The 114928-nt window shown below is 56.6% G+C and carries 105 protein-coding genes (1 of these 105 cut by a window edge); 53 read left to right on the plus strand and 52 right to left on the minus strand.

Annotated features, from left to right (window positions below):
* Positions 1-169: 169 nt before the first annotated feature.
* From ABLU67_RS16440 to celB, 3 genes are read right to left on the minus strand one after another with little or no spacing between them, the layout of a single operon-like run.
* Positions 170-1627, minus strand: a complete 1458-nt coding sequence (locus ABLU67_RS16440) for a leucyl aminopeptidase family protein (protein WP_348852385.1) — start codon at positions 1625-1627, stop codon at positions 170-172.
* A gap of 3 nt (positions 1628-1630) precedes the next feature.
* Positions 1631-2584, minus strand: coding sequence for a N(4)-(beta-N-acetylglucosaminyl)-L-asparaginase (locus tag ABLU67_RS16445; RefSeq protein WP_182157913.1), 954 nt, complete (start codon positions 2582-2584; stop codon positions 1631-1633).
* Between the two features lie 4 nt (positions 2585-2588).
* Positions 2589-3908 carry a PTS cellobiose transporter subunit IIC gene (gene celB, locus ABLU67_RS16450; protein WP_025106262.1) on the minus strand — a complete coding sequence of 440 codons (1320 nt, stop codon included), beginning with the start codon at positions 3906-3908 and terminating at the stop codon, positions 2589-2591.
* 153 nt (positions 3909-4061) lie between these two features.
* Between celB and ABLU67_RS16455 the strand changes: the two genes are divergently transcribed.
* Positions 4062-4883 (plus strand): hypothetical protein, encoded by an 822-nt coding sequence (locus ABLU67_RS16455; RefSeq protein ID WP_025106263.1) that lies wholly within the window; start codon positions 4062-4064, stop codon positions 4881-4883.
* A 111-nt stretch (positions 4884-4994) separates the two neighbouring features.
* On the opposite strand, the gene ABLU67_RS16460 is transcribed toward ABLU67_RS16455, so the two are convergent.
* Positions 4995-5324, minus strand: a complete 330-nt coding sequence (locus ABLU67_RS16460) for an NIPSNAP family protein (RefSeq protein WP_025106264.1) — start codon at positions 5322-5324, stop codon at positions 4995-4997.
* A gap of 289 nt (positions 5325-5613) precedes the next feature.
* On the opposite strand from ABLU67_RS16460, the gene ABLU67_RS16465 reads away from it, so the two are divergent.
* The 6 genes from ABLU67_RS16465 (at position 5614) to ompC (ending at position 11936) form a co-directional block, all read left to right on the plus strand.
* Positions 5614-6423 carry an ABC transporter ATP-binding protein gene (locus ABLU67_RS16465; RefSeq protein ID WP_014229450.1) on the plus strand — a complete coding sequence of 270 codons (810 nt, stop codon included), beginning with the start codon at positions 5614-5616 and terminating at the stop codon, positions 6421-6423.
* Between the two features lie 24 nt (positions 6424-6447).
* Positions 6448-7404, plus strand: coding sequence for an ABC transporter substrate-binding protein (locus tag ABLU67_RS16470; RefSeq protein ID WP_049084083.1), 957 nt, complete (start codon positions 6448-6450; stop codon positions 7402-7404).
* Positions 7401-8408 carry an iron ABC transporter permease gene (locus ABLU67_RS16475; protein WP_004851083.1) on the plus strand — a complete coding sequence of 336 codons (1008 nt, stop codon included), beginning with the start codon at positions 7401-7403 and terminating at the stop codon, positions 8406-8408. The genes ABLU67_RS16470 and ABLU67_RS16475 overlap by 4 nt, the downstream gene beginning before the upstream one ends.
* 430 nt (positions 8409-8838) lie before the next feature.
* A complete protein-coding gene (locus tag ABLU67_RS16480) occupies positions 8839-9345 on the plus strand; it encodes a hypothetical protein (RefSeq protein ID WP_014229447.1) in 507 nt (168 codons plus the stop codon).
* A gap of 330 nt (positions 9346-9675) precedes the next feature.
* Positions 9676-10152 carry a WbuC family cupin fold metalloprotein gene (locus ABLU67_RS16485; protein ID WP_348852386.1) on the plus strand — a complete coding sequence of 159 codons (477 nt, stop codon included), beginning with the start codon at positions 9676-9678 and terminating at the stop codon, positions 10150-10152.
* Positions 10153-10850: 698 nt separating this feature from the next.
* Positions 10851-11936 (plus strand): porin OmpC, encoded by a 1086-nt coding sequence (gene ompC, locus ABLU67_RS16490; RefSeq protein ID WP_025106268.1) that lies wholly within the window; start codon positions 10851-10853, stop codon positions 11934-11936.
* A 131-nt stretch (positions 11937-12067) separates the two neighbouring features.
* On the opposite strand, the gene ABLU67_RS16495 is transcribed toward ompC, so the two are convergent.
* From ABLU67_RS16495 to ABLU67_RS16555, 13 genes are all read right to left on the minus strand, one after another.
* The gene (locus tag ABLU67_RS16495; protein WP_004851075.1) at positions 12068-13330 is read right to left on the minus strand and encodes a PTS transporter subunit IIC; all 1263 of its coding nucleotides are present in this window, start codon (positions 13328-13330) and stop codon (positions 12068-12070) included.
* A gap of 89 nt (positions 13331-13419) precedes the next feature.
* Positions 13420-14415 (minus strand): 2-hydroxyacid dehydrogenase, encoded by a 996-nt coding sequence (locus ABLU67_RS16500; RefSeq protein ID WP_047723784.1) that lies wholly within the window; start codon positions 14413-14415, stop codon positions 13420-13422.
* Between the two features lie 16 nt (positions 14416-14431).
* Positions 14432-15193, minus strand: coding sequence for an SDR family oxidoreductase (locus ABLU67_RS16505; protein WP_014229444.1), 762 nt, complete (start codon positions 15191-15193; stop codon positions 14432-14434).
* Positions 15194-15204: 11 nt separating this feature from the next.
* Positions 15205-16743, minus strand: a complete 1539-nt coding sequence (locus tag ABLU67_RS16510) for an FGGY-family carbohydrate kinase (protein WP_049079371.1) — start codon at positions 16741-16743, stop codon at positions 15205-15207.
* A 20-nt stretch (positions 16744-16763) separates the two neighbouring features.
* Positions 16764-17315, minus strand: a complete 552-nt coding sequence (locus ABLU67_RS16515) for a glycerol-3-phosphate responsive antiterminator (RefSeq protein ID WP_348852387.1) — start codon at positions 17313-17315, stop codon at positions 16764-16766.
* Between the two features lie 14 nt (positions 17316-17329).
* Entirely contained in the window at positions 17330-18121 is a 792-nt protein-coding gene (locus tag ABLU67_RS16520) for a phospho-2-dehydro-3-deoxyheptonate aldolase (RefSeq protein ID WP_004851066.1), read from the minus strand.
* Between the two features lie 314 nt (positions 18122-18435).
* A complete protein-coding gene (locus tag ABLU67_RS16525) occupies positions 18436-18576 on the minus strand; it encodes a hypothetical protein (RefSeq protein WP_004851064.1) in 141 nt (46 codons plus the stop codon).
* A gap of 239 nt (positions 18577-18815) precedes the next feature.
* Entirely contained in the window at positions 18816-19736 is a 921-nt protein-coding gene (locus tag ABLU67_RS16530; RefSeq protein WP_025106272.1) for a carbohydrate kinase, read from the minus strand.
* Complete coding sequence (locus ABLU67_RS16535) at positions 19733-21103, minus strand: hypothetical protein (protein WP_046877984.1); 1371 nt, start codon at positions 21101-21103, stop codon at positions 19733-19735. The genes ABLU67_RS16530 and ABLU67_RS16535 overlap by 4 nt, the downstream gene beginning before the upstream one ends.
* Positions 21104-21180: 77 nt before the next feature.
* Positions 21181-22200, minus strand: coding sequence for a hypothetical protein (locus ABLU67_RS16540; RefSeq protein ID WP_025106274.1), 1020 nt, complete (start codon positions 22198-22200; stop codon positions 21181-21183).
* The gene (locus ABLU67_RS16545) at positions 22187-23719 is read right to left on the minus strand and encodes a sugar ABC transporter ATP-binding protein (RefSeq protein ID WP_064378185.1); all 1533 of its coding nucleotides are present in this window, start codon (positions 23717-23719) and stop codon (positions 22187-22189) included. Before ABLU67_RS16545 ends, ABLU67_RS16540 begins: the two co-directional genes overlap by 14 nt.
* 65 nt (positions 23720-23784) lie before the next feature.
* On the minus strand, positions 23785-24738 hold the full coding sequence (locus ABLU67_RS16550) for an ABC transporter substrate-binding protein (protein ID WP_014229437.1): 954 nt from the start codon (positions 24736-24738) through the stop codon (positions 23785-23787).
* Positions 24739-25035: 297 nt separating this feature from the next.
* Positions 25036-26055 carry a LacI family DNA-binding transcriptional regulator gene (locus ABLU67_RS16555; protein WP_048262879.1) on the minus strand — a complete coding sequence of 340 codons (1020 nt, stop codon included), beginning with the start codon at positions 26053-26055 and terminating at the stop codon, positions 25036-25038.
* 366 nt (positions 26056-26421) lie between these two features.
* Here ABLU67_RS16555 and ABLU67_RS16560 point away from each other — a divergent pair, with 366 nt between their 5' ends.
* On the plus strand, positions 26422-27048 hold the full coding sequence (locus ABLU67_RS16560; protein WP_014229435.1) for a DUF1062 domain-containing protein: 627 nt from the start codon (positions 26422-26424) through the stop codon (positions 27046-27048).
* A 189-nt stretch (positions 27049-27237) separates the two neighbouring features.
* Positions 27238-27846, plus strand: a complete 609-nt coding sequence (locus ABLU67_RS16565; protein WP_025106277.1) for a DJ-1/PfpI family protein — start codon at positions 27238-27240, stop codon at positions 27844-27846.
* Positions 27847-27979: 133 nt separating this feature from the next.
* Here the strand turns inward: ABLU67_RS16565 and ABLU67_RS16570 are convergent, their stop codons facing one another.
* The 3 genes from ABLU67_RS16570 to ABLU67_RS16580 all read right to left on the minus strand — a co-directional run bounded on the left by ABLU67_RS16570 (position 27980) and on the right by ABLU67_RS16580 (position 29681).
* On the minus strand, positions 27980-28372 hold the full coding sequence (locus ABLU67_RS16570; RefSeq protein ID WP_070596124.1) for a VOC family protein: 393 nt from the start codon (positions 28370-28372) through the stop codon (positions 27980-27982).
* Positions 28373-28509: 137 nt separating this feature from the next.
* A complete protein-coding gene (locus ABLU67_RS16575) occupies positions 28510-29082 on the minus strand; it encodes a DUF1349 domain-containing protein (RefSeq protein ID WP_004851043.1) in 573 nt (190 codons plus the stop codon).
* The gene (locus tag ABLU67_RS16580) at positions 29082-29681 is read right to left on the minus strand and encodes a dienelactone hydrolase family protein (RefSeq protein WP_025106279.1); all 600 of its coding nucleotides are present in this window, start codon (positions 29679-29681) and stop codon (positions 29082-29084) included. Before ABLU67_RS16580 ends, ABLU67_RS16575 begins: the two co-directional genes overlap by 1 nt.
* A gap of 209 nt (positions 29682-29890) precedes the next feature.
* Between ABLU67_RS16580 and ABLU67_RS16585 the strand changes: the two genes are divergently transcribed.
* From ABLU67_RS16585 to ABLU67_RS16605, 5 genes are all read left to right on the plus strand, one after another.
* A complete protein-coding gene (locus ABLU67_RS16585) occupies positions 29891-30799 on the plus strand; it encodes a LysR family transcriptional regulator (protein WP_122116782.1) in 909 nt (302 codons plus the stop codon).
* A gap of 98 nt (positions 30800-30897) precedes the next feature.
* Positions 30898-31494 carry an NAD(P)H-dependent oxidoreductase gene (locus ABLU67_RS16590; protein WP_064357396.1) on the plus strand — a complete coding sequence of 199 codons (597 nt, stop codon included), beginning with the start codon at positions 30898-30900 and terminating at the stop codon, positions 31492-31494.
* Between the two features lie 21 nt (positions 31495-31515).
* Complete coding sequence (locus ABLU67_RS16595) at positions 31516-32316, plus strand: carboxymuconolactone decarboxylase family protein (protein ID WP_049079773.1); 801 nt, start codon at positions 31516-31518, stop codon at positions 32314-32316.
* A gap of 34 nt (positions 32317-32350) precedes the next feature.
* Complete coding sequence (locus ABLU67_RS16600) at positions 32351-32749, plus strand: cyclophilin-like fold protein (RefSeq protein ID WP_348852427.1); 399 nt, start codon at positions 32351-32353, stop codon at positions 32747-32749.
* Positions 32750-32983: 234 nt separating this feature from the next.
* Positions 32984-33820, plus strand: coding sequence for an alpha/beta hydrolase (locus tag ABLU67_RS16605; RefSeq protein WP_014838530.1), 837 nt, complete (start codon positions 32984-32986; stop codon positions 33818-33820).
* Between the two features lie 41 nt (positions 33821-33861).
* Here ABLU67_RS16605 and ABLU67_RS16610 read toward each other — a convergent pair whose 3' ends face one another.
* Positions 33862-34080 carry a YdcH family protein gene (locus ABLU67_RS16610; protein ID WP_004102179.1) on the minus strand — a complete coding sequence of 73 codons (219 nt, stop codon included), beginning with the start codon at positions 34078-34080 and terminating at the stop codon, positions 33862-33864.
* Positions 34081-34226: 146 nt separating this feature from the next.
* Between ABLU67_RS16610 and ABLU67_RS16615 the strand changes: the two genes are divergently transcribed.
* The gene (locus ABLU67_RS16615; RefSeq protein WP_025106287.1) at positions 34227-35120 is read left to right on the plus strand and encodes an oxidoreductase; all 894 of its coding nucleotides are present in this window, start codon (positions 34227-34229) and stop codon (positions 35118-35120) included.
* Between the two features lie 36 nt (positions 35121-35156).
* On the opposite strand, the gene ABLU67_RS16620 is transcribed toward ABLU67_RS16615, so the two are convergent.
* From ABLU67_RS16620 to ABLU67_RS16640, 5 genes are all read right to left on the minus strand, one after another.
* Positions 35157-35405 carry a hypothetical protein gene (locus tag ABLU67_RS16620; RefSeq protein ID WP_004120166.1) on the minus strand — a complete coding sequence of 83 codons (249 nt, stop codon included), beginning with the start codon at positions 35403-35405 and terminating at the stop codon, positions 35157-35159.
* A gap of 66 nt (positions 35406-35471) precedes the next feature.
* Positions 35472-35708 carry a hypothetical protein gene (locus ABLU67_RS16625; RefSeq protein WP_154919124.1) on the minus strand — a complete coding sequence of 79 codons (237 nt, stop codon included), beginning with the start codon at positions 35706-35708 and terminating at the stop codon, positions 35472-35474.
* A 74-nt stretch (positions 35709-35782) separates the two neighbouring features.
* A complete protein-coding gene (tssD, locus tag ABLU67_RS16630; RefSeq protein ID WP_154919122.1) occupies positions 35783-36262 on the minus strand; it encodes a type VI secretion system tube protein TssD in 480 nt (159 codons plus the stop codon).
* A 60-nt stretch (positions 36263-36322) separates the two neighbouring features.
* Entirely contained in the window at positions 36323-36493 is a 171-nt protein-coding gene (locus ABLU67_RS16635; RefSeq protein WP_305956153.1) for a hypothetical protein, read from the minus strand.
* Positions 36494-36495: 2 nt separating this feature from the next.
* Complete coding sequence (locus tag ABLU67_RS16640; protein WP_032719142.1) at positions 36496-37188, minus strand: hypothetical protein; 693 nt, start codon at positions 37186-37188, stop codon at positions 36496-36498.
* A gap of 441 nt (positions 37189-37629) precedes the next feature.
* Between ABLU67_RS16640 and ABLU67_RS16645 the strand changes: the two genes are divergently transcribed.
* Genes ABLU67_RS16645 through ABLU67_RS16675 form a run of 7 tightly spaced genes read left to right on the plus strand, consistent with a single transcriptional unit; the run spans position 37630 to position 42934 of the window.
* Positions 37630-38601, plus strand: a complete 972-nt coding sequence (locus ABLU67_RS16645) for a phosphotriesterase (RefSeq protein ID WP_004851020.1) — start codon at positions 37630-37632, stop codon at positions 38599-38601.
* A gap of 9 nt (positions 38602-38610) precedes the next feature.
* The gene (locus ABLU67_RS16650; protein ID WP_032719139.1) at positions 38611-39351 is read left to right on the plus strand and encodes a creatininase family protein; all 741 of its coding nucleotides are present in this window, start codon (positions 38611-38613) and stop codon (positions 39349-39351) included.
* Positions 39344-39787, plus strand: a complete 444-nt coding sequence (locus ABLU67_RS16655; RefSeq protein WP_014229418.1) for a PTS sugar transporter subunit IIA — start codon at positions 39344-39346, stop codon at positions 39785-39787. Before ABLU67_RS16650 ends, ABLU67_RS16655 begins: the two co-directional genes overlap by 8 nt.
* A 25-nt stretch (positions 39788-39812) precedes the next feature.
* Positions 39813-40100 carry a PTS sugar transporter subunit IIB gene (locus tag ABLU67_RS16660; RefSeq protein WP_004851015.1) on the plus strand — a complete coding sequence of 96 codons (288 nt, stop codon included), beginning with the start codon at positions 39813-39815 and terminating at the stop codon, positions 40098-40100.
* Positions 40097-41407, plus strand: a complete 1311-nt coding sequence (locus tag ABLU67_RS16665) for a PTS ascorbate transporter subunit IIC (RefSeq protein WP_004851013.1) — start codon at positions 40097-40099, stop codon at positions 41405-41407. Before ABLU67_RS16660 ends, ABLU67_RS16665 begins: the two co-directional genes overlap by 4 nt.
* A 16-nt stretch (positions 41408-41423) precedes the next feature.
* Positions 41424-42164 carry an SIS domain-containing protein gene (locus ABLU67_RS16670; RefSeq protein ID WP_009652212.1) on the plus strand — a complete coding sequence of 247 codons (741 nt, stop codon included), beginning with the start codon at positions 41424-41426 and terminating at the stop codon, positions 42162-42164.
* A 14-nt stretch (positions 42165-42178) separates the two neighbouring features.
* A complete protein-coding gene (locus ABLU67_RS16675; protein ID WP_004851009.1) occupies positions 42179-42934 on the plus strand; it encodes a GntR family transcriptional regulator in 756 nt (251 codons plus the stop codon).
* Here ABLU67_RS16675 and ABLU67_RS16680 read toward each other — a convergent pair.
* The 5 genes from ABLU67_RS16680 to ABLU67_RS16700 all read right to left on the minus strand — a co-directional run bounded on the left by ABLU67_RS16680 (position 42931) and on the right by ABLU67_RS16700 (position 46602).
* Positions 42931-43137: a helix-turn-helix transcriptional regulator gene (locus ABLU67_RS16680; RefSeq protein ID WP_004120193.1), complete on the minus strand. Its 207-nt coding sequence runs from the start codon at positions 43135-43137 to the stop codon at positions 42931-42933. The genes ABLU67_RS16675 and ABLU67_RS16680 overlap by 4 nt on opposite strands.
* A 2-nt stretch (positions 43138-43139) precedes the next feature.
* Positions 43140-43673, minus strand: coding sequence for a DUF2975 domain-containing protein (locus tag ABLU67_RS16685; RefSeq protein ID WP_221687365.1), 534 nt, complete (start codon positions 43671-43673; stop codon positions 43140-43142).
* 27 nt (positions 43674-43700) lie between these two features.
* Complete coding sequence (locus ABLU67_RS16690) at positions 43701-44045, minus strand: hypothetical protein (protein WP_025106293.1); 345 nt, start codon at positions 44043-44045, stop codon at positions 43701-43703.
* On the minus strand, positions 44042-45154 hold the full coding sequence (locus ABLU67_RS16695; RefSeq protein ID WP_348852388.1) for a serine hydrolase domain-containing protein: 1113 nt from the start codon (positions 45152-45154) through the stop codon (positions 44042-44044). Before ABLU67_RS16695 ends, ABLU67_RS16690 begins: the two co-directional genes overlap by 4 nt.
* Positions 45155-45546: 392 nt before the next feature.
* Positions 45547-46602: an SDR family oxidoreductase gene (locus ABLU67_RS16700; RefSeq protein WP_025106295.1), complete on the minus strand. Its 1056-nt coding sequence runs from the start codon at positions 46600-46602 to the stop codon at positions 45547-45549.
* A gap of 97 nt (positions 46603-46699) precedes the next feature.
* Between ABLU67_RS16700 and ABLU67_RS16705 the strand changes: the two genes are divergently transcribed.
* Together ABLU67_RS16705 and ABLU67_RS16710 are read left to right on the plus strand one after the other, a co-directional pair.
* Positions 46700-47587, plus strand: coding sequence for a LysR family transcriptional regulator (locus tag ABLU67_RS16705; RefSeq protein WP_025106296.1), 888 nt, complete (start codon positions 46700-46702; stop codon positions 47585-47587).
* A gap of 71 nt (positions 47588-47658) precedes the next feature.
* Entirely contained in the window at positions 47659-48327 is a 669-nt protein-coding gene (locus ABLU67_RS16710) for a class I SAM-dependent methyltransferase (RefSeq protein ID WP_049082562.1), read from the plus strand.
* Between the two features lie 119 nt (positions 48328-48446).
* Here the strand turns inward: ABLU67_RS16710 and ABLU67_RS16715 are convergent, their stop codons facing one another.
* The gene (locus ABLU67_RS16715; protein ID WP_048252258.1) at positions 48447-49754 is read right to left on the minus strand and encodes a serine hydrolase; all 1308 of its coding nucleotides are present in this window, start codon (positions 49752-49754) and stop codon (positions 48447-48449) included.
* Positions 49755-49862: 108 nt separating this feature from the next.
* On the opposite strand from ABLU67_RS16715, the gene ABLU67_RS16720 reads away from it, so the two are divergent.
* Positions 49863-50741, plus strand: a complete 879-nt coding sequence (locus ABLU67_RS16720) for a LysR family transcriptional regulator (RefSeq protein WP_025106299.1) — start codon at positions 49863-49865, stop codon at positions 50739-50741.
* Positions 50742-50813: 72 nt separating this feature from the next.
* Here the strand turns inward: ABLU67_RS16720 and ABLU67_RS16725 are convergent, their stop codons facing one another.
* Positions 50814-51044 (minus strand): tautomerase family protein, encoded by a 231-nt coding sequence (locus ABLU67_RS16725; RefSeq protein WP_014229413.1) that lies wholly within the window; start codon positions 51042-51044, stop codon positions 50814-50816.
* A gap of 61 nt (positions 51045-51105) precedes the next feature.
* Between ABLU67_RS16725 and ABLU67_RS16730 the strand changes: the two genes are divergently transcribed.
* The 3 genes from ABLU67_RS16730 to map all read left to right on the plus strand — a co-directional run bounded on the left by ABLU67_RS16730 (position 51106) and on the right by map (position 52665).
* Positions 51106-51573 (plus strand): helix-turn-helix domain-containing protein, encoded by a 468-nt coding sequence (locus ABLU67_RS16730; protein ID WP_014229412.1) that lies wholly within the window; start codon positions 51106-51108, stop codon positions 51571-51573.
* 113 nt (positions 51574-51686) lie between these two features.
* Positions 51687-51905, plus strand: coding sequence for a ParD-like family protein (locus tag ABLU67_RS16735; protein WP_014838522.1), 219 nt, complete (start codon positions 51687-51689; stop codon positions 51903-51905).
* Complete coding sequence (map, locus tag ABLU67_RS16740; protein ID WP_004850994.1) at positions 51886-52665, plus strand: type I methionyl aminopeptidase; 780 nt, start codon at positions 51886-51888, stop codon at positions 52663-52665. Before ABLU67_RS16735 ends, map begins: the two co-directional genes overlap by 20 nt.
* Before the next feature lie 49 nt (positions 52666-52714).
* Here map and ABLU67_RS16745 read toward each other — a convergent pair whose 3' ends face one another.
* Positions 52715-54037 carry an FAD-binding oxidoreductase gene (locus tag ABLU67_RS16745; protein WP_049079766.1) on the minus strand — a complete coding sequence of 441 codons (1323 nt, stop codon included), beginning with the start codon at positions 54035-54037 and terminating at the stop codon, positions 52715-52717.
* 892 nt (positions 54038-54929) lie between these two features.
* Here ABLU67_RS16745 and ABLU67_RS16750 point away from each other — a divergent pair.
* The 14 genes from ABLU67_RS16750 to ABLU67_RS16815 all read left to right on the plus strand — a co-directional run bounded on the left by ABLU67_RS16750 (position 54930) and on the right by ABLU67_RS16815 (position 67032).
* Complete coding sequence (locus tag ABLU67_RS16750) at positions 54930-55475, plus strand: fimbrial protein (protein ID WP_025106302.1); 546 nt, start codon at positions 54930-54932, stop codon at positions 55473-55475.
* Positions 55476-55542: 67 nt separating this feature from the next.
* Positions 55543-56076 (plus strand): fimbrial protein, encoded by a 534-nt coding sequence (locus tag ABLU67_RS16755; RefSeq protein ID WP_025106303.1) that lies wholly within the window; start codon positions 55543-55545, stop codon positions 56074-56076.
* A gap of 106 nt (positions 56077-56182) precedes the next feature.
* Positions 56183-58684 carry a fimbria/pilus outer membrane usher protein gene (locus tag ABLU67_RS16760; RefSeq protein WP_348852389.1) on the plus strand — a complete coding sequence of 834 codons (2502 nt, stop codon included), beginning with the start codon at positions 56183-56185 and terminating at the stop codon, positions 58682-58684.
* 19 nt (positions 58685-58703) lie between these two features.
* The gene (locus ABLU67_RS16765; protein ID WP_025106305.1) at positions 58704-59438 is read left to right on the plus strand and encodes a fimbria/pilus periplasmic chaperone; all 735 of its coding nucleotides are present in this window, start codon (positions 58704-58706) and stop codon (positions 59436-59438) included.
* 32 nt (positions 59439-59470) lie between these two features.
* Positions 59471-60064, plus strand: coding sequence for a fimbrial protein (locus ABLU67_RS16770; protein WP_046877956.1), 594 nt, complete (start codon positions 59471-59473; stop codon positions 60062-60064).
* Complete coding sequence (locus tag ABLU67_RS16775; RefSeq protein WP_049079764.1) at positions 60064-60591, plus strand: fimbrial protein; 528 nt, start codon at positions 60064-60066, stop codon at positions 60589-60591. The genes ABLU67_RS16770 and ABLU67_RS16775 overlap by 1 nt, the downstream gene beginning before the upstream one ends.
* A 184-nt stretch (positions 60592-60775) precedes the next feature.
* Positions 60776-61165, plus strand: coding sequence for a hypothetical protein (locus ABLU67_RS16780; protein ID WP_025106308.1), 390 nt, complete (start codon positions 60776-60778; stop codon positions 61163-61165).
* Between the two features lie 32 nt (positions 61166-61197).
* Positions 61198-62520 (plus strand): FKBP-type peptidyl-prolyl cis-trans isomerase N-terminal domain-containing protein, encoded by a 1323-nt coding sequence (locus ABLU67_RS16785; protein ID WP_224261847.1) that lies wholly within the window; start codon positions 61198-61200, stop codon positions 62518-62520.
* Between the two features lie 136 nt (positions 62521-62656).
* The gene (locus ABLU67_RS16790) at positions 62657-63631 is read left to right on the plus strand and encodes a LuxR C-terminal-related transcriptional regulator (RefSeq protein WP_348852390.1); all 975 of its coding nucleotides are present in this window, start codon (positions 62657-62659) and stop codon (positions 63629-63631) included.
* Between the two features lie 209 nt (positions 63632-63840).
* Entirely contained in the window at positions 63841-64596 is a 756-nt protein-coding gene (locus ABLU67_RS16795) for a fimbria/pilus periplasmic chaperone (protein WP_047723935.1), read from the plus strand.
* A gap of 1 nt (position 64597) precedes the next feature.
* Positions 64598-65125 carry a fimbrial protein gene (locus ABLU67_RS16800; protein ID WP_049083945.1) on the plus strand — a complete coding sequence of 176 codons (528 nt, stop codon included), beginning with the start codon at positions 64598-64600 and terminating at the stop codon, positions 65123-65125.
* A gap of 20 nt (positions 65126-65145) precedes the next feature.
* On the plus strand, positions 65146-65631 hold the full coding sequence (locus ABLU67_RS16805; protein ID WP_025106313.1) for a fimbrial protein: 486 nt from the start codon (positions 65146-65148) through the stop codon (positions 65629-65631).
* An 18-nt stretch (positions 65632-65649) separates the two neighbouring features.
* The gene (locus ABLU67_RS16810) at positions 65650-66150 is read left to right on the plus strand and encodes a fimbrial protein (RefSeq protein WP_025106314.1); all 501 of its coding nucleotides are present in this window, start codon (positions 65650-65652) and stop codon (positions 66148-66150) included.
* Between the two features lie 27 nt (positions 66151-66177).
* Positions 66178-67032 (plus strand): hypothetical protein, encoded by an 855-nt coding sequence (locus tag ABLU67_RS16815; RefSeq protein WP_048262843.1) that lies wholly within the window; start codon positions 66178-66180, stop codon positions 67030-67032.
* A 59-nt stretch (positions 67033-67091) separates the two neighbouring features.
* Here ABLU67_RS16815 and ttrA read toward each other — a convergent pair whose 3' ends face one another.
* Genes ttrA through ttrB form a run of 3 tightly spaced genes read right to left on the minus strand, consistent with a single transcriptional unit; the run spans position 67092 to position 71901 of the window.
* A complete protein-coding gene (gene ttrA, locus ABLU67_RS16820) occupies positions 67092-70157 on the minus strand; it encodes a tetrathionate reductase subunit TtrA (RefSeq protein ID WP_348852391.1) in 3066 nt (1021 codons plus the stop codon).
* Positions 70150-71172, minus strand: a complete 1023-nt coding sequence (gene ttrC, locus ABLU67_RS16825) for a tetrathionate reductase subunit TtrC (protein WP_032719130.1) — start codon at positions 71170-71172, stop codon at positions 70150-70152. The genes ttrA and ttrC overlap by 8 nt, the downstream gene beginning before the upstream one ends.
* Entirely contained in the window at positions 71173-71901 is a 729-nt protein-coding gene (ttrB, locus tag ABLU67_RS16830) for a tetrathionate reductase subunit TtrB (RefSeq protein ID WP_025106318.1), read from the minus strand.
* A 177-nt stretch (positions 71902-72078) separates the two neighbouring features.
* On the opposite strand from ttrB, the gene ttrS reads away from it, so the two are divergent.
* From ttrS to ABLU67_RS16850, 4 genes are all read left to right on the plus strand, one after another.
* Entirely contained in the window at positions 72079-73851 is a 1773-nt protein-coding gene (ttrS, locus tag ABLU67_RS16835) for a tetrathionate respiration histidine kinase TtrS (protein ID WP_348852392.1), read from the plus strand.
* Complete coding sequence (gene ttrR, locus ABLU67_RS16840) at positions 73826-74413, plus strand: tetrathionate respiration response regulator TtrR (protein ID WP_014229406.1); 588 nt, start codon at positions 73826-73828, stop codon at positions 74411-74413. The genes ttrS and ttrR overlap by 26 nt, the downstream gene beginning before the upstream one ends.
* A gap of 170 nt (positions 74414-74583) precedes the next feature.
* Entirely contained in the window at positions 74584-75642 is a 1059-nt protein-coding gene (locus ABLU67_RS16845) for a YncE family protein (protein WP_049083940.1), read from the plus strand.
* A gap of 9 nt (positions 75643-75651) precedes the next feature.
* Positions 75652-77649 carry a TonB-dependent receptor gene (locus tag ABLU67_RS16850; protein WP_100248290.1) on the plus strand — a complete coding sequence of 666 codons (1998 nt, stop codon included), beginning with the start codon at positions 75652-75654 and terminating at the stop codon, positions 77647-77649.
* Between the two features lie 50 nt (positions 77650-77699).
* On the opposite strand, the gene tolA is transcribed toward ABLU67_RS16850, so the two are convergent.
* The 7 genes from tolA to ABLU67_RS16885 all read right to left on the minus strand — a co-directional run bounded on the left by tolA (position 77700) and on the right by ABLU67_RS16885 (position 84406).
* Complete coding sequence (tolA, locus tag ABLU67_RS16855) at positions 77700-78128, minus strand: cell envelope integrity protein TolA (protein WP_014838514.1); 429 nt, start codon at positions 78126-78128, stop codon at positions 77700-77702.
* Between the two features lie 144 nt (positions 78129-78272).
* The gene (locus ABLU67_RS16860; protein ID WP_048252245.1) at positions 78273-79385 is read right to left on the minus strand and encodes a M20 family metallopeptidase; all 1113 of its coding nucleotides are present in this window, start codon (positions 79383-79385) and stop codon (positions 78273-78275) included.
* On the minus strand, positions 79385-80140 hold the full coding sequence (locus ABLU67_RS16865; RefSeq protein WP_348852393.1) for a glutamine amidotransferase: 756 nt from the start codon (positions 80138-80140) through the stop codon (positions 79385-79387). Before ABLU67_RS16865 ends, ABLU67_RS16860 begins: the two co-directional genes overlap by 1 nt.
* A gap of 13 nt (positions 80141-80153) precedes the next feature.
* Entirely contained in the window at positions 80154-81233 is a 1080-nt protein-coding gene (locus ABLU67_RS16870; protein ID WP_049083935.1) for a phosphotriesterase-related protein, read from the minus strand.
* A gap of 3 nt (positions 81234-81236) precedes the next feature.
* Positions 81237-82238: an ABC transporter permease gene (locus ABLU67_RS16875; protein WP_014229399.1), complete on the minus strand. Its 1002-nt coding sequence runs from the start codon at positions 82236-82238 to the stop codon at positions 81237-81239.
* An 18-nt stretch (positions 82239-82256) separates the two neighbouring features.
* Positions 82257-83003, minus strand: coding sequence for an ATP-binding cassette domain-containing protein (locus ABLU67_RS16880; protein WP_162557591.1), 747 nt, complete (start codon positions 83001-83003; stop codon positions 82257-82259).
* Positions 83004-83383: 380 nt separating this feature from the next.
* Positions 83384-84406: a LacI family DNA-binding transcriptional regulator gene (locus ABLU67_RS16885; RefSeq protein ID WP_038424520.1), complete on the minus strand. Its 1023-nt coding sequence runs from the start codon at positions 84404-84406 to the stop codon at positions 83384-83386.
* A 344-nt stretch (positions 84407-84750) separates the two neighbouring features.
* On the opposite strand from ABLU67_RS16885, the gene ABLU67_RS16890 reads away from it, so the two are divergent.
* Positions 84751-85704, plus strand: a complete 954-nt coding sequence (locus ABLU67_RS16890) for a substrate-binding domain-containing protein (protein ID WP_049083933.1) — start codon at positions 84751-84753, stop codon at positions 85702-85704.
* A gap of 1 nt (position 85705) precedes the next feature.
* On the opposite strand, the gene ABLU67_RS16895 is transcribed toward ABLU67_RS16890, so the two are convergent.
* Positions 85706-86578, minus strand: a complete 873-nt coding sequence (locus tag ABLU67_RS16895; RefSeq protein WP_154905740.1) for a ribokinase — start codon at positions 86576-86578, stop codon at positions 85706-85708.
* Between the two features lie 26 nt (positions 86579-86604).
* Here ABLU67_RS16895 and ABLU67_RS16900 point away from each other — a divergent pair, with 26 nt between their 5' ends.
* The 4 genes from ABLU67_RS16900 to lysM all read left to right on the plus strand — a co-directional run bounded on the left by ABLU67_RS16900 (position 86605) and on the right by lysM (position 89447).
* Positions 86605-87450 carry a BtpA/SgcQ family protein gene (locus ABLU67_RS16900; RefSeq protein ID WP_224293822.1) on the plus strand — a complete coding sequence of 282 codons (846 nt, stop codon included), beginning with the start codon at positions 86605-86607 and terminating at the stop codon, positions 87448-87450.
* Positions 87450-88094 (plus strand): TenA family protein, encoded by a 645-nt coding sequence (locus ABLU67_RS16905; protein WP_154905738.1) that lies wholly within the window; start codon positions 87450-87452, stop codon positions 88092-88094. Before ABLU67_RS16900 ends, ABLU67_RS16905 begins: the two co-directional genes overlap by 1 nt.
* 97 nt (positions 88095-88191) lie before the next feature.
* On the plus strand, positions 88192-88752 hold the full coding sequence (locus tag ABLU67_RS16910; protein ID WP_348852394.1) for a nucleotidyltransferase family protein: 561 nt from the start codon (positions 88192-88194) through the stop codon (positions 88750-88752).
* Positions 88753-88997: 245 nt separating this feature from the next.
* Complete coding sequence (lysM, locus tag ABLU67_RS16915) at positions 88998-89447, plus strand: peptidoglycan-binding protein LysM (RefSeq protein ID WP_025106332.1); 450 nt, start codon at positions 88998-89000, stop codon at positions 89445-89447.
* Positions 89448-89615: 168 nt separating this feature from the next.
* On the opposite strand, the gene ABLU67_RS16920 is transcribed toward lysM, so the two are convergent.
* The 7 genes from ABLU67_RS16920 to ybtA form a co-directional block, all read right to left on the minus strand.
* Positions 89616-91637, minus strand: a complete 2022-nt coding sequence (locus tag ABLU67_RS16920) for a TonB-dependent receptor (RefSeq protein ID WP_348852395.1) — start codon at positions 91635-91637, stop codon at positions 89616-89618.
* A 129-nt stretch (positions 91638-91766) separates the two neighbouring features.
* Positions 91767-93344, minus strand: a complete 1578-nt coding sequence (gene ybtE / locus ABLU67_RS16925; protein WP_064357424.1) for a yersiniabactin biosynthesis salycil-AMP ligase YbtE — start codon at positions 93342-93344, stop codon at positions 91767-91769.
* 3 nt (positions 93345-93347) lie between these two features.
* Positions 93348-94151, minus strand: a complete 804-nt coding sequence (locus ABLU67_RS16930) for an alpha/beta fold hydrolase (RefSeq protein WP_048262810.1) — start codon at positions 94149-94151, stop codon at positions 93348-93350.
* Positions 94148-95245 carry a Gfo/Idh/MocA family oxidoreductase gene (locus tag ABLU67_RS16935; protein ID WP_048262809.1) on the minus strand — a complete coding sequence of 366 codons (1098 nt, stop codon included), beginning with the start codon at positions 95243-95245 and terminating at the stop codon, positions 94148-94150. Before ABLU67_RS16935 ends, ABLU67_RS16930 begins: the two co-directional genes overlap by 4 nt.
* Positions 95242-104718 (minus strand): yersiniabactin polyketide synthase HMWP1, encoded by a 9477-nt coding sequence (gene irp1 / locus ABLU67_RS16940; RefSeq protein WP_348852396.1) that lies wholly within the window; start codon positions 104716-104718, stop codon positions 95242-95244. The genes ABLU67_RS16935 and irp1 overlap by 4 nt, the downstream gene beginning before the upstream one ends.
* A gap of 86 nt (positions 104719-104804) precedes the next feature.
* Entirely contained in the window at positions 104805-110903 is a 6099-nt protein-coding gene (locus ABLU67_RS16945) for an amino acid adenylation domain-containing protein (protein WP_348852397.1), read from the minus strand.
* 183 nt (positions 110904-111086) lie between these two features.
* A complete protein-coding gene (gene ybtA, locus ABLU67_RS16950; protein WP_025106339.1) occupies positions 111087-112046 on the minus strand; it encodes a yersiniabactin transcriptional regulator YbtA in 960 nt (319 codons plus the stop codon).
* A 256-nt stretch (positions 112047-112302) separates the two neighbouring features.
* Between ybtA and ybtP the strand changes: the two genes are divergently transcribed.
* A complete protein-coding gene (gene ybtP, locus ABLU67_RS16955) occupies positions 112303-114015 on the plus strand; it encodes a yersiniabactin ABC transporter ATP-binding/permease protein YbtP (RefSeq protein WP_348852428.1) in 1713 nt (570 codons plus the stop codon).
* On the plus strand, positions 114002-114928 hold the 5' portion of the coding sequence (gene ybtQ, locus ABLU67_RS16960; protein ID WP_348852398.1) for a yersiniabactin ABC transporter ATP-binding/permease protein YbtQ. The gene runs 876 nt beyond the window's last position; the window shows 927 of its 1803 coding nt (coding positions 1-927); the start codon lies at positions 114002-114004; its stop codon lies beyond the right edge, outside the window. The genes ybtP and ybtQ overlap by 14 nt, the downstream gene beginning before the upstream one ends.

The raw sequence follows: 114928 nt of genomic DNA on the forward strand, positions 1-114928 counted from the left end.
AACCCGTAGCCCGGGTAAGGCGTTTACGCTGCAACCCGGGGAATATGCCGTGACGTGGTATTGCTGCGGTTTTTTCCCGGCTTGCGCTGCGCTTAGCCGTGCTACAGAGTTGCAGATTGCTGGTAACCGTAGCCCGGACAGATGCGCAGCATCGCCTCCGGGGAGGGTGTTAACTCTCGTCGATATCGTCGAGCAGATGCTGAATCAGTAGCGGAATCGGCCGGCCGGAAGCGACGCTTTTACCGCCTTCGCGCCACAGCGCCGTGCCGCTGACGTCGAGATGGGCCCAGGGGATCTCCGGCGGGCAAAAATGGTGCAAAAGCCAGGCGGCGGAGGCGCTGATGGCCGCATTATTGCCGGGCGTATTGCACAGGTCGGCGATTGTGCTTTCGGTCTGCTTCTTCAGCCTGCTATCCAGCGGCAGCGACCAGACCTCATCCCCGCTTTTTATTCCTGCCCGGGTTAACCCCGCCCGCAGCGCGTCGCTTTGCGTCATCAAGCCGCTCAAATCGTAACCCAGCGCCTTAACCACCGCGCCGGTAAGGGTCGCAATATCAATAATATAGTGCGCCTGCGGATGTCGCTGGCTCGCCCAGGCAATGGCATCGGAAAGCACCAGTCGGCCTTCAGCGTCGGTATTATTGATCTCTACCGTCAGGCCATTACAGGCCCGGGCGACGCTGCCCGGCTGCATGGCGGCGGGGCCAATCGCGTTTTCCGCCAGCGCCAGTACGCCCATTGCCCGCACCGGTAGCGCCAGCTCGGCGATGCTCAGCATCAGGCCAAGGACGTTGGCCGCGCCGCACATATCGTACTTCATGGTGTACATCCCGGCGCCTTCCTTGAGCCACAGTCCGCCGGTATCAAAGGTGACGCCTTTACCGACGTAGCAGCGAACCGGGCCCTCGCGGACGCCATCATAATGAATCGCCAGCAGGCGCGGCGGGCGTTCAGCGCCTTTACCCACCGCATGCAGCAGGCCGAGCCCTTGTTCGACGATCGCTTTTTCATCCAGAACTTCGCAGCGCAGCGTGGGGATATCCGCGCACAGACGCCGGGCTTCTTCCACCACGTACTGCGGGGTACACTGCTCCGCAGGCAGATCCGCCAGCCGCCGCGCGGCGAGCATGCCGTGCGCCGTGGCCCGTTGACGATGGGCGAGGATGTCCAGCGCCGACCGCTGTTCGGGTAAGGCATAGAGGGCGAGCTGGCGCAGGCGTGGCCTGGCGGCTTTCACCTGATGCAGGCCCAAATCATCAAGCTGCCAGTCGAGGTTAAACAGTTCGCGCAGCGCTTTGGTTAACGCGCCGCTGCTCTCTTCCAGCGAAGCGTCGAGGATAAGCGTTTCGCTCACCGGCTTTTTGCATAGCGGCCGCAGCGCCTCGGCCAGGCCATCGTTCAGCGTCTCCCTCCACAGCGGTGGCGGAATGAGGGTGATGCGGGCGAAGGGGGAGCAGCCGAAGCGGGTATCCGCCACCTCGCCGCGGGCGGCCTGTTCCACCATTTCCGCGAGCAGGGGAACGGCATTGAGCGGGGCCTGGGCCAGCAGCGTACTGCCGGGCCAGGTCACCAGATGCGCGCCGGTGCAGTCGCTATCCAGTTGATTAATCAGACGATAATCCAGCATGGCTTACTCCTCGATGGGGGCGCGAATGCGTGCGGCATAGGCCTGCATCCATTCGTCGTCCACCGGCCGATAATGGGTTTTCTCCCGAACGCGCTCGGCGCAGAACACGGTCAGCGGCTGCGTCGCGCTGGCGACGACAAAGGAGAAGGTTTTGATATTGGTGGCGGCGCCGAATTCGCCGCGCCGGTTCATGCACACCACCGAAAGGTCGCCCGCGCGGCCAAAGCGCGACATCAGTTTGTCTTCCAGCTCGCAGACCACCGAGTCCGCCGCCTGCTGCGGCGTCATTCCCTGGGCCATTCGCCGGACGATTTCGTAGCTGGTGCAGCCTTTCATCAGATCTTCACCGACGCCGGTCGCCGTGGCGGCGCCGGTCTCGCTATCGCAGTAGAAACCGGAGCCGATAATCGGCGAATCGCCCAGCCGTCCGCGCTTTTTCATAAACAGGCCGCTGGTGGAGGTGGCAACGCTCATGGAACCCTGTTTATCAAGGCCAATAATGCCCACGGTATCGTGGCCGTCGTAAGGACTGAGGCCTTTATCCAGCGTTTCGCGACAGCGCTTCCGGTAATGCTGCATCGCGCGTTCGGTCAGCATCGCTTTGGCGGCGAATCCCTGGCTTATGGCCCACTCTCTGGCGCCCTGGCCGACCAGCAGACTGTTGTAGCGCTGACGGCTCAGGGCGTGGGCGACTTTCACCGGGTTGGCAATATTCACCAGATTACCCACCGCGCCGAAGGCCAGGGTATCGCCATGCATAAAGGCGGCATCCAGTTCGACCTCGCCGTTTTCCGTCGGCAGGCCGCCGTAGCCCACCGATTTGTACAGCGGAAAATCTTCTACCGCCGCCACCGCATTGACCACGGCGCTGGCGGTATCAGCGCCGGATGCCAGCGCCGCCGCGGCTTCGGTTACGCCTTCCAGCGCCATTCGCCAGGTGGCAATCATTCCCCACATTGGTTTACTCCTGTTTTGCAAGCGTGTTGTCCGTTTCAGCACGGGCGGTGACTTCCGCCGCGCGATACTGCTTATCGACGATGCGCATGAAGGGCAGGTACAGCATGGCGCCAATCAGCAAATTGAGGATCTGCATCACGCTGCCGCTAAGATGCCCGGTGACGATAAAACCGCTGATCACCGGCGGCAGCGTCCAGGGGATAAAGACGCCGGTGGTGACGGCCACCGCGCCGATCTTCATCGCTGCGTACTGCACCGTGACCAGCACCAGCGGCACGAGGTTAAACGGAATCAGCATGATCGGGTTCATGATCACCGGCAGGCCAAAGAGGATAGGCTCATTGATATTAAAAATGGAGGCACCGGCGCCGAGGCGGGCAACTTCGCGCATATTTTTGCTGCGGGCGAAAATCAGCATCGCTATCACCAGCGACAGCGTTGCGCCCGCGCCGCCCATCCAGATCATATCGAAGAACTGCTCGGTGATAATGTGCGGCGGGGTGACGCCGGCCTGGATAGCGGCGATGTTGTCGGTCTGATTTTCCATCCACAGCGGACGAATGATGCCGTTGATCATCGAACCGGAGTTAATGCCGACCGACCACAGAATGGTAATGCTGAAAACGGTCATCAGCGCGCCGAAGTAGGAGGTACCGTAATGGCGTACCGGCGAGGCGACGACCTCATAAATAAACTGGTGGATGGTGGCGTAGTGCGTGTGCGCAAACCCGATGCGAACCGCCAGGATCAGAATCATCACCAGCAGCGCCGGGATCAGCGCGGCGAAAGACTCCTGCACGGCGGGCGGAACGCCGTCCGGCATCTTAATCACCAGCTTTTTGCGTTTTAGCCAGCAGAAGAGTTCGGTCCACAGCAGCGAACCGATCATGGCGACGAATAAACCTTTGGTGCCGATCCACTCCACGGGGATCACCGTGATGCCGCCGTTTTCTGCGACCTTAATGAACGGCGTGAGGATCAGAAAACCCACCAGCGAGAGGATGCCGCAGGAGATGCGGTCATCGCCGTAGTGCTCCGCCAGACGGTAGGCCACCAGGAAGCTGATAAACAGCGACATTGTGGAAAATACCGCGTTGAACGGGATTTCGATAATTGCGCTCCAGCTCGCGCCGAAGGTGCTGGCCATAAACTGCTGGTAGCTCTGATTGGGGAACGACGAGATCACCAGCAGAATGGAACCGACAATAATAAAAGGCATGAATGAAACGTAGGCGCCGCGAATAGCGCCGAGGTGACGCTGCTGAGCGGTTTTCGCCGCCAGAGGCATCAGTTTGGCTTCAAGAAATCCCAGAACATTGTTCATTGTGAACTCCGTACAAGATCGACAGGGCTGTGTGTGTTATCTATGGCGGATTATGAGAGAAAGCGGTGGGCTGAAAGGTGAAGCGGTTCACATTGTATTCTCTGCAATAATATATATCTCATATGATTAGTTATATTTCCTGTAGAGGATCGTATGGAAATTAAGCTGCACGCTAATGCCACCACCACCCCCAGAACCCGTAAATATCTTCAGGAATCGACGAAAAGCGACCGGGAACTGGCGCAGGAACTGGGGATTTCCATTACTACGGTTCGCCGCTGGCGCAACCGCAGCCAGATTTCCGATAACCACACCACGCCGCATTTGATACACAAAGTACTGAGACAAGAGCAGGAGATCCTCATTAACGCCCTCCGCGATGCGCTGCGCGCCCCGCTGGACGAACTGCTGTTTATGGTGAATGAGGGTCTGGGCATCGCTATTTCCCGCGCCACGCTAAACCGCTATCTGCGTCCGGCCCATGAAGGACGGAAAAATGCCGCGCTGCAGGGGAAAAAAGCGTTAAAGGCGGGAATGCGCGCGGATACCCTGACGCTGCACTATCGCCAGCTGGCGCTGTCGATGGACGACGGCGGTGAACATCATCTGCTCTGGGCGCAGGAGCCGATCAGCGGCTGGTGCTTTGGCCGCATCTATAGCGGGATCTCTCCCGCGCTGGTCGATAGCTGGCTGACCGAGGCGCTGAACGCCTGTCCGGCGCGTATACAATGTCTTGAGATTTATGTTCATAAAGGCTTTCAGCCCGCGCGCGCGGATCTCTCTTGCCGGACGGTGGCGATGGCGGAGCGCGGAGCGGTACAGCTCAGCGAACGATTAGCCGACGTTATTCCGGCGCTGGATGAACCGGACGCGACGCTGCAGCGGCTGTGCGCGCTGTGGAACCGGGGACGGGCGCAAAAAAAGCTAGGCGACACGACGCCCCAGGGCTTTCTTGAGTCGTTGAATCAGAACTAACTGTGGCGTCAGAGGCAGGCACGGCCGCCGCGTTTTGCCCGGGCCCCAGAATCTCTGCGACAGCAAAAGAGAGCGCGTTTTTTGTTGGGCCACGCCAGCGGCCCTGGAGGGTCAGCCGTTTCGCAGGCCATCAATCGCGCTGTCGCTCAGCAGCATAACCGTTTTTACGCTGACGCTGATCCTGTCGATAATGGCCTGTCGCGGGCCTTCGCGCCAGGCGGGGCTGCTGTAGAAGCGCGCCTGGGATGCGTTTAAATGCGTCAGGTCCTCATAGGCCCGGATCAGGTAATAAGCGTCGTTGTCATCAACTGAATTGCCGAAGGAGACGATATCCATTCCGGCGGCGCGATGACAGGGGGCGCTTTGTTCCTTCATTATCCGGTGAAACTCGTTCCCGGTCCCCGGTTTAAGGGTGTAAAGCAAAAACTCTACCGTTTTCATCCTGACGTTTCCTGTTCACATTCACTGAGTTTGCTGCAAGAGAGCACTGTCCTGCTATTAGAACAACTCCCCGTGGTTTTGTCGCTTCTCTTTGGCATGACGGCAGCGCGGGTTGCATTTCCCACTTCTTTTTTGATATGTTATATCATAACATTTATGACATTATAAAATATGTGACTATTTACCTTTCTTTTTAAATGATAATGATTATCATCATTACCTGCCGATCAAAAATCAAAAGAGCGCGTGTTTCGCTCATCCACGCTAAAGAGAGAGGGAGAGGCGGCTAATGGAGGAGAGTTTGACAAAGAGTGGAAAAGCCGATGATCCCGTGCTTAGCGTCAATATCGCATCATTGCCGCGGCCCGGCGGCGGGGAAATGCTCTCCGGCATTCATTTCAGCGCCGGTAAAGGAGAGTGTCTGGCCGTCATTGGGCCCAACGGCAGCGGGAAAACCTCTTTATTACGCGCGATAGATTGCCAACTGCCGTCGCGGGAAGGCGACGTACGGTTATATGGCCGATCCATTGCCGCATTAACCCGGCAGCAGCGAGCCCGGCAGATCGCGGTGCTTGCGCAGAATGATACCCCCGACCTGCGTCTGGCGCTTGAGGATTATGTCGCCCTCGGGCGGATTCCCCACGCCCGGGATATGTCGCGTCGCGAACACGACATCATCGTAACCCGCGCGATTAACGATACGGGATTGCAGAGGCTGCGTAAGCGACCGCTCTCCGCGTTATCCGGTGGTGAGAGACAACGGGCGGCGCTGGCGCGGGTACTGGCCCAGGCGCCAAAACTGCTGCTGCTGGATGAGCCCACCAACCACCTTGATCCCCACGGCAGAGTGGAGCTGCTGTCATTAGTGAAAAGCCAGGGAATCACGGTCGTTGCGGTATTGCACGATCTTTCCCTGATTGACGCCTTTGCCGATCGGGTTTTGCTTTTATCGCAAGGGCGCGCCGTGGCCTGGGATGTGCCGGAGCGCGTGCTTGTTTCACAACGGCTTTACCCGGTCTTCGGCTTGACCAGCTTTACCGTACCGCATCCCATGACCGGGAAGGCGCTGCGGATTTTTGAGGTGCCAGGCTATGCCTGATAAATTACCGGAGGATAACGCAGCATGAATAAATGGTTTGCAGGGACGATGGCGTTTCTTTTTATTTCAGCGGCGAACGCGGCGGATTTTCCCGTCACGATTGACAGCTGCGGAACGCCGGTGACCTTCACTCAGGCGCCGAAAAGGGCGGTCATCCACGACCTTAATATGTCTGAAATGGCTTTTGCTCTCGGGTTGCAGGACCGCATCGTTGGCTTAACCGGCATTACCGGATGGTACAAAATGACCCCGGAATTTAAACATCAGATGAGATCAATTCCCGAGCTGGCGCCGAAATATCCCTCTCTGGAGACGCTGCTGGCGGCAAATCCTGATTTCTTTTTCGCCGGCTGGAATTACGGCATGAAGGTCGGCGGGGAGGTCACGCCTTCCGTGCTCGAAACATACGGCATCAAAACCTTTGTGCTGAGCGAGAGCTGCGTCTTTACCGCCTCTCAGAAACAAAAAGCGAGTATGGACCTGCTGTATAACGATGAGCTGACGCTGGGTAAGATTTTTGGCAAGCAGCAAGAGGCCCGTACGCTGGTCGACGGCTGGAAAAAAACGCTGAATGCGCTGCCTAAGCCGCCGCAGGGCGTGCAGCCATTAAAGGTGTTTGTCTATGATTCCGGCGAAGATAAGCCCTTTACCAGCGGACGGTACGCCATGCCGACCGCGATTATCGAAGCGGCGGGAGGGAAAAACGTGATGGACGACCTGGAGATGAGCTGGGGGACCACCTCCTGGGAGAGCGTGGCGACGGCAGAACCCGATTTTATTATTCTTCTCGATTATCAGACCGGCAGCGGCGCTGATTCGCTGCGCCGTTTCCTCGAAAATCATCCGTTAATGAAACAGACGCCGGCGGTGAAGCGGCAGCGTTATCTGAAGCTGCAATATGCTGAGTTGACGCCCGGCCCGGCGAATATCAACGCGGCCGAAAAGCTGGCTCATGCGATGTATCCTGCGGCCCACCAATGAGCGGGACTCACTGTCGCTACTACTGGGCCGCGTGGGGGGCGCTGCCGTTATTAGCCGGCTTGATGCTGCTCAGCGTGGCTAAAGGCAGCGTGCCGCTGTCGCTTACCCAGGTTCTCGGCGCCTTGCGGCTGCTGGATGTGCCGGTTTCGGAGATGATCGGACGTATTGTCATTGATTTGCGCGTGCCAAGAACGCTGCTGGCGGTGCTGGCGGGCGCGGTGCTGGCCATCGTGGGCGGTCTACTACAGACCACCACGCGCAACGATCTGGCCGATCCTTTTTTATTCGGGCTTTCCTCCGGCGCATCGGCGGGAGCGGTACTGGTGATCACCCGATTCGGTGAGCGGCTTGGCGCGCTGACGCTGCCGGTGTCGGCATTCGTTGGCGGCATCTGCTCGGCGGTGGCGGTGATGCTGCTGTTTCATTTTAAAAAGCAGCGTGGCGCAGAGCACCTGGTGATCTGCGGGTTGGCGATCTCCTTTTTATTCGGCGCGCTGACCAGCTATCTGATTTTCTCGGGCGACCAGCGGGCCGCCAGCTCGGTGCTATTCTGGTCGCTGGGGGGGCTCGGTCTGGCGCGCTGGGATAATTTGCCCTACGCCCTGTTCAGTCTGCTGCTTCTCGGCGCATTCATACTCCTGCGCTGGCGCTCCCTGGATGGCTTACTGGCCGGTGAGCAGACCGCGCAGTCGCTGGGCATCAACGTTACCCGCCTGCGCATGGAGGTGTTTTTCTGCTGCGCGTTAGCAACGTCGCTGCTGGTGGCCCTGACCGGGGTGATTGGCTTTATCGGCCTGATGGTGCCGCATATGTGCCGCTATTTTTCTGGCGTAAAACATCTGCTGCTGCTTCCTTTATGCGGCCTGTGGGGCGCGGTGCTACTGTGCGGCGGTGATATCGTCAGCAGGACGCTGCTGGCTCCGCAGGAGCTGCCTATCGGGATCATTACGGCCGGCATCGGTGGTCTCTTCATTATTATTTTGCTGGCCAGAAACCGTTCATAAACTGAGTCGCGCCGGGTCGCTGCCTGGCGCAGACTTAAACGAAGGGCAAACAAATGCCCGGAAGTCAGCGCGCGCATGCGCTTCGGTTCATGCGCAATTCCCTCATTGGTAGTTTTATCTTTTGATAAATTAATTTTTTCAATGTTATTCGTTAATTATCATCTCTGTCGTAGAGTGATATGCTGCTAATCTCTCTTTAACCGATGCATCGTAAGAAAAATCCTAAAGTAAGTGTGGGGATGAGTGCTGTCTCCGGGCCAGTGAAAATCCCATGGTTTACATTTCGCAGGGATTTTTCTGAAATTCACTCGTCTGGACAATAAATATTAAACAAACTTATAATTCACCCACTTCACTCATGGGTATATCCCCATGGCGCCTATTATACGTATTTCTATAAAGGATGATTGCAGTTTCATGAGGGAAAGGAATGTTAACTATTTTCAGCCATAATCATTTTTTTAAAAAAGCCATTCGTCTGAAAATAAACGACATAAAAGCGGTCAGAAAGGCGAATCTGGTCGATTTGTGCTTAACAAAGTACGCATCCAGCAGCTGCGCGCAGTTTCATTTTTTGATAAACAGCTTTGAAATGAAAAAGAATTTTGTTTGTTTCCGGGTTGAAGGTAATATTATTTGTTTGATAAACAAAAGGCGCACCGCACATATCGCCAGTATTATCGCCAGAGTGACTGATGGCATCCCCGTGGGAGAGGACATCACGTTAACAGAGAGAGAATTTCAGTATATTTTTATTATGAAATTTACCGTACTGGCAAAAGATTACCCGGAGCTGCTCGGCATTTCGCCCAAGGCCTACAGCAGCTATAAAAGAAGATTAATTGAGAAGTTCGGCTTTAACTCATTTCATGCGCTACTGGCGCTGTCTAATTATTTACACGCTTTTTCGCTGCTCGATAAATTTACGCCGGATTAATTGCTGCACCTGCATGCGTGACTATACCTTTATCTTCGCACTCTCATCTTATTTTTCCGCCTGCCACGACTGTTAAGGAGCGTACTCACAAAGTGTCTCTTTTTCATGTCATCTATCCCATGTCTTACCTCAAAGGGCGAGCGGGGGACAACGGAACCCCACCACGATCTGTTCTCGTCATTTCTGGCGCTTTAGGACCGCGGCATCAGCGTCTATAATCCGCACAGCGATGTGTTCCGCGAGCGGCGAAGCTAATCGTCTGTTGAAAATAGCATTAAGCCTTACGACAACCTGATTGCCGTAAGCTGCCCAACTACAATAAAGGCTTATATGAAACAAATGACGTTGAGTGACCTTCGGCAACAAAGCGAACAGGCTGCAGCTTCGCCTCGCTTGCGTGCCCATCGTAATTTCCACCCTGACTTAAGCGATCCGGTGCAACGCCTGGCCGTCGCTATGGAGCCGGGTACCTATGTTCGGCCTCACCGCCACCCGCACACTTTTGAACTGCTGACATCCCTTAGCGGACGTTTTGTGGTGTTGACCTTTGATGATGCTGGCAACGTGACCGAGCGCGTGGTGTTAGGCGAAGAGTGTAAGGTGCTGGAGATGGCGGCGGGTACCTGGCATGCCGTGCTGTCGATGGATAAAAGCGGCGTAATTTTTGAGGTTAAATACGGGGGTTACCAGCCGGTTTCTGAGCAAGACGCGGCCCCGTGGGCGCCAGCTGAAAACGCGCCGGGAACCGCCGAGCTAATGAAGTGGTACGCCCGGGCGCAAGTGGGTGATGGCGGTTTTACCCTGTAATCCAGGCATTGCGCGGGGAGCAGCCCCGCGCCAGCTTCCTTTACCCCCGATACGGATAAGCCGTTCCCGGCGCGTCAGCGGCTTATCAAAGTGGTGACAAGCTCCTGGTTCTATTTATTCATCGTATTTATTCATAGTTAAACTTATCCCCTGAAATAGGGCTGACGATATCCCTTTCACGAAAGTGTTAAACACATCTTAAACCACTATGCTATAATTTTTACGGTTTTTGTAAAGAATCTTCAATAAAGAAATGTGGTCATTTCGGCACTATAATTTATCTGCGGGGAAGGATCGGAATATACTTATTAATAGCCGATCAGGGGAATCAGTGGCTTTATGAATAAACATTAATGATTGGTTGTGTAAATTATAAACTATTAATTTTTATTGTTTTTAACAAATTGCAATCTTTAATTTATCTAATCATTAGAATTTCCTTATGATAATTTATCTATTTTAGTCAAACCTTCTGCATCTCTGGGTTGCGTAAGGCGTGATTCGGAATATTTGCCAACGCAAGCAGTGAATGATTGATGTACATCAATTAACAACCGCTGCTGTCGTCACAGTTATGGTATTTGGTCTAAAAAACTGGAACTTTTAATTTCAAGTCTCTTTGCGAATTATCGCATAATAGCCTCGCTCAGAAGGCATCTGAGATTTGATATTTTATTAATAGTTAGGGACGAAATAATATGAAATTAAAATTACTAACAGTGGCCGTCTCTACACTTCTTGCTGCAGGAACCGTGCAGGCAGCTGAAGTGTATAACAAGGACGGAAACAAACTCGACCTCTACGGGAAAGTGACCGGCCTGCATTATTTCTCCAGCGATAAGTCAGAAGATGGCGATCAGACCTATGCCCGTTTGGGCTTCAAGGGTGAAACCCAGATCAACGACCAGCTGATCGGCTACGGCCAGTGGGAATATAACTTCAGCGCCAATAACGTTGAAGGCGACAACTCCGGCGACAAAACGCGTCTCGCGTTTGCCGGCCTCAAGTTTGGCGAATTTGGCTCTCTGGACTACGGCCGTAACTACGGCGTCGCCTATGATATCGGCGCCTGGACCGATATGCTGCCGGAGTTCGGCGGCGATACCTGGACCCAGACCGATGTCTTCGCCACCGCGCGTACCACCGGCGTTGCCACCTACCGTAACAGCGGTTTCTTCGGCCTGGTTGACGGCCTGAACGTCGCCGTACAGTACCAGGGCAAAGAAGAGGGCAACGGTCGCGATCTGGCGAAACAGCATGGCGACGGCTGGGGTCTGGCCTCGACCTATGAGTACGAAGGATTTGGCGTAGGCGCGGCCTACGCGGCATCCGATCGCACCGATGCGCAGGTCAGGGAAGGTCGCGTGAATCCTGACTTCTACGCCCGTGGCGAAAAAGCGGAAGTGTGGGCGGCCGGTCTGAAGTACGATGCTAATAACATCTACCTGGCAACCACCTATGCGGAAACCCGCAACATGACGAAGTTTGGTAAAGGCTATATCGCCAATACCGCGCAGAACTTTGAAGTGGTTGCTCAGTATCAGTTCGATTTCGGCCTGCGTCCGTCCATCGCCTACCTGAAATCAAAAGGCAAAGATCTGGGCCGCTACGGCGACCAGGATCTGGTTGAATACGTAGATGTCGGCGCGACTTACTACTTCAATAAAAACATGTCTACCTATGTGGACTACAAAATCAACCTGCTGGATGACACCAGGTTCACCAAAGATGCCAGCATCAGCACCGATAACATCGTTGCCGTGGGCATAACCTACCAGTTCTAAGACAACGCCTTTTATTGAACCATGCCTGCCAGCTTACCCTCCTGGTAGGCATTTTTTGTGCTTGAACGCAGGGCGAGACGAAAAAGCCCGACGCCGTTTCCCGCGCCGGGCTGAGTGAGAAAAGAGGGAGTTTACGGCGCGGTACTGAAAAACTCGCCGAATTTCACCGCCAGCCAGCCCACCGGGGTGGTGGCTCCGCCCACGATATTAGTGATTTCCGCCATCCCTTCCGGCACCGGAATGTTAGAGTTGACCGCCGCCTGGGTGTATTCCCGCGAAATATCCGTCCCGACGTACAAAATACAGGTGACCACCAGCGTGCCGGTGATAAACATGCGGAACATATTGCGTTTGCAGAACGGCGTCACCATCGCCAGCAGGAACATCAGCGAGGCCAGATCGACAAACGGCAGCACGCGGTTGCCCGGCAAAATAATCGCCAGCACCACCGCCATGGGGATCAGCAGCAGCCCGGTCGCCAGCACCGAGGGTTCGCCAATAAGCAGCGCGGTATCCATGCCGATATAGAAGTCGCGGTTGGGAAATTTCGCTTTCAGCTTCGCTTCCGCAGCATCGCGCACGATAAGCAGACCCTGCACTAAAATTTCGATCATTTTCGGCAGCAGCAGCATGGCGGCGGAAACTTTAATCGCCAGCGACACCGCGGCTGCAACATCGTATCCGGCAAGGAAGGCCAGCAGCAGCCCCAGCACGAAGCCCAGGGTCAGCGGTTCACCGAAGACGCCGAATTTTTTATTAATACTTTCCGGGTCGAAATTAATTTTATTGATCAGCGGGATCTTATCAATAATATAGTTACAGGCAATACCAAACGGCACGTAGGTTATACAGGTAAGATGGGGGAATGATATCCCTTTAAGATTATAGTTTTTTTGCAAATACGGTGCGGTTAAATCCGCCGCCAGCAGGGTTAAGATAAATATGCCGAAGGTAATGCCAACGGAGAGCCAGTAGTTACCGGTGCCGGCATACACGACCGACCCCATAATCAGGAAAATCCAGTAGTTGAATATATCGATATTTACCGTCTTGGTTAATTTAAGCAGCAGCATGGCGATATTGATAACAATAAATCCCACGACCACCGGCAGCATCAGCGGCGAGCCCCAGCCGATAGTGGAGGCGGTCGGCCAGCCGGTATCGACCACCGTCAGGTGCAGACCGATGCGTTCAACCATGGCCTGTGACGCCGGGCCGAGGTTGGTCAACAGCAGGCCGATCACCAGACCCACCCCTTCAAAACCGATACCGACCAGCATGCCGGCTTTAAATGCGGTGCCAATTTTAACGCCGAAGCACAGGGCGATAATAAAGAATATTACTGGCATCATCACTGATGCCCCCAGACTAATAATGCTGTTGATAATATCCATAATATTTCCTTAAAAGGCGGCCGAATTGGGCGCGAGCGAACCCGTGCCCAATGGGCCGTAGCAAAAACCTTACGCGGCTCTTTTAATATTTAACCGAGTTGCTTCAGCAAGATCTCAGAAAAAATCTTCGGCGAATTGCTGAAGGCATCAATAGTACTGCCGGCAATATGCGGCGTTATCGTGACGTTATTCAGCGAATAAAACGCGCTATCCTCCGGCAGCGGCTCATCATCAAAAGTGTCGAGGGCGGCGCCCATGATTTTACCGTCCTGCAGCGCGGCGATCAGATCGCCTTCATTAATTAAGCCGGAGCGTGCGGTATTGACGATAATGGCGCTCTCCTTCATTAATTCAAAATGATGCGCGTTAATCAGGTTTTCCGTTTCCGGAGTCATGCGGGCATGCAGCGAAATCACATCCGCACGGCGAACCAGCTCATCGAGAGAATCCACCTTTTCATAGCTGTCATGGCCGGGGACGTACTTATCGTAAAAGATAATCTCGCTGCCGAAACCGCGCAGGAAGCCGGCCACCAGCTGAGCGATATGCCCCAGCCCGACCAGACCCACCACTTTGCCGCCCAGTTCAGGAATGGCCCGGTGGTTAGGACTCTCTTTGCGCCAGAACTTATCGCGCAGCGCATCGTGCGAGCGGGCGATGTTGCGCATTTCCGCCAGAATCATGCCGACGGTAAACTCCGCCACGCTGCGGGCATTACGTCCTGGCGTGTTCATTACCTCAACTCCGCGCGCTTTGGCCTCCGCCTGATTAACGTTTTCAATGCCGCCGCGCAGCACGCCAACGTATTTAAGCTTTGGCAGCTTGTCGAATACCGCCGCGTTGACCGGGGCGAACTGGACGATCAGGATCTCAACCTCTTCAGCGCCCTGAAGCAGGGCGGCAGGCAGCGCCACCGCTTCGGAGCCTTGCTGTTCAACCAGTAAATTATCCTCCTGCAGTTTTTCAATCGACTCGTGCGACCATTCGCGCACTTCCACTGTAATACCTTTATCTTTCAGCGCTTTCAGACCCGCGTCCATCATCGCTGCATTGATAAACAGATCGGCAATTGCCAGACATTTCATAATGATTCTCCATAAATTAACGCATCAACATACCGCCGGTGACATCCAGAGTCGCTCCCGTCATATAGCTGGTTTTCGGAGAGACCATGAAGACGCCGATGTCGGCAATTTCGTGCGGCTGGGCTACCCGGCCCACCGGAATACGGCTGACGTAATAGTCAGGATTCTGCTCAATGTTTTTACGGATCATCGCGGTATCCATAATGCCGACGGCGATGTTGTTGACATTGATTTTCTGTTTCGCCACCTCGCGCGCCAGCGAGATAGAAAATGCCACCAGGCCCGCTTTACTGGCCGCGTAATGCGCATGACCGGTGGTCGAACCGTGGAAGGCCGCCTGAGAAGTGATATTCAGAATGCTGCCGGCCCGATCTTTCGCCAGGCAGTGGTTGACAAACAGCTGGCTCAGGTGGAAAACCGCCTTCAGGTTGACGTTCATCACGCTGTCCCACTCCTGCTGGGTGATTTCAGTGACGTAGCCGCTTAGCCAGATCCCGGCATTGTTGACCAGAATATCGGCGTTCCCCAGCCGCTCAATGCAGGTCGCGAACAGATTCTCCCGGCTTTGCTCATCGGAAAGATCGGTTTTCACCGCAATAATCTCGACGCTGGCGCTATTTTTTACCGTATCGATCAGCTGCTCCGGGCGCTCCTCATCACGCATATAGGTGAAGCAGATGTTGACCCCTTCTCTGGCGAGGGAAAGGACAAACTCTTTGCCCAGTCCCGTTGCGCCGCCGGTGACGATAGCCGTGCGGTGGTGTAAATTCAGATCCATACTTTCCTCGCTTAATGCGTGATGTAGTTACTGCAGCTTTTCCACGGAGACTGCATTTCCGATAGCAGATTTTTGTAGAGCTGATACTTATCCTGATAGACCTTGTTGTTGTCCGGGTTCGGCGTGACCGTTCGCGAAACGTGAACCATCTCATTTGAGGCGGCAAAGACGTCATCAAACCAGCCAACCATCACCGCGGCGGTCATCGCGGTGCCCAGCGTGCCGTGCTCTTTCACGTCGACAATCTCCAGAGTGGACTGGAAAATATCGGCGAATATCTGCAGCCAGACCGCAGAGTTAGTGACGCCGCCCGCAATCCGAATGGTGCGGCTTAGATCAGGGTTGATGTTGCGCAGACGTTCGGTGTGATAAAGGTGGCTGAAGGCGACCCCCTCGTAGATAGCGCGCAGAAAATGCGCTTTTTTATGGAAGCTATTCAGGCCGATAAACCCCGCGGAGGCGTCCGGGATGGTGTTGGAGCCGAAGACAAACGGGAAGAACAGCAGGTGGCTCTCGGCGGGCGTTGTCGTGGAGACCAGATCATTGCACAGATCGTAGACTGACGATCCCTGCGCCGCCGCGGCGGTGCGATCGCCTTCCATAAAGTTATTGATAAACCACTCCAGATTACTGGCGGATGTGGGGCTGGCCTCGGTAATTAACCATTTGCCCTCAATCGGATAAATCGAGGTCATAAAGAGATCCCGGTCGATAACCGGATGGTCGGTCACGTATTCATTGATGCTCCAGGTGCCGGTAATAATCGCCAGCTTATCCAGCGTATTGATGCCGGAAGCGACGGATGACGCCGAGATATCAAACACGCCGCCCGAGACCGGCGTTCCGGCACACAAACCGGTTAGCTGCGCGACGTCGTCGGTAATGTAGCCGCAGCAATCGGTGGAGCGTTTAATGGGCGGAAGCTTGTCGCGCAGATCGCCGAGCCCCCACCAGGCCAGCAGCGAGGCATCATAGTCACGGTCGCGAACGTTGATCAGGTTAGTCCCTGAGATATCGGTAAGTTCGAGAAAGGCTTCGCCGGTCAGATAAAAACGAATCAGATCTTTGACCATGAATATGTAGCGCGCGTTGTTCAGCGCTTCAGGCTCGTTCTCTTTCAGCCAGGCGAGGAGGGCGACGGGCTGGCCTGCCCAGATGGACTGCATGGTTTTGGGCAAAATGTCGCTGACAAACGTCGGGTCGCGGTACCACTTTTCAACCCAGCCCTTAGCCCGGCTATCGGTGGAAATGATCCCGTTGCGCACCGGGGCGCCCGCTTCATCCACCATATACAGCCCGTTGCCGTGGCCGGTGACCGCCACGCCTTTGATCTGGCTGGCGTCGATCCCCGACTGCGCGAGGGCCGTTTTAATGACTTCAACGTTGGCCGCCCAGAGTTCGTTGATATCTCGCTCGGTGTGAAATTCCTTCGGGGTCAGCATTTGCGTTGACTTCGACGCGCTGGCCACCACGTTGCCGGCGCGATCGTAAATCGCCGCTTTTGTGACGGTGCCGCCGTTATCAATGCCCATGACGTAGTGTTGTTTCATTGGCGTGGACTCCTTATGCGTTACCATAAACCGGGTTCGCTGGTGGTAATGCCTTTAAATCCGGCATGGAAGATTTTATCTACAAGGTATTTCCGCTTTACAAAGCCTCCGGCGATGAATATCACGTCAAAGCCTTTTAAATTCCGGCTAATCAATTCCAGGCACTGGCAGGCATATTCAGCAGGTAAGATTTCAATAGCATCTGGCGGGTTATGCTTAACAATATCGATGGAGTGATCCAGCGAACGCGAGTCGATGAGCAATACCCGGAAGATAGTTAACAATCCCTCTTTTTTGGCATAGCGTAGGGCCGAGAGACTCGACGAAATAACACCATCAACCTTGTAGTAATTTTTGAGCAGACTGATCCCCGCCTGGTCGGGTTTAAAACCGCCCAGTAGCTCCAGGTGAATAAGCACTTTTTTGCCGCGCTGATGGCATTTGCCAATCAGCGATTGCAGGTTGCCGATATTTGCTTCGGACAGCAGTACGTATTCTGATGCGCAGGCCAGCGCCTGTTCAAAATGTTTATATTTTCTGACGGAAGGAATGATGGTGTTATTTAAGAACATATTAATATCCGATGTTATTTAGCCATGTAGAGGCTGTAGGCATCTTCCGCTGTGGCATTTTCATGGATGATGGCGTTCAGACCTGCTACTACTTTTGCCGGCTGTGGGTCCTGAGTAATATTGCGGCCCACCGCCACGCCTTTTGCACCCACCTGCATACAGTGCTGCACAAATTTAAAATAACCGTCGATGCCGGTTTTCGGGCCGCCCAGCGCGAGTACCGGCACGCCGGCCGCTTCGACGATAAGCCGATCATCTTCGGTACCGGTAAAGCGGGTTTTGATCACGTCAGCCCCCAGCTCAACGGCGATGCGGGCCGAGGCGGCGATAACGGCCGGGTTGTTGGAGTCGTCGCTGGTCACGGGATAGCCGTACGGCAGGGATTCCACGATCAGCGGCACGTTCCAGCGATCGGCGGCCTGCGCCAGCTGCATCGCCATGATGTGCGTTTTCTCTTCATTGAACGCGCCGGGGAAGGTCATGCACACCACGCCTTCCGCAGCCACTTTCAGCGCATCCTCAATGGAAAAGACGGGAGTCGTATCGGGAACGGTATTATCAAAAATATTCACTGTGCTATCGACGCGTAATACAACGGGAACGCAATTGAAAACTTCGCGGAAATTTTTCAACATGCCATAAGTGACCAGCGCGCAGTCCAGGCCGCTTTCAACAAGGGCCGGAAGCTGATTTATCGTATTATCAATACCATTTGTTTTGCTTGAAAAATAGTAGCCATCCAGCGCCAGCGTGACGGATTTACCATCTTTTGCGAAAATGCGAGAGAGACGACGTTCTTTAGACATTTTTTGACTCCTGAGATAGAAAAAAACAAAAAAGGCCCTCAGAGACTTTCGTCTCTGAGGGCCTTCGATTCACTTACCCTTTTGATAATCGTTCAGCAATCCAAACCATTATCAATTAATTTTTCAGCCTGACGGGTAGGGTTTAAATGCTGTTTAATTTAAATCCGTTCCCTTGCTTGAATTAATTACTAGCATGCCTGCGTTCTTTTTGTCTAGCCGTTATTGATAAACTGAGATGCTTATCACGAATTAAACTTGAGTTTAATCTTATCGGCGCTTGCGAATTTGAACACCAACAGCCGATTTTATTGTGCTTATGCTAAGAGTAAAAACTCTATCGTCAACTGCGCCAGCAGCAGCAGCAGGGCAATCAGCGCCAGCCATTTCGCCGGACGCAGCTTATGCTGCGGAATAGAGGTATTACGCAAACGCACGAACCATGGATTGTTTTTCATTATTGACGTCCTGTCCCTGATGTCTGTTAACGGGATCGACAGAAACTGAATGACGATCTAATTAGCTGATATTAATGGATTAGTCGGCAATAACCCATGAATAAATGAAGCTGGTTTAGCTTTCATTCAATAATTGGGACTCAAATCATATACAACATAAATCAGGATAAGGGTCCGTCAATAAACGCTGTTTCAGACCCTCATCTGGCTGTCGGTTGCTGACAGAGCGTCCGCTGTCTTCAGAGTTCATGATCCCAGGGCGGGTTAGCGCCCGGCCTGGAAACCGTCACCGCGGCGGCGCGCATCCCCAGATCCACCGCCTGGCGAACCTGCTCACGTGACAGTGTCACTAGTTTCTCCTTCTCCAGGAGCCCGGCCTGCGAGAGGCTGGCGAGAATACCGGCATTCACCGTATCGCCCGCGCCGACGGTATCGGCCACCGCTACGCGAATAGCGGGCACATGCAGATGAAAATCAGCGGTCCAGGCATCAGCGCCGTCAGCGCCGCGGGTGACCACGATGAGCTTCGGCCCCCGCGCCAGCCAGCGGCCTATCACCTCATGCTCTTCGCCGGGTTCGGCAAACCACGCGAGGTCCTCATCGGAAAGCTTGACGATATCCGCCAGCGCAATCATGCGCCTCATGCGCGCCAGGTGTTTCTGCCGGTCCGGAATGAAAATTTCACGAATATTAGGGTCGAGGAACATCACCCGACGCGGCGCTTCCCTTACCATCAGCGCTTCATAAACGCTGCCGCACGGTTCGGCGATCAGGCTGATGCAGCCGAACAGAACGGCGGAGACGTCATCCCCGAGCGTCGGCAGGTCGTTTTCAGTCAGCATTCGACCGGCGCTATTCTCATCGTAAAAGGTATAGCGGGCCTGACCGCCTACCAGCCTGACGAAGGCGAGGGTGGTGGGCAGCGGCGCGCGGGTTGAGGGCGAATAATCCACGCCGGAGGCGTCAAGCGTGTGGCGCAGCATGTCACCCATAAAATCGTCCGATAAACCGGAAAACAGCGCGACCGCCATCCCCTGGCGACCCAGGGCGACGGCGGTATTGAACGCCGCCCCGCCAACGCAGGGAGTAAAGGCGGGGGCGTTCTCGCGGCTCCGACAGGGCAGCATATCGATGAGGGCTTCTCCGCAGCAGAGGATCATGGCTTTTCTCCCCGGCTCACCGCGACCACCGGCGGGGTTTCCAGCCGATCGGCTACCTGCATCCAGTTTTCGGCAAAACGTCCGCAGGCGGTCTTGATATCGACGCCGACGGGGAGCTCCGGACACTCGTTTTCGCCGTTGCTGCCCCAGTTAACCCATCCTGACTGGCGGCGCTGGACTATCTGAAACGCGCCGGAGGGGCGGGAGGTCCACCAGATCATCGCCCGGCCGCTCGCTGAATCATACTCGACGGTTTTACTGGCCGGCCCGGGAAAGATGGTTTCATCCGCGACGGCGGAAACGTCAACGGGCGAATCGGTCAGCAGCCATTCCCGCTCGGTGAGATCGGCTCTGCGATGCGCCCGGGCGCGAACCTGGCTCAGCCGTTCGCGAATCTCCGCCTCATCGAGCACGTTCTCCCAGCGGCAGAACATCCGCCAGTAGAGATCCCAGTGGGCGGAGGCCATATCGGCGAGCTGTTCGCGGAATTCGGTAAATTTCGGGCTCTGGTTTTCCGAGGTGGTGACGGTATTGGCCACCATGGCGACCAGCTCTTCGGCATAGGGGTCGCCCGCGCGATAGCGGGTGCCGCCGTACGCCGCGAAGCGATCGAACAGCAGTTTTCCCGGGCCGCTCTCAAATTCGTCGCCGACGGTGATCTTGTTGGTCACCGAACGGCCGTTAATCACCGTTGAAAAATCATCTACGCAGTAGCGCCGCTGAAACCAGGGCGTGTTCCAGCTAAATTTCCAGTCGATGGAGAAACGTTTACCGCGCAGCTCCGGTAATAATCCGTCGGGGATCGCGCCGCGCATGCGGTAGTGATGATAGACCGGGCCTTCCTCGAGGATCTCAATATCAACGAGGGTATGCTCCGGCGGGTTTATCAGCCCATTTTCCGGGGTGAAAAACGGGCCGTAAAACCCGCCAATGGCGTTATTTCCGGAAGGAAGCAGCTCGACGTTGTCCTGCAGCGCGCGAAAATGGCGCAGCCCCCACTTGGATGCACCGACGCCCTGGGCGGTTCCCCGACACATTTCCAGATCGAAACAGCCGGTATTGAGACGGACAAAACAGTCCTTTTCCCGGCCAGGCAGCCGGTGGATACCGGCGATTTCACCGACTTCCGCCGCCGTGAGCGGGCGGTCAAGCCGCATCTTGAGGGTACCGCTGAAGCTGACCGTCGCGATAAAAGCGGTACTGTTTTGCGTCGACTCATGGGTGAGGCGCTGGCAAAGGATCCGCTGGTCCTCGCTGGTGATTGCCCACCACAGGGGCTCCTGCAGTTTCTCCGGGAGAGTAAACGTAATCGGTTCGCGATCACGGGTACCGTTCATCGGGTCCGTCAGCGTAATGTGATATGTCATGAGGGTATACTCCATTAAAATTTAAGCGTGCGAAGACCCGCCGCCAGCGCGGCGGATAAACAAAGCGTCAGGGAAAGCTAGCGGGTACGGGCGATCTCTTTTTTCCGCCAGAAGGTAAACAGCTCCGGATGCTGCTTCAGCCCGTCAATCGCCACGGCAAGAATGATGACGATGCCTTTAATCAATAGCTGGGTGAAAAAGGGCACGCTCAGCAGAATCAGGCCGGTGCTGAGTACGCCAAGAATAATTGACCCAATCAGGGTGCCGATAATCCGCCCGCGTCCACCGGCGAGGCTGGTGCCTCCCAGCACCACCGCCGCAATGGCGTCCAGCTCATATCCCGTACCCGCCGTGGGCTGGGCGGAAATCACCCTGGCGGCGAAGATAATTCCCGCCAGACCCGCGCAGACGCCGGCAATCATGTAGACCGCCGCCAGCACGCGTTTGACCCGTACGCCGGCCAGGCGCGCGGCCTGGGCGTTGCCGCCGACGGCATAGATATGACGGCCGAACCGTGTGCGCTCAAGAATGAACCACGCCAGCAGATAAACAATCAGCATAATAATGACCGGCACGGGGATACCGGCAAAATAGCCATTTCCCAGCTCGCGGAAGCTCAGGCTGCTCGACACAATAGGCTGCCCTTCGGTAATGGTGTAGGCCATACCGCGCAGGAAGGTCATCGTGCCGAGAGTGACGATAAAGGGCGCGAGAGCGAGATAGGCGGTGAGCACGCCGTTAAGCAGACCGCACAGTGCGCCCACGCCAACGCCGGCCAGAATCGCCAGCGGCGCAGGGAGCCCGGCCATCGCCGCGACCACTGAGACTACGCCGGAAACGGCGACGATTGACCCGACGGATAAATCAATGCCGCTGGTTAAAATGACGAAGGTCATGCCCGCCGCCAGAATAGCGTTGACGGAAATCGAGCGGGCGATATTCAGCAGATTATCGACGCGGTTAAAGTTTGGCGCGAAGGTGGACATCAGGATCAGCAGCACCAGCAGAACGATTAAGATCCCCACCCGATCCCACCATTTCGCAAAATCAAACGGCGCTTTGACCGGCAGTTCCGTCACAGGTTTATTGTTGTCCATGGCATTCTCCGGATTGACTGGTAAAGGTTCCTGTTGCGTGCAGCATCACTTCTTCTTCCGTGGCTGAAAACGAGGGTAACTGATGAACGATTCGCCCGCCGCGCATGACCAGCACGCGGTCGCTAATGCCGATGGCCTCCGGTAAATCGGAGGAGATCACCAGAATGGCTTTCCCGGCGCGGGCGAGCTTGTCGATCAGTTCGTAGATTTCCCTTTTGGCGCCGATATCCACGCCGCGGGTCGGTTCATCGAGAATAAGCAGCCTCGAATCGCGCAGAAGCCAGCGCGCCAGCGCCGCTTTCTGCTGGTTTCCGCCGGACAGGGCGCTGACGGGCAGTTCAACCGCATTTTCCCGCAGCCGCAGCCTGCGCATCTGCTCAAGGACGGCGGCGCGAATCGTCTTGCGTTTCACCACGCCGCCGGCGACAAAGTTATCCAGCGAGCTGATATCAATGTTGTGCTCAACCGAATGCCCGAGAAACAGTCCCTGAGTTTTGCGGTCTTCGGTCACCATCCCGATACCGTCGGCGATAGCGGCGGTGGGGTCTGCCGGATTGCTCGTCCGGCCGTCAATGCGCACGCTTCCCCGGGTGCGCGGGTCGGCGCCGAAGAGCAGGCGAGCGACTTCAGTTCGCCCGGAGCCCACCAGACCGGACATGCTGACCACTTCGCCCGCGTTGACCTCAAAGGAGACCGGGCCGGTCGCACTGCCTGCCAGGTCCCTGACTTCCAGCAGTACCTTGCCGGGCGTACGCGGCTCGTGCTGATAGAGATCGACGATTTGCCGGCCGACCATCATGCGGACGATATCGGTGGTTGAGACGTTGCCGAGGATTTCCGTGCCGATCCACGTGCCGTCCCTGAAGACCGTGACCCGGTTTGCCAGCTGCCATACCTCTTCCATGCGGTGCGAGATATAGACCATCCCGACGCCATCCTGACGCATCTGCTCGATCAGCCGGTATAGCTGGAGAGTCTCCGCCCGCGACAGGGCGGCGGTCGGCTCATCAAGCACCAGCACTTTGGCGTTTTCGCTGACGGCGCGGGCGATCTCGACCATTTGCTGACGCCCGATACTCAACGAGCCGAGCGGCGCCTGCGGGTCGATGTCCGCGTTAATCCGATCCAGCTTCTCTCTGGCCTCCCGGTGCATCCGTTTGCGATCGAGAATACCGGCGAAAGCGGTCGGTTCCTGGCCGAGAAACAGGTTTTCCGCCACCGTCATATCGGGAACCGTATTCAGCTCCTGGTGGATAATGGCGATGCCATATTTGCGGGCATCCCTGGGCGTGCGAATATCAATCTCCTGCCCGTCGATAAAAATAACGCCGCTATCGCGCTGCTCGTTACCGGAGAGGATCTTCATCAGCGTGGATTTGCCCGCGCCGTTTTCCCCCATCAGGGCATGGACCTCTCCGGCGAATAAATCAAAGCGTACGTTGTTCAGCGCCAGGGTCGCGCCGTAGCGTTTTGAAATCCCTTCCAGCCTGAGCAAGGGAGGTGATGTTGTATCGGCCATTGTCTTTGCCCTCCGGGATGAACCTGAGCGTCATCCCGTTTTTGCCTCTTAAAGTGACGAAGTGATTACCAGCCCGGATAGCTGTCGACGTTATCGCGGGTGACCAGTACGCTGGGGATCAGGACGGTATGGGAGGCGATCGGTTTGCCGTCGACCATATCCTGAGCAAGCGTGATGGCCTGGCGCACCATTTCGCCCGGATTTTGCGTTGCGGTACCGATAAACGGCGAGCCGCTGCGCTTAAGTTCTTCAACCGCTTCCGGGCTACCGTCGACGCCGGTAACTTTGATCGCGCCCGCTTTGCCCGCCTGTTCAACGGCCAGTACCGCACCGAGCGCGGAAGGATCGTTCATGCCGAAAATACCGGCGACGTCCGGATTGGCCGTGAGCATGTCGGTGGTCACCATCAGGCCGGAAGCGCGGTCGTTGCGCGATGCCTGCTGGCCGACGATTTTGATATCCGGGTATTTTTGCGCGACGTTTTTACAGCCTTTGATGCGGTCGATAATGGTCTGAATCGGCGTGCCATCCACCAGCAGCACTTTGCCTTTGCCGCCCATCTGGCTGAACAGGTATTCGCAGGAGGTTTCCCCGGCCTGGATGGCGTTGGTCATGATCGCCGCGTCTGCGCCTTTCGCGGGCGTATCGACCGCGATAACGATAATTCCGGCGGCTTTTGCCCGCTGAATGGCCGGCTCGATCCCGGACTCATCGACGGCGGAAATAATAATGAGATCCACTTTCTGCTGAATAAACGCGTCAATCTGCGTGTTCTGGTTTGCCAGATCGACCTGCGCATCCTGTACGTTAAGGGTTGCGCCGATTTGCGCCGCGGCCTGCTTAGCGTTCCTTTCCATTGCCGAGAAGAAGGGGTTGGACATGTCCTGCACCATTAAGCCGATGCGGGAGATTTTTTTGCCATCCTGCGGCGCGGCGCTGGCTGCGGGAATAAACCCTGTCATGGTGGTGATTACCGCGCTAACCGCGACAGCCAGCCATGCTTTGCGAAGTTTGGTCATATTCTGCTCCTTTCATTATCGTGTGGTATAAGGTACGGCCAGGTGTGGGGAAGCCTCAGAAATAATCCCCTGATGTTGTTTTTCGGTAGCGACTGAAATTCAGCCGTTATTTACATCGCTAAAATGATGAGCGCGTATAGCACGCCGTAGCCCGCTTTTTTGTCGGGTGGCGCCTTACCCGGCCGACGAAAACCGCAAGCGCCGTTTCTGTCGGCCCGTGCAGGGGAAGCGCCGCCGGGCAATGCCGTCCGGGCGATACGTTGTCAGCAATCTCAATTGTCTCTTTTTAATGGTTATTTATTTTCTACAGCCGCAGGACTGGCGAATAACCAGTTCGGCGGGAACTTTACGCTGGGTATTAATTTCTCCTTTTCCTTCCGGATTAATTAACTGGATAAGCATTTCAGCCGACTGCCTGCCAATCTCTTCGCTGTTTTCATTGAGCACCGTTAGCGGCGGATTTAATAGCGGCGCCCAGTCGAATTCATCGTAGGCGATAAGCGCCATATCGTCGGGGATGGCTATCTGGCGCTGCTGAAGCTGTTTAAGTGAACCCAGCAGAATAGGGTTGTTACCGGCAATGAGCGCGTCCGGCAGCGATGTCTGGCGGTCCAGGTATCGGCTCAGGGTGTCCGCAGCCGACTGCGCGTCGTTCTCCGTTTCGACAACTTCAAGCGTTGCGCCGCAGCGCTCCGCGGCCTCGCGAATACCGCGCTCGCGTTCAAAACGCGTGGTCCAGCGGTCCGGGTAGATGAGGAGCAGCCAGCTTTTATAGTCGTGCTGCGCCAGATGGGTCCCCACCAGCAGGCTGGCCTGATAATTGTCGGTCGTGACGCTGGGAAAGTTGTGCTCGCCGCGGGGAGGTGAGTCAACGAAGACGACCGGAATATCCCATTTCGCCAGCAGGCTCAGGCTTTCCGGCTGAAGCGTCACCGTCGAAATGATCCCGGCCATTCGCGACTCGATCAGGCGGTTAATCATGCGATCTTCCTGCGCGCGGTCGTAGGTACCGTTGACCGCGATATCGCCAAGCACTACGGTCCACTGCGACGGCTGCAGCATCTGCTGAATACCGGACATCAGGTTGAGGTAGTAAGAGTTCGAGGCATGGGCGGTAATCACCGCCACCGAGTCCCTGCTTGAGCGGCGTAGCGCCTGGGCCGCGCGGTTAGGTACGTAGCCGAGTTCTCGCGCCACTTTTAAAATCAGCTCCCGGCTGTCGTCAGCAACGCCATCGCCACCGTTTAGCGCGCGTGAAACGGTAAACATAGAAAATCCCGTCGCTTCACTCACATCCCGCATCGTTGCTTTACGCATATTTCGCTCTCTGTATTTATGAAATTACCCGCGATACAGACGGCTATTTCCTTGACCTAAACGTTTATGAGGCTAAACATAAACGTTTAGGTTTGTTTGATCAGTGAGCCGCTTCTCGTTTTGTGAACAGAAGGTAAACAACGTCGTTTGTGAATGATTTCTATGTATTTATTGATTTAATGCATATTTAGCCCGCTTGCCGCTTTGCTACTCTTGAACGCATTCATTCACGGTCAGACAGGGTCGTCGCGTTGGAAATCTTTTTTTAACCCACTGAAAAGTATTCTCTAAATATTTTTCACATCGCAAAAATCACGGTCCGTTTTCGACGGATCCGCTTTTGTATGGGTTAAAAAAAGGTTCACCATGAAAATTACATGGAACGTCAGGCCAGTCGGCTATCAGCTGATTAGCAAGCGCTGCCCCGCCTGTCATGGGCAGCAGGATTTCACCCCGTCCGGCGCCTTCCGGGTCAACTCGCAAAAAAAAGTGCTCGATGTCTGGAGTATCTATAAGTGCGTGCGCTGCGCGTATACCTGGAACATCAGCCTGTTCTCGCGTTTGCCCGTCAGCAAAATCAATCCGCAGCTCTACGCGCGACTTATCGCTAACGATAAATCTGCCGTCGAGGCTTACTCTCACGATCCGGTCGTTCTGCGGCGTAATCGCGCGGCGCTATCGGGTACGCCTGACTTTGTGGTTCAGGAACGCTGGCGCATCAACCTTGTTCGCGCTTCTCAGGTGAGGGTGGATGTCAGAGTCACGCGCGCCTTTCAGACCAGCCTGCTGTCGGTCCTGAGACGAGCGCTGCGGCTTAGCGGTAGCGCGATCCGTCAACGTCTTCAATCGGGAGATATCGTCGGTATTACGCTGAAAGAACTGCGGGCGCCCAGGCTGCGGCCGGAGGGATATACGCTGTACATCACGAGGGAGGTTCTCCTGGCGCGCAGGCCTATTTCATTAAACGCGGGCTCAGCGCGCGGGAGACGATAGCTATTGCCCCGGATAGTTTTCTATCCGGGGAGCTGACTCGCAAAAATCGATTCGGGTTGCCGCAAGGGGCAAAATAGCCTTGCCTTTTATACTGTGAATTTATACAGTTTTTGGCGGCAGTACGGCGATAGTGTCCATCGGTACCCCGGATGCTGCGACGGCAAATTCTGTTAATAAAAGGAGAGTGCGATGTCTATGGATACGCGTAAAGAAGTGCTGTTTGTCCTCATCCAGGAGTACGCCGACTGGGAGTTCGCGCTGCTGGCACCGGGGCTGCGCCGCGGGTTTGGCGTATGGGAACCGCGATACGAAGTCAGAACCGTGGCTGCCGATGAGGGGCCGGTGAGGTCAATTGGCGGGGTGCGCTGCCTGCCGGATTATACCTTCGAGACGATACCCGATGATTACGCCGCGCTGGTGCTGGTGGGCGGAATGAACTGGTGGGGAGAGGAGGCCCGGCGGGTTGTACCTTTGGTAGAACAAGCGCAGGCCCGGCAGATTGTGGTAGGCGCGATATGCGACGCTTCGGCCTTTCTTGGCGCGCATGGCTTTCTCAATGATGTCGACCACACCTCGAACGGGCTGGCCTACCTGCAGAGCCGGGCGGGGTCAGCCTACAGCGGCGCCGCGCGGTACAGAAACGTGCCTTCGGTTCGCGACGGTAACCTGGTGACTGCCAACGGCGTTGGCTTTGTGGATTTTACCTGCAATATGCTGTCTGCCTTAAAGGCGGCCCGCCAGCAAGAGATCGAAGCCATGAGGGAGACGTTCAGGTCGGGAATGTTTACGGAAGGCTGATGCAGACAAGGCCGCGATTTGCATGGCCATTTGCCGAAATCGAATCATCTGGCTGAGAGCATCCGTCGAGATATTGAGAGATGCGCAGGGTTTCGCCATGCGCTAACCCTGCCTTAACTTTCCGGCGTGGGGCTTAGTCTGCGTTTGCGTAATAAACAAACGCCAGCTTATTGCCGTCCGGATCTCTGACGTAGGCGCTGTGGAAACCTTCACCGTACTGCGGGCGGTGTCCTGGGGCGCCTTCATCACTTCCTCCCAGGCGTAGCGCCAACTGATGCAGCTGCTGAATATGCTCAACCGAACGTGCGTTCAGGGCCACCATAGCGCCGTTGCCCGCTGTTGCCTGCTGCTGGTTGAACGGTTTGCCAATGCACAGCCCGATGGTGCGGTTTCCGCTGAATGTCCCCCACGATGCGCCTTGCTCGCTGCGGCCGCTCCGGGGCTGCCCCAGCATCTCCATCAACGGGTCGTAAAAACGAATCGCGCGCGGCAGATCGTTAGTGCCGAGCATGATGTAGGAAAACATGACTCCTCCTCATTTTTCGCCTGAAGGTTGCTGCTGCCAATCTAGCAGCAAGGCGCGAGCACGGGCAGCCCGAGGAGCCAGAAATCATACCTCCGTCGCGATTCTTCAGCGATTTTGCCCGCGCGCGAGCCGACTGCTCAGCTCAGATCGTGCAAATCTTTATCATTCGGCGGCAGCAGTGATATCTGGTCGAAAGTAACCCGCAGGCCGCTGCGCTGCGGCGTGCAGCACATGATGCCGACCTTCGCCGCGCCGCCCGGAAAAGGGCACAGCCGCAGCAGCGGCCACAGTTGGCCATCCGTTGAATACTGCAGGCGCAGCGCTTCTCCGCGGCGGGTCAGACGCAGCCAGAACTCACCGGGGTCGCCCGGGAAAATACCGGTTGCCCAGTCTGATGTTCCCTGCGTCAGTACGCTACCGATAGCGGGCGCGCCGTCGTTGTACTCAATACCGGCCTTAATCCAGCGCCTGGCGTCCTGCATTAACATGATCCCTGCCTGGTCATACAGCGTACTGAAATCTGCTCGCACCCTTACCTGAAAGGTGAAGTCCCCCGCGGCTTCCGTGGCGTAGATATGCCCGGAAAAACGCTCAAACCCGTACCAGGTTTCGCGCCAGAAGTCGGTTTGCGCATCGGTGACGACGCGCAGTTCGCCGTCCTCTTCTGACCATGTCGCGGGTTCGTTAATCCATTGAAATATCTGATGCATCAGGCCTCCTGTCTTTGCTGAATAAGCGTTAAAAACCGCAGCGTGTCTTCGTCCGCCTGCTGCGCAAGGCGCGCATCCCACGCCGGACTGTCGGCATCGCAAAAGCCGTGCTGCGCATTGAACATCCGGCAGGCCACGGAGGGATATTTCTCCAGCTCGTTTTGCAGGGCGCGGGGATCGAACGCCGGCTCATGGCGGGCGAGAATCACCTGCGTTGGGCACGGAGGCGCCGCATCGCAGTACTGGCGGATCCGTGAACCGTAGTGGCAAACCGCACCGTCGCAGAGTCCGCTTCTGGCGGCCAGCCAGGCTAAGGTGGCGCCTACGCTGTAGCCGATAAGGATTAGCGTGCCGTATTTCGCTCTTAGCTCGGCCAGCAGCGACACGATGGCGGCGGTATCAAATCCGACATTATCGGAAAAGTGGCGCCAGGCCTGCTCCTGCTGCTCATAGGCGAACGGCGCAGAGTGAGGGAAAAGCGCTGGCGTGTACGCATCGAAGCCGCGGCTGCGCCAGGTCGCGGCGGATCGCTGAATATGCGCGTTGATGCCGTAGATTTCATGCAGCAGGACGATGGCTTTATCGCAATCAGGTAACATACATGCGCCTCTGGCGGATAAAATGGGTTTATCTCCGGTCGGAAGGTCAGTTTATCAAGGCTGACGCCTGTAGTATAAACATACCGCCCGGAAGATTGCTCGTGCATCCAGGTCTTTGATTTTCCTGGTCGGATCAACGTCACGATACGCCATCACATCAAAGTAACGTTGTTTTTTCAGCTTAAAGTCTATCCAGTTAGCGAGACCGTATGAATGTAACCCGTGCCGACATGGCCGATCTTGTCTATTTTTTCGCCATAGCCCGCCATCAGAGTTTTAGTAAAGCTGCCGTTGAACTTGGGGTGAGCGCATCGACGCTGAGCCACGCGATCAAGGGATTTGAGGCGCGGCTGGGCGTGCGTCTGCTGAACCGCACGACCAAAAGCGTTTCCCTGACGGCGGCAGGCGAGAGTCTGGCCAGCACGGTAAGCGAGCCGCTCGCTTCAATCGATGTCGCGATTGAACAGCTCAACCAGTTTCGCGACTCGCCTGCGGGACATATTCGGCTCAACGTCGCCGTCGAGGCGGCCACGCTGCTGCTGGCCCCGGTCCTGTCTGTTTTTGCTGAACGTTACCCCGATATTGAGCTGGATATCGTGGCCAGCAACCGCATTGTTGATGTAACGGAAGCGCGGTTTGACGCAGGGATCCGCTATGGCGGAACCGTGCCTGAAGATATGGTGGCGCAGCGGCTGTCCGCCGATGTGCGCTGGGTGGTCGCCGCATCCCCGGAATATCTTGCCCGCTTTGGCGAGCCCCGGCATCCTCACGATCTTCAACAGCACCGCTGCGTCAGCAATCGTCTGGGAAACAACCGCATTTATAAATGGGAGTTTGAACGTGGCGAAGAGCAGCTCACCGTCAAAGTACCGCCGCTGTTAACGGTCGATCTGGCGGAGACGGGCGTGGTGGCCATTCTGCAGGGGTTTGGCCTGATGTACCTGCCGGAACCGCTTATAGCAGAGCACGTCAGCGCAGGGCGCCTGCGTCTGGTGCTGACCGACTGGGCCTCATACGGACCGGGATTCTATATCTATTACTCCAGCCGTCATCAGGTTCCCACCGGGCTGCGCCTGTTAATCTCCCTTGTGCGGGAAATGAAGCCGCTCGGTCTGTAGTCCGATTGATGAAAATAACTCACAGCCCCATTCGATAGCGAGGGCTGGCTCCTTCTTATTCCGCGCCTTACCCTGTGGCAAAAGAGAAGGAGAGCTTGATGAACTATTCGCACCGCTGTATTCCCGGTCTGTTCTGGCTTTTGGCCGTCATCGCGTTTCTGTTTAGCTTTACCTCTACCAGCCGCGCGGCAGAGGCTAACACGCTGGTTATCGTCTCTCATCCGTATCCCGAGCAATCGGTCATGACCAAAGGTCTTGAGGCCGCAGCGCAAAGCGTACCCGGCGTGACCGTACGCAATCTCGAGGCGCTTTACGGTTTTGACACCCGAAATATCAATGCCGATGAAGAGCGACGGCTCATGCGGGAACGCTCGCGCATCGTTTTTATCTTCCCGACCCACTGGTTCAACATCACCCCGATGATGAAGGCCTGGTTGAACGATACCTGGGGCAGCGTAGGGCCGGGAGTATGGCAGGGCAAAGAGATGCTGATTGTCACGACGGCCGCAGGCGGTGACGCGACATACGGCGAGACCGGGCGAACGGGCGTCAGCCTGGCCGACGTCTTTACGCCAATGAAGGCCAGCGCGCTGCATGCGGGAATGACCTGGCTGCCTCCGCTGGTTTTTCAGCGCGCCAGCCGCGATCAACTGCCTGAATACCAGCGTCAACTGGTGGAAAGGCTGAAGAATTAACGTGTCGGAAAGGTGTTCAGGATGAAAGCTTTTATTGCCGTAGCTGCAATGTCGTTAATGCTGGGCGCGCCAGCCCTGGCAGAAGAAAAAAGAGGTGAAAAAATGGCTCCACGTAGTCCATCCGTATTGTCCGCTGAGGATATTCAAACCGTCGCGCCGGCGCTTGCCCGTTTCGGCAGCGAGGTGCTGATAGGGGATCTCTGGCAGAGAACAGAACTCTCGCGTCGCGACCGCAGCATCGTGACCGTGGCGATTCTTATCGCCCGTAATCAGCCGGCGGAGCTAAAACATAACGTTGAAGTTGCTCTGGATAACGACGTCACGGCGGCTGAAATCTCAGAGATCGTCACGCATCTGGCTTTTTATTCCGGCTGGCCCAACGCGATGGCCGCCGTTGCGGTGACGAAAGATATTTTTGTCGCGCGCGGCATTGGCCGCGAGCAGCTGGCTGCTGCCTCCCCGGAGCTGCTCCCTCTTAATCAGGCGGTGGAGAACCAGCGTTCAACAACCGTAGAACAGAACTTCGGCGCGATTTCCCCTGGACTGGTGAAGTTTACGACTCAACCGCTGTTTCTTGACCTGTGGCAGCGACCGGGGCTGAAGCCGCGCGACCGCAGCCTGGTCACGGTCAGCGCGTTGATTGCCGCCGGGCAAAGCGCGCAAATTGGCTACCACCTTAACCGGGCGATGGATAACGGCCTCACCGCACAAGAGGCGGGGGAGATCGTTGCGCATGCTGCTTTCTATGCCGGCTGGCCAAATGCCTTTTCGGCGGTAGCGGTGGTGAGTGAAGTCCTGCGCGCTCGTGGCCTGGCAGGGTGAGCGGATGTTCAACTCTCTTAGCGCCACGCTATAGATTTTTATTGCTACGACGGGGGCGGCATTTGCCGCCGGGCGGGAGAACGCGGTGAAGATTCAGTTTGAGTTCAATGGCGCCACTGTTGTCGGCTCGCTGGATGAGAGCGCAGCGGCTAATGAGTTCCTGGCGCAGCTGCCGATGACGGTGAAGCTCGAGGATTATGGTTCCACGGAAAAAATCGCCTGGCTGCCGACGAAACTGCGCCGCGCGGATTCTGGCGCCTCAATGACCCCACGGCGCGGCGACATCGCCTATTACGCGCCGTGGGGCAATCTGGCCATTTTTCGCGAGGATTTTCGCCACTCCCCCGGGCTGATAAGCCTCGGGCGGATAGAGGAGGGCCTCGCCGCGCTCGACCAGGCGGGAGCCGAAACGGTAACCATCCGGCGTTATTAAGTTCGTCCTGCGTTAAATTTTCCTTCCTGCATGCTTAACCGGGCTGTTTACAGCCCATTTATCGGATACAAAGCGAACGCTCAGTATCGGCAAAAATCATCTACACTTTTCCAGCCAGGTCATTTTCACACCTAACGAGACGCTATCGTCCAGACATAGCATCCCGCCTTAAGACCCGACCCACTGCAGGCGTCAGGCCCGCAGCCTTGTTTTCTCACGAGAGGAGTTTGTAACATGGCATTTGTGACAACCAAAGACGGCGTCAATATCTTCTTTAAAGACTGGGGCCCGAAGGAGGCGCAGCCGATCGTATTCCATCATGGCTGGCCTTTAAGTGCCGATGATTGGGATAACCAGATGCTGTTTTTCCTGGCAGAAGGGTTCCGGGTTATTGCGATTGACCGACGCGGTCATGGTCGTTCAGATCAGGTGAGTGACGGTCACGATATGGATCATTATGCCGCCGATGCCTCAGCGGTGGCGGAGCATCTGGATCTGCATAATGCCGTGCATATCGGGCATTCTACCGGCGGTGGGCAGGTTGCGCGCTACGTTGCGCAGTATGGTCAGCCGCAGGGGCGCGTGGCCAAAGCGGTGCTGATCAGCGCGGTTCCGCCATTGATGGTAAAAACGGAGAGTAATCCGGGCGGTACGCCAATCGAGGTGTTTGATGGTTTTCGCAAAGCGCTGGCCGCCAACCGCTCGCAGTTTTATCTCGACGTGGCGTCCGGGCCGTTCTACGGCTTTAACCGTGAAGGCGCGGAGGTGTCCCAGGGCACGATTCAGAACTGGTGGCGGCAGGGCATGACCGGTAGCGCAAAAGCGCACTATGAGGGGATTAAGGCGTTTTCGGAAACCGACCAGACCGAAGATTTAAAAGCCATTACGCTGCCGGTGCTGGTGATGCAGGGCGATGATGATCAGGTTGTGCCTTATCAAAACGCCGCGATACTGCAGGATAAGCTGCTGCCGAACAGCCAGCTAAAAATTTATCCCGGCTTTCCGCACGGTATGCATACCTCGCACGCCGATGTGATTAACGCCGATCTGCTGGCGTTTATTCGCTCGTAGCCTGGTGCTATAAGAAGGCCGCCATCCGGCGGCCTTCTTGTTTACATCAAGCTTTCATGCTGGAGGATTTTGAGCATCTCGTCCTTCAACATAAGTTTTTCTTTCTTCATCTGTACAAGCTCGAGACTGTATCCTTTGCCATCGACTCCTTCTATGCGGGAAATGTCGTGATCGAGTGCATTATGTTTTTCGAATAGCGACTGAAAGCGCGGATGCGTGGTTTTTAATCGAGAAATCAGCTCTCTGTATTCTGGAAACATGTACCTTCCTTGTTGATGGTGAAAAGTGTGTACGCTGACACACACATTCAGATTACCCATATGAATAAAATGGTAATGCGAACGAAGTCGCGTTTATGTTACGTACTAATGAAATCTCAGGGGCCGGAAGCGGCCTGGAGGCATAGATGACAGTTGAAGAACCCACCGTTGCGCTGATCGGTCCGGGCGCAATTGGTACCACCATCGCCGCGGCGCTGCACGAGGTTGGCCGTACGCCTCTGGTATGCGGCCGCCGTGCGCACCCGCAGCTTTCGCTGCGTTTTGATGGTGGAAATATTGTGGTGCCGGGGCCGGTCTTGACGGAACCGGCATCGGTCGCCGCGCCGTACGACCTGGTATTTGTGGCGGTAAAAGCGACACAAATTGCGGCTATTGCACCGTGGCTGCAAGCGCTGTGTCACGATCGAACGGTAGTCTGCGTGCTCCAAAACGGCGTTGAACAAAAAACGCTGTTCGCGCCATACGTGGCGGAAGCGGCCGTGCTGCCATCGGTCGTCTGGTTCCCCGCCCAGCGTGAACCTGAAGCGTCGGTCTGGCTGCGGGCGAAACCGCGCCTGACGCTGCCGGATGTTGAGGGGGCCGAGCGGGTGCGGCACGCGCTACGGGACACGCGCTGTGAAGTGGATATCAGCGCGGATTTTCTTTCCGTTGCGTGGCGCAAACTGCTGCAGAATGCGGTCGCCGGTCTGATGGTGCTGGCGGGGAGGCGGGCAGGGATGTTTGCCCGCGACGATATCACGGCGCTTGCTTTAGCCTATTTGCAAGAGGGGCTGACGGTGGCGCGCGCCGCAGGCGCCAGCCTGGACGACGGCGTGCCGCAGGAAATTCTCGCCGGTTTCCATCGAGCGCCTCCGGATTTAAGCACTTCAATACTGACGGATCGCGAGGCCGGGCTGCCGCTGGAGTGGGATATTCGCAACGGGGTCGTTCAGCGATATGGCCGTATTCACCATATCCCCACGCCGTTAAGCGATGTGATTGTGCCGCTGCTGGCCGCCGCCAGCGACGGGCCGGGCTAAAGGCGCGGGACGCCGGCGTGATAACGTTCCCCGGGATCAGATTGATTCCGCCAGCCGGTCGACAACCACTTTGCCGCTATTATCAAACTGGGTGATGCGGTAATTCACGCAATAGGAACGGCGGGTGGTAAATTGATTGAATAACGCCACCCGGCCTTTTTTATCACCATTTTTATTCACAATAATCCATTCGGTGACGTCCGTTGAATTCGCTTTACCGCTGCTGGCGTCCTGTTGTTCGACCAGACGATCCTCTTTTTCTACCTTCAAAAAATCACGTAACATTTATTTATCTCCGCTCATCATTGTTTTTAACAATACTCTCTTTATCGATTCATTCAATTAAACATTTTAATCAATGATGTTGATTATTAGTCTGAGATTAAACGTACTGAAAGATTCCATAACGTGTTGTTTATAAATAATAAAATCATTCACCTCCTTGGTGATGAAAGCGATTTTTCCATGAGCAGCGGTATTCTCTTTGAAAAATTCCCATGTGACAACGTCACTTTTATGTTGAACATTCTCCCCCGGTTGGAGCGCTAAGGTGGAACATTGCCACGGTGTTGGTGCTAAATTATCCACCAGATTTCCCGCCGGCGGTTGATGTCCTCGTGAGGCTCACAGGAAGCCTTGACCTCCTGTGAAACCCTTTGTCATCACGCACAGCAACGATCGTTCCAGCTATCACGATAGATAATATTTCCTTCCGTATACTTCCAGGTGATCGCCTCATAACGCAATTCAAGCGTTTCAAGATGAGTACTACTCATACCGTTAGGAGAGAGGTACGGTGCAACCGTTGTAAACTTGACGTTTTCCAGAATGATATTGAAATATTCGGCTTCAATACCTGATTCGAGAATACGATACATTTTGATTGTCGCCGTCTTCATGGTTCGGCCTTCGCAGACTGCGCGATACAGAAGCGGTGTTGTCTGATCAAATTCTTTTACTATCGTGATAGGGCGGTGAATGCGGGTACCCGTCAGTTTTCCCCAGCTGGGATCTACCGGGATAGTGATACCGTGGGAGAAGGATTTTAACTCGATAGATCCCATTCGTAGCGGCATTAAACAGCTACCCATAATTGGAGAACCATTTTCATCCTCAAGCCATAAATGTGCGGGTGTAGACATACTATTTCCTTATATATTCAGGAGGGTAATAATTTTCAGGGATTACCATGTTACGTATCGTTAAAAAATAAAAATTACAAATAAGAAAAAAACGGGGATAAGCCAGGCAGGACTCCCCGGAAACCATAGACCTTGAATTAAAGCAAATACTATTGTTAGCGCGGCGGGGCCATAATACGACACCAGGGACCTAAATATTCGCCTGAGCAATCTTTTAATCAAATTCATCATAATTATTGGATCATCCTCCTGATGATATCTGCAATTTCATCATCCGATACCCATTGTGCTTTAAACGCCTCGGCGCGTTCAAACAAGGGTTCTATCAGAAAATACATCATTTCCAGCTCTTTCGCGTATAGCGCTGAGTAGTAAGCAGGATAAGTCATGTGAAGACGATGTGCACTATTAACCGCTTTCTGGACAACGCCGTATATGGCAATAGCGCCTACAATCCCACCTGCTTTTTGCCCTGCCAGTGCGCTGAACTCAAGACTGAGTCTTGTGCCTACTGCGACAAATGATGCTGTTGCTAAAGCAAATCCCGCGCTTGTCAGTGAACTGGCGGCAATATGGATATTAACCGCCATAAGCTTTTTTTTAATGTATTCCAATTGATCGTTGGTTTTAAATTTGAATATTTGTTCAAAATATATTTTTAGCAAGTCGTACACGAGATTACCATGTCGCAACAAATAAATAACACCTTGTTTAAATCGAAGGTCTTCGTTTTTTTGTTGCTGGCATACATCCTGATACTCATCAGTAAAGCAGGAGGTATAATACAGCATACGCATCGCGCCTGCGCCTATGCTTTCAATCTGATTTGATACCGCTTTTCCGACGCCCGTTAAGGCACGGTCGAGTTTTAACGCAAGGATTTTATTCGTCTGTAAATAACTGATCACTTCATTCCTGTAGAACATCACTGCTCCTTGCTCGTTTTCATTAAATCCCGTTTTTGAATTTTATCCAGCGAAAGCATCCGATGGTTAAAGGGAAAATAATACAGTCCCATCCTGTTTGTCCGTGAAGTCACTGGCATAACCTGTAGGTTCTGCTTTATTACGGGAACGTTCGGGGGCATGAAAGGTATTTTTACCATTCCCTTTATAGCAGCCAGTGTCAGCCGTAATTTTCACTGAAGTATGAAAATCTTTATACCGTCCCCGGCACGATCCTCTTACAGATATAATTTCTGTTTCCGGGAAGTCAGCCGCGTAGTGCGCCGTTATCGCGTTTTAAATATCTACCGGGCTCACAGATAGAAATTTTATATGACCGATGCGAACTTGATCACTTGACTGGTCAAGTGGGTCGCGCCTATGTTGAAAGCACCTTCTTATCCGTTCCGGGGAGCAAGAAACATGGGCATCATTCGAACGTTAAACGGGGATATTTCCGCTAATCAGCTGGGCGTCACCTACAGCCATGACCATATCTACTGTATTCCGCCCTATTGGGCCGAGCGTCAGGATGACGATCTGTTACTCGACGATCCGCAGGCTTCAGAGCGTGAATTAAGCGACTTCCGCCGGGCGGGTGGTAACGCCATATACGACGCCACCGCGCCGGATTATGGCCGTCAGGCCGCAGCCGTCGCCGCCATGGCGCAGCGCCAGCAGCTGCACATTATCGCCACTGCGGGTTTTAACAAAGGCTTTCTGTGGAGCAGCAAGCGGCCGGGCTCCGCGCAGACTTTCGCCGAATGGATTGCACATTCAGACGTTGATGAACTGGTTGAACATGTCTGTCGCGAGGTCACTGAGGGGATAGAGGGCACCGAACATCGGGCTGGCGTGGTGAAGTGCGGTACCGGCTATAACGCCATTTCCCCTCTGGAACAAAAAACCATGGAGGTTATCGTTCGCGCCCAGCAGCGCACCGGGGCGCCGATGCACAGCCATACGGAAATGGGGACGATGGGACTCGAGCAGGCGCAGCTCTTTAAAAAATGGGGGCTGGATCTCTCCCGCTTATGTTTTGCTCATATGGATCGTAACCCCGATCCCTGGCTGCACCGTCAGATCGCCAACACCGGGGCGTTTCTCTCTTTCGACGGTATCAGCCGCATCAAATATCATCCCGAGCACATCCGTACCCAGGCCATCCTGGCGCTCTGCCAGCGCGGTTATCAAAAGCAGATCTTAATCGGCGGCGATTTTGCCCGTAAATCCATGAGCGCGCATTACGGCAAAGGGGGGCTGGGGCTGAAATTTATCCTTAGCGACTGGCGGCCAAGATTCATTGACGAGGCCCGGGAAGCCGGGTTTGACGGCGAAGCGCTGCTGCATGATTTCTTCGTCGACAACCCGGCGCGTTACCTCGCTTTTGCCTGAGGAGATGTTATGAAGCTGCATCGTTTAAACGAAAGCGAGGCCCGGCGGGCGTTACAAAAGGCGCGGATCGCCTTATTGCCGCTAGGCGCCGTCGAGCCGCACGGCGACCACCTGCCGCTGGATACCGATAACCTGCTGGCCGAGCGGTTTTGTGCGCTGCTTGACGAGCAGCTGGGCGAGTGCGCCCTGAGCCTGCCGGTCGTTTCCTACAGCCAGGTCTGGTCCCTGCGCGGCCACGCGGGCGCGATTGATATCGGTCATGAACGGCTGACGTCGCTGCTGGTGTCGCTGGCGGAAAACATGGCCAGCTACGGTATCACCACCACGGCGGTGATTAACGCGCATTACGGCAATTTTGATGCGATGAAAGCGGCCTCCCGGCAGCTAAAAGAGCAGGGTATTACCTTGCTTAGCTATAGCTGGGCGGGGATGGAGGAGGAGGTAAAACGACGGCAAACCACCGCGGTGGCTTACCCCGGCTATATGCATGCTGATGAGGTCGAAACCTCGCTGATGCTGGCGCTGGCGCCAGAGTTCGTCACCATGACCAACGCCCGCGCGCATTATCCGGCTTTCCCGAACAATTTTCGCTATCAGCCGATACCCTGGACCGAGTTTTCTGACTATGCGGTGCTGGGCGATCCAACTGCCGCCAGCGAAGAGAAAGGGCGCGCGTTCGTCCAGCGGGCGCTGGCGACCACGCTTGCCTCTATCCGTCATCACCTAACCCAAGGAGCCTCCGATGATTGAGCGTCAGGCGATACGTGTAGACTGCCCGGCCGCTACCCCTGAGGAGGCCATCCGCGAGGCGGGGAATGCGCTGTGCCGCGCGGGAGCCTGTAGCCCGCAATACGTCCAGGCAATGGTCGATAGCTACCGCGAGCTGGGCCCCTATTTTGTCATTGCCCCCGGGCTGGCGCTGCCGCATGCCCGCCCGGAGCAGGGGGCGATGAAAGCGCAGATCAGCGCGGTCAGGCTGCGTGAACCGCTGGCGTTTGGTCATGCGGAAAACGACCCGGTGCAGGTGGTGCTGGGGCTTTCGGCAACCAGCAGCGATGCCCATATCCACCTTATCCAGCATATCGTGACCGTACTCAGCGATGAAAATAACCTGCATACCCTGATGCATTCGAACGATCCAGAACAACTTTATCGGCTGTTAGCCAGCGGCTCGCAGCGTTTGTAGCGTGATGAACACGGAGTGAATAGCGATGAAAATTCTGACAGTCTGTGGTTTAGGTATGGGCTCCAGCCTGATTTTAAAAATGAACGTTGAGGCGGTGTTAAAACAGCACGGGATTCAGGCATCCGTGGAACATATGGATGTCTCTTCCGCCGCTTCGGCCAACGCCGATGTGGTGATAACCAACGCGGAGCTGGTGGACAACCTTAAGCATCTGTCCTGTCCGGTGGTGGTGGTGAACAACTATATCGATAACGCCGAAATCACCGCGGCGCTGACCCAGGCGAAAATTCTGCCCGCAGGAGAGCCGTCATGAGCGAGTTTCTTGGCGTGCTGCGCTGGATAACCATCAATATATTTGGTGAAGCGTCGATCTTAATTGGCCTGATTGTGCTGCTGGGGCTAGTGCTGCAAAAGAAATCGCTGGCGGACATTGTGTCCGGCACCCTGAAAGGCATTCTGGGCTTTCTGATCATCGGCGCGGGGGCCGGGATTATCGTCTCCGCGCTGCTGATATTTCAGCCGATCTGGACCGAAGTTTTCGGTCTCAGCTCCATGAACCTGACCAATATTATCGGCCAGGCGCGCTTCAGCGAACGCTACGGAAGCAGCGTGACCATCGCCATTGCCGGCGGATTCGCCATCAATTTGCTGCTGGCCCGGCTGACGCGCTTTAAATACATCTACCTGACAGGACATATGATGTTCTGGACGACGATGATCTTTGCCGGGGTGATGGTGAACACCGAGCCCGCTATTTCAGCGGTGCAGCTGACGCTGATGCTAACGGTGATTATGGGGCTCTACTGGACCCTACAGCCCGCGCTGGTTCAGCCCTGGGTGCGAAAAATTACCGGCAACGACAACGTGGCGCTGGGGCATACTTCCGCCTCCGTCGCGCTGCTGGGGGCGATTTTTGGCCAGATTTTCGCCCGCAACAAAATCAGCTCCGAAGATATCAAAGTCCCTAAAAAGTTGGGTTTCCTGCGCGACTCCAACGTGGTGACGGCGTTGACCATGGCGCTGCTGTTCTTTATTGGCACCTTTATTCTGCAGATTAAAGGTACGCCGAAAGCGGCGGAGATCCTGGCGCAATCCGGCGACCTGAGCTTCTACATCTATGCCCTCAAACAATCGCTGATGTTTACCGGCGGCATTGCCGTCGTGCTGCTCGGCGTACGGATGTTTATTGGCGAAATGGTGCCGGCGTTTAACGGCATCGGATCGCGGCTGGTGCCCGGCGCAAAACCGGCGCTGGACTGCCCGATACTGTTTAACTTTGCGCCAAACGCGGTGGTGCTGGGGTTTGTCGGCGCTTTTGTCGGCTCGCTGCTGTGGCTGACCCTGATCGGCCGCTATACCGGCTACGTTTTTATTCCCAGTATGATTGTGATTTTCTTTCACGCCGGTACGGCGGGGGTCTTCGGCAATATTACCGGAGGCTATAAAGGCGCTCTGCTGGCGGGGTTTATCACCTCGACCGTGGTCGCCTGGGGGCAGTATTTCTGCGTCACCGGCTTTATCGACAATACGATCCCGGATACCGCGCTATGGGCAGGCGACAGCGATATGTTTGTCCTCGCGCCAGTCATTCATCTTTTGACCCGCCTGCTGGCGTTCTGATATCGGGAGGAAGTCTATGAGTCAGGCCCTGAAACAGTACTACAGTCAGATCCGCCAGAAGCTGGCTTTTCTTGAGCAGCGCCCCGATGAACTCACCCGGGCGGCGGAAATCATGTCCCACAGCATTATGGGGCAGCGCAACATCTTCGTCTTTGGCGCCAGCCACGCCGGGATTCTGGCGGAGGAGATGAGCTATCGCGCGGGCGGCCTGGCCATCATCAATCCGCTTTTTACGCCTGCGCTGATGCTTAACGTCAGGCCGTTAACCCTCACCAGCGCGGTGGAAAATGTGGAGCACCTCGGTCGGGTACTGGTGGAGCAGTCGCCGCTAAGGGCTGAAGATACGCTGCTGATCCATTCGGTGTCGGGACGCAACGCGATTACCATTGATGTCGCGCTGGCGGCGAAAGCGTGCGGCGCAAAGGTTATCGCGATTACCAGCCTGGCGACGGCGGCGCGCGTGACGTCGCGCCACTCCAGCGGCAAGCTGCTGGTGGATGTGGCCGATATCACCATTGATAACCACTGCGAGTATGGCGATGCGGCGGTGAGCCTGCCGGGGATGGCGCAGAAAGCCGCGCCGCTCTCCACCATCATGGGCGCGACCATCGCTAACAGCCTGGTATTACGTATTTGCGAAATCATGCTGGAAAATGCGCGCACGCCGCCCATTCTCGCCAGCGCAAACATAGACGGTAATCAGGAGATAAATCAGGATATACTTAGCGCTTACAGGAGCCAGATACACTACCTCTGAGTTGGAGCACAAGTATGTTTGAGTCGGATGGACTCCCTCTCTATTTAAGGATAAAAGACGTTATCCTGCAGCGGATCCTCTCTTTTACCTATGACGATAAACTCCCGGGCGAACTGCTGCTCGCCGGGGAGTTTAAGGTCGCGCGCGGTACCATTAAACAGGCGATAGATTCGCTGGCCAGTATTGGCATGGTGTACCGCGAACAGGGTAAAGGGACGTTTATTAACCGCGATGCGCTGCAGAAATACTACACCGACCTCCCGGACGTACTGACCACCTTTGCTCCGCCGGGGGAGATAGCCGTGGAAGTTCTGTCGCTGATTTCGACCATGGCCGACCGCCAGGTGGCGGAGCAAATGGGGCTGGATTTAGGCTGCCAGTTGATGCGTCTGGAGCGGCTGTTAGTGCAGGGCGACCGGCCGGTTGGCCATGTGCTGACCTGGCTTAATGGCCGTATCTATAACGATCTGAGCCACGTGGACGGCAGCCGATCGCTGTATAAGCAGCTGCGGGAAACGTTCGGCTACTCGCCGGCCAACGCCACGGAACGCTATACGCCGGTGTGCTGCGATAGCCGCACGGCGGGATTGCTCAATATTGAACCCGGCCAGGCTCTGTTTCGCATTGAGCGCGTCGCCCGCGATCTGGATGATGTGGTGCTTGAATACAGCGTCACGCATACCCTTGACGCCAGCCTGTCGCTGCAAATCGCCACCAGCCAGAGCAGCATGAGCCAGCAGTGGGCCTGCACGATCGAGAAAGGGCGTTAATCCGCCTCCCAGGCGAGAATATCGCCTGGCTGGCACTCCAGCGCCTGGCAGATTTTTGCCAGCGTATCGAAGCGGATACCTTTCACCTTTCCTGATTTGAGCAAAGACAGGTTTTGCTCGGTAATCCCTACATAGGCCGCCAGCGCTCTGGACGTCATTTTTCTCTCTACCAGCAATTTGTCCAGATTAACCACTACCGCCATAGTCAGATAAACTCCTTATTCTCATTTTCCGCTCTGATCCCTTCGAGCATGGAGTGAAACGTCACAAATAACAAGCCGCCGGTCAGCAGCAGGACAAAATCGCTAAGTAAAAGAACGATCTGGGTATAAGGATGCGGCCAGTAAAAAACCAGCGGCACTAGGAAGCGAAACAGCGGCAGCAGGAGCCCCATCCCCAGCATCGCCAGCGCGATTTTTCTTACCCTCAGCGCCAGGTCGAGGCTCAGAATGGTGCGTTTTCTGACGTATTGAGTGACGCGGATCCCCTGCCAGATCGCCCAGGCGAAAAGCCCGGCGGGTAAATAGAGTATCGCCAGCAGCGCCAGCAGTTTAAAAGTCGGTGCCGTCAGACCGCTTTCATTACCGAGCGGAACCTCGGCAAACTCAAGCATATTTGCGAGGAAAAACGACTCGCCGGTAAAATAGATCCACACTGGCGTAATGACCGCCAGAATAAAAAACAGCGGTAATATTCCAGCCAGTAAGAACAGACTGAGTTTGTTTCGTGCGTTTTTCACCTTTAACCTTCCTGAATAATGGTGCGATTACAGAACCAGCACGCCTAAGCATGACATAAGGAGCAGAGATAAGACAACGTGTAGTCCGGCCGCCCGTCGCGACGGGCCGCGGAACCACGGGCGCTGCCAGACGCTAAACAGACCGATGGCAATAAACGCCGCCTGTATTGTCCAAGTCAACATTCGCATCAGGTAGCCTGTTTTACTCAGGTTATCGATGGTTTGTAATGACTCGGCAATATAAATAACAATGAAGGTGAAGAGAACATAATTAATAAGGCGTACTTTGTACCGTGCAAACCCGTTTCCGGAAATAAAGACCGCCACTGACAGCAGGGTCAATATCGCCCACAGCATATTAATCCAGTTCATCGTTCTTCCTTAACGTCGGATAGCGTGGAAAGCAGCAATTTGATTGCCGGCACAATTACCGGCCATGCGGTATCTGAGAGGATCACGACGGCGGTTTTACGCTCGGGGTCAAAGGCCATCACGGCGGCATAGCCCGCGGACTGACCATCGTGCCAGATAATATCCCGTCCCTTGATAGCGGTGGTGAACCATGAATAGCCTACCCGTGAATCGGGATCGTCGGTCGCGAACCGCGGCGCCATGCCCTGGCTTCCGGCCAGTTTTCCTGCCATAAGCGCCTGGGCATATTTCGTCATATCGACAATAGTGGAACGTACGCCGGCCGCAGGCGAGAAGGCCTTTAAGATCCACGGCGCTTCGCGTAAACCTGACGCTGACCAGCCCGGCATAAATGCCGCGTCAGGCGGCGTCGTCTCTTGCGCCACAAGCGAACGGGTCATCCCGGCCGGTGCAAAAACGCGCTGTACCAGCAACGCCGCGAATGTACGGTGAGAGGCGCGTTCCAGCGCTAGCCCCAGCAGGGCAAACCCGGAATTGGAGTAATCAAATATTTTGACCTTCGGTATCCGCGCCCGGTTAATCATTTCCGCCAGCTCCTGGCGATCGTAGCTCCACGGGTTTTCTCGTCTCACAATGGCGGTAAGCATGGCGATTTTCTGCGTGAGCGATGAGGCGAACGGAGGCAGGCCCGAACGATGCGAGACGAGCTCCTCAAGGCTAATATTCCGCGCCGGACCGACGAGCTCTGGCACCAGATCGCCGACCTGCGTCGTGGCTGTGACTTCGCCGCGCCGGATGGCATCAATCAGCAGGCTGGCGGTCAGGGTTTTGCTGAGGCTGCCAATCTCAAACTGCCTGGCATAATCATTGCCCCAGATACCATAGCGCACGCCGCCTGGCGTGATGAGCGCTGCGGCGACGTGACCGTGCGCGCCTTTGAGCAGCGGCGTTAAAAAGGCAACCAGCGCTTTGTCCCCGGATACCTGGGTGGTCAAGGGTCTGAAGCCGGGTTGCAAATAAATGCCTGCCGCCATCACCGCGACAAAAGCCAGGCCTGAGCACAGGATTTGCCAGTCACTGCAGTATCTGCGGTATCGATACCCGATCATGCTTTCTCCTTAAAATGAGTACAACCGCAATGAATACAAGGTGTACTGGACCCTGAATAGCGTGGAGCAACTGACGCGCCCGTCCCGGCAAATCCTGACATCTCGGCTGACATCGCCGGCGCGCGCCGCAGCGCCCCGGAGAGTAACCCCCCGCGCAGCATACTTCTGTTCATGACTTGCCTCTCCTGGCAATCTGGTCGGTGAAAGAGCGCGCAGATTATCCTGGTGTTTATCGTTTTACAATAAACTTTTATCGTTTTATATTTAATTAAAAAGCGGGGAGAGCCAGAGCGCGAAGCGCGAGTCGCGCGCGAAAAACAGAAGCGTGGGTTGATCGCGCGGCGTTAATGGCTCTTTGAGAGTGGCAGAATATCTGTCTGGCGGAGGCGTTATCAGGGGATAATGCGCGCGGCTCTCAGCTGAGCGAACAGGCGGAAAAACATATCGTCGGTGGCCTGCATTTCAGTGAAGCCCGCCCGGCGCAGTTTGCTGCCATCGCCAAACATGTCGTAGTTCCAGCCAAAGACGAAATCAGCAAATTTACCGTCGCTGAGCCTTAAGATGTCCGCTTCCACCAGACTCTGCCCGGCCAGTTCGCGCCAGTGCGAGCGGTAATCCACAAACAGCTGGTTAAATGACAGTCTGACCGGCGGGGCGGATGCCAGTTCAAACCAGCTCGCGATGCGCGGCCACAGCTCGCACCAGCGCCAGATGTCGCCGTTATTGACGTTGAACGCCTGGTTTTGCGCCGTTGGCGAGGTCGCGGCCCAGAGCGTGGCATCAGCCAGCAACCCGGCGTCCGTGTGATCGACAATGCTGTGCCAGGTTTTTTCCGAACCGGGGAAACGCAGCGGTAGATCCTGCGCTTTACATAGCGAAGCATAGATCGCGATGCTGAGTGCGAGATTCATGGCGTTGCCGGGCACCGTACTGCCGACCACACCCGGCCTGATCGCGTTCCAGCGCCACGTTTTTCCGCGCTGGAAATGGCTGAGCCAGGTGAGCTGAGCGGCGTTAAATTCGGCCCCGGGTACGCCGGGATCGCTTTCACGCGCCGGGGTTTTGAACGGACCAAGATGCGCGCCGTACACTTTGTATCCCTGCATCAGGCTTACCGTCCGTAGCGGTGCGGTTTGCTCGATGTTGCTGACCAGGTTGCGCAGCATGGTGACGTTCGGTTCAACCATTTCCGCCCAGTTCCCGGCGTTGGCCCATGCGCTGTAAAAAATGTGGGTGACGCCGTTGAGCGAATGCAGTTTTTGCGCGCTGTGCTGCGCATCCAGTAAATCGACGTGAATGAAGGGAATGTTTTCCGGGTGGGACGATGCATGGCGGCTGAGGCCGATAACCTCCCAGCGATTGCGTAACAGCGTTTTCACCAGTTCTCTGCCAATAATGCCGCTGGCGCCGGCGACCAGGGCGATTTTGGGTTGCGGTATCTTATTCACGTTGCTTCTCCAGGGTGGGTGACAGAGGCAGTGTGGTATATTATTTTTTTCACGCATATCCCGTAAAACTGATGGCACTTATAAGCAGAATCATTAAATGAATAATAAGCTCAACGCCATTGCCACCTTCCTGCGCGTGGTAGAAGCGGGATCCTTTTCAGCGGCAGCCCGCCAGTGCGGAATGAAACAATCCGCCGTCAGTCAGCAGATCGCGGCGCTTGAGGAGGAGCTTGGGGTGGTGTTGCTGCACCGAACCACGCGTGCGATGGCGCTGACCGAGCAGGGAGAAATTTACCGGCGCGATATGCAGCTTTTGCTGGAAGCGATGCATGAAGCGGAAAGGCGCTTACAGCCAACCGATCGCCAGTGGCAAGGCCGGGTGCACGTGCAGCTGCCGAGCGGCCTGGGGCAGCTCTTTTTGCCGCATCTGCTGGCGCTGCAGAAAATGCACCCCGAGCTGCGTCTGACGCTTTCTCTTGATGACCGCATTGCCGATCTGGTTGCTGAAGGAGTGGATGTCGCGCTGCGGTTGAGCAGTGAACCGCCGCCGGGGAGTGCGGCGCGCGTGCTGGCGCGTATTGAAACCGCGCTCTTTGCCGCCCCCGGTTTTAAAACGGTGCATGCCGTCAGCGAGCTGGCCGCCCACCCGCACGTGCGGTTCAGCGGCATCGCGCAGGACGCGCCGCTGCGGCTGGTCTCGGGTGATAAAACGGTTGATATGAAAGTCAATACCGTGTTTCGGGCTAACACCAGCGAAGCGCTGCTGCAGGCGTTAGAGTCCGGCATCGGTATCGGCGGCATGCAGTTACCCCTTGCGGCCCACGCTTTGCAGTCCGGCAGGCTGGTACCGGTATTACCCGCCTGGCGATTACCCGATCGCGTTCTCTATGCGGTCTATCCTGACGCCCGCTTTATCCCACCGCGGGTAAGAAGTATTATCGACGTGATTGAACAATTGCTGCCTGAGATGACGGAGCGTGTCTGACGGTTGGTTTTTCTCCTGCCTCTACCGCGCGTAAAGTGACGAGCGTTGCTGCTGACAAAGGCGTCTTGATTATGAACCGCTATGAAAAAGAGTATCGGCAGTTGCTGGCAAATGGCGCTATCGCCTGGGCTGGCGAAGGTTATTTCCGGGCCAAAGAACAGCAGGAGCGCGTTTTTAGCTGGCTTCATTTACAGCACTATTTCCCCCAACCCGGCGCGCCTGTCCTTGAACTGGGGTGCGGGAATGGCGCGATGGCCGCGCAGTATTTTGCGGAACGAGGCTATTCGGTGTGGGGGATAGATTGGTCCGAAACCGCGATCCGATGGGCACAAAATCGTTTTCAGCAAGCGGGTCTCCCGGCAAATTTTTTTGTCGGAGATGTCTGCCATATTCATCAGTGTCAGGATGCGACGTTTGAGCTCATTGTTGATGGCAGCTGTGTGCATTGCCTGATTGACGATGCCCGCCACCTCTGCTTTGCCGAAGTCAGAAGATTACTGAAACCCGGAGGACGACTGGTGATCGGCTCCATGTGCGGAACCCCGCGTCATGCCGAGGATATTCTCGCGTACGATCCTATCCGCCATCATTTACTTAAAGAGGGCAAACCCTGGCGTACGTTGCGACCGCTCCAGGCCCTGCTGGACGAGATTCGTGCGGAGCAATTTACGGTTCTTGAGGTGAATATTAATGAGAACGCATGGTGGGATCATGCCACCGTGGTATGTAGAGTCGATTAACCTTCACGCCTCCCGTCCGCTCGGGCCTGGAGCGGACGGGGAGCTTATGGGTAAACGTGAACGTTCTGCCGCCGGCGACGGTGCCAGGCCCCTGATTCAGGCGCTCAGCACCGACGGGGTTAATGCAGTGCCTTCGCTATCGCGCTAAACATCAGCGAGGCTTCCAGCGGTTGGGCGCTGAAGGCGGGCTCAGCCTGCGGCCAGGTCGACCACTGGACGATGACCAGATTTTCCGCCTGATTAACCATTATCATCTGACCAAAAATGCCCAGCGCCCACAGCGAATGTTGAAGGGATGCCTGCGGCGCAGGTTCAACGTTGGTCGCATTGGCCGGCACTTCATTGTTCCACCACTGGTAGCCGTAAATACCGTGTGGATGCGCCGCGGACACCGAGCCTGCCGCCCGAGTCCAGCGTGATGACTCGGCAACCCAGTTTTCCGGCAAGATCTGCTCGCCGTTCGGCAGCAGGCCGTTATGCAGAATGAACTCACCGAAGCGCCCCCAATCCTCTAACGTGGCGTTAAAGCCGTGCGCGCCCACATCGTGCTCACCTTTTGTGTAGGCATGCCACACGCCGTCGCTCGCCATACCGTAGGGTTGCCAGATACTTTTTTCCAGATATGCCGCCAGCGTCATGCCGGTGGCGCGTTCCAGCACATCCCCCAGCAGCCATGCGCCGCCGGAGGAGTAAGACCAGTTCTCGCCGGCAGGATGCGCGCGGCGCAGGCCGGACACCAACTGACGTACGCAGTCATAGGCGCCGGGTCTGGCTTCACACTCGGTAAGCCGGGCGAAGTCCGATTGCGGATTAGTGTAGTCCTCATTCCACGCCACCCCGGAGGTGTGGCTAATCAGCTGCTTCAGGGTCACACCGTCCCAGGCGGTGCCTTTCAGGTCGGGTTCATACTGGGTGATGAGATCGTCGAGCGAGTGAATTTTGCCCTGTTTAATCGCCACGCCCACCAGGGTGGCAACCACGGATTTGCCCACCGAGCGCGATGTCCAGAGAGTGGTGTCGGTATTGCCTTCTGCCAGATATTTCCAGGCCACTTTGCCATTTTTCAGCACCAGCATGCCGCTGACGTTCTGGCGCCGCAGGTAATCCTGCAGATTCCAGGTTTGACCGTTCACCCGATAGCTTGCGTCGGTTAAGCGTTTCGCCGCGGCCTGCAACGGCACGGCATTACCGTGATGAAACACATCGCCAGCGTAATTGCGGTAGTCGTTACGAAAGCCGATTACCCGGTCGGTCTGGCTCCAGGTGAGCATGTTGTGGGGATCCGGAAGCGGCGCATCAAAGGGGGCGGGACAGACGCTGAGTTCGGTGCCGGTACAGGCGGCCTGCGCGGCGGGCGCCAGCAGGACGCTGCAGAGACTGATAACAACGCCAGACAGCAGGCCAGGGTTAAACACTTTGCTTTTCATATTTTTACTCGTTCAGCTCAGGAAGGTGTTCAGCTTAAAAAAACGCGGCCTATAATAAAAAACGCATCATGGGGGAAAATCCCCCACAACAACTGAATGGAGGGCCGTATGCCGAGCCTGATATATTCTTTTGCCCAGCTGGAGGCCTTCACCGCCGTGGTTGAGTGTAAAAGCCTGGCGAAAGCGGCGCGCCAGCTGGGCAAGGACCGGACGACGCTGCGCGATTTAATTGAGTTCCTCGAAGATGGCCTGGGGTATGCGCTGTTCCTGCGCGAAGGGCGAAGCCTGCGCCTGACGCCGGAAGGTGAGCAGCTGCAGCGGCAGGCGCACCTGCTGATGCGCCAGGTGAAAGCGTTTGAAGCGTTTGCCAGGGCGGTGCCGAACAGCGCCACGCAGGACATGACCCTGGTCTACGATCCCTTTACCCCCAGAACGCTGCTGCAGGGGCTGATTAGCGCTATGGCCCAGCGCAACGTTCGTCTGAGTCTGATAAACGCGTCGCGCGACGAGGCGGAAAAGCTGCTGGCGAGCGGGCAGGCCGACCTGGGGATCTGCCAGGCGCGCCATCGTAGCGTGGGAGACGCTATGGAGTGGCGCGCCTTAGGGGCAATCGAGATGGATTTTTACGCCGCCGAAGCGCTTTTTCCCGGCGCTAAACAACCGCTATCCCTGCTGGAACTTTCGCTGGCGCCGCAGGTGATTATGCACCCGGATACTGACGAGCCCGTGGCCCGCCGTCTGCAAATTTCAGGACATACCATCTTCACCAACGACCTGGAGATGCTGCGTGGCCTGCTTGAACAGGGCTGCGGCTGGGGATTCTTGCCGACGCACATGAATGCGGCGCGCTGGAAAAACGTCACAACCTTGCGCACCGAAGTTGGCAATCAGGGGATCGGCCAAACGATGGTCACTATCTGGAAGCCAGGCAACGACAGGCGGGCGCTGGTAGCTGACACGCTGGACTTGTTGCCGGCATTGTGGTGAAAGCCGGGCCTCGCTGCTGGCATTTCGGCGACAGGGCGAGGCGTAAATCGATAAATACGCTACCTTGCAGAGCTATTGAGCAGACGAAAATTTTGCCGCGATCGCTTCAGCCGTGGGCTGTATGCCGCCCAGACTCCACTGTTCCGGCTCATGCTCATCAATGCGAACCCAGACTGAACGGCGGAACTCGGGATCGCCTTTCCCTTCAATTTCGACAATCAGATCGGTCATGCGGCGTAAAAGCTCTTTTTTTTGCTCCGGGTTCATTATTCCTTTAATGGTTTGTACATTGACGAAGGGCATTGTATTCTCCTTGATAAGCTAGGTCTAAAATTCATACTCAGATTAAAGAGCGAAAGCGGACATGTCAAAAAATAATTCAGTTGCCTACCTATTACCGGAGCTTTGCGGGCTTTCTGCGGCAGCGGAAATCCTGGGAGATCGGTGGGTTTTGTTGATTTTAAGAGAGGCTTTCTACGGCGTGACGCGCTTTGAAACGATCCGCTCGCATACAAAAATGCCTAAGCAGACGCTGGCAAACCGGTTAAAGAAAATGACGGAACTGGGTTTACTGAGCAAAACGCCTTATCAGGAAGAAGGCGTGCGCGAACGTTATGAGTATATCCTTACGCCAAAAAGCCGCAGCCTGGCGCCGATCCTGTTTTCCCTGATGGCGTGGGGGCATAAAAATATCCTGCATGATGAACCGCATATTGCGCTGGTGGATAAAGAGAGCGGGGACGTCGTCCACAATGCATTTGTGACGACGAAAGGCACCGTTGTTGAACCTCGGAACATCCAGATAGTGGCTCTGAACCTTAACCAGCCGTAGCGCGGGCGACAAAAACCGCAACCCCGTTTTCTGCTTTCTGACGGCAAACGTTGTCTGCTTGAGCGGGGAGGCGTAATATACGAAACATATATAAATTGTTACGGTACGTATAAATGGGCATTGTAAAAATTTCCGACCTGCTGCACGACGATATTCGTGACGCCAGCAAGGCGATGTCGCGTTCGGTCAACGCGCAGGCGGAGTACTGGATCCGTCTGGGTATGATGAGCGAGCTCTATCCCGAACTTAACCATCAGCAAATTAAGCTGCTGATGCTCAAGTCCGGCTCTGACCGGTTGCTGGAGGTGATCAATGCTATCAATTCCCATTAAGACCGCGGATGAGCTGGCCAGACAGCGCCGCGCAGGTGAGCTGTTGGCCTCGGTTTTCGACATGCTGGATACCTTTATTCAGCCCGGTATCTCCACCATGGCCATCAACAACCGGGTAGAGGATTTTATCGTCAACGATCTGCATTCGCGCCCGGCCAGCAAAGGGCAGTATGATTTCCCCTACGTGCTGAATACGTCGATCAACGAAGTGGTTTGTCACGGTATGCCAAAGGAGAGCGAGCATCTGAAATCCGGCATGATCGTGAATGTGGATATTACGCTGGAAAAAGAGGGGCTGATTGCCGATTCCAGCAAAATGTATCTGATTGGCGAGGTTTCACCGCTGGCCCGTCGGCTGGTGCAGAAAACCTACGAAGCGATGTGGAAAGGGATCAAGGTCGTCAGGCCGGGCGCGACGCTGGGCGATATCGGCCATGCGATCCAGACTTATGTCGAAGGTAACGGCTACAGCGTGGTCAGGGAGTACTGCGGCCACGGCGTCGGCAGAGAGATGCACGAAGATCCCCAGGTGCTGCATTACGGCATACCGGGAACCGGCGCCGTGCTCAAGGAGGGGATGGTGTTTACCATTGAACCGATGGTGAACCAGGGCGATAGCCGGATTAAAACCAAAAAAGATGGCTGGACGGTGGTCACCCGCGATAAAAAACTGTCCGCGCAGTGGGAGCACACCGTCGCCGTCACCGCGGATGGATTCGAGGTCCTGACCCTGCGTAAAGATGAAGCGATCCCGGAGTAGCCCAAACAACAGGTTTCACGCCCGGGCAGTGAAACCTGTCAGACAGCGACTACGCGGGCATCTCTTTGCGCCCCACATAACGCTCTTTCCATAATGCGCCCGCCACCCCGATATCGAGGAATGGCGAAGGCGGCATAACGTTCGCCTGGCCGAGCGACTGCATCGCGGCGATCAGCGGGTTGTCCTGGCCCATCGCCAGATCGGCAAGCAGCGTCCCGGCGATAGTCTGTTTAGATACGCCGGCGCCGTTACAGCCCCCGGCGGTCCAGATCTGCGGCGCAAGACGCCCCCAGACCGGCGCGCCGTTGCGGGTGACGCTGATGGTCCCGGACCAGGTTCGCTCCAGCGGCACATCCTGCAGCTGCGGATAGGCCGTATGGAACAGCGCCAGATGCTGGCGCGCGGCGCTGGCGGTCTGTCCGGCGGTAATCACTCCCCGCAATGCCGGATCGACATGCTGGCGGACCAGAAAACGATGATCGTGGGTATAGCGTAGCGTGGCGCCGGCGATCGCGTTGACCGGCGTTAATCCCCAGCTTTCCATTGCCGGCAGACGCTGGCGCTGTTCAGGGGTGAGCGGGGCGGTAATGCTGGCGTAGGTCGCCATTGACGCCTGGCGGCTCACGGTGGGCGAGAGTTCGCGGGAGAGCGCGTTGGTCGCCAGCATCGCCTGGTCGGCGCGGATCGTGCCCTGCAGCGTCGTCACCCTGACGCCGCCGTTTTCCTGGCGCATAGCCAGCGCCGGGGTTTGATGGTAAACCGTGACGTTTTCCGGCAGATGACGCGCGAGGCCAGCAATCAGTTTCGCCGGGTTCACCAGAATACAGCCGGGGGTGTAAATTCCTTTGCTGTAGAGGCGGGTTCCCAGCTTCTGGTACAGCGCTTCGCCGTCCAGCAGGCTGTAAGGCTCCTGCATCAGCTGCAGGTTATCCACATACTCCTGCATAATGGCTTCGCTGGACGGATCTATCTGGCAGTGGTATTTCCCGACGTTTTCCCATTCGCAGGCAATCTGGTGCTCGGTCACCGTTTCATCGAGCAGGCGGATCCCCTCCTGGAGCAGGGCGCGGTAATCCTGCGCTTTTTTCAGCTCGGCGGTAGAGCTGCCGATATTGTGCGGCAGGCCGATGATAAAGCCGGAATTTCGCGCCGAGGAGCTGGTCGCGGCGCATTCGGCGTCGATGAGCACGATGTTCAGCTGCGGATTGAGGCTGGCCAGCCTGCGGGCAAAGCTTACGCCGGCATAGCCGGAGCCGATAATCACCCAGTCAGCTTTAATGTCGCCGCTCAGCGAGGGCTGTCGATAAAGATCTTCTTCATTAAGCGGCCATCCCACCTGATTTTGATTGAAAGGCACTGATGCAAATTTCACGGTTAATCTCCCTGTGGAAAAAACACCTGCAGGGCAGGTGTGAATGGGGTTGCCGCTCTCCGCGTTTTTGGTCTGGAGTGTGAGTCGGCAAGCGCCAGGGCAGCGTCTGAAAAATCACCACGCTGAATGATAATCACCTGGACAACAATTCAGCAGAATAACAAGGAACAGGCAAAATAACACCTCTTGCTGTAGGGGTATGCGGTTTTCTCTGGCCTGCGATATCACCCTGACGATTCACTACGGCAGCGAGTCGGCTACCTGGTTATTCCTTTCCTCTAACCCTGCAAGATACCGCATAAGATATTGCTGTGGATCATGATCGCATGACCAACATCTCTATAAGGTTATTTCTTCCGCAGAGGGAATTTTGACCAACTGGTAAAATATAGCCTCTCCGCGCTCCTCTCTATAAAGAAATCCTGCCCTTTCATAGGATTTTTCAGCTTTTAAACTTCGCTTCCTACAATATGTATTAGGAATTTTCTTACGGATGAGTCCTAATATTCCACAAGCGCATCGATCTTTTGCAATTGTATGAAATACATGGTTTTTTTAATTGCGTGATGCTGTCGATGAAATTTTTTTAAGTTGTGAATATATTTTTTTAAATTATTGGTAATATTTTTACATACATTGTCGTATTAAACTGCTTTTGCGAGATTTTATCCTGCAAATTATTTTTTAATGAAATTATTAGCTCGTAATGCCCCATGTGGTAGATGCATATGTTCAATTGTAAGCTTTTTCAAGTTAGTATGATTTCGCTGTCAGGAATACACATAACTCAAGAGGATATAGCGGTATTTTGTCAGCATAAATATGCGTTATTATCTTCTGATGTTATTTCCAGGATGGTTATCCAGTAACTTTTAATATAACGGAATGTATTATGAAAATTAGCAAAATTGCATCTGCTGTTGTTCTCACTATGGGTGTCGCCTCTTTCGCAGCTCAGGCCGATCAGGGAAGCGGCAAGGTGACTTTCTGGGGTTCCATTATTGATGCACCATGCTCAATCAAAAATGGTTACGGCGATCAGCGTATTGAACTGGGTCAGATTTCCAATACTCATTTAGATAACGGCGGTATTTCCACTCCTCGTCCGTTCGACATCGAGCTGGAAAACTGCTCCTTCGAGAAGGATTCAAACGGCGACCCGATGTATAACACCGTTAAAGTGACCTTTGCTGGCGGTAATGTCCCAGGAGATATGACCATGTTGGCTATTTCCGGTCAGGCCGCTGGCGCCGGCGTGCGTATTGAAGATGGTTCTGGTCAACCCGTGACTTTATTGGTACCTACTAGCGGTCGCGGCCTGGGCATTGGCGACAATACCCTAAACTTCAGCGCTTACCTCGAAAAAATCTCTACCGTAACCAACGTCACTCCGGGTGATTTTGAAGCGGTGACCAACTTTACCCTGGCTTATGAATAAGGTGAGTCCTGTTCTCATGTAGCTTTATTCGGGCTGCATTTGCAGCCCGATATTCAGGAGCACAGTCATGGTAAATATATCGCGTTCTCTGATGTTGAGTTTGTTATTAGGCATATCACCGCTGTCTCAGGCATCCGACCAGGGGCGGGGCCTGGTTACAATGAATGGTCAAATTCAGGAGTCGGCCTGTTCTATTCATACCGACGATATCTGGCAGGAGATTCCATTCGGCGTGATCTCGTATAGCGATCTTAATCAGGAAGGCAAAGCGGTCATCAAACCTTTTGCGGTTCGGCTGGTGAATTGCTCACTGGAACGGATTCGCGGCGGTTTATGGCAAAGCGTAAATATTACCTTTAGTGGCGAAACGGAGATATTCCGCCCGGATATTTTTAAAGTCAATGGCGAGGCGCAGGGGCTTGGACTGCGTATCCACAATCAGGCTGGCGATGTGGCGCGTGATGGAATACCGATGCCTGCCGTCATGATCCAAAATGAAAATAATGAATTACGTTATTTATTATCGTTAGTGCGCGGTGGAAAAACGTTGTCAGAAGGCGACTGGTACGGAATTATTCGTTTCATGGTGACCTATCAGTAGCGGGAAATATGAATGATAAAAACAGATGAGCCTCTCATCTAAATTATTTCCGGGATTGACACTTCCCGCCGGTGAATTCTACCAGGCAATAAATGGATTTTAAAAAATGAAAAAAAGCAGACCACCAGCTTTTTACCTGCGACGTCTGGGTATTTACATTGCTATTGCCATTTTGGGTTCTACATCACCGGTAGTGGCGGTAGAATTTAATATTGATATTCTGGACTCGGAAGACCGGGAAAATATCGACTTATCGCGCTTTTCCCGGGCCGGCTATATTATGCCCGGAACCTATACGCTCAGCATGCATTTAAATGAGCACGGTATTTCTGACCAGGAAATTTCTTTTATTGAAAGAACCCGTGACGATGGGGTGGTTGTAGAAACCTGTCTGACGCCTGCGCAGGTCGAACTTCTCGGTCTGCGGGATGACGCGCTCAACATGATTAAGTGGCTCGACGAGGGGCGTTGCGCTGATTTTTCCGCTCTTGAAGGCGTCGTCCTGCGCGGCGATCTGTCAGAATCTTCCCTGCAAATTGCGGTCCCCCAGGCCTGGCTGGAATATCAGGATGCTTCGTGGCTGCCTGTTTCCCGCTGGGAAGAGGGCATCCCCGGGATGTTGGTTGACTATAACCTGAATACCAACGTCACCTGGCCTCGTCAGGGTAATCAGAGCCAGAGTGCCAGTATCAGTGGTACAACAGGCGTTAACCTGGGTGCCTGGCGCCTGAGGGGGGATTATCAGGGGAGCTATTACAATACGACCGGACGCGCGGATAAAAATTCACGTAATTTTGACTGGAGTCGTTTCTACGCCTATCGCGCGTTACCTGGAATGATGTCGAAACTCACCGTTGGTGAGGATTATCTCTCTTCCGATCTCTTTGACTCCTGGCGCTATACCGGTTTGTCGCTGGCGAGCGATGAAAGCCAGCTGCCGCCTAAACTTCGAGGCTACGCGCCTGAAGTCTCCGGCATTGCCCGTACCAACGCCAAAGTGACGGTCAGCCAACAGGGTCGAGTCATCTATGAAACGACGGTTGCCGCTGGCCCGTTTCGTATTCAGGAACTCAACAGCGCCCTGACCGGACGTCTGGATGTTCGCGTTGAAGAGCAGGATGGCTCCGTGCAGACATTCTCGGTTGAAACGGCTCAGGTTCCTTATCTGACGCGCCCTGGCCAGCTGCGTTATAAAATGACCACCGGTCGTCCACGCGATTATAACCACAGCACTCAGGGACCATACTTCGCCACAGGTGAGCTCTCGTGGGGGCTTACCAACGCGTGGTCACTGTACGGAGGTGGCATTTTTTCCCAGGACTACAACAGCCTGGCGGTGGGGGCGGGTCGTGATATGAACGCCTTCGGAACACTTTCTGCTGACGTGACTCATGCCAGCGCGCGTTTCCCGGATGATAAAAACAGGCAAGGGCGATCCTGGCGCCTGAGCTACTCCAAACGTTTTGATGAAATCAATAGTGAAGTGACGTTTGCCGGCTACCGTTTTTCTGAGCGCAACTATCTCACCATGGGTGAATATCTGGATATGCGCTATCGGGAAGGCTACGTCGGGAATAGCAAAGAGCTTTATACCCTCCAGGCGACCAAAAATTTCGCAGACCTGCGCCTGTCGACGCACATCAACTGGTCGCATCAGACTTACTGGAACCGCCCGGCGACCGATCGCTACAGCGTGTCGCTGAATAAATATTTTGACCTCGGCGACTGGCGGCATCTGTCGTTGTCCCTCAACGCCGCCCGCAGTGAATTTAACGGGCGTAAGGACGACAGCGCCTATATCTCACTGACGATGCCGTTTGGATCGGGAACCGTTGGCTATAACGGCAGCATGAGCCGCGACCGCTATACACAAAATGCCAGCTGGAGCCAAAGGCTGGATAACAACGACTATTACAGCATCAACGCCGGCAACAGCGTCGGCGGTGGGGAAGGAACTCGCAGCCAGATGAGCGGGTACTACTCGCACCTGGGCAATATGGCGGATGTCACCACCAACTTTAACTGGGCGCAAAGCCAGTACTCCTCGTTTGGTATTTCCGCCAGCGGCGGTATGACCGCGACCGCTGAAGGCGTGGCGCTGCACCCTGGTGGGGTACAGGGTGGGACTCGTCTGATGGTCAGTACTGATGGGGTAAGCGGTGTTCCGGTGGGCTTTCAGGGCCATACCAATGCTTTTGGCATCGCGGTAATCCCTGGGGTGCCAAATTACTATCGAACCCGCGCTGAGATTGACGTTAATCGCCTGCCAGACGATGTCGAGTCTGGCGGAACGCCGGTTGTTGAACTCGCCCTGACTGAAGGGGCCATCGGGTTCCGTCGTTTTGATGTGCTGAAAGGCTCTAAGGTCGTGGCCATCCTCAGCCAGGAAGATGGGCGCCATCCGCCATTCGGCGCCACGGTACATAACGCAAAAGATCGCGAACTGGGGATGGTCAGCGACAGCGGACTGGCCTGGTTGACCGGCGTAAATCCGGATGAACGCTTAACCGTGCACTGGAGTGGTTCCGCTCAGTGTGAAGTCGTACTGCCACGGGTTATCCCTGCACAGCAGCTATTGCTGCCGTGCAAGCCGGTCACTCGCGGCTGAGAAAGTGAATGGTGATGTAATGAAAAGCAAAAAGATAGCGATGACGATAGTGCTGGCAAGCCTGGCGGCAGGTCTGGTTAACGAAGCCGGGGCAGCGATTGCGCTGGACAGAACGCGGGCGATTTTCCCCGGTTCGGAAAAGAGCATTTCCCTGAGTATTACTAACGACAGTACGTCAATGCCGTACCTGGCGCAGGGATGGATTGAGGATGAACACGGGAAAAAAATCAGCGGTCCTCTGGTGGTTGTTCCGCCGCTGCAGCGTCTTGAAGCGAAAGGGAAGAGCATGATGCGTATCAACGCCATGCCGGATGCCGCGATGTTACCTCAGGACAGAGAGAGCATTTTTTATTTCAACGTGCGCGAGGTGCCGCCAAAAAGCGAGCGACCCAACGTGATGCAGCTGGCGTTACACACCAAAATAAAATTGTTCTATCGCCCCAAAGCCATTCTGCCGGAGAAGTATAGCCGCTGGGATAACCAACTGGTGCTGCATAAAGTGAACGGCGGTTATCGGGTAGAAAACCCGACGCCCTATTACATGACGGTGATCGGGATTACCGCTGCGCCGAAAGTGGCGGTGGCCAGCGGATTTCAAACGGTGATGGTACCGCCGAAGTCCACCTCGATGGTCAATAGCGCGCACTATACCGTGCCGCATGTCACCACGATTAACGACTTCGGCGGTAAGCCAACCCTGCGGTTTAGCTGCAGCGGTAACATCTGCCGGGCTGCGGATACCCCGGCAAGCTGATGGACGCCGAAGCTGAACACAGGAGAAGCCTGATGAAACAAGGATTTGGTCATACCACCCTCATGTTGTGGCTTTTGATGGCTGGAGTCGTTTCCGCGGCGAGCGCCGCTAACTGGGATACCGATGGCCTGAATGGCGGCATTCGCGCAAGCGGAACGCTTGTTGCGTCACCGTGCGCGCTGCTGCCTGAGTCGGCAGAACAAGAGATCGATTTGGGCAGCACCGTTGCCTGGGGACTGGAACGGCCGGGTAGCGTTACGCCATCAGTACTGGTGTACATCAAATTAGATCGTTGCCCGGGAGAATACTCGTTTATGCGCGATCGCCAAATGATGCGCGGCGCCACGATGTTAAACGGACAGTCTGCGGTAAGACTGACTATCTATGGGGAAGCAGAACCGATGGATGACCGCTTTTTCCGGGTGCATGGTGGCGTAGAAGGGGTCGCGTTGCGCCTTAGCGACCGACAGGGAGAACTCTTACGACCCGCGATCCAGAGTCGACCGCAGATTCTCTATCCGGGACGCAACGATTTGGTGGTGCAGGCTCAGCTATGGCGTCTTCCCGCGCCGCTGATGGCTAATGAATGGCGCAGCGTGGTGAATATCGGCCTGGAGTACGAATAATGAAAAAAAATATCGTGCGCGTACTCAGCCTGGCAAGCTTTCCTCTGCTGCTTGTGCTGACTGGTGTGTCGGTCACTCATGCCGATACTGACGTTCATTTCTCCGGGAATCTGATTGCCGACCCTTGTGAATTACACGTGGATTCAGAAGATCAGATTGTCGATTTTCGTAACGTGCCTTCTAAGACATTTATGAAATATCCCCGCAGCGAACGCGAGCGTTTTTCAATCTGGTTGACGGAGTGCGATCTCTCGCTGGGCGACACGGTGACCGTAACCTTTATGGGAACTGAGGATAGCGCTCAGCCAGGGCTATTCGCCGTCAGCGGAACGGCGAGTGGTATTGCCATTGCGCTGGAAGATGAGAACGGTACGCCGGTAAAACCCAATGTCCCTATGCGGCCGGCAGCATTGAAGGCGGGAGATACTTTTTTAAATTTTCAGGCCTTTATTTCCGCACCAGTACATCATCTGGTCAGAGAAGGAGATTTTGAATGCGTCACCACTTTTCTTCTGGAATATGATTAAAACCCGGGCTGATGAGTTATTACTGCTTTACGCAAAATGTCAGTTGGTTAACTTTTCTGGGCTGCTATTTATTCATGGATCAAATAACCATTTGAATGTTCTTTATAAGAATCTGCTTGCTTCCTGTTGCTTTATTTTCAGGAAAGAAGGCATTAATAAATCATATACTGGAGTGCATTAAATAATGTTTAAATCAGGATGTATAGCAGCGATCATCGCAGGTACATTTTTAACGGGTTGCGTCGCAAAAAACATTCCGTCACAGGTTACCTCTTCCATGGAATCCGTGGATCCCCCCACGACTTCAGACGGGGAGTTGGATATGGTGCAGTGCGAAAAAGAACTCAGGGCGCTGGAGTCGATTAACCCTATTAAACATGTCGAGCTCAAGTCTCGCTTTGAGCGAGTGATGCTCGGCGCTTCCGGCTATACCAACGTACGAAGTTCCGTTAATCCTGAAACGCGTAATGCCATTGACGCTTTGTATAAGTTTCAGGCGGTAAAATTATGCTCGGAGGTCCGCGCCGAAATGCTCAATAGCCTCGCCGTGAAGCCAACGGGTGAGAATATTTAATGGATCGTAGAGCAGGGAACGTTTTGGTCCTGATGATGGGTATCGTTTTGATTTCATCTTCACGGGCGGATGTGTTGAACTATGCTCGTGAATGGACGTCACGCAATGATGAAAATAAAGCCATTACATCCCCGTCTCAGCCACAAGCGGAGGAAGACAAATCTTCTGCGCCGCGTCAAAAATCTGCTGTACAGCGATCGCTGCCCGGTGAGAAATCTAAAGCTCCGCCTCCGGCGGCAACAAGAAAAAAAAGAGTACCACCGGCTGTTGCCGCCGATAAGCGAATGACATCACCTGCGATTACGCCTTCTAAACCGACGGATAAGCAGGCGCCAACGGTAGCGGAAGACCGGGACAAGTTAGTGGCTGGGGCCAGTAAGAATCCCTCTTTACCCGATCCCCAGATTTTGGGGCGCTGGTTTAAGGCGTTAAGGCAACATGCGTCACTGAGTCCCGCAGAGATTGATTTACGCGAAAATTTCCAGCTATCGCGCAATGAGGTAGAGAGATTGAAGGCTCAACTCGCTTTGCGACACCGTGAAGTACAGCAGCAGTTCGTTACCCTCCAGGCGGCTTCTGAACAGCTCGCCGCGGCAATGGAGAACAATGGCAAGCAACAACAGGAACTCCAGGCGCTCACCGTGCGTGCCAATCAGCTGGAAGAGAAAAATGCGCAGTGGCAAGTAGTAACCAGAAAATTGCAATCGAGCCTTAAGCAAGCACAGCATCCCGCACTGCCGGCAACCGACGATGAACTGGCCGATTTTGCCGCCGGGATGGCGATGGGGTTTGACATTTTGGGCGTACTCGAACAGCGGAATGAACAAGATGTTCATGTTGATAAGGCGGCCTTTCTGGCCGGTATTAGCGAAACGATACGCGGCGAACGCCGGCTATCTCAGGAGGAATTTGAGCGCCATCTTAACCGCGCCAATCAGCGAGTCGAGGATGCGATGCACAAGATCAAGCAGCAAAAGGAAGCGCGGGATAACGCATGGCTGGAGAAATTTCGCCAGGAGGAGGGCATACAAACTGCGGGTGAGCAGGCCTGGTATAAAGTCATCCATGCGGGAGAGCCGCTGTTCGAGGATGAGCACTCTGAAGCGGCGCTAACCATTTCGGTCAATCGCCGTCTGTCAGATGGTACCGTGATTGCGGACACCGATCTGACGGGTCTGGTATTACAGGAAAAGTTGTCCGATCTTCCTGAATGGCTTCAGATTGTGGTGAAGGATATTCGTCTTCATGGTGAAGCAGAGTTAGCCGTTAAGGTTGATGAGTATGGCGATCCTCGAAAATACGGGAATTATATTGAACATTGGCGCATCCGGGTAATTGAATTGCATGCAATGTAAATAATTTCAGTAAAAATTTACGTTACTTTTAAAATATAGCTCGCATGGCCGAGAGAGTGAGTGGGGCATCAATTGTATAATTATTTTAGTGTTTATTTATGTAGAGATATTAATTGTTCGGGAAAGAGGAGAAAATATGATGGGTGACACCAGAGGTACCTATTTGCCGGTTTATGTGGCAACTGAGAATAATTATTTTTCTCAGGGGGTGGTCTTTCTCCTTGAGGAGTTATTTGAGGATGAGTTTAGCGGCAATATTACCGTATCCTTAGTCAAAAAATTGCAGGAAGCCGATCTCATTGTGCAAGTGCAATCTCCTGGGGAAAAAGCCTTTGACTGGGTCGATTGTCAACGATTTCGCGCCCACAATGACTATAAATTTAAGCTCCTCAAGAAAAAGTGGTTAAGCGTTTATCCACGTAGTGAACACTATGATAAAAACTTTCATTGCCCGGTTGTTAGTTCAGTTCTCGCGATGAGGAACTCAGTGGCGACCATCCGGCGAAAGCTGTTCATGCTGTTTTTCGCCGATCTCATGTGCGGGCCTCCGGACTTACGTAAACCAAATTGTAATAAATGTCCTGGCCCCTACCAGTTGACATGGCGTGAACAGCTAATGCTAGGCTATTTGAGCCAGGGCTTAGGCCACGATGAAATTTCTCGCAAAATGGGCTGTAGTATTAAGGCGCTCAGTGGCTATCGACGCTCGATTATGCGGAAAGTCAATATCACCAGATACAGTGATTTCGTTTCGTGGCTGGGTACCAAATCGGTTTCTGATAAATATGCTGAGGTTGTTAATAATCACGAACGTGATGCGGATGAAGATCAGCTAATATGGAAAACCACGTTGTCCGGTGATATGGAGAGACAGCTCGATGATAAAGAGCGAGCTTTACAAAGTATAAAACGCTTGACCAAAAAACGGTTACGAAAAAGCGAACTGGATGATGAGGTATGGCTGACAACGCGAGAAATAGCCAATGAGATGGATATCAGTATCTACAGCATGCGTTATTTATTATGCCAGATGGAATCAAACGGTAAAGTGATCAGTATCAAAACCGGAAAAGGGAGAAGTCATACTCTCCGCTGGAAGCTGGCAAGTTAATTCTTGTCCAGGACAACTGTCTCGGCTAATAAGCAGGGACGAAAATGAATATTAATAATGGGTGGGGTGCAAATTTAGGAATGTTCATCATGCCATTTCTGAAAATGGATCTCCCCCTTAAAAACGCATATGTACAGATAGACATAAAATGTAAATTATCTGCTAGATGAAATAACTCTGGTCCTGTAAGTGATACGACAGGTGAAAGTATGAAACTTAAATTAACGTCTTTTCTGGGTATTCTACTGTTTACCGGAAGCCAGCATTCAGCTCAGGCTGCATTATCTGTGGAACGCTCCCGGGTTATTTTCAATGAAGGGGAGAAATCTGTCGGATTGAGCGTGAAAAATAATAATACGCAGGATCCCTATCTCGCCCAGGGGTGGATGGAAAACGAGAAAGAAGAAAAAATAAACGGCCCTCTGATGGTTTTACCGCCCGTACAGCGTATTGAGCCCGACGGTAGAACGATGATCAGGGTACAGCAGGTTGCGGATGCCTCTTCACTGCCCAACGACAGAGAAAGCGTATTCTGGCTTAACTTACGCGAGATCCCACCAAAATCCGACAAACCTAACGTTCTGATGCTGGCTATGCAGACGCGAATGAAAGTGTTCTGGCGACCAAAGGGGATTAAGGTGGATCCCCTGCTTGATGCGGTGCCCGGCGTAGAAACGCTGACCCTCGCTCGTAAGGGGGACCGCTATGAGGTTAATAATCCGACACCGTACCATTTTTCATTTGTTGAAGCGCGTGACAGCCTGAACGGAAAAGCGCTGGACGATTTCGAGCCCGTGATGGTTTCTCCAAAAGATAAAGCGGCGCTGACGCTACCCACCTTGCGGTTGGGAAATAATCCGACGCTGATGTTTATTAATGATTATGGCAGCGCGCGATTATTACCGTTTACCTGCACCGGGACGCTGTGCCGGGCGGGAAAAGTGGCACTACCAAAGGAAGGCTGATATGACGCGCCAACACTCAATAACATCCCGAGCGTATCTGATGATGGCTGGAGCCTTACTGTTTTTTTCCGGCGGACAGGCGAAGGCCGCTGAAGGAGATACCACCACTATCACCGTCAACGGCACCCTGATCGATGGGCCGCAGTGCGTTATTGACGGTAACAACACCGTAGACGTGAAGTTTGGTGATGATCTGATTACTCGTCTGGTAGACGGAGTGAATTATAAGAAAGAGATTCAATATGGCCTCACCTGTACTGGCCTGAACAGTAATGCCCTCAAACTGACGATTCGAGGGTCTCTGGCGAGTTTTGGCAGCGGTCTTTTGTTGACCAGTAAAGGGGGCCTGGGCATACGGCTGTACAGCGGAAGTGCCGGCACCACGCTCATGACTCCCGGCAATTATGTCAACTTCAATGGCACAGCCAATAAACCCAGGCTGTGGGCCGTACCCGTGGCTCAGAATAACGCCACGCTTACCGCAGGTCCGTTTTTCGGCACAGGCACCATGGTCATTGACTACCAGTGACGCGAGAGGAGAGAGACATAGTGACCCCCATAAATCTGCGTGGCCTGGTGCTTCCCCTTACGTTGTGCTTTGGCACCAGCGCGCTGGCCGACGCAACGGTTAACTTTAGCGGCACCTTAATAGAAGCGCCTCCGTGCGTGGTACATAACAATAACGTTATCACCGTCAACTTTGGCAACGAGGTGATGACCACCCGTATCGACGGGACGCAATACCGGAAGCTGATTGATTTCGATTTAGATTGCTCCATGGCGGTATCGTCAAAACAGAAAGTGCGCATAACGGGGACAGCGGCAAGCTTTGACAGCACGGCGCTGGCGGGAGGTCAAAGCGGGCTGGGCATCGCCCTGTACAATGGTGATACCCGCCTTAACGTTGGCACCTGGCTAAATTTCACCGACCCCAATATCCCCAAGCTTTACGCCGCCCCCATCAAACAAAGCGGAGTGACTCTGAGCGGTGGGCCGTTCAGGGTCATGGCTTCGCTTGTCGTGGAGTATCAGTAAATGGCGCAGGGAAACAACATGATGAAATTGAGCGGATATGCCCCCTTGCTGTTGGTCGGCCTGATGATGACGTCATCTCTTCAGGCGGCAGACCCGGAAAACCTCGAGTTTATCGGCACTCTGGTGACGCCACCGGCTTGCTCAATAAGCGAAGGCGGCCCTGTGTATGTGGATTTCGGTGATGTCCGAATAAAAAAAATCGTGGAGGGAAAATACCGTGAAACCGTTCCACTAACCCTGAAATGTGAAGACAGCACCCTTGCATGGCAGCTGCGGCTTAGCGTACGCGGTAACGCGGCCGGGTTTGATGCCGACAATGCCACCGTGGTGACCCCTGAGCAGGCCAATCTTGGCGTGAAAATCTACCAGAACGGCCAGCCGTTTAAGCTGGGCGAGGCCATCAACATCAATAGCGTGACGCTGCCGAGTATTGAAGCTCTCCTTGTTCAGCGCAACGGGGTGGAGTTGGTGGAAGGATTATTTAGCGCCACCGCAACCCTGCGGGCCGAATACCAGTAACGCTATTTTATGCACAGGAGAGTGCAGGTGAAGAAAAAGCTATTTCAGGCAGCCTTAGCGGCAGCCATGATCGTGCCGGTTTCTGTACCCGTGTACGGTGAAAACTATCGGTGGAAAACGGTCACCGCAGTAAGGTTGGTACCTTTCGGTACGGGTACTGAGTGGATTATCACCACAGGTGATATTACCGTGAGTTCAGGTAGCGTCAGCCTGGATACACCAGCGAACTTAGGCAGTAATGGCGGGCTTTTGGTTGCAAATGCGCTGACTGCGAATGGCGACTTTTGGGGGACATCGGATGTTGCCACGAGTTATCCTCCGCCCGGCGTCCCGTATAAGGGAACCTGGCGAGAAGTGCTTAACGCGAGCGTCGATAGCGTCAGAAATCAAATTTCCATCCGAAATTATAGTGTAGTGGGAGGCTCTTCCACCGTCTGCTTTGGATACACGCTTCGTGAAGCTAATGGTAACTTCAATTTTTCCGACCTTGTTTATCCGCCGGGAGCCGGTAGCGGTATAAACTGCATGACGGCGCCACCGCTAAACGAGTGGTGCGCCATGTCTGTGCCTCAGGTAACGCTAAGTTTCGGTACGCTAATGCTTGACCAGGCGGCGGGCAAAACGGCTGATAGTACGGTGGGCGTTTCCTGCACGTCTTCCTCGGTGAGCTATGTGTTAAAGCTACAAACAGGCAATACCTATATCCCGCTCAGCAACGGCATGCGTGCCAATCTGGGACTTGGGGCAGCTAACTCAGCGCCGGGTAATACCACCTATTCCGGATCTCAGTCCTCGCTACGGTTAAGAGGAACGCTGGCTGGGACGCCAACCTCAACCGGCGCCTTCAACGGAACCGGCGTGATGATGGTGGTTTATAACTAATCATGGCCGCCTCGATACCGGTACGCTAAGGAGCACAACCCTGTACGTACCGAAGCGGTCTACACCCGCTCAATCCTTGCCGGCAGCCCCTGACGCACCGCCGCGCCGGAGACCCAGTCCAGCCAGGTATTGCTGACCTCGCGGGTTGGGTCGGCAAATCCCAAATCGTTAAGGTTAATGCCGGTTTTAATCTGCGCAGCGAACGGCATGGGCTCACCGTCGAGGGTGTGCCGCGCCGCGCCCATTTCGCGATGCCCGTAGCCGTGTTCAATCGCGATGACGCCGGGCATCACGCCACTTAACAGGCTAATGACGGCTTCAACCTGGCCGCCGGGGGTGGAAATTCGTACGCGGTCTCCGTGCGCCAGGCCGTAGCGCTGGCCGTCCAGCGGATTCAGCGCCACCAGATTGCTCGGCTTAAGGTGATGCAGGCGCGGGATCACCGTCGAGGCGCTGGCCATGGTATTGGATTTAAACGAGATCAGCTTCAGCGGCCACTGCTGTCGCGGGAAAAGCGCTTCGACAGCGCGTCCGTCGGACAATCTGGCCGGATACCATGCCGGGCAGCCGCTGTAGCGCTCGCCGGTGATGGCGTGGCGGTGGGCGGCAACCTCCGCGTTCCATATTTGCAGCGGTTTTTCCCACAATTGACCGACGCGATTCTCCGCGCGACCGCTTGTGTCGGGCGCGAAGCGCCCGCCGCGGGAGTAGACAAAGGCTACCCGGCTCACTTCGTCCGCTTTCAGGGTCTGGCTAATAACCGGCAGAATACGCTGCACCCCGGTCAGCGTCAGATCCTCGCTAATGGCTTCGGCAACCGGCGCGTTACCCAGAAACGCAATGTTCGCGGCCATGCGCAGGTAATAGTCCTCAGCCCGGTGGAGTGGATAGCGGTTACCCTGAGCATCGGTAATGGCGTTTTCGCCAAATCCTGGCAGATTAAGACGCTTCGCCACCGCAATGCAAAATGCTTCCATTGACGCTGGCTCACCGTCAGCGGTTTTTGCGGTGGCGGCAGGCACGACCGGCCAGCGGGCGGTGGTGGCCTTACTGGCGACGCCGGCCCACGGCGCGCTGAATCCCCAGCTTTCGAAATTATGCGTATCCGGAACGATATAGTCGGCCAGGGCGGTGGTTTCATTCATAAAGGCGTCAATGGCGATAAACAGCGGCAGCCGCTGCGGATCCTTTAGCTTTTCTTCCGCAACCGCGCGTAGCCCGGGCACGCCGTACAGCGGGTTGGTCATATTGGAAATCCACGCTTTCAGCGGATAGGGGTAGCCTTCGAGCGCCGAGGTCAGCAGCTCGGTCAGCTGTCCGGCGACGAACGGATACCACGGGGCTCTGGCCGGATAGGGGGAGACGCCCGCCGCCGCCTTGCTGCGATACTCTTCGGAGGATTCATACGCGGTTTTGCTGCGCGCGATGCTGAGCCCTTTCGGCTTCACTTTACCGGCAAAGCTCTCCAGGTTGTAACGCGGGCCGTCTGTCGCGCCGTTGAATTTGCCGCCGCCGACAAACACGCCGCCTTCCAGGCTGAGATTACCGATTAGCGCATTAAGCATCATGACCGCCCAGGCGCTGTAAAATCCGTTGCCGGCCATCATGCCGCCGTGGGTAATGACCGCGGCTTTACGACCATGACGGGTAAAGGCATCCGCCAGCGCCGCGATCTTATCTTCCGCGACGCCGCACTGCTGGCTGTACTGTGTCAGGGTGAGCTTTTCAGCGGACTCTTTCAGCAGCTGGAAGCCGCTTTTGACCGTCACGCTGCGCCCGTCCGGCAGGGTTAGCTGGCGCGTTACAAAGAGCGCGCCGCGCGGGCAGCCGCTGGCGGCGACAACGTCACCGCTTTCGTTAACCACCACCGGTTCGCTGGCGCCCTCCGCATTCAGGTGAGCAAGGGTTAAATGCTGTCCGGCCAGCTCCGGCTGGTCATCGGTGATGACCAGGTGGGTCGCATTGGTCCAGCTCTTTTCGGCGGCCTGCCGCATCGCCTGCGCGCCCGGTAGCGCCAGGTAATCGGCGTTGTAGCGCCGGTTTTCGATAATCCAGCGAATCATCGCCATTGCCAGCGCCGAATCGCTCCCGGGGATCACCGGCAGCCAGTGCCCGCGATCGTCTGCCATCACCGTGGTGAGCGGCAGCGCCGGCGCGACCACCACATACTGAAAGTCATTGCGCAGGCGGGCGCTGGCGAGCTGCCTGGCCTGGCGTTTAAAGGGGTTGCCTGACTGGGCGGGCGACGTTCCCATAAACATGGCGAACTCAACGTTATCCCAGTCGGGCTTCACATGCGGGTTTTTATCCAGATCGCCCATTAAGGCGCCGGAGCCCGCGCGATAGGCCAGCCCGCAGTAGGAACCATGTGCGCCGAAGTTTTTACTGCCGAAGCTGTTCAGCGCAAAACGGCGTAAAAAGGTATCGCGCCCATCGTCGCTGGTGTTGGTGACCAGTAGCTGGTTGGTTTTTGGGCCGAATCCCGGATGCCGCGGGTCAACGGGGGCGATCGGATCGTGAATCGCGCGCAGACCATCAACGTGCCCCTCGCCAAACAGATCGCCGCCTTCAACCACCTCTTTCACCAGTTGTTCAAAGCTGATGCGCTGCCATTTCCCTTCGCCGCGTTTACCCGCGCGCTTCATCGGCTCAAGGAGCCGCAGCGGGCTATAGAGTCCCTCGAGCTGCGTGGCGCCGCGCGCGCAGGCGGTAGAGCGGGCATCAAGTCCGCTTTCACCCGCCAGCTGCGCCATGGCGGTTGAAAAAGGAATGGAAGAGTCGAGGTGGTGCTCATGAGAAAGCGGGTGGTAAGGGTTGCCGGCAATGCGCAGTACCTGGCCTTTCTCGCTATCCACCCGCACCCGAACGCCGCACTGCGTCCAGCAGCCAAAACATTGGGTCATCGAGATAACCTGCCGAGGATTTTGTTGCCAGCCGGTATTTGCATTGGCTTCCGGGATCAGCGCATTAGCGAAAATACGATCGCGGGTCACTTTACCGGATGTACCGCTGAGCAGGCCGTCAAGGGCGCGCTTTGCCACCTCGCGATAGCTCAGGGCGAAAGACGCCAGACCGCCTGCGGCGAGGCCGACTTTGAGCCACTGACGACGGGTTAAATTAGCCATGTTGCCTTCTCCTTGCGAGTCCGTTTACGGTTTCACGGACAATAATGAGCAGCGCAATCCACAGGCCGAAGGTGCCAAGGATAGCGAGCCAGCCGTCGGTACCGACCGGCAGGGTATAGGGATTAAACTGGGCATTAAATTTGGGGATGGTTTGCCCCTGAATCAGCAGCGTCCAGCGCATCAGCCAGCTCAGCGCCATGGCGCTGACGGCCAGCAGGGCGCGAACGGGCAGCGTCAGTGGATAACGCAGGGCAAGCGCGCAAAAGATCAATGAAATAAGCCAGCATGCCAGCCAGCCGATCGCGTAATGACGGGCTGAAGGCGAAATGACCAGCCACTGACGAATAGCCGAGCCGGAAAGGGTATCACCGCTGACCCAGATCGCCACGATGACGGCCAGCAGCATAAGCGCTGAGAGCTGCCATATCGCCAACTGCCTTTGGCATTGAAAATCATTGCGTACCGCGACAATCAGCAGGGCGAAAAAGGTTTGCAGCGCGCTAAAGAACATCGCCAGCACAAAGGCGTAGCTGAACCAGACCGGGCGGGCCTGAACCACGGAGACTTCGCGTCCGGTGTAAAGCAGCAGCCCCGTCGCGGTAAGCGCGCTGGCAAGCGCCAGCCATTTTGTGACGCTGTCACTTTTATTGCGCAACAGACCTAACTGCCGTACCGCAAACCACAGGCCCAGAAAGAGGGTGAATAGCGGCAGAAACAGCGCCCCCCAGGGCATCCACGACCAGGGCGTGGGATAGGCGTAAAAGTGCCAGAAGCGGGCGGTTTGATGCAGGTCCGCCGTCAGCGCCAGCGGCGCGGTAATCGCGCAGGTCAGAGCAATCAGCAGCGTCAGCCGTTCCAGCTTCGCATCGTGTCTTTTGCGCCAGTGAAGCAGGCAGCCAAACAGCGCCGCGCAGGCGGCAATGCCGATGAAAAAGAAATACTGCACCGCCCACGGCAGCCAGCTCACCTCCTGCGGACGGGCCAGCACTTCCTCAATGATCATGGTTTGGCTCATTCATACCTCCTGCCAGAGCGCGGGTTGGGCATGTCCCATCAGCGGGGTAACAAACGCCTCGTCCAGTCCGAGATAGAAAACGTGGGGGACGGTACCGTTTTCCGGCTTCAGCACCTTGATGGCGTCATGGTGCAGGGCGAGCGTCTGCGAGATACGGCTTTGACGGTCCTGGATATCGCCGACGATCCGCGCGCCGCCGACGCAGGACTCGACGCAGGCGGGGAGCAGCCCGGCTTCCAGGCGATGAACACAGAAGGTGCACTTATCGGCGGTTTGTGTCTCATGGTTGATAAAACGCGCGTCATAGGGGCAGGCCTGGACGCAGTAGGCGCAGCCGACGCAGCGGGTGTTATCCACCACCACAATGCCATCCTGGCGCTGAAAGGTGGCCTGCACCGGGCAGACCGGCACGCAGGGCGGGTTATCACAATGGTTGCACAGCCGCGGTAGCAGGACGTTGGTGACCCGATCGCCCAACTGCACCTGATACTGATTGACGTGAGTACGAAACGCCCCCTGCGGCGTCTGATTTTCGATTGCGCAACTGACGGTGCAGGCCTGGCAGCCGATGCAGCGTCGCAGGTCAACCAGCATGGCATAGCGATGACCGGAGGCGCCTTCGCGGCGGGCCGGCGAAAAGGGAAATTTCGCCTCCGCCAGCGGCACCAGAGACGCGCCGGCGGTGAGAACGCCCAGCTGCGCCAGAAACTGTCGTTTACTGCTGTCCATATTTTTCCCTCGCGCAGCAATAACGAAACATTTGTCACGTCATTGTTTTGCATGTGATGAATAAACAATGTTGATGATTTACAGTGTAAAAATCGCGGCGGGGTCAGCTCTATTGTGGTTAACCACATACCCGGCGGGTTGTTGATCTAAAACAACATAATGAACAGGGATAATCGGGTGAGAGCGAAAAAGGTGCAGCGTCTGGCGCTGCTGGTGACGGCGTTCCTGCTGAACAGCAGCGGGTGGGCGGCGTCGTGGAATATCGGCGTTCTGGCCATGCGCGGCGAGGTCTTAACCCGCAGCCACTGGCAGCCGCTGGAGGTGATGCTCAATCAGCAGCTTACGGATCAGCAGTTCCATATTCAGCCGCTCGATCTGCAGCAGATGCAGGAGGCGGTCAATAACGGCTCGGTGCAGTTTGTGGTGACCAATCCGGCGCAGTTTGTCCAGCTGAATAGTCATTCTTCGCTGCGCTGGCTGGCCTCTTTGCGCTCTTCACTCGGGACAAGCAACGTTATCGGCAGCGTCATTTTGACTCGTCGCGACAGCGGTATTTCGTCGCCGGCCGACCTGATCGGCAAAACGGTAGGGGCCATCGATCCTCAGGCCTTCGGCGGCTATTTATTGGGATACAAGGCGCTGAGCGATGCCGGGCTGCGGCCGGAACGCGATCTGCATCTGCGTTTTAGCGGATTCCCCGCGGATGCGCTGATCTATCTGCTGCGTGAACGGGCAGTGCAGGCGGCGATTGTTCCGGTGTGCCTGCTGGAAAAAATGGCTGATGAGGGACTGGTAAATAAAGCCGATTTTACCGCGGTCATCGAGGGGCCGGCGGCGATACCTTGTTTAACCAGTACCCCGCTGTATCCCGACTGGTCGTTTGCCGCGCTGCAGGCGGTGAGCGACGCGCTGGCGGATCGCGTGACCCGCGCCTTGCTCAATGCCCCGGATAACGCCGTCTTTCACTGGGGCGCGCCCGCTTCGACCCGTCAGGTGGAAGCGTTGCTGAGCGAAGTTCAACAGCACCCTCAGCAGCGACGGCTGTGGCTGGAGGTGAAAAACTGGCTTATCCAGCACCGGTTAATCATGGGCGGCATCGGGCTGACGCTGCTGTTGCTGACGCTGAATTATATCTGGGTGATGCTGCTGGTGCGGCGGCGCGGCAGGCAGCTTGAACGCAACGCTATCCGGCTGCGCGAGCAGGAGCTGGCGCTGCAAACGGCAAGACAGATGAGCGTATTGGGTGAGATGACCTCAGGCTTTGCCCATGAGTTAAATCAGCCGCTTTCGGCCATCCGCCACTATGCGCAGGGTTGTACGATCCGTTTGCAGAAACAGGATCCGCAGCATCCCTTACTGCCCGCGCTGGGCCACATCGATCAACAGGCTCAGCGCGGGGCGGAAACGCTGCGCAATCTGCGCCATTGGGTCAGCCAGGCGCACGGGGAGCCAGGACGAGCGGAGACCTGGGAACGTATCAGCGTTCGTCAGGCTATTGACCATGTCTGGCAGTGGCTGCGAATGCCGCAGCAGTTTCCCGGGCTGTTGCTCAACAGCGATGTCGATCGCCCGTTAACGCTCGTCTTACCGCCGGTTCTGCTTGAACAGGTGCTGGCGAATCTGATCCTCAATGCGGCGCAGGCCGGGGCGAAGATGCTGTGGATTGACGCCGTTCGCGATGCCGGAGGCGTGAAGATCGTCCTGCAGGATAACGGCGGTGGTATCGCCGGGGCGCAGCTTGCTCAGGCATTCCAGCCGTTTGTGACCAGTCGACAAGAGGGGATGGGGCTTGGGCTGGTTATCTGTCAGCGGCTGGTCCGCTATGTCCAGGGGGAAATAAGCCTGGCAAATCAAACGGCGCCCGATGGACGACCCGGTGTCACCGTGGTACTGACATTCATGCAACAAGGAGCGCGGAGCGGCAATGGCGATAATTCATCTACTGGATGACGACCTGGCGGTGACCCAGGCATGTGCTTTTTTACTGGAAAGCCTGGGCTACGAGGTGATGTGCTGGGCAGAGGGGGGCGTCTTCCTCGCGCAGGCCGATCTCTTCCGGACCGGCGTTGTCCTGCTGGATATGCGGATGCCGGCGCTGGACGGTCAGGCAGTACATGAGGCGCTGCGTCAGCGCGGCAGCACCCTGGCGGTGGTTTTTCTGACCGGACATGGCGACGTACCTATGGCGGTAGAACAGATGAAACGCGGCGCGGTGGATTTTCTGCAAAAGCCGGTGTCGGTGAAGCCGCTACAAACGGCGCTGGAACACGGCCTGGCGGCCTCAGGCGAGCGGTTTGCGCGGCAAAAGAACGTGGACTGCTATCAGCAGCTAACGCCCAAAGAGCGGGAGCTTGCGCTGCTGGTGGTGAAAGGGCTGATGAATCGGGAGATTGCGGAGATAATGAACATTGCCGTACGCACGGTGGAGGTCCATCGGGCGAGGGTGATGGAAAAGATGCAGGCGGGGAGTCTGGCGGAGTTAGTCAGCATCTTACAGCCGATTATCGCGTGATTTTAATGATTCCGATGAATGAAGCGTGGAGAGCTCCCGGCGGGAACAAAAAACGGCGGTTAATATCAGAACACAAAAATTGGTAGGGAAGATGGAGATGAATGCAATTGCAAATGATATTTATTTTCATTAGTGTTTGCATTCCGTAAGCTACTGTAAAGAAAAATTACATGTCTACCGCATCCCTGAAGCAGGCCGCTCGCCTCGCGCTGGTCATTTCGTTTTCCCTGCATGCTCTCTCCGCCTCGGCTAAGGATTTCACCGAGCGGGACTTCCGCGCTCAGGCTCTCGGCCACGGCGTTTACGAGCTGGCCTATGATAACGGCCAGAAGACGCTCTACGCTGCCTCCGCGCCCTCGTTTGATAAAGATAAAACCGCGGGACTGGTCTTTCGACTGGCGGCGGATTCTCTGCGGATTGATGAGAAAGTCGTTACCGAACGCCGCGCCTTCGCGCTCTCCCTGGATGAAGAAAATCACATCCTGTATTTGGGTAACGCGCTGGATGGCTCGCTAACGCTTCTGGATACGCTGACCAATAAGGTGATTAACACTATTCAGCTCAGCGATGATTCAGATCCTGCGAAACAGGCCCACGTCCGCGAAGTGGTGCTGGATAAGCTAAACCAGCGTTTGTATGTGTCAGGGATCGGGCGCAAAGGCCAGGGCCTGCTCTGGGTGGTCGATACCCGCAAGCAGCAGCTGATTGACACGCTGAACAACATCGACCCCGTAGGGTTTGCCGTTGATGCATCGGGCGAAAAAGTCTATGCGGTCACCGGCAACGGGGAGTTGGCTACCCTTGACGGCAAAACGTCGACGTTAATTTCCCGCGTGAAGGTCGATCCGGCTGACGCTGAGCACTATTTCCTCAATATCGCCCTGAACAGCGCCGCCGGAGTCGGATATATCGCCGATACCAACACCCGCGATGTGCTGGTGGTGCGGCTGGACTCCGGCAAGCTGGTCGATCGTATCGCTTCGCCAAACTCGGTCGCTGTGCTTTATAACGCCATGCGCGATGAAATCTACGTGACCCATCGCAACGATCGCTCGATTAGCGTCATCGATGCGCGAACCCATCGTCTCAAGCACACCCTCAAAACGGCGGCTATGCCCAACAGCCTGGTCCTTTCTGCGGATGGCGGAACGCTTTACGCCAGCGTCAAACAGGACGAAAAAAGCGATCGGCCTGACTACGTTCTCAAGATCGATCTCACTCAATTCTAAGGATTTTTTGTGGCGATGAAGACACGCATAGACGTGGCGATGGCGCTCGCCTTCGTCAATCTGCCCGCGGCAGCCTACGCCGCTGATGGCGCAGGGATAAATGAAGAACAGATGGTAGTGACCGCCACGGGATTCAGCCAGGAGAGGCGCGAGGCGCCGGCGACGATCTCGGTGCTCGATGAGAAGGCGCTGAATACCCGTTCCAATCAGAACGTCACGGAAGCGTTGCGCGAGATGCCGGGCGTGCTGGTGGGCAACGGCCACGGTAGCCTGGCGACCGGCGATGTACAGATGCGCGGTATGGATTCGACCTATACCTCGTTTATGGTGAACGGTATCAAGCAGTCTACCCGCGAATCGCGACCTTATGGGCATCACATTGGGTCTGAAGCCGCTTTTATGCCGCCGCTGGCCGCCATTGAGCGGGTGGAGGTGATTCGCGGGCCTATGTCATCGCTGTACGGCTCTGACGCTATCGGCGGTGTGGTCAACGTCATCACCAAAAAGGCGTATAACCTCGAAAAATGGACGGGGGTGCTGGAGGATAATTACTTCCTGCAGGAGAAAAGCGAATACGGCAATACTAACCAGACAAACGCCTTCTTTATGGGGCCCGTCGTACCGGGCAAACTCGGCGTCAGCGTGGGGGCTGACTATCTTGACCGTCGCGATGATGACAGCCCGACCCAAGAACGTTTTGTTAAGCATCAGGCGGGGAATCTGGACGCCACAATTTCTCTTTCGCCAACCGATACCCAGCTCTGGGATCTGAACGCCGCCAAAGGCAATCAGGAGAAAACCCATAACGATAAAGCGTGGTACTGGGGCTTTGACCGCGATGCGGTCTCGCTGTCACAGCATGCCTGGTACGGTGATGACCTGGTGGAGGTGAAGAACTTTATCAGCTACGAAAAGGCCCGCACGGAGTACCGCGTGCCCGGCATGGACTCGCAGTTTATCAAGCAGAATAATTTTGAGGCCAATAGCGCGAACACCTTTACGCTGGCCGATCACAAGCTGACGCTAGGCGTAAACTTCACGCGCAATGAGCTGAATGACACCTTTGGTATTGCGGACAAGCAGGCGCCCGGCGTCACCCCGGTGAGTAAAATCACCCGTCACGGCTGGGCGGTTTTTGCTGAAGACGCGTGGATGATTGTACCGGACTTCACGTTGACCACCTCTGCGCGCCTGGATCATGACAGCTATTTTGGCTATCACGTTACGCCTAAGCTCTACGGCAACTGGACCATTGACGAAAGCTGGGCGCTGAAAGGTGGCGTATCCGCCGGCTATAAAAAACCGGACCTGCGCCAGAACAACGCCGGCTTTACCAGCGTCTACGGCGCTTATCCCTATTCTGAGATTGGTATCGGCAACGACGATCTCAAACCGGAGCAGAGCATCAACACCGAGCTGGGCGTGTACTGGCAGCAGGATGCGCTGGCGCTCGACGCCACGCTTTTTCATACCAAATTTAAAGACAAAATCAGCGACCATACCATCTGTACCGCCTCGGCTACCCGGCAATGCCAATACAACGGCTATACCGCGGATAGCGTGTCGCAATACATTAACGTCGGGGATGCGGAGATCTACGGACTGGAGCTGAACGGCGACTGGCAGGTGACCGCAGCGCTGAAAGCGAACGCCAACTATACCTATACCCACAGTGAACAAAAAAGCGGTGAGTATAAGGGTTATGCGCTTAGCGATTTCCCCAGCAGTATGGCCAACGTTTCGCTGACATGGAACACCGCTTCCGATCTTGAACTGTGGACCAAGGCGAGCTGGCGCAGCAGATCGCCGGATATCGGCAAGTCCAGCTCAACGGATGCCTATGCGCTGGTAGATCTAGGCGTGCGTTATCGCCTGAGTAAGCACGTCACGCTGATGAGCGGTATCTACAATCTGTTTGATGTGAACCCGGTTTACACTACCGCTTACCGGCAGAAGGCAATGCTGGAAGGGCGACGCTATAATTTCGGCGGCCGCGTGGAGTTCTGAAAATCGTGCAGGGGCCGAATAGCCCCTGCGATAAAATGCAAAAAAAGCTCTCAGGGCCTGAAGTCCAGAACCACATGACTGAATGTCTGATAGGTTTTTTCATCTGGCGCGGGCGGAATTTTGGCTTCTTTCAGCGCGGACATTACCGCCGCGCATAACGCCGGATCGCCGCTCTCGACCGCTGGATTATGCACCGTCCCGTCACGCTGTAGCGTTAAGCGCACCGAGCATTTTTGCCCCTGCCAGGACGCCGGCTGGTCTATTTTCGCGAAGATAGCCCTCTGGACCTGCGTCAGATAGCGTGAGACGTTGGCCTGCGGTGATTGATCTGAACCCGTTTGATAATCGCGAAACATCTTATCCACTTCTGCCGATACCTTCGCGTCTTCGGCGCTATCCGGCGCAGAAGCACTACCCGAGCAGGCGGAAAGAAGTAAAGAGAGAGTGCAAATGAGCACCGGGCGGATTTTCACGGACATGGTAATGCCTCCTTGCTGGTGATGATGCGTTTCTGACGCGAGACGGTTATCCTCTGTTATTCCGCGATATTATTCAAACGCCGATCGCCTGGTATGCGCTTTAAAGTGACACCGTCACTCATTCTTTGCCTTCGCTGCGGGCGGCTACGCCATCCAGTCGCGGATAATGTCTCCGTATAGCTGCTCAGCCTCCTCCAGCCGGCTGAGCAGGCAGTACTCGTCGGTCTGATGGGCCATAGACGGCTCGCCGGGACCGAGAATAATACAGGGTGGATCGGCCAACGCAGGCAGCAGCAGCGAGGCGTCGGTAAAGTAGGGCACCACGCGCGGTTCAATCGGCTTAGCGTGCAGCGGCTGGCAGCGCTGATAAACCTGTTTAATCCACGCATGATCCTCCCGGCTCAGTACGGCGGGCAGGTCGACCAGCGTGGATACCGTGACGCTTTCGCCAAGCAGCGTGGTCAAGCGCTGCCGGATAGTGGCGTGCTGTAAATTGGGCGCGCTGCGGATATCGACATCAAAACGCGTGCGGTCCGGCACGGAATTAATATTGAGTCCACCTTCGATGCGTCCGACGTTGAGGGTGGGCTGCTTCATCAGCGGGTGCGCCGCGCCAGGGGAAAAATGCTGAATCTTACCCAGCGCATCCGCCGCAAGATAGATAGCATTTATCCCCAGCTCCGGCATCGCGCCGTGGGCGGTTTTTCCCCGCGTTTCGCAGCGTAGCCAGAGCGCGCCTTTATGGCCGATCGCCGGATAGTTGGCGGTGGGCTCACCGACGATCAGCGCGCCCACGTCCGGCAACGTCGCGGAGGCGATCAGCGCCCGTGCGCCGTCGCAGCCGGTCTCTTCTCCGCCGGTAATCAGCAATACCGCGCCGCGTCCGGAGAGGATCGTTTCCCGCTGATGAACGCAGGCGACGGCAAACGCCGCTATCGCCGCTTTCATATCGCTGGACCCGCGGCCATAAAGACGCCCGTCTTCTATCTGCGAGCCGAAAGGATCGTACTGCCACCGGGCATTTCCCAGCGGCACGGTATCCAGATGACCGGTAAAGGCCAGCGGTTTACCGGTCTTCGCCCCGGGCAGCCTGGCGATAAGATTGCAGCGTCCCTCGCCGAACGACGACAGCGAAACCGCAAAACCGCGATCGTTAAGCCAGTCGGCGAAGAACCGCATGCAGTCTGCTTCGCTGCCCGGCGGGTTGATGGTGTTAAAGCCCAGCAGCTGCCGGGCGAGCTCAAGGGTGGCGGCCATCAGCGACGTTCCGTCAGCCAGTCAAGGCAGTTAATCCACAGCTGGCGATAGCCGGGCCATTGAGCAAACTCTTCCGGCAGCCAGTGTGCCGACATATCGCTGGTCCACACCAGCGAGCGACCCTGCTGATACTCGCGAATGGCCAGCAGCGGATGACCGGTACCGGCGACCGTCGCCAGCAGTTTGCCTTCCGGATGCATTTCTACTTCGTTATAGCCCAGCAGCCACGGCCATTCGCCCGGAATATCGTTGAACAGGGCGTGGGATTCCGTCACTTCGGCATAGCAACCCTCCGGGGTTTCAATGCGATCGTCCCACGCCAGACAGCGGACCGGCAGAACTTTCTCCACCGCGGTATGGCGATAGCGCGCGCCGCCGTTAATCCCCTGGAAGCTGTAATAGCCGCCAATCATCATCAGCGAGCCGCCGCCGGCCACGTAGTCATGCAGCAGCGTCAGACGGTTGGCGGTTCGGCGGCTTTTCAGCCAGGTGTCCGGATGCAGCAGCAGCGTATTGGCGCCAATATCCGAAAGAATAATCGCATCCCACTGCTGCAGCGCTTCCAGCGTCCGCGGAAAGTCTGTCGCCGCCGCGTGGGCGGGCATATAGGTAATGGCGTAGGCACTGTCCGCGAGCGCGGCCAGAAAATCCGTTGCGCCGGTGTGCCAGGTGGCGGTGGCAAACTGGTCGAAGCCTTTAACGTGCGTTGAGGTGCTGGTCCAGGATTCACCGACCAGTAAGATTTTTTTCTGCATTATGACTTTCCTTTTATCCGCCAAAGACCCGTTGGGGATTTCCAATCATCAAGGTTTCAAGCTGTTCGCCGCTGACGCCGTGGCGCCGCAGGCGGGGAACAAAATGCTTGAGTATGTAGCCGTAACCGTGGCCGCCGTAGCGGGTGAGCATGGTTTTCAGGAAGACGTCCTGCGACAGCAGTATTTGCTGGATATAGCCGTCGTCAATCAGTTCGCGAATCGCGCGGGCGTTCTCCTCGTCGGAGGGCGACTGCGCCGACTCGTCGGCGTAGTAATAGCTCATGCCGATCATGTCGTATTCGAGAAACGCCCCGCGCTGCGCCAGCTCCCGCTGGTAGCGCTTATCGGCAAAGCTGGGATTCATATGGCACAGGACGGTATGGCGTAAATCGGCGCCTTCCTGTTCGAGAATATCCAGCACCCGATGGCCCAGCCGCTCCCAGCCGGGCAGATGGACCTCGATCGGCACGCCGGTCGCGGCGCTGGCCCGGCCCGCAGCGCGCAGCGATTTCTCCTCATCCGGGGTAAAGCGGCTCGAGATCCCGATTTCGCCGATGAGCCCGGCGAGCACGTCCGGTTTCTCCTCCGCGCCGCCCAGATCGTAAATCAGCCGTTCGGTCAGCTGTTCGACGCTGCTGGTTCTTACCCACTCGGGGTGCGAAGGTTCCAGATAGAGGCCGGTGCCCATAATAACGTTCAGACCGGTCAGGCGCGCGATGCGCGCCAGCGCGTTGGGATCGCGGCCGATACCGATATTGGTCGGGTCGACCACCGTTTCACCGCCAAGGGCGCGATATTTCGTCAGCTCTTCAATCGCGAGGTCGACGTCAAACAGCTGGCAGTTATCGCGGCTCATCAGCGGATTCAGCGACAGTTCGCCGAGGTTTTCCATTTTCACCGGCATTTCGGCAAGATGGCGATCGCTACAGCAGCAGGGCGGTACCCATTTGCCGGAGGCATCCAGCAGAATATGCTCATGCATCAGGGTAACGCCCATTTCGCTAATCGGCAGCGGGCCGAGCACCGTCATCACGTAACCGCTGCTGACGCCAAGCGGCAGCGGAGTGGGGTGGCGAAAAATTGATCCTTTCATCAGCTATCCTTTTGCCGCGGAGCGCGTGGGGTTGAGAATGCGGGTGTTCAGCCAGATCGCCAGCAGGATAATGGTGCCGGTGGCTATCTGGGTGTAAAACGGCGAAATATGCGACAGGATCAGCCCGTTCTGAATGACCGCAATCGACAGCGCGCCCAGCAGCGTACCGATAATGGTACCGAAGCCGCCAAACAGGCTGGTACTGCCAAGCACAACGGCAGCAATAACCTGCAGTTCAAAGCCTTCGCCCTGGTTGGAGGAGCCGCTGCCGAGGCGCGCGGTAATGATCATCCCCGCCAGCGCGGCGGCCATCCCGCTGATGATATAGACCTTCATGGTGACCGCTTTGGTATTAATGCCGCTGCGTCGCGCGCCTTCGGCGTTAGCGCCGATAGCGGTCACGTAGCGGCCAAAGCGCATATGATTGAGAACAATATGCCCGATAACCAGAATCATAATGCCGATCAGCGCGGGCATGGGGATACCGACTACCCACGCGCGTCCTATAAAGGTAAACAGGCTGTCAGCCGGAACCGGAATCGAGTAGCCCTGGGTGACCAGCAGCGCGATGCCGCGAACCACGGCCAGGGTGGCGAGCGTGACGATAAACGCCGGAATGCCTTCATAGGCGATAAAGAAGCCGTTGATGGCGCCCACCAATCCGCCGAGCAGCAGGCCGCCGAGCAGTACCACCGGCCACGGCAGCCCCCAGTTATTCAGGGCGATAGCGGAAAGCGCGCCGACCAGCGCGAGGGTGGAGCCCACCGACAGATCGATACCGCCGGTGGTAATGACCAGGGTCATCGCCGTCGCGACAATCAGCAGCGGGGCGCTCTGACGGATGATGTTGAGCCAGTTGGTGCCGGTGAGAAAGTTGCTGGTGATCAGCGAAAACACCACGCAGCAGAAGACGAAAAATAGCGCGATGCTGACCACGCCGGAGTGGTTATGCAGCAGGCGGCGCGGCAGCGAATGCTGGATCATGCGGGAGCTGCTTAAGTTCATGATACTCATCCTGTTACCTCAATGTGCAGCCGCAGAGCGGGCGGTGAATTTTTCGCCCACAATCAGGTTAACGATATCGCTCAGGCTGGTGTCGGCCACCCGTCTGTCGGCGACGTTGGTACCTTCATACATCACCATGATCCGGTCACAGACCAGGAACAGGTCCTGCAGGCGGTGGGTAATCAGAATCACGCTCACCCCGCGAGCGGAAACGCGGCGAATAAGCTCCAGCACCGCTTCGACTTCCGCGACGGCCAGCGCGGCGGTGGGTTCATCCATAATCAGCACCTTCGGGTCAAAGGCCGCCGCGCGGGCGATGGCAATGGCCTGGCGCTGGCCGCCGGAGAGATTTCGCACCAGCAGCCGGGTATCGGGAATGGAGATCCCGAGCCCTTTTAGCATCTCCCTGGCATCGGCGTGCATTCTTGCCTCATCGAGGAAGGGGATACCGAGGAGTGATTTCATCGGCTCGCGGCCCATAAACAGATTGCCCGCGACGTCGACCGTGTCGCAGAGCGACAGATCCTGATACACCATCTCGATATGGCAGCGGCGCGAATCGGCCGGATTAGTAAACTGCTGCTGTTCACCGTCGATACGAATCGTGCCGCTGGAGGGGATCACCGCGCCAGAGAGCACTTTGGTCAGGGTCGATTTCCCCGCGCCGTTATCGCCCACTAAGCCCAGCACCTCGCCCGGAGCCAGCTCAAGGTTGACTCCGCGCAATGAACGTATCGACCCGTAGGTCTTGGTGATATTGATCATCTCCACCCTTGGCGGGGTAGTTTGTGGCTGCTGCATCTGATAACTCCCATCGCTGTTGCCGGGAAAATGTTCGCCATCCTGCGGGAGAGATGCTATCCGACACGGTTTACATGCTAGTAAACCGGTTTACCTGCGGAATAGAGCACTCGCCAGCACAGTCAGGACAAACGCTATGTAAGATATTTGTTCGCCAGTAAGAACATTGCAGCATCCGTGCCAGGGCAGGAACAACACAGCAGCCCTGTGATTTAACCTTATGTAATAAATAGAGTTTATTCATTACGCTCCGGTAAACCGGTTTACTGATTATAGTGAATAAAATGTTAATTGATCGTTTTTTGCGCCAAAAGTGGGCACATTTGCGCCATTTTGGGATGTGCTTAACAGATCTTGATCGAGTCGCGGCCAATCCACTCTACCGGCAGGCGGGTTTCCGCCGGGATGTCCCGATCGTCGTTCAGCAGACGCATCATGATGTTCACCGCGGTGCGGCCCAGTTCCCGGGCGGGCTGGCGGATAGTGGAAATCCGCGGCTGGGTAAAATCGGCATAGTTGGCGTCATCGAAGCCGACTAACGATAGCGCCTCCGGCGCCTGGAGCCCGCTGGCGCGCAGACCGTCGAGCAGGCCGAGCACCAGATAGTCGCTGGCGGCGAAGACGGCGGTCGGGCGAACCGGCTGGCTGAACAGGGTCCGCAGCGCCTGCTGGCCAAACTCGCGCTGGTAGTCACCGTACATGACCCATTCGGGCGGCCAGCTCAGGCCGGCCTGCTCCATCGCGGTGCAGAAGCCCTGATAGCGCTCGCGTACGCTCATCAGCTTGTCCGGGCCGCCGACGAAAGCGATATGGCGATGCCCGGCGGCGATCAGCTTTTCGGTGGCGATCCGCCCGCCCTGGACGTTATCGGCAAACACTTTCGGCACCTTACTGCCGGGAATATCTTCATCCAGCAGGACAATGCGTTCGTGACGCTGGACTTCTTTGCGCAGCAGGCCGTTATCGGGGCGGTTGGTGGTGAACAGCAGGCCGTCGACCTGGCAGGTATCCAGCCAGCGGATAAACTGGCACTCTTTTTCCGGGTTGTTGCGGGTGATACACAGTACCAGGCTGTAACCGCTGGCAGAAGCGGCCTCTTCGGCGGCATCGGCCAGTTCGGCAAAGAAGGGGTTGGTAATATCGGGGAGCACCAGGCCGAGCGTTTCGCTGCCGCCTTTGCTAAGACGGCGTGCCAGGCTATTGCCGCGATAGTCCAGTTCGCGAATGGCGGTTTCGATGCGATCGATGGTGTCCTGCGGTAGCACAATACTGTTGTTCATATAGCGCGACAGGGTTGCCTTCGACAGCCCCGCCAGCTTTGCCACATCGGATAACAATACGCGTTTTATACTCATTTCCTGCGCCATTTCTGCCAGAATCGGCTATCTGTAACATAGTTAAGCGCGGTGGATACAGCAATTTCTCTGCTAACAATAACCGGAAATAAATGCTTGACAAAATTTAATCTGCGGAGAATTGTATAGGCAGTTTACCGCATCATCCGGGAAGTCATTCCCAAACCCGTTTAACTCATTCCAGTCGCGCACCGACACGGACCGGTTGCCGGAATGAAATTAAGCAGGTATCCGCCGAACGGTCGATGATTGTTCTGGCCATATAGACGATATTTGCCCGCCAAAAAATAATCCTTCTGCGTTCGCATGCGGCGCGGAACTCTGCTGGCTATCAACTATTCCCGACGAGGATACTGATGATGTTATTTCACACCGGAAAACTGCGTTTACTTGCTGTTGCCACCACGATGCTGGCATCAATGAGTTTTATTTCTGCCGCCGGCGCCGCCGGTCCGACTTATGCGCTGGTACAAATCAATCAGCAGGCCCTGTTCTTTAATCTGATGAATAAAGGCGCGCAGGATGCGGCCAAAGCCAGCGGCAAGGATCTAGTTATTTTTAACTCTAACGATAATCCCGTGGCGCAAAACGACGCGATAGAAAACTATATTCAGCAAGGTGTTAAAGGCATTCTGGTTGCCGCTATCGACGTTAACGGAATTATGCCCGCGGTAAAAGAAGCGGCCGCCGCTAACATTCCAGTGATTGCGATTGATGCCGTATTACCGGCCGGGCCGCAGGCGGCTCAGGTTGGCGTTGATAATATCGAAGGTGGCAGAATTATTGGTCAATACTTCGTGGACTACGTGCAGAAAGCGATGGGCGGCCAGGCGCGGCTGGGTATTGTCGGCGCGCTGAACTCGGCCATTCAGAACCAGCGGCAGAAAGGGTTTGAAGAGACGCTGAAAAGCAATCCGAAAATTACCATCGCTAACGTCGTCGACGGCCAGAACGTACAGGATAAAGCAATGACCGCAGCGGAGAACCTGATTACCGGCAACCCCGATCTGACGGCGATCTATGCCACTGGCGAACCCGCTCTGCTGGGCGCTATCGCCGCCGTGGAAAACCAGGGGCGCCAGAAAGATATTAAAGTCTTTGGCTGGGATCTGACGGCGAAGGCGATTTCCGGTATTGACGGCGGCTACGTCACCGCCGTTCTGCAGCAGGACCCGGAAAAGATGGGGGCCGAAGCCCTGAATGCGCTGAACGCTATCACCTCAGGTAAAACCGTGCCGAAAACCATTCTGGTTCCGGCCACGGTGGTAACCAAAGCGAACGTCGATACCTATCGTTCGCTGTTCAAGTAGGTCAGCGCGCGCCGTTCACGGCTAACAGAGCGGTGAGTTCGTGGCCGTCGGGAAACGCGCTGAGCGTCCCCCGACGGCTAACGGTAATGGCGGCAGCGCGGCTGGCGTGCGCCAGCGACAGCCTATCCGGCGCGACGCCGCGCAGGATCGAGGACGCCAGCATCACCGCGAGGAACGTGTCGCCAGCGCCGGTGGTGTCTAGCGCCTCGGCGGGGACGGCGGGGCAAAACTGGCGCTGACCCGCCTGAACCAGCCAGGCGCCTGCCGCGCCCTGGGTTACCACTAAGGTTTTCACGCCGTAAGGCTTAAGCTGCTCGGCCTCGGATTCATTGACCACCGCGATGTCGATGAGCGGCCACAGATGGCAAAAGTCAGGATTGACAGGCGAGGGGTTGAATACCGTTGTCATACCGCGGGCTTTGGCGAACTGGAACAGCGCCCGGGTTTTATCCAGGGAGAAATTGCCCTGCTGTAGCAGAATATCGCCCGCGGCGGCCTCCGCCATATGCGGAATAATATCATCAAGGCTGAACGTATCGGCTGCGGCCGTCGTGGTAATGATGGCATTGTCGCCATCAGCGCTATTTAAAATAATCGAGGTGTCGCTATGTTGATTGAAATGGCCGTCGGGTAGTAGCGTCAGTGGTTCATTTTTTATCTGCTGACGGATCCACTCGCCGTTGTTGTCATTTCCCGTGGCGGCAATTAATCGCGTGTCGATTCCGCAGCGGGATAATATAATCGCCTGATTCGCGCCTTTACCGCCGATATCCTGCGAAACTTTAATGCCGTGAATGGACATGCCTTTTTTCGGTATATCCGGAATGGACCAGATTTCATCTACGGTAATATTACCAGTAACGTAAACACGCATAGTGTTCCCTTAACAGGATGGATAAGATGGTTGCTATCTCAGCAGAAAAAACGAATGCAATACAAGCTATTTTTTCACGTAATAAAGTTGTTATTGGTGTTATTCATTGTGATCCTTTTCCCGGTGCGCCGAAATATCGAGGGAAATCAGTCCCCGGTATTGTTGAGCGTGCACTTCGCGATGCCGAAAATTATATTTCGGGCGGCGTTCACGGCCTGATTATTGAAAACCATGGTGATATTCCTTTTTCCAAACCTGAGGATATCGGTCATGAAACCTCTGCGCTGATGGCGGTGATTACCGAGAAAGTTCGCGAGCGTTTTGGTGTGCCGCTGGGCATTAATGTCCTGGCGAACGCGGCGATCCCGGCGATGGCGATCGCCCTGGCGGGCGGGGCCGATTTCGTCCGCGTAAACCAGTGGGCCAACGCCTATATCGCCAACGAAGGATTTATTGAAGGGGCGGCCGCTAAGGCGCTGCGCTATCGCAGCATGCTGCGCGCTGAACATATTCGCGTCTTTGCCGATAGCCACGTCAAGCACGGTAGCCACGCCATCGTTGCCGATCGTTCGATTCAGGAGCTCACGCGCGACGTGGATTTCTTCGAGGCCGACGCGGTAATTGCGACCGGCCAGCGCACGGGCGATAGCGCAACGATGGAGGAAATTGACGAGATCCGCGCGGCGACGGAGCTACCGCTACTGGTGGGCTCCGGGGTGACGCCCGCCAACGTGAGTCAGATCCTCGGGCGGACCCAGGGGGTCATTGTGGCCAGTACGATGAAGGTCGATGGCGTCTGGTGGAACGATGTTGAGCTGGCCCGGGTGAAGCATTTTATGTCGGTCGCTCAGGCCGCGCTGGAGGAAGCATAATGGAAGCGTTTAGCGAACGCCTGCTGCGCGAACATCAACCGGCGTGGCAGGCGATGCAGCAGCACCGTTTTGTGACTGATATCGAACAGGATCGTCTGCCGACAGCCGTCTTTAACCGCTATCTGGTGTTTGAGGGCAACTTTGTCGCGACGGCAATCGCGATTTTTGCTCTCGGGGTTAGCAAGGCGCCGGGTATTCATCAGCAGCGCTGGCTTATTGGCGTCCTGAATGCCCTGGTTGACACGCAGATTGCATGGTTTGAACAGGTGTTATCAGAACGGCGGATAACTCCCGCTGATTATCCGGACGATCTGCCCGGCGTGCGGCGCTTTCGCGACGGCATGCTGCGGACGGCCCGGCAGGGAAGCTATGAGCAGATTGTTACCCTGATGTTCGGTGCGGAGTGGATGTATTATTTCTGGTGCCGACGGGCGAGCGAACATCACCAGAGCGATGCGGACGTGCGCCGCTGGGTGGAAATGCACGCGGAGGACGAATTTTATCAGCAGGCGCTCTGGCTGAAGAACGAACTCGACCGCTGCGCCATGGCGCTGAGTGAAAGCGAAAAGCAGGCGCTGTCGGCGCTTTACGGCGATGTGCTGCAGTGGGAAATTGATTTCCATCACGCTGCGTACGAGGAGTAGTCGTGCGCTAAACAAAGGGGTCGCCGAAGCGGCGCCCCCTGAACATTGATACTATGATTGGACGCATACTCAGGTTAATCACCGTTTCAGGGAAATCATGAACTATCAGGATGAATTGCAGAGATTATTGTTAAACGACCCGGTAAGAATGAACGCGCTGTACGCCGTTCAGGCGCTGGAACTCAGCGATGGCTGGATTGGCGCCGGCTTTGTCAGAGATGCGGTCTGGGATCATCTGCACGGCTACGGGCAAAGGCCAGTTTCGGGTGATGTGGATGTTGTCTGGTTCGACGCGAAAAGCGGCAGCGCCGCCGACGATAGGGCGCTGGAAGAGAGGCTGGGCCAGCAATCATCCGCCTTTAACTGGTCGGTGAAGAATCAGGCCAGAATGCATCAACGTAACGGTAATAAACCTTATCACTCCACGGAGAATGCGTTGTTGTACTGGCCTGAAACGGCGACGGCTATCGCGGTCAGAATGGGACGTTCAGGGCTTATTGAGGTTATCGCGCCTTACGGGCTGGACGATCTGTTTGCACTCCGTCTGCGGCCCACGCCGGTATTTGCGCAGCATAAGCTGGCTATTTTCAGCCAGCGCGTCGCGGAAAAACGCTGGCTGCAGCGCTATCCAGGCCTGCAGCTGATTGTCCCGACCTGAGCCGTTTTCGCCATCACTGCGGGTTAACGCCTGATTTTATGTCATGCCCACTGGGCAGAGTACCGATTTTCCTGCCGTATCCGGGCAAATATCCTGCACGTTGACGCTTATTGATTATACTTTGATGGCAGGTTGTGCTGCTTCAGGCGGTTGCCGCTCTGGGGTAGCAGAACCGACATCCTGGAAATGGGCTTAACCGGTCTGATGAATATTTGATCGTGAAACAGTAATGGAGGTATGGAACGATGGGATTATTAAATTTTGTCAAAGAAGCGGGCGAGAAAATATGGGACGCCGTCTCCGGCGGCAGCAAGGAAGATAAGGCCGACAAGCTGAAAAAACATATTGATGGTCTTAATCTGCCCGGTGCCGAAAAGGTCAATATTGATGTTGCGGACGACGGCACCGCGACGGTTACCGGCGATGTCGGTTCGCAAGAAGATAAGGAAAAAATTCTGGTGGCGGTAGGTAACGTCACCGGCGTTGGTCAGGTTAATGACAGCGTGAAGGTGACGCAAAGCGGGGCGGAAAGTCGTTATTATACGGTGAAATCCGGCGACACCCTGAGCGCCATCTCTAAAGCGATGTATGGCTCTGCTAATGACTACCAACGTATTTTTGAAGCCAACAAACCGATGCTGACGCATCCCGATAAAATCTATCCGGGTCAGGTGCTGATTATTCCGGCGAAGTAAGCGCTGAATTCCTTCGGCAGCAGCAGGCCGATGGAATTATCTTCAAGGCCGGCCAGTGACAATATAGGTTTTGTTGCTGGCTGGGGTTGTCCCAGGCGTTTTCCTGACGTCAACGAGTTAAATTCGGTGATGACAGGGATGCGATTATTGCATCCCTGTATCGTTGGATCAGAAGAAATCAATTCGCGTATTGATACCGACGGTGCGGCCCATATTAACCTGCGCGACGGCGCTGCTGCCGTTCATATATCCATAGATACGGTAACGACGGTCGAACAGGTTATCGACATAGACGGAAATATTCATCCGTTCCGTCGCCTGCCAGCCAATGCTGCTGTCCAGGGTGGCGTAGGCGCCTTGCCGCAGCTGGTTGTCGCCATCGAAATAGTGCGGCCCCACCAGATTAACCGCCAGCCGGGGCATCAGTGCGCCATAGCGCGTATCAATCACGCCATTCACGCTGCTTCCCGCGCCGTAACGCGGTACGAACGGCACCCGGTTGCCGTGGTACAGCTCGCTGTCGTTGGTGAATTCGGAACGGATCATGTTGCCATTGATATCCCATGACCAGCCGGGGGCAAACCGCCATTTCGCTTCCAGCTCAACGCCGGTGGCGTCGGCTCTCCCCGCATTGCTTAAGGTCTGCATTCCGACCGGGCCAGAGTAGAGCTGCATATCTTTGGTGTGGGTATAAAAGGTGGCGGCTTGCAGCGTGACATCGGCGGTGTCGTAACGGGTGCCAATTTCATAGTTGATGGATTTTTCCGCGTTGAACGGTTTGGCATCAAGACCTGCGGTAGGCACGATATTATATCCGGAAGGTTTATATCCCTGGGCGACGCGGGTATATACTCGCCAGTCGTCGGTCAGCAGATAGCCTGCGGAGAGCTGTCCGAGCACCCGGTCGTCATTGCTTTTACCCTGGTCGCCAAATGGGTTTCCCCGCATGCTGCCGTGATACTGCGTGCTGGCTTTATCATGCGAGAAACGCACACCGCCGCCGATGTCAAAACGTTCGGTTAAATGCCAGGTCAGATCGCTGTAGGCGGCAAGGGTTTCAGCGGTGGTATAGCCGGTGCTGCTTAAATAGGGCATCGTCGGCATATCGTAGGCGGAATTTAGCTTTTCGCGGGTGTTCTGCCGGTACAACCCAAATACCATATCCACGGTACGCGTATCGCCGAGGGTGGCGGCGCGTAGCTCCTGTACATCCTGGTTCCAGCGCTGGGGCATATTGACGATCAACGAGCCGGAAGGGAAGGTCCGGGAATAATTCTGCTGCTGCCAGGCGCCGATCAGATTGAACACCCAGTCATCGGTAGCGTATTTACCGCTTAGCGTCTGGCTGTCAGTACAGCGCCGTAGGTACGGGTCCGGTGAACCCTCGCCGAGAGATAGCGTACGGCTCTTGAGATCATTCCATGCCACGTAGGCATCCTGTGTAGCGCGAGTGCATTCGCGCGCGGCGGAAAACCCCATTTCCCAGGGCTGGTCGTCCGGCGCCAGACGCAGTTTCACATTCCCGATACTGGCGCGGGTACCGCCTAAATCATCGCTACCGGTCGAGGGGTTAATCATCTCGCCGTCATCAACCTGGCGTAAAAGGGTCACGCTGCCGTATAACAGGCCATCCTGAATCGGGCCGCTCAGGTTGAGTTTGCTTCGATAACTGTCACGACTGCTGACGCCGCCTTCAATATAGCCGCGTGGCGTGCTGTCCGGCTGCTGGGTGACGATGTTAATGATCCCGCCCTGGGCGCTTTTGCCATACAAGGTGCCCTGCGGTCCTCGCAGCAGCTCCACGCTTTGCACATCGGTCAGCGCCTGGATGGTGTTGGTCGAAAGCTGCGGGACGCCATCGACATACAGGGTAACGGCGGGGTTATAAAAGTCCTGGGCCGAAGAGATGCCGCGTAGGGAGATCGTTGAAAAAAGCATGTTGCCGCTATTTTCAATATTCAGCCCAGGCAACACTCTGGGGAGTTTGTCACTGGCGGTAACGCCCGCGTCGCTTAACTCCGTCGCGCTGATAACGGTAGAAGAGACATTATTGGCTGATGCCGAGCGGGAAGACTGTTTGCTGGCGGTGACCACCAACGTGCTTTCGTCTTGCTGTGAGGTTTGGCTATGAACAGCGGCCGGGAGTAAAAATCCCCCCAGAACCAGAGGATAAAACCGTGTTATTTTCATTGTTATGAATCCCTGAAAAACGGCGAGACGCCAAAATACCGATAATGGTGAATTGAAAATGATAACTATTTCTAATTGCACTGCTACCCGAAACGGGTTTATTTCCACCTGTTTCGGGTAGCGGGGCGCTTATTGGGCTGAATGGCGATAACGCTCAATGGCGAGCGCCGTCAGGCGCTTTTTATCTACCTTGCCGACGGCGGTGAGCGGCCAGTGGGTCAGAAACTCAATTTGATCGGGAATCTTCCACGCGCTGATCCCCATTCGGACCAGCTTTTGACGCAGCTGTTGATAGTCAGAGGGAGTGCGTTGCGCGATGATAAACGCGCATATCCGCTCGCCAAGCAGCTTGTCCGGCGCGGCGACCACGGCGCAATCCTTTACGTCTTCCAGACGCATCAGCACCGATTCCACTTCCGCAGCGGCTATTTTCTCTCCGGCGCGGTTGATCTGCTCTTTTATACGCCCCTCAACGTACAGATTTCCCGCCTCATCGAGCCTGACATTGTCGCCCGTACGGTAAAATCCTTGCGCGGTAAAGGCCCGCGCATTGTGCTCGGGAGCGCGATAATAGCCCGTAATAGTATAAGGACCGCGCGTTAATAACTGTCCCGTTTCGCCGGGCGCAACGTCGTTCTCCTCTTCGTCAACGACGTGAATTTCATCCAGGGGAGACATAGGGCGCCCCTGGCTGTGGAGAACGGTGGCCAGAGGATCGTCCAGCCGGGTAAAGCAGAGCAAGCCTTCCGCCATACCGAATACCTGTTGCAGGGGACAATCAAACGTCGAGATAACCTGCTCAGCAAGCGTTGGGTCAAGCCGGGCGCCGCCCACCTGAATGACGCGTAGCGAAGAGAGATCGCTGTCTTCCCACTCTCTGGCCTGCACCCAGAGCTGCGCCAGCGCCGGTACCAGGGCGACGTGGGTCACGCCTTGTTCAGCGATTAAAGGCATCACCTCATCGCAGCTGGCGCTGTCGGTCAATACCACTTTTCCGCCGCAGGCAAGGGTTCCCAGAATACCGGGGCAGGCCAGCGGAAAGTTATGCGCCACGGGGAGGACGGCGAGATACACGCTCTGTGGCTTAAGGCCGCACAGTTCGGCGGAGGCGCTGAAGTTATAGCTATAGTCAGCGTGCCGTCGCGGGATAAGCTTTGGCGTCCCGGTGGTGCCGCCTGAGAGCAGCAGCAGCGCGGTGCCGGCAGCATCGGGCTGCGGCCACGCCTGCCGTTCGCCGCGCAGCGAGAAGAGCGGCGTAAAATCGTCGCCTTCGGTCTCACCTGCGACCAGAACTTGCCGCAGGCAGGCGTGTTTGCGCGCCATCTGGCGGGCCAGGTCCGCGTGGCTTTCTCCGTGAATCACATAAGCGGCCGGTTGCGCCAGCGCCATCAGCGCGTCAATATCCAGCGCCCGCTGCGAGGGCATCGCCAGAACAGGGATAACGCCCAGTCTTAACAGCGCGAACAGCAGGATCACAAATGCGTTGCCGTTGGGGAGCTGGATAAGCACATGTTCTCCCGGACGCAAACCCAGCGAGTATAACCCTGCAGCAAGCTCATCGACCCGAAGATCGAGCGCGCTGTAGGTCAGCGAGCCTTTGGCATCAACGACAGCAATTCGCGAGGGATAGCGAGCCGCCCAGTGGCGCAGCTGTTCAGCAATGGGGAAGGGATACTGTTTTATCAGAGAATCAAAGGAAGAGTGCATGCGTCACCTTTCTGAAGTGCAGGACCGATTTTGCAAAGCGGTCGTCGCAGAAAATACGTGGGGAAAATGGTGAATAATCTGCGTAAAAAAGGCCCTGGATTGTTGCAGCAGATAAAAATGGTCGCCGTCAATCACCACCTCGCCTGCGATATGGTTCAGCCACGGACGCCAGGCCTCCATCTCCGGCCGGGAGGCTTCACGATCGCGGCTGCCGCACACGAGCAGCGCAGGCGTGCGCAGCGGCGGAAAATCGTCGAGCGAGTCGTAGTGATAGTGCTCAGTAGCGTAAAAATCAGCGCGCAGAAGAGGAAGAAATAGCGACAGTAGCTCCTTGTTTTCCTGTAGTTCAGGCGAACATCCGCCGATATCGATCAGTTCAGCGATAAAGTCGGCATCATCGCGGTCGCTGAGCCTACGCCGGGAATGCAGATGAGGGGCATGGCAGCCGGAAATAATCAGCCCTTGTGGGGGAAGCCCCCGTTGTTCCAGAAGCCGGCAGGTTTCAAACGCCACCTGTGCGCCCATGCTGTGCCCGGCAAGTAAAAGCGGGGCGTCAGGCGATACGCTCTCTTCCAGTTCGTCCGCCAGCAGCGACGCCAGTTGCGTAATGCTGCTGAGCGGCGCCAGATGGCGCAGGCGATCGCGCCCCGGCCAGGTCACCAGGGAAAGCGCGATCTCCGCCATGGGGTGGTCTCGCCAGCGGCGAAACGCGCTACTGCTGCCGCCCGCGAAGGGGCACATCACCAGATGCGCCGTACTGGCGTTGCGGGCGGGCCATAACGGTATACACATGGCAGATTGCATCACCGGGACTCCTCATCGTGGCGGTAGAAAGCCGGTAACCGGTCGTGACGCGGCGGCGTCAGATGTCGGATCTCCGCATGGCCGGTCTTACGTAAAATCTGCTGCCATAACTGTGATAACGCGAGCTGATGAGCGGAGTGGCAGGCCGCCGGCAGATTTCCACCCGCCAGATGGCAGCGCAGCTGCTGTAGCAACCTGCCGACCCCCTCCGGCCCGGCGGTTTCACAGCAATCACGCCAGCTCAGGGGAGCCGCGCTGCGCGTCTGACCCGGCGGGTCGCGCAGGATCTCCGGCCTGCGGTAGAGACTACGAACATTCGCCTGATGTTCTGCGACAAACAGGCTGGATGACCAGACCACGGGGCCGTAGCTTGCCTCCAGCGAAAGATGACCTTCCGGCCAGCCCAGCAGCAAGCGGTGCATAATCAGGCTGTGCATATCAGGATCGTCAGGATCGAGATAGCGCTGAAGTAGCAGACAGGCTTCTCCCGCCGGCCAGAAAAGTCTCAGACAGTGAAAGTCGCTAAAGCTACCGACCACTTCGCACGCCACGCTGGCGGCATCAACCTCTAGCGCCAGCAACAACAAATCCAGCGTGGAGTAGAGCAACTGTCGGCTGGTGGTAGCGTGAGCAACCGACGGCGCCTGATCCAGGCTGCGACGTAACCGCTGCGCATCCCCGAGCCAGGCGCGACCCGCACGCGCGTGCGGATAAAACGTGTTGACCCAATAGCAGCGGCCCCGTTCCTGCGCCAGCGCTTGTAAAGAACGGACGTCATCCGGGTGGAGGGGATGCTCCTGAATCACGTGCACGCCGCGGGTCAAAAAGTGCCGGGCAAGCTGGGTTCCGCTCCCGCCGGCGACGGTTGAGCGCACGACGATACAGGCGATATCCGGCATCTCGGCGATCTGTTCCGGCGAGGTATACAGCGGGATTCCAAACGCATAGGCCAGCTCTCTCGATCGCGCGCTTCCCTGGGACAGAAGACCAACCAGTTCCAGCCCCTCCTGGGGCTGCATAAAGGCGTTGAGGTACATTTCGCCAAATTTAGCGCCCACAATCAGTACGCGTAGCTTAGGGGCGGCGGACGACATCATAACGTGTTCTCCGGTTGCGTTGAGGTTGCGCCGAGCCAGCGCTTGATATGCTGCGCACAGGTCTGAACGTGGGGGGGCTCCAGCATGATTTGCCAATGGCTGGCTTTAATCGCATAGCTGTCGGCGCGGTCTATCCAGGTTTGCCATTCGGTTTCCGCTGGCGTCCAGCGCGCGGGTCTCATCGCGGCATGCACGATGAGACAGGGGAGCGGAACGGTTTCGTCCGGCGTATGCTCGGTCAGTAAGCGCAGCAGATGCGCGATGTTGTCGATCCACGCTTCCGCCGCCTGTAGCGTCAGGTTTTGCGCCATTATTCCCGCTGTTCTGGCAAGGTCGATAAAATAGGCAAGCTGGCGGTCGGGCGTCAGCCGATCGAAATGTTCCGGCAGCGCCAGCGGCGTATCTCCTTCGGCTAACAGCCGCAGCAGGGCCGTCCGGTTTGCGCAACGAAAATCCTGTCGACACACGGGATCGATTAACGCCAGCCGTACCTGCTCGCCTTTGGCATCCAGGCGCTGCGCGGCGCCCGCCGCAAGAAAAGCGCCATACGACCAACCCGCCAGAACATAAGGGCCGTGCGGCTGCTGGCGGCGGATACTCGCGACATACTCATCGATCATCCGATCAAGCGTGGCAAAACGCTGCGGCGATTTTGCCTGCAGGCCGAAAACGGGCATATTCAGCGCGCTGGCGAGCGGCAGCCAGGCGCTGATATCGCCGTCTGAAGCATGGAAAACAAACAACGTTTCGCCGCCACCGCCCTGGCAAATGGGCACAGGATTCTCCTCTGCCGACGAACAGGCCTGCAGATGGGCGCAGAAGTCGCTGAGCGTTGAATGGGTGAACAGATCCTGAAGGCTGGCGCTGGCAATTCCTCTGCGGTTCAGCTGCGCGACCATCCTTGTCGCCATCAGGCTGTCGCCGCCCAGCGCGAAAAAGTCGTGATGTCTGGACACGGGGCGAGACAGCAGCGTTTGCCAGAGTTCAGCGACCTGTTTTTCCAGCGCCGGATCTCCCCCGGAGCTCGGTGTCGATTCGGCTGGCGCAATCTGTGCGTCAGGCGGGGCCGATAGCGGAGTAAATAACGTTTCTCGCTGCCGGATCTGCAACGCGGGCAGGGTGGCGCCAAAACGCTGCTGCAGATAGCGGCTCATGGCTGCTTTATCCGGGCGATTCACCCCAGGCGAACGTGCGACCAGCAGATGCTGGCGCAGCGGCGACGATTCCTGCGGCGGCCAGGCCAGTTCGTTGGCAAAACCGGCCTGCACAAGCACTTCCTGCCATGCCGAACGGGTGAGCATAGGTTTTTCATCCCGGCGGCGGAAATCGCGGTATCCGCTTAACCCTTCGATAAAGCCGACGCTCGCCAGCTGGAATACGCTGTTTCGTTCCGTCGCTTCAACGATCAGCAGACGTCCGCCGGCTTTCAGCAACCGCTTTAATCGGCGCAACGACTGTACGACATGGCTGGCGTCGTGAAGCACGTTGACGGCAATAATCAGGTCGTAACCCGCCTCGGGGTGGGCGGTAAAATCCAGCGGCTGGTTGATATCGAATAAGGCGTAAGACACCCGCGATTCATCGTGGAAACGGGTTCGGGCGTCGTTGAGGAACTGCGCGGAGACATCCGTGAAGTGGTATGACAGCCGCGTGTTTCGCGTGGCCTTCAGCACCGGTTCCGCGGTGGCTGCGGTTCCGGCGCCCACCTCGAGGATCCGTTCTGCGCCGCAAAGGGCGGCAATCTGCGCGGTATAGCGATTCAGACAAGCGCTGGCGGGGTTTTCGCGATACAGCGCGTCGGTTACGCGCAACGACTCGTTGAACAGCAGTTCCAGCGGCGAACACTGCCCGGAGAAGAGGTCGTCGTGCCGGGCGATGCAGGCGTCAAGATACTGCGCCAGCGCCTGGCTCCAGTGGGTTTGCGGGCAAGCTTCGTGAGGTTCGGGAATTTCGCTGAGCGGAATGCGGCAGCGCCAGCTATCCCCCTCGCGCACTAACCATTCTCTTTCCGCCAGACACTGCAGCCACTGGCGTAGCAGGCGCCGGTGTGACGCTTGCGCGCCCAACGCCTGTACTATTTTGCCAAATGGGTGGGCAACCTCCGGGGTGGTGAACAGACGGTGGCGATATAGCGTTGCGGCAATCCCCTGCAGCGCACGCGCCTCCAGCCAGCGCCAGGTCGCTTCCAGCTCGTCAAGTTGCGTCTGTTCAGGCAACGGCAGCGCCAGTGAGGCGAGATCGTGCTCATCATGTAACGGCGCTGAGGGCGGTGGATCCTCGGTCATAACGATATCCAGGGTTAACGCGCCATTTTCGCTTAATTCCGCTCTGGCCTGTTGGATGCAGGGGTATTCCTGCGCCGCTTGCTCAATATCCCGCAGATCGTAGTCTGTCTGCGCGTTCAGCGGCCAGCGGCGGCGGGGAATGTGTTCGGCAATCCCGCTGTCCATGGTCTCCAGGACTTCAGGGGTGGCAATGGCGGCCTGCAGGATGGCGCAGTAGTCATTAAACATCGCTTCAGCCGCGCCCGGTTCCAGCACGTTATCCATGCAGTACCAGCTAAACGTCAACGCGCCATCGCTCTCCATCACCTGATGATCCAGCCAGACCTGCGGCGTTTGCGTAAAGACATAGCAGGGTTCGCCGAACAGATGACTCATTGCCCGGTCGATAGCCATTCCTTCCAGCGTCATCCCCAGCATGCTGGTAAACACCACCGGCATCAGCGGTTGACGCTGGGATCCGCGCTGGCGCCCCAGCTCGCGGATCGCCTCAACGCCGTTCACTTCGCTGTGCGCCATGTTTTGCCAGAGACGCTGCTGGGTCCGTTGCATCTGCTCCTGCAGCGTTAGCGGCGTTGAGAAGTTAAAATCAACCAGCGTGACGGAGGTAAAATCCCCGATCAACTGATTGATTTGCGGGTGGATCGGCTGGCGATTGAAGAACGTCAGGTTCAGCGTAAATGCCGTGGTACGGCTCCAGCGCTCAAGGGTGGCGGCAAACAGCGTGAGCAGCGCGGCGGAGGGGGTGACGCCCTGCTGCTGCCAGCGTTGTTTCGCCGCCTGCCACTCTTGTCTATCAAGCGTCGAAGTGAACGTGGTGAAGTGCGGGGTTTCCGGCGGAGTCTCCACCACCGGCAGTTCCGGAGCTGAAGGCAGTTGCGGCAGTTTTTCCTGCCAGTAATCCCAGGCATCGTGCCATGCTGTTGTTTGTCGGCGCGCCTGTTCAGCCATCACGTAATCGCGGAAGGTGATATCGAGCGGCGGCAGCGTTTCTCCGCGCCATACCTGGGCCAAATCGTCCATCATGACTTTAAAGCTCTGCACATCGAACTGCAGAAGATCGAGGTTCATGTGCAGGCGGTAGCGGCAATCGTCGATTTCGCTGACCACCAGCTCAAAGAGCGGCCACTGGTCGGCAGGTAAAACGCGATAGCTCAGTTCATGGCGCCGTTTTTCCAGCGCCTGGCACTGCTCTTGCGGGGAAAGCGCGCGCAGATCGTCGCGCGGGATACGATACGTCGGGGTTGTCGCCAGAACGCGCTGTTGTCCATCTGCATCCACCACCATCCGCAGCATATCGTGGCGGGCAATGAGCTGGTTCCATGCTTTCTCCAGTACGGCGAGATCGAACTCATCGTGGCGTTTATCCCATTCAAACAGCACGTGACAGGCAACGCCGCCATAGCCAATAAGATGGGTTCTGCCCAACCAGTAGGCATGCTGAATCGGCGTCAACGGGAAGGGCGCGTAACGCTCAGCGGCATCGTGCTGCAACGCTTCCGGCGGCGATACGGCAGGCGCCGTCTCTGCCTGAGAACAGATAAGCTGTGTGAGCCCGTGCGGCGAGAGATCCTGCCACGCCCGTTCCGCGTTGATGCGTACACCCAGGTCATGTTGAATATCGCTGCTGAGTTCAAGAAAGAGCAGCGAGTCCATTCCCAGCTGTAACAGATCCTGATCTGCGTTCAGCGAAGCAGGATCGTTCAGTCTTAGCTGCACCGCAATGCGATTTTTCAGCCATGTCATCACCGCCGCTTTATCGCTGATGCTACCGTGAAAAGCATGGTTATCAGCGGGAGTCGCGGCCGGAATCGCGGCGTGTTCTGTTGCTGCGGCGTTAAACAGAGCCTGCTGCAGCGGGGGCATTTTGTCGGTGAAAACGCGCATGGCCAGTCGCCAGGCGGCGCCGCGCATCACCGCTTGTTCAAGGTGCCAGCGCCCCTCGGCATCGCTTAACGCGCCCATGCCACGATCGGCAAGGGTCGTCAGCATCTCTGTCGTAGCCGCCCGGCCGCTTTCTCCCCATGCGCCCCAGGCGATGGAGAGCACTTTCGGCGTATCAAGGGAGGAGAACTGCCGGGCGAGCCCGTCAAGATAACCGCAGGCCAGCGCATGGGCGCTCTGGCCTGGCGCGCCGAGGGCGGCGGCAGCGGACGAATAGAGAATCAGATAACGGGCGTCGTGGTTGCCCAGCGTTTGTAATAGCTGGCTTGCCGCCTGCGCTTTGACCGCGAAAACGGCGGCCAGCTGGTGGTCATCGAGTTCCTGCAAGGGCCCATCAGCCAATACGCCAGCGGTATGAATCGCTCCGGCAATGCCGCCGCTGGTCACCAGTTCATCAAGAACACGGGCCAGCTCTCCGGCATCACCCACATCACAACGGCAGACGCGAATCTCCACGTCCGCTGTGTCGCCTGGCCATGACGCATCCACGCGCGGCGCCAGTAGCGCGATGCGGCGCGCCCCTTTTTCTCTGAGCCAGTTCACGGCAAGGCGGCCCAGTCCGCCAAACGCCCCGGTCACCAGATGCCAGCGGTTATCGCCGGCAAACACCTTCGCCGGTAATTCGGCGGCGCATCCCGCATTGGGCGCCAGCGAAGGGAGCCAGAAGCCATTATCCCGGGCTGCAAGCCAGCGTTGTGACAATGAAACAGCGCTTAATCCTTGACGCAGCGTTTCCCACGAGGCGTTTTCAGCCATATCGATAGCGGCGATTAACCGTTCCGGCTGTTCGTTGGCCGCGACGCGAAGCATAGCCCACAGCGCGTGATGGGCCGCTGATAGCGCCTCGTTTTCCTCGATTCGCCACGCGCGGCGGGTGACGACAATCAAGCCGCCTGGGCTGGCGGTGAGCGCCTCTTTCACCTGTGTCGCTAACGCCAGCGTCTCCTCGCTCTCGTCGACAATCATCAGGACAGAAGGGGCCTGCGGATCGTGAAGAATGCCGTATTGCGCCAGCGCCTCTTCGTAGGCAAGGGTACCGGCGCTGAGGCGGAATACCAGCGGGCGGCTATTACTGTCGATGCTGAGGGGCCTCCAGCGCCAATGATAATGCGTCTGCGGCGCAGGAAGAGGCGCGTCGGGCGCCAGCGGCAGCCACTTGCCGTCTGGATGACGGGCTTCCACGCGCATCTCGCCGCGGGAAAAGGCTGCGTTTCGCCAGCTTAAGCGCACCTCCCCCAGCCATTGCGGGGCGGTAACGAGGGGCGGTTTCACGGGGGAATCGTCGCCGTGCCGCGCGGAGAGGCGCCGCCAGGCCTCCTGCCAGCGGGCGGTAAACCGTTCCGGCTGACCTGCGCAATCGGACCAGTCGGCGAGATAATCAGGGTTATCCGGCAACGTCTGTTCCAGCGCGGATTCTGATGACGTGGACATCTCCTGGCCGGGCAGGGTGGCGAGAATGATATGTTCGCTCATACCGGCGGTCGGGCTGTCGTCCTGCGGTAGCCACGCTATTTTGCAGAATCCGGCGCGGCGGCACTGCTGCTGCCACTGATGGGGGGTGAGGAAGAGCTCGCCTTCGCGGGCGTCGATATCCTGTAGCGGGAGGACCAGCGGGCCGAAAACGAAATCAAACAGACGCATTGGCTGGGTGATTTCGCGCATCAGCAGGCGCCCACCCGGCTTGAGCAAGGGACGCAGATTATCGAGGGTTTGACCGATATGGCGCGTGGCATGGATCACGTTAGCCGCGACGATAAGATCGTAAGACTGCGCCGCAAAGCCCTGAGACTGCGCCTCTTGTTCGAGATCCAGCTCGTCGTAATGCACAAAGTCATAGTCGGCGAATTTCTGCTGCGCGCGGCGGGTGAACAGTGCGGAGATATCGGTGAAGTGGTACTCCAGCGCCGGTACGTCTTTGAGTTCAGGCAGCAGCCATGCGGTGGTGCCGCCGGTTCCGCCTCCGACTTCAAGAATGCGCAGCGGCTGATGGGGCTGACGCGCCTGGACGATACCCCGTAGTACCCCGGCGGCAATCTGGTTGAAATAGCGGCCAAAGCTGAATTCCTGATATAGCACCTCTACGCCGTCGGAAGCGCCTTGCGGGAAGATAATCGCCACCGGCTCTTCCGCGCCGCTCATCATGTCGTATAACCGATCGCCGGCACGGGCGATGGTATCGGGGATAGCCTGATAACCTTCACAATAATCGGCGAGTTCCGTCAGCAGAATTTCCCGCTGCTGATGTTCAATGGGGCGGGCGCGGTAGTAGCGCCCCTCAGCACAGCGGTAGTCGCCGTCGACCACGCAGTTATTTAGCAGGCGCTGAAGCAGCTGCTGGTAGCGGGGCATCAGTCGTCCATGGCGCATAATGGTGATGGCGTCCACGCCGTTATCTATCGCATCGCCCGTACAGCGTTGTACCAGCCGATCGACATAGATGGCGTGCAGTCGCGTGGCGCACTGTTTAAGCGCCTCCAGACGGGGGAGTTCGAGCGCTGTCGCGGCGCTGTTGGCCACCTCTAATCCAGCGGCAAGCACAGCATCGGCAGGCTCGCAGGCGGAGGTGGCGCGTTCTTTCCAGTAACGCTCGGTCGCAAACGGATAGCATGGCGCGGAGATACGTTGCCCATCGCCTGCCAGAAGATCGGCCCACGGTAAGGTGACGCCGGCCGCGTATAGCTGGAGAAGCGCCTGATTCAGGACAGCGCTCGCCTCCTGTTTACGCCGGGCGCTGGCTATCCAGTAAGCGTCATCGCGGTATTCGCGCTGTCCGGAGGCAATCAGCTGGGCGTCGGGCCCCATTTCAACAAAAACGCGGGCACCGAGCTTGCGCGCCGCCTGAATACTCTGAATAAAACGTACCGGCTGGCGCATATGGCGGCGCCAGTAATCCGCCTGGTTGAGCGTCGCCTCGTCAATGAGTTCGGCGGTAAGCGTGGAAATCAGCGGTATTTGCCCCGGCTCGGCGAGCAGACCCGCGCAGGCCTCCTGGAAGCGATCGAGTATTGGTTCAAGTAAAGCGGAGTGCGCCGCGCCGGTTACGCTCAGGCGACGATAGTCGATCTCGTGTTGCGAAAGCGCGGCGCAAAACTCCGCGATACGGGCTTCCGGCCCGGAAAAGACCGTATGTCGGGTGCCATTGTTGGCGGCGAGATCCAGCTCGAACTGACGGGCCAACGGCATCAGCGCCTCTTCTTGCGCAAATACCGCCACCATCGCGCCGCTTGCGCACAGCTGCATCAGCGCGCCGCGCCGACATACCAGCGGCATGACCTGCTCAATGGTATAGTGTCCGCAGACAACGGCAGCGGCAAATTCGCCGACGGAGTGACCCATGGCGAAGTCGGCCTTCAGTCCTTCAGCGCGCCAGTGGGCCGCCATCGCGATTTCGAACGCGACAATCGCCGGCTGGGCCCAGGCCATATTGTCAAGCTGCGCTGAATCGGGATTAAACATCGCTTCCCGTAGCGAAGGCGTGAGCATGTCGCGACAGGCGGCAAAACAGCGCTCCAGCGTATCGGCAAACGCCGTTGAGTGCTGGTACAGAGACTGGCCCATAGTGCGCCAGTGCGAACCCTGCCCGGTAAACAGCCACACCTGTTTGCCGCTGGCGCCGTGGCCGCTATAGACCGGCGAAGTCGATTTCGCGCCAGCCCAGGCGCTGAGCGCGGCGGCGGTGTCATGATTTAATGGCGCCGCCAGGCGGAAGGGAAGATCGAGACGGCGCGCGCGTAACGCCGTGAAGGCCAGATTGTTGGCATCCGCGTTCTCCCTCAGCGCCGCGGCATAGTCCGCTGCCAGCTGCCGCAACGCGGTGTCGCTGGCGGCGCTGAGCAACAGCGCGGATCTCTTGCTGCCGTCATCCGCGGCGGGGTAGCTTATGTTGAGTTCGTCGGGCAGCGAAGCGACGATCATATGGCAGTTGGTGCCGCCAATACCGAAGGAGGAGACGCCCGCGTAGCGCACTTCGTCCTGCCACTTCTGCGCCGTCACCGGCACGGTAAAGGGGCTTTCCTCGAGCTTAAGCGCCGGGTTTGGCGTGTGAAAATTCAGCATTGGCGGAATTTTTCCGCGACTGACCGCCAGAACGGTTTTCAGCAGTCCGGCAATGCCCGCCGCGGTATCCAGGTGACCAACGTTGCTCTTCACGGAACCCAGCGCGCAGCGCTGTTGCGGCGGGCGGGGAGCGTAGACGTTGCGCAGGGCTTCTATTTCAATCGCGTCTCCCAGCGGCGTGCCGGTACCGTGGGTTTCAATGTAGCCGATCTGCCTGTCGTCGATGGCCGCCAGCATTAACGCCTCTTCGATGACCGCTTGCTGTCCTGCCACCGACGGCGCGGTATAACCCACTTTTCTGTTTCCGTCGTTGTTGACCGCGCTGGAGAGGATCACCGCGATAATCGGATCGCCTGACAGCAGCGCGTCCTTCAGGCGACGCAGCACCACGCAGCCGAGACCGTTGCCGGCCCAGGTGCCCTCTGCCGAGGCGTCAAAAGGGCGACAGTGGCCGTCGGGAGAGAAAATCATCCCGGGCTGGTAGCGGTAACCCGCCTGCTGGGGGAAGGAAAGCGCCACTCCGCCGGCTACCGCCATATCGGATTCGCCTGCGCGCAGGCTTTCGCAGGCCAGATGGACCGCAACCAGCGAACTGGAGCAGGCGGTCTGTACCGATAACGCCGGGCCGTGCAGATTGAGTTTGTAGGCCGCGCGGGTGGCTATATAGTCCTTGTCATTGCCCATCAGAGACTGCAGGCCTTTGACCTGTGCGACCTCTGTCACGTTCAGGGCTTCGCGGCCGGGATAGGTGCTCATCCGCGAAGAGGCGAAAACGCCGGTCTTATGGGGGACGGCGCCCGGGGCGTAACCTGCATGCTCCAGCGCATGCCAGACCGCCTGTAAAAACAGGCGCTGCTGGGGATCTATCGACTCCGCTTCCTGCCGCGAATAGCCAAACAGGGTGGCATCGAAGCAGTCAGCGTTGTCTAAAACCGTTCCAATATTGACGTAACAAGGATCGTCAATAATGGCGGTATCCAGCCCGGCGGCCAGAAGCGCTTCGCGCGTAAAGCGTCGGCTGCATTCGCGGCCTTCCAGCAGATTTCGCCAGAAGGTTTCGCCATCCGGCGCTTCAGGAAAATGGCAGGCGTAGCCGATGACTGCGACAGGTTCGCAGTCCGGGTAGCGTTGAGCGATCGATGCATCAATGGAATCTGCTGTTGGCGCAGAAGAGAAGCGCAAGTTATCCATAATCGGTCCCGTTTCCTAAAATTGACAAAGTCAGTGGCGCGCCATGCGTTGGCGATGGCGTCCGGGAAAAGTCAGTTTGTTTCGCGTCAAATGCGCCGCTGACGCCGGCGAACCGGCCGCACGCGTTTGGTTTTCTCCTCCAGGGCTACGCCAGCCAGATAATTGGCCAGCGCGACAGGAGAAGGGTGAGTGAACAGGTCAAGCAGCGTCAGGGCGGCGAATTCGTGACGTTGTAACAAGACGTGCAGCTGTACCAGATTCAGCGACGTGGCGCCCGCCTCAAAAAAGTTCTCTGCGGGTGCGACAGGCTCGCCAACCACCTCGCGAAAGGCGTCGCAAATCAGGCTGACGCTGCTCTCGTCCGCCGCGATCCGCGGCTGAGCGCGCTCAGGGCGCTGCCGGCGGGCGCGTCGCTCCGTGACCTTAAGCGGGGGAACCAGGTCGGCGAGCGGCAGCTGCCAGCTGCTGTCATCCTCCGCCATTCGGTTAAGCAACGCGCAATACTGTGCAAACTGGCGCTCCACCTGCCCGTCAGGAAACAGGGCGGCGACAAAATCCCAGTTAAAGCGCAGTTCCCCTTCGGATTCATAAACCTGGTGATCGAGCCAGACCTGCGGCGTCTGGGATATACCCCACACCGGTTTGAGCAGATTGCGCCGGGCAAGGAAATTATCCTGCTCAAAGCCCAGCGCGCTGGTAAAGACGACGGGCATTGGGACAGCCGGTACGTTTTGCCGCCGCGCCAGTTGCCGCATCACGCGGATTGCCGACACATCGCGGTGGTTGAGGCTCTCGCTTAGTCGCTGCTGTAATAACCGCGCGCTTTGCAGCCAGCTCTCGCCGGGATGCCAGCTCAGCAGCATCAGCGAAGTAAAGTCGCCCAGGATCTGGTTGATTTGCGGGTGCAGCGGTCGTCTGTCGAAAAGCGTAAGGTTAAGCGTGAAATCGGGCTGTGCGCTCCATGCAGCAAGAATCGTTGACCACACGGATAACAGTACGGCCGACGGGGTGAGATGAGCGTCAGCCGCCCGCTGTTTCAGGCGACGCCAGCGCGCGCTGTCCATTGCCCCATTGAGCCGTGCGAAGCGCGGCGTCTCAACGTCCTGAGGCAAGCAGCGTAGCGGTAACGCAGGTGCCGGAGGAATATCATCAAGCTGCGTTTGCCACCATGCCAGAGAGTCGGGATTGGGCGTCCGCAGCGCGGGTTGCTGCAGATAATCCCTGAAGGTAACGGGAAGCGGCGGCGGCAGCTGCTGCGGATAGCGATAGCCGTGTTCCAGCTCTGACAACAGGATCTGCATGCTCAACCCGTCAAGCAACAGGTTATCCAGACACAGCCACAGGCGGGCGGGCATCCCGTCGACGAACCCGACCTGGAGATCGAATACCGGCCAGACTTCAGGGTTGAGAACCTGATGCGCCAGTCTGTCGCGTACCTGCAGCGCCTCTTCGGGGCTGTGCAGGATGTGCGCGGGTATCACCCACGGGGGAGTCTGTTCGAGAACCCGCTGTTGTCCATCCCGCACTACGGCGCGCAGCATATCGTGGCGGGCGATTAACCGGTTCCAGACCTTCTCCAGCCGGTGAATATCCAGATCGGCAATTTCAAATTCAACAAAGAAGTGTGAGCCTACGCCGCCAAGGGCAAAGCCCGGCTGACGCCCGACCAGGTAAGCCTGCTGCACATCAGTCAGCGCGAAAGGCCGGTAGCGTTCTTCAGGGGAGTGGACAAAGGGTTGTTCAACAGGGAGGTCGGTTTTACGCAGCGTGGCGGCAAAATCAGCCAGCCGGGGGTGATTAAACAGGTCGCTTAATCGTGCTTCATAACCCGCCTGGTGGAGCTGTCCGATCAGCCTGGTGGCTAGCAGGCTATCACCGCCATGCTGGAAGAAGTCGGTTTCTCTGCTGACGGCGCCCATTGACAAGAGCGGCTGCCAGATGACGGCAACCTGCTTCTCAATATCGCCCAGGGGTAAATCCGCTTCAGTCCGGTTTTCAGCTTCCGGGGTATGACAGCGCTTTAGCGTCTGATAGTCAATTTTGCCGTTCGCCGTCAGCGGTAAGGCGTCAAGTAAGAAGATCCGTTTCGGTACCATCCACCCCGGCAGACGTTCGGCGAGAGCGGACTGCAGCTGACGAGGATCGCGGCGTACCTGGCTAACGGGGCATTGTACGAGAAAGCGCTGCAATCCCTCGACTTCATCGCCGTGCTGGCAGTTGAAAGCGGCGGCGGTAAATATCGCCCCCCAGTCAGCGCTATTGTGAAGTAAGGCTTCGGGCTGACCATCGGTTAACAGAAGCGTGCTGAGCAGGGCGGAGGGCGTTAACTGACGAAACTCCAACACATAGAGCAGCGCGCCTGGAACGGCCAGCTGCTGTAATGCCGCGAGGAGCCCGGGCTCTTCCGGCAGCAGACGATGCAGGGCGTTATTCAGCCAGATAATGTCCGCCGAATGAGCATGCGCCGCCAGCGTGTCTGCACTCCAGAGGGCCAGACGGGCGTCAGACCACGGTGCAAGCCGCTGTCGGGCGCTCAGCAGCAGCTCCTGGCTGTGCTCAAGCCCGACATACTCAATCTCGTCAGCGCTGAGCCGGGTTAGCAGGCACTCTGCGGCGCGGGCGGTGCGGACACCCACCTCTAGCAGGCGTACCGGGCGCTGTAAACGCCGGGAAAGCTGTTGACAGATTGTCGCCAGTTCCTCGATATACAGGGCGCTGGCCGGATGGTCGAAAGCCAGACTTTCCGGCGACCACCGCGCATCGTTCAGTAATGACAGTTCGTGGCGAGCGCCGCGAAGGATCTGCGTTAAGGTGAGGTCATGCCCGCTGAAAGAAGGAGGGTCATTCTCCGGCGCTTCCCCCGCACAAACCTGATAACCCTCAGCGGCGGGCTGCAGCCGCTGTTGGGTCACGAGAAAGGCTAACCAGCGTTCCACCACGGCCCGCCAGCGAGGCTGGATAGCGAGAGCATTCATCAGGGGAAGAGGATCGGCGCCAGGAGTTTGACCCGGTTTCAGTTTTAACAGGCGATGCTGAAGAAAATCAGCGACCTGGCCGGCGGAGATTTCCGGGGGGCAGACACAGCAGGGCAGCGTTCCGGCAAGCCCGCGCCACTCCTGGGGCAGCGCCGGGTCCCGATGATGGGTAACGCAGAAAGCCGAACCCTGAGGCACAACCCAGGCCGCCAGGGTCTTTTCTTTTTCGCCGATCGCCACAACGGTTGACTGTTTCACTCCCGCCAGCTGGCTGAGCGCGCTTTCGATTTCACCCAGCTCGATGCGATATCCCCCGACTTTGACCTGCTTATCGCGACGACCGAGGAACTCTAACGTACCGTCTGGCCAGTAGCACCCGAGATCGCCGGTGCGATACCAGCGCGCGTTCGATTGCGTTACAAACTGCTGCTCGCTGCGTACAGGATCGTTAAAGTAGCCTTCCGCGACCCCGATACCGCCAATCCACAATTCGCCCGGTACCCAGTCCGGGCAGTCCCGGCCCAGTTCATCCACCACCCGGTAACGTTGGTTGGCCAGCGGAAAGCCATAAGGGATGGCGCGCCAGTGGTCAGGGACCCGGTTAATTTCACAGGCGTTAGACCAGATAGACGCCTCGGTGGCGCCGCCCATGGCGATAAACTGTCCCTGGGGGCGGAAGGCGTGATAGCGGGCAGGGAGATCGAGGCCGATCCAGTCGCCGGAAAGCATGACCGCCCGCAGTTTCTCCGGCGCGGCGTCGGCGAAACCTTCACACCAGGTCAACAGCATATCGAACAGCGCCGGGACGCTGTTCCAGAGCGTAACCTGATGACGCTGGATCAATTCGCACCATGCGCGGGGATCGCGCCGTTGATTTTCCATAACGATAACCAGCGCGCCGCCGGCGCTCAGAACGCCAAAAATGTCGTAAACCGATAAATCAAAATGCAGGGCGGAGAGGGCCAGCACTCTGTCTCCGGGACCCACCTGGTAACGGGTATTGATATCGCAGCAGGTATTCAGCGCTGCACGGTGAGAAATGACCACGCCTTTCGGCGTGCCGGTCGACCCGGAGGTATAGATAATGTAGGCCGGCTGCGTCGGCGCGCACGCCGCCTGGTCGGCTAGCGGCTCCGCCTCGATGGCCTGCTGCCAGGTCAGGTGGGAAATATCGTCTGACCAGGCGCTGGCGTCGTGCTGGCAGGTGAGCACCAGCCGGACGTTGGCGTCGGCGTAGATTTTCCCGCGCCGCGCGGCGGGCTGGTCGAGCGAAACCGGAACGTACACCGCCCCGGACAGCAGAACGGCGAGGACCGCAACCAGCTGTCCCGCGCCTTTCGACATTGTAATAGCGACATTGTCGCCGGGCTGAACCCCGCAAGCGATTAACCTGCCAGCGCAGCGGCGCGCATTCTCGGTCAGCTCACGATAATTCCACTGATAATGTGCGTCCGTTACCGCCAGCGCCTGCGGTTGCCGGAGGGCGATGCGGAAAATACCTTCATGCAGCAAGCCCTGAGGAACGGGAGCGTCGGTTGCGTTAACCCGTTGACGTATCTCCCGCTGGCTTTGGGGCATCCTGTCCGCGAACGACTTCTTCCAGGCGCTTTCATCATCGCAGAGTTGGTTAATCAGCTGGCAGTAGGCGTTGAACAACGTCTCGACCAGCGCCGGAGGGAACAACGCGTCATTGCTATCCCATTGTAGCCAGACCTCGCCCCGATGCTCGAACGCCAGATGATCTATCCAGACCTGCGGCGTCTGCGAGATGCCCCATTCCGGTTCGCCCAGCGGCGACTCGGCGCGGCTGCTGTACAGGGAGCGCCCCAGATTGCTGGTAAATACCACCGGGGCGCCGTGGGGATGGCTTTGCTGGCGTTTGAGTTCACGAAGGAGCTCGACGCCGGACCAGTGGCGATGATCCCAGTCCTCAGTAAACGTGAGCTGGTTTTTACGCGCCAGGTTGCTGACGGTATCGCCATCGCAGGCGGTATCCAGCAGAAGAATATTGGTGAAGTCGGCAAGCATTTCGTCAACCGCCGGGTGCAGCGGCTGGCGGTCAAATAACGTGATATTGAGCAGCAGCCGCGTCAGGCCGCCCCAGCGCCCCAGAACGGCAGCAAAACAGGTCGCCAGCGCCATTGTCGGCGTCACGCCATTCTCACCGGCCCGTCGGCTAAAGGCGTTCCAGCGTGTTGTCGGGACAATCATGCGGCGTCGGGTATTACGGACTTCACGCAGCGTGGCGGGTTCGCAGGCTAGCGGTAAAACCGGCGCGGGTGGCAGCATCGATGCTTTCGCCAGCCAGTACGCGCGCGCTTTGTCGAGCAGCGGCTGATTGATCTTCTGCTGATGCAGCAGATAAGCGCGGAAATCATAGCGGGGGTCGCCGGGCGGCAGCGACTCTCCGGCCAGCAGGGCGTTAAGTTCATCGAAAAACAGCGTAAAGCTGGAAGCATCCATAATCAGCAGGTCGATATTGACATGGAGGCGGTGGCGATTGTCCGGCAAGAGCGTCAACTGGAAATCAAAGGTTTCGCCCATTTCCACGCGTAAAAGACGGTGGCTCAGGCGCTGGCGCAATGTTTCCAGATAGGCCTGGCGGCTTGCCTCGTCGGTCTGGCGTAAATCATGAACGGTGACGCCGTTCCAGTATGGCTGCGGTAGCCAGACCTGCTGCCCGTCGGCGCGAAAGGCGATATGCAGCATCGGGTGGCGTTGCAGTAAGATCGTGATGGCCTGCTCCAGCTTTGGCGCCGTCAGATCATGGCCGGCAAACTCCTGATACAGATGGCAACCGACGCCGCCCAGCGTCTGTCCGGGCATTCGGCCCGTCAGATAGGCATGCTGTACCGGCGTCAGCGGGAAGGGGGTACCCTCGCTCATGACTGGCCACGCCGCGTCCGCCGGGGAGCTTGCATCATCCGGTTTTTCACCCGAACGGCTGCGCATCAGCTGGCGCCATGCTGCCAACGTGGGGGCGGCATACAGCTCGCGAAGGGTGAGGCGGTAGCCCTTTTTACGAAACCAGTGTAACCATCTCATTAATCTTATGGAGTCCAGGCCCGCCTGGATCAGATTGCTCTCTTCCTGTAACTGCTGCGGCGCTACATTCAGTTCCTGTATTAACAGTTCGCGTAATTGTTGATAATCGGCCGCTTCGCCGTTGTCCGATAACAGCGGATCCTGAGAGGGGGCGCCAGAAATCATTCTTCCTCCTGATGGCACGTCATACCAAAAGCATTGCTTATATGAGAATAATTATTATTAACAATTGAGCGCTACCCGAATCGGGTTTATTTGTGCCCGTTTCGGTTTACGGTCGGCAAAAAACAAGGCCCGGATGGCGAATCCGGGCCTTGTTAACGGAGGAGTTTCTGGGGTAAGCCCTGGTTAGATCAGACGTTTGAAGGTCGACGGGGTGACGCCAAACTGCTTCTGAAATGCGGCGGAGAAATGGCTGGCGTTGGCATAGCCTAGATCCGCCGCCACCGTCATAACGGAAGTATTGCCATTGGCCAGCCGTCTTCTTGCCTCCTGCATGCGTTCAGCCTGAAAAAGACCATAGACGCTGTTGTTGAACAGAACACGAAATCCCCGCTTAATTTTAAGCACGCTTAAACCGGACTCTCTGGCGAGTTCGGTGACCCCCGGCGCCTGCGTCAAATCGGCCAGCAGCAGATCCTTTGCCCGCAGCAGTTTCTGGCGTTCCATCGGATTGAAGTGGCAGGAGGAACAGCTGGCGTCCTCGCGATGTTCATCCAACACCAGGCTGAGCATCACCAGACTTTGTCCCTGTAGCCATAACGTCGACGGTTTTTGTTCATGACTGAAGCCGCCGTGCATCCGCATCAGCGCGTGACGCAGGGCCTGAGCCGTTAGGTGAGTTTCGGCATTACAACGCTGCTGCTGGCAACAGCAGTGGGAGTCGATCTTATTTTTAATGACCGAGCTAATATCCGGCACCCACAGCGCGAGGGCTTCAGGGCTGAAAGAGAGCGTAATGCTCTCGAACCGGCCGCAGTAGGAGGCGCTGCCGCGGCAGTCTGGCGTATGGGTAATGTAATGACGATCGCGCGCGAGTTCCCAGTCGGTGTGGCGGCTGAGCCCCTGGATCGCAAAGCGCGATGTGCCTTCCAGAATGCAAGAGAAGTTAATCCTGCCCAGGTCGTCGTGCAGCTGCAACGTCTCGGGCTGAGCAAAGTGGCCCCGCCAGAGCAAAATATCCATACCTTCCTGCAAAGAGCAGCGCAGCAGCTCACACTGGGCAGGAATAGCGCCGTCGTTCGCGGGTTTTCCAACCACTAGCTGGTGAATAGAGATTGCAGATTGCGTTTGTGGTGACTCCGTCATGACCGGGTTATCTCCCTGTGGCTTAGACCAATGCGGGTATAAATAGAACCGAATGGGGTAGATGAGTAATTGATAATGGTTATTATTCACATTAATTCCCGGAACGCCACCTTGAAATAGTGTTTTTGGCGTCCATAAAAATTCATCAGGAAAATCAGTCGCTCCCATGTCATCTCACTCATCCAACACTGAATCGCTGTCCCGATTTCCTCTTTGGCAGGTGATTACCCCGGTTCGCCGGAAGGTGCTCCTGGCTATGGCGCTGGCGGGGCTGGCGGCCTTCACCAGCCTGGGGGCGCTGCTTTTTCTGGCATGGTGCCTGCGCGATCTGCGCGGGGCGCCTTACATCATCCCCGTCTGGCCGCTGAGCGGCGTAGTCGGCTGCGTGATAGCGACCTTTATCCTGCGCCTGCAGGCGTTCAATACCTCTCATTATGCGGCTTTCCATCTGGAGAATATTCTGCGCAGCAGATTAGCCCGCAAGACCCTACAGCTTGCGCCGGGCGCGTTACAGCAAATGGGCAGCGGATCGGTGGCGAAAGTAATGCTGGATGATGTGAAGTCGTTACATATTTTTGTTGCTGACAGCACGCCGCTCTATGCCCGCGCCATAATCATGCCGCTGGCGACAGTTGTTCTCGTATTCTGGCTGGACTGGCGACTGGCCATCGCGACGCTGGGGGTACTGGCGTTTGGTTCGGTGGTGCTGGTACTCGCCCGTCAGCGCTCGGAAAACATGGCTCAGCGTTATCATCAGGCGCGTGAACGGGTCAGCGCCGCGGTGATTGAGTTCGTACAGGCCATGCCGGTGGTGAGGACCTTTGATAGCGGCAGTACCAGCTTTTTGCGCTATCAACATGCCCTCGAAGAGTGGGTCGATGTGCTCAAAAGCTGGTATCGACAGGCCGGATTTTCAGCGCGCTTTTCATTCTCAATTCTGAACCCGCTGCCGACCATATTCGTTCTTATCTGGTGCGGATACGGCCTGCTGCACGCTGGCAGTCTCGATTTTATCGCCTGGGTAGCCGTTTTACTGATAGCCAGCGGAATGGCCGAAGCGGTAATGCCGATGATGATGCTTAATAACCTGGTCGCGCAAACGCGTTTAAGCGTTCAGCGTATCTATCAGGTTCTCGCGATGCCGGAACTCTCGCGCCCGCGAGCCGATCGACAGCCGGAAGAGGCGAGTATCACCTTTGAGCAGGTAAGCTTTCATTATCCGCAAGCGCGGACTGGCGCCGCGTTGCAGGAGGTGAGCTTTCACGTGCCTGTCGGGCAAATTGTGGCGCTGGTAGGGCCAAGCGGCGCCGGGAAAAGCACCGTGGCGCGGCTGCTGCTGCGTTACGCCGATCCCGACAAAGGCCATATTCGTATTGGCGGCGTGGATCTGCGCGATATGCGGATAGAGACCCTGATGAAGCAAATCTCGTTTGTGTTTCAGGACAACTTTCTTTTTGCCGACACGATCGCCAATAACATCCGTCTGGGCGCGCCGGATACGCCGCTGGAATCGGTGATAGCGGCGGCCAGAGTGGCGCAGGCGCATGAGTTTATAAGCGCGTTGCCGGAGGGTTACAGCACGCGGGTCGGGGAACGAGGGGTATTTCTCTCCGGCGGGCAGCGGCAGCGCATCACCATCGCCCGGGCGCTTTTGCAGGATCGTCCCATTCTGGTGCTTGATGAAGCGACGGCGTTTGCCGATCCGGAAGGTGAAGCGGCGCTTATCAAAGCCCTCGCGGCGGCCATGCGCGGCCGGACGGTCATCATGGTCGCGCATCGTCTCTCCATGGTGACTCAGGCCGATGTGATATTGCTGTTTTCCGACGGTCAGCTCCGGGAAAGCGGGAGCCACGGGCAGCTGTTGGCGCAGGGTGGCCTGTATCAACGGCTATGGCAACGCTATCAGCAGGCGCAGCAGTGGGCGCCGGGTGGAACGCAGGAAGAGGCGGTGCAAAATGAAAGACACTAACCCGGCGGATAATCTGGCCTGGCGCGCGATCTGGCGCCAGCTTATCTCCAGCGTGGGCAGTCAGGCGGGAACGCTGCGGCGCAGTCTGGTTGCTCTGCTGCTGGCGGCATTGATGCAGGGGATCGCCTTCGCCTGTCTCTATCCGATCGTTGATGCGCTGCTACGGAATGAAGCATCGCGGCTTCTTCACTGGGCTTTGGCCTTCAGCATTGCGGCGTTGGTGACGCTGGCGCTCCGCTGGTATGGGCTGGGCTTTGAATACCGCGGGCATCTGGCGCAGGCCACCCATGAGCTGCGCCTGCGCCTGGGCGAACAATTACGCCGCGTGCCGCTGGAGAGGCTCCAGCGCGGCAGAGCGGGCGAAACGAACGCCTTGTTGCTGGGCTCCGTGGATGAAAACCTCAATTATGTGATTGCGATAGCCAATATTTTACTGCTGACCATCGTCACGCCGCTGACGGCGTCGCTGGCGACATTGTGGATCGACTGGCGGCTGGGGCTGGTGATGCTGCTGATCTTCCCTTTGCTGGCGCCGTTTTATTACTGGCGCCGCCCGGCGATGCGGCGACAAATGCAGACCCTGGGCGAAGCGCACCAGCGGCTGAGCGGGGATATTGTTGAATTTGCGCAGGGGATGATGGTATTGCGTGCCTGCGGTAGCGATGCCGATAAAAGCCGGGCGCTGCGGGATCATTTTAATGCTCTGGAAAACTTACAGACCCGCACTCACCGCCAGAGCGCGGGCGCGACGATGCTGATCGCCGGCGTTGTGGAGCTGGGACTACAGGTGGTGGTGTTGTGCGGAATTATCTGGGTGGTCACGGGCACATTGAACCTCGCCTTTCTGATTGCCGCCGCCGCGATGATTATGCGTTTCGCTGAACCGATGGCCATGTTTATCAGCTACACCTCG

This window comes from Klebsiella sp. GN_Kp190 (genome assembly GCF_040061795.1).
Lineage (GTDB): Bacteria > Pseudomonadota > Gammaproteobacteria > Enterobacterales > Enterobacteriaceae > Klebsiella > Klebsiella michiganensis.

Coding starts and splice junctions, on each gene's coding strand:
- ABLU67_RS16440 (WP_348852385.1), bottom strand. CDS start 1,627: ATGCTGGATTATCGTCTGATTAATCAACTGGATAGCGACTGCACCGGC.
- ABLU67_RS16445 (WP_182157913.1), bottom strand. CDS start 2,584: ATGTGGGGAATGATTGCCACCTGGCGAATGGCGCTGGAAGGCGTAACC.
- celB (WP_025106262.1), bottom strand. CDS start 3,908: ATGAACAATGTTCTGGGATTTCTTGAAGCCAAACTGATGCCTCTGGCG.
- ABLU67_RS16455 (WP_025106263.1), top strand. CDS start 4,062: ATGGAAATTAAGCTGCACGCTAATGCCACCACCACCCCCAGAACCCGT.
- ABLU67_RS16460 (WP_025106264.1), bottom strand. CDS start 5,324: ATGAAAACGGTAGAGTTTTTGCTTTACACCCTTAAACCGGGGACCGGG.
- ABLU67_RS16465 (WP_014229450.1), top strand. CDS start 5,614: ATGGAGGAGAGTTTGACAAAGAGTGGAAAAGCCGATGATCCCGTGCTT.
- ABLU67_RS16470 (WP_049084083.1), top strand. CDS start 6,448: ATGAATAAATGGTTTGCAGGGACGATGGCGTTTCTTTTTATTTCAGCG.
- ABLU67_RS16475 (WP_004851083.1), top strand. CDS start 7,401: ATGAGCGGGACTCACTGTCGCTACTACTGGGCCGCGTGGGGGGCGCTG.
- ABLU67_RS16480 (WP_014229447.1), top strand. CDS start 8,839: ATGTTAACTATTTTCAGCCATAATCATTTTTTTAAAAAAGCCATTCGT.
- ABLU67_RS16485 (WP_348852386.1), top strand. CDS start 9,676: ATGAAACAAATGACGTTGAGTGACCTTCGGCAACAAAGCGAACAGGCT.
- ompC (WP_025106268.1), top strand. CDS start 10,851: ATGAAATTAAAATTACTAACAGTGGCCGTCTCTACACTTCTTGCTGCA.
- ABLU67_RS16495 (WP_004851075.1), bottom strand. CDS start 13,330: ATGGATATTATCAACAGCATTATTAGTCTGGGGGCATCAGTGATGATG.
- ABLU67_RS16500 (WP_047723784.1), bottom strand. CDS start 14,415: ATGAAATGTCTGGCAATTGCCGATCTGTTTATCAATGCAGCGATGATG.
- ABLU67_RS16505 (WP_014229444.1), bottom strand. CDS start 15,193: ATGGATCTGAATTTACACCACCGCACGGCTATCGTCACCGGCGGCGCA.
- ABLU67_RS16510 (WP_049079371.1), bottom strand. CDS start 16,743: ATGAAACAACACTACGTCATGGGCATTGATAACGGCGGCACCGTCACA.
- ABLU67_RS16515 (WP_348852387.1), bottom strand. CDS start 17,315: ATGTTCTTAAATAACACCATCATTCCTTCCGTCAGAAAATATAAACAT.
- ABLU67_RS16520 (WP_004851066.1), bottom strand. CDS start 18,121: ATGTCTAAAGAACGTCGTCTCTCTCGCATTTTCGCAAAAGATGGTAAA.
- ABLU67_RS16525 (WP_004851064.1), bottom strand. CDS start 18,576: ATGAAAAACAATCCATGGTTCGTGCGTTTGCGTAATACCTCTATTCCG.
- ABLU67_RS16530 (WP_025106272.1), bottom strand. CDS start 19,736: ATGATCCTCTGCTGCGGAGAAGCCCTCATCGATATGCTGCCCTGTCGG.
- ABLU67_RS16535 (WP_046877984.1), bottom strand. CDS start 21,103: ATGACATATCACATTACGCTGACGGACCCGATGAACGGTACCCGTGAT.
- ABLU67_RS16540 (WP_025106274.1), bottom strand. CDS start 22,200: ATGGACAACAATAAACCTGTGACGGAACTGCCGGTCAAAGCGCCGTTT.
- ABLU67_RS16545 (WP_064378185.1), bottom strand. CDS start 23,719: ATGGCCGATACAACATCACCTCCCTTGCTCAGGCTGGAAGGGATTTCA.
- ABLU67_RS16550 (WP_014229437.1), bottom strand. CDS start 24,738: ATGACCAAACTTCGCAAAGCATGGCTGGCTGTCGCGGTTAGCGCGGTA.
- ABLU67_RS16555 (WP_048262879.1), bottom strand. CDS start 26,055: ATGCGTAAAGCAACGATGCGGGATGTGAGTGAAGCGACGGGATTTTCT.
- ABLU67_RS16560 (WP_014229435.1), top strand. CDS start 26,422: ATGAAAATTACATGGAACGTCAGGCCAGTCGGCTATCAGCTGATTAGC.
- ABLU67_RS16565 (WP_025106277.1), top strand. CDS start 27,238: ATGTCTATGGATACGCGTAAAGAAGTGCTGTTTGTCCTCATCCAGGAG.
- ABLU67_RS16570 (WP_070596124.1), bottom strand. CDS start 28,372: ATGTTTTCCTACATCATGCTCGGCACTAACGATCTGCCGCGCGCGATT.
- ABLU67_RS16575 (WP_004851043.1), bottom strand. CDS start 29,082: ATGCATCAGATATTTCAATGGATTAACGAACCCGCGACATGGTCAGAA.
- ABLU67_RS16580 (WP_025106279.1), bottom strand. CDS start 29,681: ATGTTACCTGATTGCGATAAAGCCATCGTCCTGCTGCATGAAATCTAC.
- ABLU67_RS16585 (WP_122116782.1), top strand. CDS start 29,891: ATGAATGTAACCCGTGCCGACATGGCCGATCTTGTCTATTTTTTCGCC.
- ABLU67_RS16590 (WP_064357396.1), top strand. CDS start 30,898: ATGAACTATTCGCACCGCTGTATTCCCGGTCTGTTCTGGCTTTTGGCC.
- ABLU67_RS16595 (WP_049079773.1), top strand. CDS start 31,516: ATGAAAGCTTTTATTGCCGTAGCTGCAATGTCGTTAATGCTGGGCGCG.
- ABLU67_RS16605 (WP_014838530.1), top strand. CDS start 32,984: ATGGCATTTGTGACAACCAAAGACGGCGTCAATATCTTCTTTAAAGAC.
- ABLU67_RS16610 (WP_004102179.1), bottom strand. CDS start 34,080: ATGTTTCCAGAATACAGAGAGCTGATTTCTCGATTAAAAACCACGCAT.
- ABLU67_RS16615 (WP_025106287.1), top strand. CDS start 34,227: ATGACAGTTGAAGAACCCACCGTTGCGCTGATCGGTCCGGGCGCAATT.
- ABLU67_RS16620 (WP_004120166.1), bottom strand. CDS start 35,405: ATGTTACGTGATTTTTTGAAGGTAGAAAAAGAGGATCGTCTGGTCGAA.
- tssD (WP_154919122.1), bottom strand. CDS start 36,262: ATGTCTACACCCGCACATTTATGGCTTGAGGATGAAAATGGTTCTCCA.
- ABLU67_RS16635 (WP_305956153.1), bottom strand. CDS start 36,493: ATGATGAATTTGATTAAAAGATTGCTCAGGCGAATATTTAGGTCCCTG.
- ABLU67_RS16640 (WP_032719142.1), bottom strand. CDS start 37,188: ATGTTCTACAGGAATGAAGTGATCAGTTATTTACAGACGAATAAAATC.
- ABLU67_RS16645 (WP_004851020.1), top strand. CDS start 37,630: ATGGGCATCATTCGAACGTTAAACGGGGATATTTCCGCTAATCAGCTG.
- ABLU67_RS16650 (WP_032719139.1), top strand. CDS start 38,611: ATGAAGCTGCATCGTTTAAACGAAAGCGAGGCCCGGCGGGCGTTACAA.
- ABLU67_RS16655 (WP_014229418.1), top strand. CDS start 39,344: ATGATTGAGCGTCAGGCGATACGTGTAGACTGCCCGGCCGCTACCCCT.
- ABLU67_RS16660 (WP_004851015.1), top strand. CDS start 39,813: ATGAAAATTCTGACAGTCTGTGGTTTAGGTATGGGCTCCAGCCTGATT.
- ABLU67_RS16665 (WP_004851013.1), top strand. CDS start 40,097: ATGAGCGAGTTTCTTGGCGTGCTGCGCTGGATAACCATCAATATATTT.
- ABLU67_RS16670 (WP_009652212.1), top strand. CDS start 41,424: ATGAGTCAGGCCCTGAAACAGTACTACAGTCAGATCCGCCAGAAGCTG.
- ABLU67_RS16675 (WP_004851009.1), top strand. CDS start 42,179: ATGTTTGAGTCGGATGGACTCCCTCTCTATTTAAGGATAAAAGACGTT.
- ABLU67_RS16680 (WP_004120193.1), bottom strand. CDS start 43,137: ATGGCGGTAGTGGTTAATCTGGACAAATTGCTGGTAGAGAGAAAAATG.
- ABLU67_RS16690 (WP_025106293.1), bottom strand. CDS start 44,045: ATGAACTGGATTAATATGCTGTGGGCGATATTGACCCTGCTGTCAGTG.
- ABLU67_RS16695 (WP_348852388.1), bottom strand. CDS start 45,154: ATGATCGGGTATCGATACCGCAGATACTGCAGTGACTGGCAAATCCTG.
- ABLU67_RS16705 (WP_025106296.1), top strand. CDS start 46,700: ATGAATAATAAGCTCAACGCCATTGCCACCTTCCTGCGCGTGGTAGAA.
- ABLU67_RS16710 (WP_049082562.1), top strand. CDS start 47,659: ATGAACCGCTATGAAAAAGAGTATCGGCAGTTGCTGGCAAATGGCGCT.
- ABLU67_RS16715 (WP_048252258.1), bottom strand. CDS start 49,754: ATGAAAAGCAAAGTGTTTAACCCTGGCCTGCTGTCTGGCGTTGTTATC.
- ABLU67_RS16720 (WP_025106299.1), top strand. CDS start 49,863: ATGCCGAGCCTGATATATTCTTTTGCCCAGCTGGAGGCCTTCACCGCC.
- ABLU67_RS16725 (WP_014229413.1), bottom strand. CDS start 51,044: ATGCCCTTCGTCAATGTACAAACCATTAAAGGAATAATGAACCCGGAG.
- ABLU67_RS16730 (WP_014229412.1), top strand. CDS start 51,106: ATGTCAAAAAATAATTCAGTTGCCTACCTATTACCGGAGCTTTGCGGG.
- ABLU67_RS16735 (WP_014838522.1), top strand. CDS start 51,687: ATGGGCATTGTAAAAATTTCCGACCTGCTGCACGACGATATTCGTGAC.
- map (WP_004850994.1), top strand. CDS start 51,886: ATGCTATCAATTCCCATTAAGACCGCGGATGAGCTGGCCAGACAGCGC.
- ABLU67_RS16750 (WP_025106302.1), top strand. CDS start 54,930: ATGAAAATTAGCAAAATTGCATCTGCTGTTGTTCTCACTATGGGTGTC.
- ABLU67_RS16755 (WP_025106303.1), top strand. CDS start 55,543: ATGGTAAATATATCGCGTTCTCTGATGTTGAGTTTGTTATTAGGCATA.
- ABLU67_RS16760 (WP_348852389.1), top strand. CDS start 56,183: ATGAAAAAAAGCAGACCACCAGCTTTTTACCTGCGACGTCTGGGTATT.
- ABLU67_RS16765 (WP_025106305.1), top strand. CDS start 58,704: ATGAAAAGCAAAAAGATAGCGATGACGATAGTGCTGGCAAGCCTGGCG.
- ABLU67_RS16770 (WP_046877956.1), top strand. CDS start 59,471: ATGAAACAAGGATTTGGTCATACCACCCTCATGTTGTGGCTTTTGATG.
- ABLU67_RS16775 (WP_049079764.1), top strand. CDS start 60,064: ATGAAAAAAAATATCGTGCGCGTACTCAGCCTGGCAAGCTTTCCTCTG.
- ABLU67_RS16780 (WP_025106308.1), top strand. CDS start 60,776: ATGTTTAAATCAGGATGTATAGCAGCGATCATCGCAGGTACATTTTTA.
- ABLU67_RS16785 (WP_224261847.1), top strand. CDS start 61,198: ATGATGGGTATCGTTTTGATTTCATCTTCACGGGCGGATGTGTTGAAC.
- ABLU67_RS16790 (WP_348852390.1), top strand. CDS start 62,657: ATGATGGGTGACACCAGAGGTACCTATTTGCCGGTTTATGTGGCAACT.
- ABLU67_RS16795 (WP_047723935.1), top strand. CDS start 63,841: ATGAAACTTAAATTAACGTCTTTTCTGGGTATTCTACTGTTTACCGGA.
- ABLU67_RS16800 (WP_049083945.1), top strand. CDS start 64,598: ATGACGCGCCAACACTCAATAACATCCCGAGCGTATCTGATGATGGCT.
- ABLU67_RS16810 (WP_025106314.1), top strand. CDS start 65,650: ATGATGAAATTGAGCGGATATGCCCCCTTGCTGTTGGTCGGCCTGATG.
- ttrA (WP_348852391.1), bottom strand. CDS start 70,157: ATGGCTAATTTAACCCGTCGTCAGTGGCTCAAAGTCGGCCTCGCCGCA.
- ttrC (WP_032719130.1), bottom strand. CDS start 71,172: ATGAGCCAAACCATGATCATTGAGGAAGTGCTGGCCCGTCCGCAGGAG.
- ttrB (WP_025106318.1), bottom strand. CDS start 71,901: ATGGACAGCAGTAAACGACAGTTTCTGGCGCAGCTGGGCGTTCTCACC.
- ttrR (WP_014229406.1), top strand. CDS start 73,826: ATGGCGATAATTCATCTACTGGATGACGACCTGGCGGTGACCCAGGCA.
- ABLU67_RS16845 (WP_049083940.1), top strand. CDS start 74,584: ATGTCTACCGCATCCCTGAAGCAGGCCGCTCGCCTCGCGCTGGTCATT.
- tolA (WP_014838514.1), bottom strand. CDS start 78,128: ATGTCCGTGAAAATCCGCCCGGTGCTCATTTGCACTCTCTCTTTACTT.
- ABLU67_RS16860 (WP_048252245.1), bottom strand. CDS start 79,385: ATGGCCGCCACCCTTGAGCTCGCCCGGCAGCTGCTGGGCTTTAACACC.
- ABLU67_RS16865 (WP_348852393.1), bottom strand. CDS start 80,140: ATGCAGAAAAAAATCTTACTGGTCGGTGAATCCTGGACCAGCACCTCA.
- ABLU67_RS16870 (WP_049083935.1), bottom strand. CDS start 81,233: ATGAAAGGATCAATTTTTCGCCACCCCACTCCGCTGCCGCTTGGCGTC.
- ABLU67_RS16875 (WP_014229399.1), bottom strand. CDS start 82,238: ATGAACTTAAGCAGCTCCCGCATGATCCAGCATTCGCTGCCGCGCCGC.
- ABLU67_RS16880 (WP_162557591.1), bottom strand. CDS start 83,003: ATGATCAATATCACCAAGACCTACGGGTCGATACGTTCATTGCGCGGA.
- ABLU67_RS16885 (WP_038424520.1), bottom strand. CDS start 84,406: ATGGCGCAGGAAATGAGTATAAAACGCGTATTGTTATCCGATGTGGCA.
- ABLU67_RS16890 (WP_049083933.1), top strand. CDS start 84,751: ATGATGTTATTTCACACCGGAAAACTGCGTTTACTTGCTGTTGCCACC.
- ABLU67_RS16895 (WP_154905740.1), bottom strand. CDS start 86,578: ATGCGTGTTTACGTTACTGGTAATATTACCGTAGATGAAATCTGGTCC.
- ABLU67_RS16900 (WP_224293822.1), top strand. CDS start 86,605: ATGGTTGCTATCTCAGCAGAAAAAACGAATGCAATACAAGCTATTTTT.
- ABLU67_RS16905 (WP_154905738.1), top strand. CDS start 87,450: ATGGAAGCGTTTAGCGAACGCCTGCTGCGCGAACATCAACCGGCGTGG.
- ABLU67_RS16910 (WP_348852394.1), top strand. CDS start 88,192: ATGAACTATCAGGATGAATTGCAGAGATTATTGTTAAACGACCCGGTA.
- lysM (WP_025106332.1), top strand. CDS start 88,998: ATGGGATTATTAAATTTTGTCAAAGAAGCGGGCGAGAAAATATGGGAC.
- ABLU67_RS16920 (WP_348852395.1), bottom strand. CDS start 91,637: ATGAAAATAACACGGTTTTATCCTCTGGTTCTGGGGGGATTTTTACTC.
- ybtE (WP_064357424.1), bottom strand. CDS start 93,344: ATGCACTCTTCCTTTGATTCTCTGATAAAACAGTATCCCTTCCCCATT.
- ABLU67_RS16935 (WP_048262809.1), bottom strand. CDS start 95,245: ATGATGTCGTCCGCCGCCCCTAAGCTACGCGTACTGATTGTGGGCGCT.
- irp1 (WP_348852396.1), bottom strand. CDS start 104,718: ATGGATAACTTGCGCTTCTCTTCTGCGCCAACAGCAGATTCCATTGAT.
- ABLU67_RS16945 (WP_348852397.1), bottom strand. CDS start 110,903: ATGATTTCTGGCGCCCCCTCTCAGGATCCGCTGTTATCGGACAACGGC.
- ybtA (WP_025106339.1), bottom strand. CDS start 112,046: ATGACGGAGTCACCACAAACGCAATCTGCAATCTCTATTCACCAGCTA.
- ybtP (WP_348852428.1), top strand. CDS start 112,303: ATGGCGCTGGCGGGGCTGGCGGCCTTCACCAGCCTGGGGGCGCTGCTT.